This is a genomic window from Pseudomonas sp. GW822-FHT04C11 (assembly GCF_058800905.1).
On the sequence record NZ_JBXAMS010000004.1, the window covers coordinates 310,660 to 426,002 of the forward strand.

Here is a 115,343-nt window from a genome sequence, read left to right on the forward strand (position 1 = left end):
GCGAACCGGTCTGGGCCGGTATCGCCGGGCGCCTGGCGGGTGAACGGCTGCCGGGGCTGGCGCTGTTCGGTGCGGGGTTAATTGTCGCAGCGGTGATTGTTAGTGAGTTGAAGACCAAGGGTAAAGCTGCGGCTGAAACCGCGGATGAGTTGGAGCACGAGTCCGAGAGCTGACAATCGTTGTTTCGGTGGTCATTGCAATATTGCTATTGCGGGCAAGCCTTGCTCCTACAGGATCTCACCACCTGTAGAAGTAAGGCTTGCCCGCGATGGCGTTAGAGCGGTCGAATACTGCGCTTCGAAACAATGTGAATCAGGCGTTTTCAGCCTACCTTGTAGGATCCTGCCACAGCTTGGCAGTTGGTGATCAGGGGCTCGGCACGTATGATCCTTCACAAACTTCCGCAGATTAGAAGCCTATGTCCCTGATAGTTCTACTGCTTCTGCCTTTTATTGGCAGCTGTCTGGCGGCCTTGCTGCCGCACAACGCGCGTAACACTGAATCGATACTCGCTGGCCTGGTTGCCTTGATCGGCACCGTCCAGGTGGCGTTGCTGTATCCGCAAATCGCCCACGGTGGCGTGATTCGCGAAGAGTTCTTCTGGCTACCGAGCCTGGGCTTGAATTTCGTCCTGCGCATGGACGGTTTCGCCTGGCTGTTCTCGATGCTGGTGCTGGGCATCGGCACGCTGGTGTCGCTGTATGCGCGGTATTACATGTCGCCGGACGACCCGGTGCCACGCTTCTTTGCATTCTTCCTGGCGTTCATGGGCGCCATGCTCGGGCTGGTGATCTCCGGCAATCTGATTCAAATGGTGTTTTTCTGGGAGCTGACCAGCCTCTTCTCGTTCCTGTTGATCGGCTATTGGCACCACCGCGCCGATGCTCGCCGTGGCGCCTACATGGCGCTGATGGTGACCGGTGCCGGTGGTTTATGCCTGCTGGCGGGGGTAATGCTGCTCGGCCATGTCGTGGGCAGCTATGACCTGGACAAGGTCCTGGCCGCCGGCGATCTGATTCGCGCCCATGCGTTGTACCCCATCCTGCTGCCGTTGATCCTGATCGGCGCCTTGAGCAAAAGTGCCCAGTTCCCCTTCCACTTCTGGCTTCCCCACGCCATGGCCGCTCCGACACCGGTCTCGGCTTACCTGCACTCGGCGACCATGGTCAAGGCCGGAGTTTTCCTCCTGGCACGGCTGTGGCCGTCGCTGTCCGGCAGCGAAGAATGGTTCTATATCGTCAGCGGGGCTGGCGCTTGTACATTGTTGCTCGGCGCTTACTGCGCGATGTTCCAGAACGACCTCAAGGGCCTGCTGGCCTACTCGACCATCAGCCATTTGGGCCTGATCACCCTGTTGCTGGGGCTGAACAGCCCGCTGGCCGCCGTCGCGGCGGTGTTTCATATTCTCAACCACGCGACCTTCAAGGCCTCGCTGTTCATGGCCGCCGGGATCATCGACCACGAAAGCGGCACCCGCGACATTCGCAAGCTCAGTGGCCTGGTCAAACTGATCCCGTTCACCGCGACCCTGGCGATGGTCGCCAGTGCCTCGATGGCCGGCGTGCCGTTGCTCAACGGCTTCCTCTCGAAAGAAATGTTCTTCGCCGAAACCGTGTTCATCAATGCCTCGGCCTGGATCGAGACTACCCTGCCGATCGTTGCGACCATCGCCGGTACGTTCAGCGTCGCCTATTCGCTGCGCTTTACCGTAGACGTGTTTTTCGGCCCAACCGCCACCGACCTGCCGCACACCCCGCACGAACCGCCGCGCTGGATGCGTGCACCAGTGGAGTTGCTGGTGTTCGCCTGCCTGGTGGTCGGGATTTTCCCGGCCCAGGTGGTCGGCCCGTTACTCGCCGCTGCGGCCCTGCCGGTGGTGGGTGGAACCTTGCCCGAATACAGCCTGGCGATCTGGCACGGCTGGAACGCGCCGATGATCATGAGCTTGATCGCCATGTCCGCCGGTATCGTTGTGTACCTGCTGCTGCGTAATCAGCTCAAACGCGGGCGGTTCAACTACCCGCCTCTCATTGGCCGCCTCAATGGCAAGCGCCTGTTCGAACGCGGCCTGGTGGTGATGATGCGCCTGGCTCGACGGCTTGAGCGGCGGGTCAGTACCAAGCGCCTGCAAACCCAATTGTTCCTGCTGGTGCTGGTGGCCGTGTTGGCGGGGTTGATTCCGCTGCTGCACAGCGGCTTGAGTTGGGGCGAGCGGCCAAAGATCCCCGGCTCGATCGTCTTCGTCACGCTCTGGTTGCTGGCGATTGCCTGCGCGTTGGGCGCCGCCTGGCAAGCCAAGTACCACCGACTCGCGGCCCTGACGATGGTCAGTGTCTGCGGCATGATGACCTGCGTCACCTTCGTCTGGTTCTCGGCGCCGGACCTGGCCCTGACCCAATTGGTGGTCGAGGTGGTGACCACCGTGCTGATCCTGCTTGGCCTGCGCTGGTTGCCACGGCGGATCGAAGAGGTCTCGCCACTGCCCGGCAGCGTGCCCAAGGCGCGGGCTCGCCGTTTGCGCGACTTGCTGCTGTCGGGCGCGGTCGGCATCGGCATGGCGCTGCTCGCCTACGCCATGTTGACCCGCCAGACACCGAACGATATTTCCTCGTTCTACCTCAGTCGTGCGTTGCCCGAAGGCGGCGGCAGCAACGTGGTGAACGTGATGCTGGTGGACTTCCGCGGCTTCGACACCCTCGGTGAGATCACCGTGCTGGTGGCCGTGGCGCTGACCGTGTTTGCCCTGCTGCGACGCTTCCGTCCACCGAAAGAAAGCATGCAACTACCGGCACAACAGCGCCTGCTGGCACCGGACGTGGTCACTGATCTGGTCAACCCGCGTCACGCCAGCGATACCGCGCTGGGCTTCATGATGGTCCCGGCGGTGCTGGTCCGGTTGTTATTGCCAGTTGCAGTGGTGGTGTCGTTCTACCTGTTCATGCGCGGGCACAATCAACCGGGCGGCGGTTTTGTCGCGGGCCTGGTGATGTCGGTGGCGTTCATCCTGCAATACATGGTCGCCGGCACTCAGTGGGTCGAGGCACAGATGAGCCTGCGACCGGTACGCTGGATGGGCACCGGACTGCTGTTCGCCACACTCACCGGCCTGGGTGCAATGGTCGTCGGTTATCCGTTCCTGACCACCCACACCTGGCATTTCGGGTTGCCGTTGCTGGGCGAGATTCATATTGCCAGTGCGCTGGGCTTCGACATCGGCGTGTATGCCGTGGTGGTAGGTTCGACACTGCTGATCCTGACTGCCCTGGCGCACCAATCGGTGCGTGGCCACAAGCCGGGCAGCCAGCCTAAACCCATTGCCAAGCCAGGAGCTGCCTGATGGAAGAAGTCATCGCAATTGCCATTGGCGTACTGGCTGCCTCCGGGGTCTGGCTGGTGCTGCGCCCACGGACCTTTCAGGTCGTCATGGGCCTGTGCCTGCTGTCTTACGGGGTCAATCTGTTCATCTTCAGCATGGGCAGCCTGTTCATCGGCAAGGAGCCGATCATCAAGGACGGCGTGCCCCAGGACTTGCTGCATTACACCGATCCGTTGCCCCAGGCGCTGGTACTCACCGCCATCGTCATCAGTTTCGCCATGACCGCATTGTTCCTGGTGGTGCTGCTGGCGTCCCGGGGCCTGACCGGTACCGACCATGTCGATGGCCGGGAGCCTAAAGAATGAGCTGGATGCCCCATCTGATCGCTGCACCGATACTACTGCCGTTGCTGACGGCGGCACTGATGCTGATGCTCGGCGAAAAACACCGCCCGCTCAAAGCCCGGATAAACCTGTTCTCGAGCCTGCTGGGCCTGGGGATTTCCGTACTGTTGCTGCAGTGGACCCAGGCGCAAGGCGTGCCTGGTTCCATCGGCGTCTACCTGCCGGGCAACTGGCAGGCCCCCTTTGGCATCGTGCTGGTGGTCGATCGCCTGTCGGCGCTGATGCTGGTGCTGACCGGGATCATCGGCGTCAGCGCCCTGCTGTTCGCCATGGCCCGCTGGGACAGTGCCGGCGCAAGCTTCCACGCGCTGTTCCAGATTCAACTGATGGGCCTCTACGGAGCCTTCCTGACCGCCGACCTGTTCAACCTCTTCGTGTTTTTCGAAGTGCTGCTGGCGGCGTCTTACGGCTTGATGCTGCACGGCTCCGGGCGCGCCCGGGTGTCGTCGGGCCTGCATTACATTTCGATCAACCTGCTGGCCTCGTCGCTGTTTCTGATTGGCGCCGCGCTGATCTATGGCGTCACCGGCACCCTGAACATGGCCGACCTGGCGCTGAAGATCCCGCTGGTGCCGGAAGCCGATCGCGGCTTGCTGCATGCCGGCGCGGCGATTCTGGCTGTGGCATTCCTGGCCAAGGCCGGGATGTGGCCGCTGAACTTCTGGCTGGCCCCGGCCTACTCCTCGGCCAGTGCCCCGGTGGCGGCGATGTTCGCGATCATGACCAAGGTCGGCGTCTACACCCTGCTGCGTCTGTGGACCCTGCTGTTCTCCGGCCAGGCCGGTGCGTCGGCATACTTTGGCGGCGACTGGCTGACCTACGGCGGCATGGCGACAATTATCTGCGCGGCGTTGGCAATCCTCGCCACGCAGCGCCTGGAGCGCATGGCCAGCCTGAGCATCATGGTGTCGGCGGGCATCCTGTTGTCGGCCATCGGTTTTGCCCAGCCGAGCCTGATCGGCGCGGCGCTGTTCTATCTGGTCAGCTCGACCCTCGCGCTGAGCGCGCTGTTCCTGCTGGCGGAACTGATCGAACGCTCGCGCACCGCCATCGAGATGCCGCTGGACGATGAAATCGAAGCGCTACCGCGACCATCGCAATCTTCACCGCCGAGCAAGGGCATCAACCTCGACGACGACCAGAAAGCCGTGGTCGGTCAGGTAATTCCCTGGACCATGGCCTTCCTGGGCTTGAGCTTCATTGCCTGCGCCCTGCTGATCATCGGCATGCCGCCGCTCTCCGGGTTCATCGGCAAGCTCGGCTTGCTCAGTGCCCTGCTCAACCCGCTGGGCCTCGGCACCTCGGGGGAACAGCCGATATCGAACGCGGCATGGAGCCTGCTGGCGCTGTTGATCCTGTCCGGGCTGGCCTCGTTGATCGCCTTCTCGCGCTTGGGTATCCAGCGTTTCTGGACGCCCGCAGAACGCCCGTCACCGGTGCTGCGACGCCTGGAATGCGTACCGATCTTTGCCTTGTTGGCCTTGAGCATCGTGTTGACCTTCAAGGCCGAACCGCTGATGCGTTACACCCAGGCGGCCGCCGACACCTTGAACAATCCGCAGCAATACGTGATGGCGGTACTCGGCACCCGCGCCGTACCCAGCCCCGAAGCCAAGGCTGCGATGCAGGAGGTGCAACCATGAAACGTCTGTTCCCTGCCCCCTGGTTGTCGTTGGCCCTTTGGCTGCTGTGGCTGGTGCTGAACCAGTCCATCAGCCCGGGCAACCTGCTACTGGGTGCGATACTGGGTTTTTGCGCACCACTGATGATGCGCAAGCTGCGACCGCTGCCGATCCGTATTCGTCGTCCCGGGGTAATCCTGCGCCTGATCTTCCTGGTCGGGTGTGACGTGCTGGCGTCCAACCTCGCCGTCGCCTGGGGCGTGTTGAACGCCGGGCGGCGGCCGCCACACTCGAAGTTCATCAAGGTGCCACTGGACCTGCGTGACGCCAACGGCCTCGCGGCGCTGTCGATGATCACCACAGTGATTCCCGGTACGGTCTGGTCGGAACTGGCGCTGGATCGCAGCATTTTGCTGTTGCATGTGTTCGATCTGGATGACGAAGCGCACTTCATCCAGCACTTCAAGGCGACTTATGAGCGCCCCTTGATGGAGATTTTCGAATGAGTGCCCTGCTCTCGAATGCGGTTCTGTTCAGCCTGTTCATTTTCTCGCTGGCGATGGGACTGACACTGATTCGCCTGTTCAAAGGTCCATCGGCACAGGACCGGGTTCTGGCGCTGGATTACCTGTATATCCTCGCCATGCTGATGATGCTGGTGCTGGGGGTCCGTTATGCCAGTGACACCTACTTCGAAGCGGCGCTGCTGATCGCGCTGTTCGGCTTCGTCGGCTCGTTTGCCCTGGCGAAATTCCTGTTGCGTGGCGAGGTGATCGAATGAATGAGCTGGGTCAGTTGTCTTTGTGGGTCGAGATCCCGGTGGCGACCCTGCTGGTGGCCAGCAGCCTGTTCGCGTTGATCGGTGCCATCGGCCTGCTGCGCTTGAAGGACTACTTCCAACGCATGCACCCACCGGCTTTGGCCTCGACCTTGGGCGCCTGGTGCGTGGCGCTGGCGTCGATCATCTTTTTCTCGGCACTCCAGTCGAGTCCGGTGTTGCACGCCTGGCTGATCCCGATACTGCTGTCGATCACCATGCCGGTCACCACCCTGCTGCTGGCGCGTGCGGCGTTGTTCCGCAAGCGCATGGCCGGGGATGATGTGCCGGCTGAGGTCAGCAGTCGACGGACAGAAAGCGAGCGTTGAGCCGAAAAGATCGCAGCCTGCGATCCTGAAGATTAGAACTCACCCCCACGCAACGGCCAACAACCCCGCCCCCAACACCACACACAGCGGTGAATAGGCCCAGGTGTCGAGGCGCGCGAACTTCGACCCGGCCTGTTCCTTGAAAAAGCCGACAAGATTCGAATCACCAATCGCGCGGGCAAACATCAGCAAGGCAACTGCACTGATCAGCCATTGCATCGACCAGTGCCCGACTGCCGGCACAAACAGGCCAACTCTCAGGCACACCATCAGGGCAATCAGCAACAACCCGACAGCCACCGCCAGGGTTCCCAGTGCAGAAGGTCTGAAAGCCGGCCGCAGCCCCTCCTCTGCGCCGCCTTGTACCTGCGGCACAACGGCGTCAATGGCCCAACGACCGCCGAGCGCCCAGTACAAATGAATCAGGCTGATCAGCACAAACGCGGCGACGATCCATTGAGCAAGCACAAACGTCATGAGCAGGGTTCCGGGAATCGATGGCAGAAGAAACAGCCTAGACCAGACTTTTTGTCAGTGCGTTGTTCCACGACAATGTTGCAGTCACGTCGCATAAAATTCGCCTGAGCTCTGACCGTTCATTGATCGACCGGGTACCCTACAGACTTGCAGAGACCTTGTCTGCGACATCCTTGGGCAGCCACGCCCGCCAGACATCCGGGTGCGCCTTCATGAAGGCTTCGGCTGCCTGGCGCGGCGCGGTGTGCTTCTCGCTTATTTCGGCCAGGGCTTTGTTCAACGGCCCGATCGGCAGATCAACCTTGCTGAAAAACTCAGTCACCTGCGGATACTGTTTCTGGAAAGGTGCAGACACCCCAATCGACAGTTTCGAGGGCAGCGAGCGTGTTGGTTTTGGATTGGGGTTATCGGCATCGGTCAGGGTTTTCCAGGCCTCGGCATCGAACGGCGGCTCTTCCAGCTGAATCAACTTGAAGCGCCCGAGCAACGGGGTTGGCGACCAGTAATAAAACAGCACCGGCTTGCCACGGCGAATGGACGAGGTGATCTCTGCGTCCAGCGCCGCGCCGGAACCGCTGCGAAAATTCACATAGCTGTCCGTCAGGCCATAGGCCTTGAGCTTCTGCTTGTTGACCACTTCCGAGGTCCAGCCGATCGGGCTATTGAGAAAACGTCCCTTGCCGGGGCTTTCCGGATCGCTGAAGACATCCTTGTAGCGCGGCAAGTCCGACACGCTGCGCAAGTCCGGCGCCAATGGCTTGATGCCTTTGGCCGGATCGCCCTTTATCACGTATTCCGGCACCCACCAGCCTTCGGTTGCGCCTTTGACCGTATCGCCGATACTCGCCACCTTGCCTTCAGCCTCGGCCTTGACCCAGACCGGACTGCGACCGGCCCACTCTTCGCCAATGACCTGAATGTCATTGTTGGCCAGCGCGGTTTCCAGGGTGATGGTGGTGCCCGGCAAGGTATCGGTCGGCAGGCCGTAACCCTTCTCGACAATGATCCGCAAAATGTCGGTGATCAGACTGCCGCTTTCCCAGTTCAGGTCGGCGAAGTGGATCGGCGCCGGGGCGGCCATTACGGTCACGGGCGACACCAACAGACCAACAGTGGCTAGCAGACTTCCCAGTAGCAGTCGAAACCCTTTCATGCGTTGCACCTCGTGCTGTTCACAGCCATGGCAGGACGGCTTTGCGCACAAAGGCCGCGCACCTGCGAATACTCAGTCAACTGACTGTAGTAGAGGTTTGTGCGTTCGAGGTCCAACGATCAACTTTCAGAAGAGTCCTGCAAGTGCTGCAACTCCCTTCGCACCATGCTGGCGTACTCCGCCGGACGCAAGGTGTAGATCTGCGATGCCACCCAGCTTAGCCAGGCGCCCTGCAGAACAGCCCTCTGAGCGAACAGGCGCTGGGCTTGTGCACGAGCACTGTCGAGGTTTTGCTCATGGAAGTCGGCCCGGGACAGGCTCATTTATTCGCTGGCCTTGAACGTTATAAGCTCGCCCTTGCGCCACTTGGCAGCTTTGCCGGTTACCGCTTTCAAGGTTTTGGTCAGGCCTTCCTGTAGCTGTTGGTGAGCGGCAAACACCGTCACTACGCTATGGCCTTCCTTGAACAGAATGGCGTGGCCGTCTGCCGTGGTCACAAATGCGTAATCACCGAGGCCGTAGACCGTCAGTTTGATCTCGCGAAACTTGATTTCGAATTTCCCACCTTCGCGACTCGGCAATACCGCTGCGCGGAAATGATCGCCGACCTTGAGTTCCAGGCGAGGCTTGTCGTCCACCACCAGCGCCGACTCGGTGTCGATCTCGGCGACGTAAATACCTTCAGGGGTCTGCTCGGTGATGTAAACGAAACGTGATTGAAACTGTTTGACCAGCTTTGCGCGCAGATCACCCAGCACAAACAAAGCATGCATATCGAGATTACTTACTGCCAAGGAAACATCCCCACATCTGAAAATGACGCTACCTGCAGAAAAAACAGGCAGCAGAAAAACGGTCATACCGAAAATGTCGCAACAATGACCCAAGCTGAAATCGTGAAGCGAGCAGAAAGCTCCTTCATCGCAGGGTAGGAAAAGACTACTGGAGTGCCCATCCTCCCGTCTTCCCTGGCGGTCGTCAGATGCTGAAGGAAATCGCCCTTCTAACGGCCAGAGAATACTGGACTATCTACTTTAGGGAGAAAACTCCTTAAAAAAAGCACTTTTCTGACATATCGCCAGAAAAAAATTGCTTTAGATAAGCATGAACCTCCAACCCGTGGAGGCGATTCTAGAGCAGCCATGCGCCCCTAGACTACCTAAAGCGACGTGTATCCGTCGGCAAACCATAGAAAAGGAATTCATATGAGCACGCTGACCCTCCCCGCCCAGCACACAAACACCCCGACCTATAGCCCTCACCTGCGTTATCAGGTGGTTCTGGCAGGTAAGCGCTTTTTCCATATCAAAGAAACCGCAACGGGTCGTGTAAGAGGCTTCCGTGGTGACCACAACGAAGCCTGCGCCCTCGCCAGAAACCTCGAAACCCGCTTCTGACACCCCGGATGGTGTTTGCCTGCACTGTCGTTTCGTCACACCGATGACTTAACTGCGCCGCCAGCAAGCAACAACTGCCATACTGCCCGACCATTGAAACTCAGCCCCTTCGGCGGGCTGCGTTGAAAACAACAGAATAATTTCCAAGGGAAGGCGTACGTGACGGAATTTGATATCGGCGAATTTTTTATTTGGGGCGAAGCCAGAGAAGTCGACGGCGAATTCCAGGCTGTCATTGTAATGCGCGCCAAGCCGCCGCTGACCACCGTGACTTACCACCAGGTCGAGAAAGACCGTTGGTTCAAAACCACGGACGTCGCTGCAGCCGCGGCCATGGAATCTGCCAAAGCGTTGAAGCTTGCTGTTGATGGAGGCGCACTGAAAGCCTGATCGACAGGTCGCGACTTGAGCAGACTCATTAGCGAAAACGATTTAATGCAGGCTGTCGGGCTTTTCGGCGTTCAGTTGCGCCAACCAGGCAGCTTTACATTCCTCGGCCTCATTACGGCTTGAGAATGCAGTGCCACGTTGCTCGCCATTGAGCAAGACGACCCAGCACACGCTTTGCCCCGCTGCCCGCAATCCGGCAGGCACGCCACTGCCAATCATCACCGCCACATCGACTTTGCTTTGCATGAGAGCACCTCGGAATTTTTCATTAGCTTCCTAACAATGTAGAAATGTTAATGAGTCCCGCTCCCTGGAAATAGCCGCCTGCCTGCACAATTTCCTTGCATAACCGGTAACAATCACATGTCCCCGGGACCAGCCTTACCGTGGGCTTTCAGGTTTGTAACCCAACCGCAGTCCACCCCAATGCCGCCCTTTGAGCATGATCGGAACCGACAAGTCATGCATCAATTCGCCCGTATCACGAGTATAGGTCTGAAGTAATACAGGCTGTTGATGGCTGCCACAGCGAATACCGGTACGGTCACTGAATTTGCGTTTGGTGCGGTTCTGCAACGCGTCGACATCTACGTCGCCGGTCAGCGGCTGACTGAAGATCGCATTGTGTGTCGGTACGTAGCCTTGCTGGGTGCAGGCGATCGCAAACACCAGACCTTCATGACGCTTGAGCAAGGGTTCCTGTATCCCCGGCAGCACCTGATCGGCGTAGCGATCAAAACGGGTCTGGAACTTGGTCGGCGCCGTGTTGGGAATTGCCTGATAGTTGCGGTCGAACAGGTCCTCCAGACTGATGCGCCCCTGGTCGATGTCCTGCGCGAAACGCTCAGCGATCTGACTGGCACCTTCGCGTGCCAGGTCATAGATCCGTTGGTGGTAGTCGTCCAGTCCGACCTCGGCGAGGCGTTCGCTGATGGTCTCGGCCTGCCCCTCCATTTGCACCGCCGCTTGCGCCAGGTGCCGGGTTTGCTGATCACTGACTGCCAGATCGCTGCGCATCTGTTCGACGGCATGAAACAGACTGTCCAGTTGTTGGTGATTGTTACTGGAACCACTGGCGATCTCACCGACCTGGGCTTCAACCCCGGCGGCCAGTCGGGCAATGTTTTGCAATTGTTGCCCGGTGTGCTCGACTTGCTCGACACCGCTGTTCAGATCGCTGGACAACTGACGGATCTGCTCGACCACCTGCGCTGTGCGCTGCTGGATGTCGGCCACCATCAACCCGACCTCTCCCGTAGCGGTTGCAGTGCGCCCGGCCAGCCCGCGAACTTCATCGGCAACCACTGCAAAGCCACGGCCATGCTCTCCGGCCCGCGCCGCTTCAATCGCCGCGTTCAGCGCCAGTAGATTGGTCTGGCTGGCGATCGTCTGAATCACCAGCGTCACTCGCTGGATGTCTTCACTGCGCACACTCAGGGCTTCGATCAGCTCGCGACTGTCGTTGGCGCGCACACTGAGCTGGTGCATCCGCGTGATGGATTCGGCCAGCACGGTGCTCCCCAGGACACTGCTCTGGTGGGCTTCGCTGGCGGCGCTCAAGGCTTGCTGGCTGAGTTGTGAGGTCGCCTTCTCAGTCCCGATCATGACTTCGGCACTGCTGACGATTTGCGCGGCAGCATCGAGTTGCGACTGCAGTTTGCCGGCCAGTTGCTTGACCGAATAGGCCACGCCAGCGGCAGACAACGCGTTATGACTGGTGGAATAGGACAGATCGCGGGTCAGTTCGGTGATCGCACTGGACGCGTCGGCGACGGGAACGTCGACGATTGCCCGCGAACGCAGGCGGGGCAGCCAGATAATCAGCACCGCCACCGGTAAACAGAGGTAAAGCGGCCAGCCGCCGAGTGCCAAGGCGCACAGCAACAGCATCAAGGCGGCGCTTTGCAGCGCAGGCATCAACCAGCGCGCATCCGTCTTGGGTGAAACCCGTGATTGCGCCGCTGCGCCAGCCAAAGATCCGTCGCCTGCCATGTTCGTTACCCCACTGCGTTTTCTATTTGTTGTGTCAGCATTAAGCGCCACTAGAAGGCCATTATCTATGGTCCATTAGTCGCGGTGCTTGCAGCAGATCAATAGAAGTGCGGGGATATTTTCCGGGCGGCAAAAAGCTTCGCGGGCAAACCCGCTCCCTCAGGTGAAGTGTGACCTGTGGGAACGGGCTTGCCCGCGAATGGGCGCTACTGAATCAGGCCTGACGCTGGTGCTTGTCGATTTGCTCGTGACGCTCTTGAGCTTCGATGCAGTACTTGGTGGTCGGGCTGATCAGCAAGCGTTTCAGGCCGATTGGCTCGCCGCTGTCGTCGCACCAGCCAAAAGTGTCGTCGCCGATACGTTCCAGCGCTCGTTCCAGCTGAGGCAGCATGCGCTGATCGCGATCAATGGCGTTGACCAGCCAGGTGCGCTCTTCTTCGACCGAAGCCGCGTCAGCCGGGTCAGCCGGGGTATCCAGGCTCTCAATGGCGATGCGGTTCTGTTCGATGCGCTCGTGGGTTTCCACTTTCATGGCTTGCAGCAGCTCGGTGAAAAAAGCCTGTTGCTCGGCATTCATGTAGTCATCCGCCGGCATGGCCAGCAACTTTTCCTTTGTCATTGATTTCTCTATAAAAAATACGTGCATTAAGGCGAATCAGGGAGCTTTCCGGTCGACCCGCAAGGCCTCGGAAAGGCGCCGTACATTCCAAGCGCCACCCGGCACTCAATTTACGAGGGGCGGCAGTCTAAGGCCGACTTGCAACCTCAGCAACTGAAAAGACAGGGAATTTGTCCGATACAGCCCTTAAATTGCTCTCTGGCAAGCTTTGAGGCGGTTATCGGAGTGCGTTTATAGCAAGAAATTCAATCGAGCGGCTGTATATAGAAGACAAACGGCTACGCCACGCTTGCCTGCGTGGCGTAATTCACCGCGAAAAGTGCCTTTAGAACACGGTTTCGACCTTTATCCCGCCGATCACCGCCGAATCGACTTCACGCACACCACCGGGGTAACGCACGTATTGCAGGTTCGGTCGCACGGTCAACCAATTGGTGACATGGAAACCGTAATACAGCTCGGAACTGTATTCGCTGTGCTGCAGCGGGATACTCGCCGGGTCGTTGTAATCGGTCGCACCGTTGACCTGATTCTGCAATTGCGCGCGCTCGCGGTAGTCGCTGTTGGTGTGAACCCGGGCGACACCAAAGCCGATCGCATCCTTGGGCCGTGAATCGAATGGTCCGGTGTACACCATCCCCGCCTGCATGAAGTTGTCGACCTGGTTGGTGTCCTTGTCATGCAGCGTCAGGTTGGCGAACAGCGACAAACCTCGGCTGGCATCGCCGTTATGGCTGGTGATCTGCTGCTGGGTCACCAGCCAGTAACCGGACTTGCTGCTGTGAGACTTGAACGCGTTGCCAGTCAGTGGTTGCGGCTGGCCGTTGACGTCCTTGAGCACATCGTCGGCATTCGCGGTGCTGTAGTAGTAGCCGACCCGGTATTCGCCCGGCAGTCCCTGGACTTTCGGCGACCAGACCAGCTCTACCGGGAATATCGTGCCCTTGGTGCCGCTGCCATCAAGCTTGAAGCCGTTGCCGACTTCCAGGTTCGAGGGGTTCTGGTTGTAGGCACCGACCTGCACGAATACTTCAGGATTGAGGCTGTACTTGACCCGCCCAGCCAACTGACTGACCGGCCAGTTGTACCAGATGCTGCCAGCCCAGTTGCCGACCTGGGAACCGCAGAAGGTCAAGCTCTGGAAGTCGCAAGGGAAGCTGTTGAAGTCTTCGCCAGGACCAAAGCGACCGACCTTGATGTCCAGCGCGCCGTCGTCGAGAAAGCCCTTGCTCAGCCACAACTGGGTCAGGCGCCAGGTCTGGCCACGACCGTAGACTTCCTGGGAGGAGTTGTAACCACCCACGCGCGGGTCGGCAATCCGGTCGTTGGTCAGGCTCCGACCGTCGCGCTCGGTGATCGCCATTTTGAAGGTCGCGTGCTCAAGGCCCATGGCCTTTTGCAGATCGACCTTGAGCCCAAACACGAACTGCTCGGTCCAGCGTGCGGTCTTGTCGTCGTTGTAGCCACCCTTGAGGTTGCTGGCAAATTCACCGCCGTGCTCCAGCTGAATGTCGTAGCCCTTTTCCAGCCAGTCGGTGCGCAGACCGCCCCAATCGCCAGTCAGCCATTTCGAATCGGCCGAAAACGCATCCGCCGCCAGGCAGTGTCCTGCGCTGCCCATGGCTGCCAGCAGCAGGCACGGTGAAAGGTACAAGGTTGATTTTCTTACGCCCATGGCAAAGCTCACCTTTATTGTTATTAGGAGTTTTTTAAGAAGATTGAATCGGGGGACTGCTGTGTAGGCGCTGGGGGCGCCCAGCTCTTGCTCGCGATGGGCGTGATGCGGTTTACCTGTTACACCGCGTTATCGTTCATCGCGAGCAAGCTTTGCTCCTACGGGGGGAGATTCAGGGGGACTTTCAGCGCTTGAGTTTGCGCTTGTTGCGGTATTGGTCGATGACCACCGCGATCACGATGATCAGGCCTTTGATGATGTCCTGGATGTAGGCGTCGACGCCGACGAAGGTGAAGCCGCTGGCCATCACCCCGAGGATCAGCGCGCCGATCACCGTGCCGGTAATGCGCCCCACGCCACCCGCCAGGCTGGTACCGCCGATCACCGCTGCGGCAATCGCGTCCAGTTCATACGACATGCCCATCCCGGCCTGCCCGGTTGCGGCACGGGCCGACGCCACCACGCCCGCCAGCCCCGCCAGCAACCCGGCGATGCTGTAGACGATCACCAGATGGCGTTTGACGTTGATGCCGGAGGTGCGCGCCGCCTGCATGTTGCCGCCGATGGCGTAGGTGTATTTACCGTACTTGGTGTAGCGCAAGGCGATGTGGAAGATCACCGCCACCACCAGAAAGATGATCACCGGCATCGCGCCGTGGCCGATGGCCGTGTAGGAATCCGAGAGCATGCTCACCGGCTGGCCTTCGGTGTAGTAACGCGCCAGGCCGCGGGCCGAGACCATCATGCCCAAGGTGGCAATGAACGGTGGAATCCCGGTGACGGCAATGATGCTGCCGTTGATTGCCCCCGCCAACAGCCCGACCCCGAGCCCGGCAATCACCGGAATCCACACCGGCAGGTCGGTCAGCGACGGGAACACCGCCCGGGCGAAATCCGAGGTCTGCGCCAGGCTGGCGGCGATCATCGCCGATAAGGCCAGCACCGAACCCGATGACAGGTCGATACCGGTGGTGATGATCACCTGGGTCACGCCAATCGCCAGCAAGCCGATAATCGACACTTGCAGGATCATCAGGACCAACCGCTGGGAGTTCATCAAAAAGCTCTGGTCGCGCACGATCCAGCCGAACATTTCAAAGACCAAACCAATGCCGATCAGCACCAGAAAGATACTCAGCTCGGTCGGTAAGCGCCGACGACTCTTGGCCGGTGCCATTGCAGGCTTGTTTTCCAGTATCGCGTTCATAACCACTCACCCTTCAAATGAAATCCGGCATCGAATACAGACCTGTGGCGAGGGAGCTTGCTCCCGTTCGAGTGCGTAGCGCTCGCCAGATCTACGGTAGATCCGAGACATTGGGGCCGCTCCGCAGCCCAGCGGGAGCAAGCTCCCTCGCCACAGATACGGCGTTCACCCTTGACTCAATGGCGTACAGACATGCCCGAGGCCAGTTGCATGACCCGCTCCTGGGTCGCCTCGCTGCGGTCGAGCGTGCCCATCAGGTCGCCCTCGTGCATGACCATCACCCGGTCGCTCATGCCGAGCACCTCCGGCAGCTCCGACGAAATCATGATCACCGCCATGCCTTCGCTGGCGAGATAGGAGATCAGTCGGTAAATCTCGGCTTTGGCGCCGACATCGATGCCGCGGGTCGGTTCGTCGAGAATCAGGATGCGCGGGTTGGTCATCAGCCAACGGGCGAGCAAGGCTTTTTGCTGGTTGCCGCCGGACAAGGTATCGATGCACTGTTCCAGCGACGGGGTTTTCACCCGCAGCTTCTTGCACATGTCTTCGCACAGGGCGCGCAAGGCTTTCTGCTGGATAAAGCCGTTGCCGGCGTAATGCGGCAGCACCGCCATTTCCATGTTTTCCAGGACCGACAGGCACGGGAACAGGCCACTGAGCTTGCGATCCTCGGTCAGCAACGCAAAGCCCTTCTCGATGGCCATGTGCGGATCGCTGATACGTACCGGCTGGCCATCGAGACAAATTTCACCGCCGTCGCTGGGGGTGATGCCGAAAATCGCTTCGGCGACGTTGGTCCGGCCCGAGCCCATCAGCCCGGCGATGCCGAGGATCTCGCCAGCATGCAGGTCGAAGGACACGCCCTTGAAGACACCGTCCAGACGCAGGTCACGCACCGACATCAACAGATCGCCAATCGGTTTCTCGCGCACCGGGAACAACTGGCTCAGTTCACGCCCGACCATCATCGAGATCAGGCTGTCGCCGTCCATGCTGTCGGCCCGTTGCAGGCCAATGTAAGCGCCGTCACGGAACACCGCGACTTCGTCGGCGATGCTGAAAACCTCGTTCATCTTGTGGGTGATATAGATGATGCCCTTACCCTGGGCCTTGAGGTCGGCAATGATCGAGAACAGGTGGGCGACCTCCTTGTCGGTAATCGCCGAGGTCGGTTCGTCCATGATCAGGATGTCCGAGTCGTAGGACACTGCTTTGGCGATTTCGACCATCTGCCGCTCGGCGATGCTCAAGTTGCCGACCTGTTCTTCCGGGTCGAGGTTGATCCGCAGTCGCTCCAGCAATTGCGCCGTGCAGCGGTGCATTTCCCGGTGGTCGATCATGTGGAAACCGTTGAGCTGCTCGCGACCGATCCAGATGTTCTCGGCGATGCTCATGTGCGGCATCAGGTTGAGTTCCTGGTGGATCATCGCGATCCCGGCCTGCAAGGCTGCCAGCGGTGTATCGAAGGTCACCGGTTTACCGCGTAGACGCAGCTCACCGGCATCCGGCTGATAGATGCCGGCGATGATTTTCATCAGGGTAGATTTGCCGGCGCCGTTCTCACCCATCAAGGCCAGCACCGAACCCGGACGCACCCGCAGCTGGACATCGGACAACGCCACCACACCGGGGAAACCCTTGCTGACGTTGATGATCTCCAGCAGGTACGGCTCATCGACAGGTATGGCGTTTGGCTGGACACCCACCAACGGGATGCTCGAAGCAGTCGCTGAAGCGAACATGATCAGGTACTCCATCAGCAAGGTTGGCAATGCCACCTTGCGTGCTTATTGTTGTTTTTGAACGGACTGACTATTTGAACTGGTCAACGTTTTCCGGGGTGATCAGGCGATACGGCACCCACACGGCTTGCTCGACCGGCTCGTTCTTGGCCATCTTCACGGCGGCGTCGATGGAGTCGACAGCCTGGCCATTGGCGTCCTGGAACACCGAGACCGCCAGATCACCTTTCTTCACGGCGCGCAGGCCGTCGGGAGTACCGTCGACACCGGCGATCAACACACTACCCTTTTCCACGCCGGCCTGTTTCAAGGCCATGGCCGCGCCGATGGCCATCTCATCGTTATTGGAGACGATGGCGTCGAATTTGCGGCCCTGGGTCAGCCAGTCGTTGACCAGTGTCATGCCTTTATCGCGTGACCAGGTACCGGTCTGCTCTTGGTCGATCTTGATGCCCGGGTATTTGGCCAGCACCTCTTTGACGCCTTTGGTGCGGTTGGTGGTGGAGTTGTTGGCGAGGTCGCCGAGCAGGATCACGATGTCACCCTTGCCTTTCATTTTTTCGGCGAGGTACTGCATCTGCATCTGGCCGGCTTCCAGATCATTGGAGGCCACGGTAATCACACCTTTGGGCAGTTTCAGGTCATCCGGACGACGGTTGACGTAGACCAGAGGAATTCCGGCCTTGACCGCCGCTTCGGTGATTTTTCTGGTCGCGGCGGTATCCACCGGATTCACCACGATGGCGTCGACTTTCTGGCTGATGAAACTTTCGACCTGGCTCAGTTGCTTGACCACGTCGCTGCGGGCGTCTTCGAACTGCAGTTTGACGCCATCGGGCATGGACTTGGCTTGCTTGTCCATGGATTCGCGCAAGTAGGTCAACCAGGTGTCATCGAACTGGGACATGCTGACGCCAATCCTCAGGTCAGCGAGTGCAGCACCGCTGGCAAGCATCAGGGACAGGGTAAGTGAGGCGAAACGGATCTTGGTCTTCATGAAAAGTCTTTCTCCACATTCTTGTAGGTTTTATGGATAAGGCGCGGGACGAATTCAGTGAGTGGGCAAGCGAACGATCGGTGCGCCGGGAATGCAGCACACCAAGGCGCCCTTGCGTTGAACGCAAAGGCAACCGGAAAGGGAAAAGGTTTGAACACGAGGCAGGAACGCGTTACGTAAAACGTGCAGAGCAGAGCTGAAGGTTTTCATCGACGGCACCTATCGTTGTTTCTTGTTTTTGTTTCGCCCTCCCCGCACTCAAGGCTGGCTTGAGGTCGATCGGGACGTTGATAGTCGGCAACCTGGAAATGACTTTATTGGAATTTAATTTCCATATCAACTCATTTTAGAATTTTATTCTAATTTTATTCCATGACCGCATGCAGGCTTCATTTCAATCGCCTGATGGCGTTCGAAACTCAGCCGTGCGGCGTCTAGAACGCGGGTGGTCGCCAGTGCATCACGGGCCTCGACCGGCAATGGGCCAGCGCCTTGCAACGCGGTTTGCAGCTGTAAATAGAACTGATTCCAGCAACCACGCTCAGACGGAACCCGCTCGCGCTCTTCACCGTGCTCGAACCAGCCCCAGCGTCGATGCTCTTCAACGCCCCAGCGATCACCTTCGGACGTTGGCGTCAGCCCGGCCAGCGCCAGGGCCTCTTGTCCGTCCAGACCGTCGACGCTGTAGCAACCCGCCGTGCCGTTGACCCGAAAACGTGGCCCAGGATTGTTTTGCAGGCAACTGCCGCTCAAGTGCGAGGTCACGCCATTGGCATGGGTCAGCGAAAGGAAAAAGCCGTTGTCGAATAACTGCTCCTGATTGAGGTAGTCCAGTTCGGCGTAGACCCGTGTTACCGGTCCGAACAGTTGCAACGCCTGATCCACCAGATGACTGCCCAGATCGCGCAGGAACCCACCGCCGCTGCCCTTGCCCACTGACTGCGGCGAATAGCGTTCTACGCTGGACTCAAAGCGCGTGACCTGGCCCAGCGCACCGGATTCGATGAGTTTGCGTACCGTGAGAAAGTCCGAATCCCAGCGCCGGTTCTGATAGACGCTGAGTGGGACCTTGCGCTGCTCGGCAGCGGTTACGAGCGCTTCGGCCTGCTGTGCATCGGCAGCGAAGGGTTTGTCGCAGACCACCGCTACCCCGTACTCAATCGCTTCGAGCACCAGCGCCGCCCGCCCTTCCAGCGTGGTGGAAATCACCAGCACATCGACCCCGACTTCCACCAACTGGCCAATGTTGTCGAAGGCCGGGACGCCGGGGTATTCAGCCGCCAATAGCTGACGACGCTCGGGGGAACGCGTCACCACGCCGACAAAAGTCGCCGCTGGCAAGCTACTGATCAACGGCGCATGAAAAAACCGGCCACCGTGGCCGTAACCGACAAGTCCGATTCGCATGAAGCTTTCCTTTTGGCGCTGAACAAAACGGGGAATAAGATCAGACATCAATCCTGTGGCGAGGGAGCTTGCTCCCGCTGGACTGCGCAGCAGTCCTGAAACCTGCAACCGGTTCCTCCAGGTAGAGCCCATTGGCAGGTTTTACGTTCGCTACGCGACCGAGCGGGAGCAAGCTCCCTCGCCACAATGTCTGGAGGCGTTCCCGAAAATGCTTATCGACACAACTCGCGGGTCACGCGCTCGAGCATCATCCGGTTGGATTCGTCCGGGCGATCTTCCCAGGCGAACACCGAGACCGTGGCAATGCCGTCGAACTTGATCTCGCGCAGGGTGCTGAAGAACGCGTCCCAGTCGACTTCGCCCTGACCGATGTCCAGATGCTGGTGCACCGTGGCCGTAACGCCCGGCGGGTTGACGATGTAGCGCAGCCCCGAGGAGGCCTTGTGGTTGTAAGTGTCGGCGATGATCAAGTGGCTGAGTTTGGAGCCCGCGTACTTGAGCATCGAGGCGATGTCGCCTTTGCCGTCGTCGTAGAAGAAGGTGTGCGGCGCTGCGTAGAGGTAGTTGATCCAGTCGCGATCGAGGCCGCGAATGATGTCGACCGACTCGTTATTGCGTTCGCAGAAATCATACGGGTGCGCCTGGATATCGAGCTTGATGCCTTCGCGTTCAAACTCGGGCATCAGCTCGTCCATGGAACGCATGAACTGGTTCTCGCAGACCAGCGGGTTGTCCGACTGACCGGTGAACTCGGTGTTGACCAGCTCACAGTCCATCTCGACAGCAATCTGGATTGCGCGCTTCCAGTTACGCACCGCCGCCACCCGCAAGCCTTCATCGGCGGCGGCCCAGTGGTACATCGGGAGCAAGGACGAGAGCTTCACCCCGGTGTCGCTCAGGGCTTTGCGAAACTCCTTGATCCGCGCCTTGTCGACACGCGGGGCCTTGTAGAACGGCAGGAAATCTTCCCGGGGTGAAAGCTCGATGTGCTCGTAACCAAGCTCGGCGACCTTGTCGACCATCTTGCCCAGGGACAGAGTGCGGTACATGTAGGGGTCTAGTGCGATGCGCATTTTTTTGTTCTCCTCTCGTTCCCACGCTCTGCGTGGGAATGCATCCCGTGACGCCCCGCGTCACATTCTGGAGCGGACGCGGAGCGTCCATGGCGGCAACGATCAGGTTGCGGTGGTTAGCCGTAGAAACGGGGGCGGTCTGGCAGTGCGACGTTGACGATCACCCCGCTCTGCTGTGCTTCGATGCAGGCATCCGCCGCCACCGCTGCGGCAAAACCGTCCCAGGCCGACGGCCCACCGACCTGCCCGGCGCGCACGCCGTCGATGAACGCCTGCAACTCAACGTCGTAAGCAGCGATGAAGCGGTCTTTCCAGTCCATCAAAATCGCGTTGGACAACTTGGCCCCGCTGCGCATCTGCACCTGCGACGGCTCTGGCAGCTTGGCGATGCCGGTCTCGCCAACCACTTCGCACTGAATGTCATAACCGTACTGGCAGTTAACGAAGACTTCGACGTCGATGCGCGTGCCCTTGGCGGTTTCCAGCAGGACGATTTGCGGGTCTTTCAGATGGGCGTGGGCCTTGCTGGTCTTGCGCGGAAACACCACTTGTACCGACACGTAATCGTCATCGAGCAACCAGCGCAGCACATCCAGTTCATGGATCAACGTGTCGGTGATCGCCATGTCGGTCTTGTAGTTTTCGCCCACGGTCGGGTTGCGGTGAGCGCAATGCAGCATCAGCGGCTCGCCGATCTGGCCACTGTCGATCACCGCTTTGAGTGCTCGATAGCCCTCGTCGTACGGGCGCATGAAACCGACCTGCACCAGACGTTTGCCGTGGGCCACTTCGGCCTCGACGATCTTGCGGCAGCCCTCGGCGGTGACCGCCAGCGGCTTCTCGCAGAACACCGGTTTACCCGCCGCAATCGCCGCCAGCACGAACTCTTCGTGGCTCGGTCCCCAGGAGGTGACCAGAATCGCTTCGACGTCCGGCGCCTTGATCAGCGCGTGGCCGTCCGGGTACACCTCGGCGGTCAGCTTCAGGTCGGCAACCACTTTGGCGGCCTGCTGCAGATTAATGTCGGTAACCGCCACCACCTGGCTGTTGAGCAGGGTCTGGCTGCAACGACGGATGTGATCCTGACCGATGGCGCCGGTGCCGATGACGCCTAGCTTTAAAGACATGCGAAGACTCCTTCCTGTTGAGATGGCAGAGCAATCAGTACTGACGGGCCTTGGCCAGTCGTTCATTAAGGGTTTTGGCTACCGCATCGGTACGTGCGCTGGTGGAGACCTGCGCCACGCCCACCCGCCACCAGGACAGGTATTTGTGGATCATGGTCTTGGGCAGGACCTTGATGTCGATCAGCGTCGACACCGTCTGCAACCGCGCATCGGCCAAGGCCGCTTGCAGTTGTTCGACGGTGTTGACCTTGTAGGTCTTGCAGCCATAAGCCGCCGCGCTCATGGCAAAGTCCACCGGGACGAAGCCGCCATCGAGCTTGCAGGTGGAAGGGTTGCGGAAACGGAACTCGGTGCCGAAGCTGTCCATGCCGTGTTCCATCTGCAAGTTGTTGATGCAGCCGAAGGTCATGTTGTCGAGCAGGATCACGTTGATCTTGCGCCGCTCCTGGATCGAGGTGGCCAGCTCCGAATGCAGCATCATGTACGAGCCGTCGCCCACCAGCGCATAGACTTCGCGCGTCGGTTCGGCGAGTTTCACCCCGAGCGCGGCATTGACCTCGTAGCCCATGCACGAATAACCGTACTCGACGTGATAGGTGTTCACGCCCTTGCTGCGCCAGCTGCGCTGCAAGTCGCCGGGCAGGCTGCCGGCAGCGGCGACGATTACCGCGTCGTCGGCCAGGGTTTGGTTCAACACGCCGAGCACGCGGCTTTGGGTCAGGCAGGAACCGGTCAGCTCGATAAATTCGCGCAGCACCGCCGGGTCCATGTGGTCGTTGATTTCCGGGATGAAGTCCTGGGTCTGGTATTCGACCTGATAGACCCGATCCACCTCTTCATCCAGTTGCGCCTTGGCCTGATGTGGTTGATCACCCCAACTGGAGCGGTAATCGGTCAAGGCTTCGGACAATGCCTGCAAGCCGGACCTGGCGTCGGCCAGCAACTGCACACCATCGAGTTTCAGCGCATCGCAAGGGCTGATGTTCAGGTTGAGAAACTTCACCTCGGGATGCTGGAACAGCCATTTCGACGACGTGGTGAAGTCCGAGTAGCGAGTGCCGATGCCAATGATCAGATCGGCTTCCTTGGCCAGCAGGTTCGCCGCCAGGCAACCGGTCTCGCCAATTCCGCCGACGTTCAGCGGATGACTGGAAACCACCGCGCTTTTACCGGCCTGAGTCTCGGCGAACGGGATGTCGAAACGCTCGGCAAACGCCTGCAACGCGGCATTCGCGCCCGAATATTTGACCCCGCCGCCGCAGATGATCAGCGGTTTGCGCTTGCCTTTGAGCAGCGCTACAGCGTCGCCGAGCATGGCTTCGGTGGCCGGGCGACGGTCGATGCGGTGCACGCGTTTTTGCAGGAAGTAATCGGGGTAATCATAGGCTTCGGCCTGCACGTCTTGCGGCAAGGCCAGCGTCACCGCGCCGGTTTCCGCCGGATCGGTGAGCACGCGCATGGCGTGGATCGCCGCGCTCATCAGTTGTTCGGGACGGTTGATGCGGTCCCAGTATTTGCTCACCGCTTTGAAGGCATCGTTGGTGCTGATGCTCAGGTCGTGGAACTGCTCGATCTGTTGCAGCACCGGGTCCGGTTGGCGACTGGCGTAGACGTCACCCGGCAATAGCAGCAGGGGAATCCGGTTGGCGGTGGCCGTCGCCGCAGCAGTCAACATGTTTGCCGCACCGGGGCCGACCGATGAGCTGCAAGCGTAGATCTTGCGCCGCAGATTCTGTTTGGCAAAACCGATGGCGGCGTGGGCCATGCCCTGTTCATTGCGGCCCTGATGGACGATCAGGTCACCGCTGTCCTGCTCCAGCGCCTGGCCGAGGCCGAGCACATTGCCGTGGCCGAAAATGGTGAAGATCCCGGCGACGAATTTGCTTTGAACCCCATCGACCTCGACGTATTGGTTATCGAGGAATTTCACCAGGGCCTGGGCCATGGTCAGTCGTGTTGTGCTCATGTCCACTCCTTTTATGTGGATGCGACACTGTCTCTGCAGGAGCAAGGCTTGCCCGCGATAAAGGCGCCTCGGTGTTTCTGATACACCGCGTCATCGTTCATCGCGGGCAAGCCTTGCTCCTACAGGGGGCTAGTCAGCTCAGGGATTTCTGCAGGTGATCCATGCTTGCGCCGATTGCCTGGCGGATATCCGTCAGCCCGTGCACGCTGTCGGCAAACGGCTCGAACGACAGGTAGCCGCTGTAGCCGGTGCTGAGTAAGGTATCGATCTGCGCTGCGTTGCCGAGGATGTCGCCCTCGCCCACCAGCACCCGATGCCCATCGCGGATAGACGTCAGCGGCGCTTGCGCGTCCTCGACGCCCGAGATGTGCACCAGCCCGGTCAGCTCAGGAAAGAACTCGTGTTCACTAGCCAGATGATGGTGAAAGGTGTCATGCACCAGACGGAACACATCCAGCCCGCCAATGGACTTGATCGCATCCACTGCGGTGCGTTTGCGCCGCAGTGAACACTCTTCGAAACCCAGCGGTTCGATGAAACCGAGAATCCCGTATTCGCGCAGGATTGGCGCCAGTTCGCTCAACGCAGTACGCAAGCCAGCGCTGCGTTCAGCTTCATTGCGCGGGTCGGCGCGATCATTCAGCGGGCACATCACCAACCCTTGCGCGCCGCAATCGCGGGCATAGGCGGCGAGTTTCAGGGCGTGTGCGCGGCGCTCGTCGTTCCACACATCGAACGGGTACAGCGCGTTGATCGACAGCACGCTGATCCCGTTGGCCCGGCACAACTGGCGCACACGCTCGGGCGGCGTACCGTCTTCGATTTCGATGCCCTTGAGGTCGTTGCGGATCTCGATGGCGTCGGCTTTCAGGGCTACCGCCAGCTCAATGAATTCCGGCAGCGACAAACGTGGGGCAACCATACGGTTCAGGGCGAAACGCAGGGGCTGGCTCATTATTCTTGTTCTCCGCACTCAAGGTGTTTATTTGGCAGTGGGCATGCTGAACTCAGGGCCTTTGGCGATGCTGTCCGGCCAGCGCTGCATGACGCTTTTGTAGCGGCTGTAGAAACGAATGCCTTCTTCACCGTAGGCATGGTGATCACCGAACAACGAACGCTTCCAGCCACCAAACGAGTGCCAGGCCATGGGCACCGGAATCGGTACGTTGATGCCGACCATGCCGACCTTGATGGTGCGGGCAAACGCCCGGGCAATCCCGCCATCGCTGGTGAAGCACGACACGCCGTTGCCAAACTCATGGGCGTTGATCAGCGCCACGGCGCTGGCGAAATCTGGCACCCGAACGATGCCCAGTACCGGACCGAAGATTTCCTGCTGGTAGATGCTCATCTCGGTCGTGACCTTGTCGAACAGCGTTGCACCGACAAAGAAACCATTCTCCGCACCCGGCACCTTGAAGCCGCGGCCATCGACAATCAGCTGGGCGCCCTGGGCCACGCCTTGATCGATGAAGCCTTCGACCTTGGCCTTGTGCTCGGCGGTAACCAGCGGCCCCATGTCGCTGTCGCCCTGCATACCGTTGCCGACCTTCAACTGATCGATGCGCGGCAGCAATTTGGCAATCAGTTTGTCGCCAACGTCGCCTACCGCCACGGCAATCGAGATCGCCATGCAGCGTTCGCCGGCCGAGCCGAATGCAGCGCCAATCAACGCATCGGCGGCCTGATCCAGATCGGCGTCGGGCATCACGATCATGTGGTTCTTCGCCCCGCCCAGCGCTTGCACGCGTTTGCCACGGGCCGTGGCTTGCTGGTGGATGTACTCGGCAATCGGCGTCGAACCGACAAACGAAATGGCTTCGATATCCGGGTGCTGCAGCAACGCATCGACGGCGCTCTTGTCGCCCTGCACCACGTTGAACACACCGTCCGGCAAACCGGCTTCAGTGAGCAGGCGCGCCATCAGCAAACTGGCCGACGGATCACGCTCCGAAGGTTTGAGGATGAAACAATTGCCGGTGACCAGCGCCAGCGGAATCATCCACAGCGGCACCATCACGGGGAAGTTGAATGGCGTGACCCCGGCACAAACGCCCAACGGTTGACGCAGATTCCAGTTGTCGATGCCACCACCGATGTTGTCGCTGAATTCGGTTTTCAGCAGGTTCGGCGCACCGCAGGCGTACTCGACGATCTCGATACCACGAGTGACTTCACCCTTGGCGTCGGAAAAAACTTTGCCGTGTTCGCGGCTGATGATTTCTGCCAGCTCATTGTGATGACGGTCGAGCAGTTCCTTGAACTTGAACATCACCCGCGAGCGGCGCAGCGACGATTGCTCGGACCAGGCCGGAAACGCCCGCAGCGCCGAAGCCACGGCTTCATCGACGGTCTGCTGGCTGGCCAGCCCGACCCGCGCCTGAATCGCGCCAGTGGCCGGATTGAAGACATTGCTGAAGCGCTCACTGCCAGTGTCCTGCACCTGGCCGTTGAGGTAGTGGCCGATAACCTTGGCATCACTCATTGTTTTTGTTCTCCAGTGCGTCTTCAGAATTCAGAGGTCCAGCAGCCAGCTGTGCTGCGGATCGTTGTGGAACTGCCAGACCCGTTTCGGGCCGGCCATGACATTCAGGTAATACGACTCGTAGCCGTAAGGCACGCTGACCGGGTGATAGCCCTTGGGCACCACCACCAGATCGCTGTTTTCCACGGCCATGGCCTGATCGATAGAACGGTCATCGGTGTAGACCCGCTGAAAAACGAAGCCTTGCGGCGGGTTGACCTGGTGGTAATAGGTCTCTTCGAGAAAGCTTTGGTGTGGCAGGTTGTCGGTGTCGTGCTTGTGCGGCGGGTAGCTCGACGAATGCCCGGACGGCGTACGCACTTCCACCACCAGCAGTGAATGCGCAGGCTCGGTGTCGGGCAGGATGTCGCAGACGTAACGGGTATTGGCGCCCTTGCCGCGCACGCTGCGCTTCATGCTGTCGGGGGTTATCAGCCGTGGACCGATGCCTGCCGACGCCGAACCGGGAGCAGCGCACACGGCAATCTGTACATCGCTGAGTGCGACTATCTGCGCCTGACTGCCAGGTGGCAGGTAAACGGCGAACGGTGATTTATCTTCGAACACCGATTGGCGGTCGCCGATGTTGTCCCAGTTGAACGCGCCCTGCCCTGGAGCCTCACCGCTGACATCAACCCGACCGCTGAGCAGCACCAGGCACAGTTCTTTATCGCCCGCGCTGACCGGCAAGGTTTCGCCGAGGCTCAGGCGGTAGGCGCTGAAACCAACGTATTCCAGCGCTCCGGCGGGTAACTCGACCAAGGTCCGGCCCTTGGCGCTGCTCTTGACCAGCAGGCTCATTGTCCGATCCTCTGATCGAGCAAGGCGCGCAAGGTCTCGTAACCTTTCTTGGCATAGACATAGCTCGGCGCGACGGCCGGATCCTGCTCGGCCTCGACCACCAGCCAGCCGTGATAATCGGCGGCCAGCAATACGTCGAGCAGCGCGGCAAAGTCGATATCACCGTCGCCCGGCACGGTGAACGTGCCGTTGATGATGCAGTCCGGGAAGCTCCAGAGATTGTTGCGCGCCAGTTGCACCACCGGTTTGCGTACGTCCTTGAAATGCACGTGGCAGATGCGCCCGATGTGCTTGCGCAGCACCTCGAGCGGTTCGCCGCCACCCATGTAGCAATGGCCCGAATCGAACAGCAGGCCGACTTCGCTGCCGGTCAGGGACATCAGCTTATCGATGTCTGCCGGCGATTCGACATACGCGCCCATGTGGTGGTGATACGCCAGACGCACGCCTTGGGACAGGGTGAAACGTGCCAGCTCGGTGAGCTTGTCGGCGTATTCCTGCCAGGCCTGCTCGGTGTGAAAACGCGGGCGTTCGACCAGCGGAATCCGTTGGCCCTGAATCGAATCGGCGACTTCGCCGTAGACCAGCACCTTGGCGCCATTTTTCGCCAGCAACTCGACATGGCTGCCAATGGCCTCGATTTCTTCAGCCACCGAACGCCGCGCCAGGCGGCTGGAATACCAGCCCGAGACCAGCGCCAGATCGTAAGGCCGCAGCACATCACCGACCCCTTTGGCGTCCTTGGGGAACTTGCCGTTGAGTTCAAAACCTTCGTAGCCGATGTCCTTGCCTTCGCTCAGGGCAGTGCTCAGCGGCGTTTCCCCACCGAGGGCCGGCAGATCGTCGTTGCTCCAGGAAATCGGGTTGATGCCAATTCGGATAGCGGGCATGGCTGCACCTTTTATTGTTTTCTAAATAAACGCTGAAAGTGTCGACCGAACACTTGTGGCGAGGGAGCTTGCTCCCGCTGGACTGCGAAGCAGGCCCAAACCTGGCAGCACAGTGCAACAGGTAAACCACGTCTACAGGTTTTACGACTGCTTCGCAGCCGAGCGGGAGCAAGCTCCCTCGCCACAACAAGCCCGTCGCCACAAAATCTTCGTCAGCTGCGGGCTGTGCGCCAGGCATTGATCAGTTCGACAAACGTGCCCTGTACTCTCTGGATCAGCGCTTCGTCATCGATCTCACCGGCCAGCCACGCTCGGCTCGGCTCCTGGAAAATCGTCCGGCCGACTGCAAACCCGCGACAGGTTTTGCTCTGGCTCGCTTGTGCAAAGCCTTCGGCCAGCGTTGCGGCCGGTGCATTCAGCCCCAGCAGCACCACGCCTCGGCAATAGGGGTCGCGCTCCTGGATCAGCTCGTCGAGCTGTTTCCACTCCTCGCTGCTTTGCGCCTCGATCTTCCACCAGGCCGGGAAAATGCCCAGGTTGTACAGGCGTTTGATCGCGCGATAGAGCACGTCCGGATGCGCTGACGGGTGATCCTTGGGCGGGATGATTTCCAGCAGCAACTCATGGCCGCTGACCTGCGCTGCCTGATACAACCCCTTGATCTGCGCTTCCTGTTCCAGACGCAGCAGCGGTTCGTCGTCGGGGTGAAATTGCACCAGGCACTTGATGATTTGTTCCTGCGGCCAGGCGATCAGGTTGCTGCCAATCGAACGACCATGTTCGAAGGCCAGTGGCCGTGAACCTTGCACCTCCACCGGACGCGCCACCCACCAGCCGCGACCGGTGGCGGCATTCAGCGAGTCCTGGCCGAAACGCTGGTCAGCCAGCAGACCGACATCCGCCTCGATACCCTGCCGACGCAGATCCGCTTCGACCCGCTCCACGGCTTTGATGAACAACTGCTTGAGCTCGCCGATGCTGCTCAGTTCGCGACCGCCCTTTTGCGCCAGTTCCACCAATTGCCCGCGATGGTCGAAGGCAAAGATGAACAACTGCTTCCAGGTTTTGCGCGGCACGCTGACCTGATGCAGACGTTGCAACACGGCGTCCTGGTCCGGCCGGGTGATCGGCACCGGGCTGTTGAACAGATAATCCAGTTCGGCGCGGGTCGGCATCGCCGGGGCGCAGGCGTGGCGAGAAACCACCAGGCCACCGCAGGCGTTGGCCAACTGGCAGCAGCGCTCATCGCTGGCATCCTCCAGCCAGCCACTGAGGAAGCCCGACATGAACGCATCGCCAGCGCCGAGCACATTGAGCACTTCGACCCGCACACCGGGATAGATCGCGCCGTCTTCGAGACGAACCGGAATCACCCCGTGAATCACCGTGCAGCCTTGCGGCCCGAGCTTGACCACCAGGGTCGCCGCTGTCAGACGACGGACGTTGCGCAGTGCGCTCAACAAATCCTCGCTGCCACCGGCAATCAGGAACTCCTCTTCGGTGCCGACGATCAGGTCGAAACGCGGGAGGATTTTCTGTACGTGCTGGCTGACCTGCTGGTCGGCGACGAAACGGGTTTCGCCATCCGCCTTGCCCGCCAAGCCCCAAAGAACCGGCCGGTAATCAATGTCGAGAACGCGTTTGACGTTGTGCTTTTCAGCGTACTCCAGCGCCTGGATGCTCGCCTTGTAGACGCCGTCGGTAGAGAAATGCGTGCCGGTGATCAGCAAGGCTTTGCTGGAGGCGATAAAGGCTTCGCTGATGTCTTCGGCACGCAGGGCCATGTCGGCACAGTTTTCGCGGTAGAACACCAACGGAAAGGTTTCGCGGTCCTTGAGGCCCAACAAAACCATGGCGGTGAGGCGCTCCGGATCGACCTTGATGCCGCTGACGTCGCAGCCTTCACGGGCCAGGGATTCAACCAGGAAACGCCCCATGTGGTCGTCCCCCACCCGGCTGAGCATGGCCGACTTCAGCCCCAACCGGGCCGTGCCGAAGGCGATGTTGGCGGACGAACCTCCGAGGTATTTGGCGAAGCTTGCGACATCCTCCAGCCGTGCACCGACTTGCTGTGCATAGAGATCGACGCCAAGGCGCCCGAGGCAAATCAGATCCAATTGACGCCCACTGGCAAAACGAGTCTGGCCCATGCTGGCTCCTGTTATTTTTATCAGCCTGCGTTCGGGGCGACGGTGGCGCCGAACACTCTTGGTGGATGCAGACTAAAACGTGTGGCGCCCACAAATCAATATTTATTCCAATAAATTTTTACGTGGAATATTTTTTCCAATAAACTTTTACAGAACCGCTCCAGACACTGTGCATCGTTTCAGCACGTGTCCGGCTGACCCACGGCTCAAGATTTTATTCACGCCTACCCTGTAGACTGCGCACAGCCAACCTATTGTCATGGGCAACGCTTCACCGAGCGGCCCAATAAGAACAAGCCAGAAGGATTATCTATGTCCCGCACCGATCAGCCGGCTACCGCCGAGACCACGCCGCAAAGCGACCTCGCCAGCCCCCCGATCAATGCCGAACGCTTGCTGCAGCTGATCACCAACGAATACGAAAGCCTGCCGCGGCAGCTCAAACGCATCGCCAGCTACATGAGCCAGCAGAGCGACCGGATCATGGTCGACCGCATCAGCGACATCGCGCGCGAATGCGAAGTACACCCTTCGGCCATCGTGCGTTTCTCCCAGCGCTTTGGTTTCAGCGGTTTCAGCGAAATGCAGGCGTTGTTCCGCGAGGCGTACACCCACAAGACCACGCCGGTGCAGAACTACCAGCAGCGCATTCGCAGCATGATCGCCAACAAATCGCAGAAGGCCAGCGGCGGCGACCTGGCGCGCGAGTGCATCAACGCCACGCTGTCAGGCATCGAACGCCTGGGCCTGGAGCTGGATGACCAGTCCTTCGAGAAAGCCGTGGACCTGGTGGTGAATGCCGACAACATCTACGTGGTCGGGGTGCGCCGCTCGTTCGCGGTGGCCGATTACCTGGTGTACAACCTGCAACACACCAACAAGCGTATTCACCTGGTCTCGGGACTGGGCGGCAGCTACCGCGAGCAAATGCGCAGCGTGCGGGCCAATGACCTGGTGATCGCCATCAGCTTCACGCCCTACGGCAAGGAAACCCAGCATTGCCTGCGCATCGCCCAGCACCATCAGGCGAAAACCCTGATCATCACCGACAGCAACCTGTCACCACTGGCCAAACGGGCGAACACAGTGCTGCTGGTCAATGAAGGTTCTTCGTTTGCGTTCCGCTCCTTGAGTGCAACCTTGTGCCTGTGCCAGGCGCTGTTCATCGCCGTGGCCTATCGCCTGGAGCTGAAGATGGATGAGATTCACGAGCAGGTCGGGTTCGAGGACTGACCCTCAGCGCCATGATGGGTGTGGGCCTGCAATGAGCCCGGCACCCCGGCGCGATTCAGCCCGCCGCTTTCGATCCAGGCCTGGGTCGACTGATAAGCGCGCTGCAGCAGTTGATCGGTCTGGGTGAAATCGAACACCGAGATCCCCAGCGGACACAGCGGCGCGACCACGTGGATCGCCGCTCGCGGTGAATACAGTTCAATGTCGCGCACCAGCTGGCGCATGCTCATCAGGTTCAAGGTGTGCAGCGCCAACGCCACCAGCCCTGAGGGCGGACTGGGGCAGTCACAACCGAATCCGGTCGGCACCACGACAACCCGCGTCGCGCCCAGGTACACCGCACTGGCGATCGGCGTATTGCTGGCCACGCCACCGTCGATCAACAGCTTGCCGCCGATCTGCACACACGGAAACACCAATGGAATCGCCGCGCTGGCCAGCAACGCCTGCTCGGCACTGCCGCTGGACAGCAGTTCTTCGGCGCCGGTAAGCAAATTGGTGGTGACGATGTGCAGCGGCAACTCGGTGTCTTCGATCTGCTTGAAGGGCAACGCCCGCCGCACCAGATGTTCCAGCGCCGCAGACTGCAACAGAAAGCCCCTGCGCCGAAAAATCGCCGACAGGCTATCGAGTAGCGAAAACGGAAACACATCGGCCTTGCGCAAACCACGCCAGAAGTCCGCCAGCTCGGCCACCCCTTGAGCGTTCGGGCGCGCAGCGAAGTACGCACCGTTGATGGCGCCGACCGAGGCACCGATCACCATATCGAACGACACGCCCGCTTCGACCAGCGCCTGCAACATGCCGACCTGAACCGCACCGAGGCTGCCGCCACCGGCAAGGACGAGCGCAGTTTTTTCGGCTGGCATGACAGACCTCCAGAAACATCCGGGTACCTAGACTCTCAAGCATAGCGGCTGAGCCCGAGTGCACTGGCGAAGGTCATGGGTTTACCGCTAAATTGGCGGCGCACTGTCTATGCATTATCAAAGGAGCTGTACATGAAGCTGATCGGAATGCTCGATTCACCTTATGTAAGACGCGTCGCCATTAGCCTGAAATCGCTGGACATCCCATTCGAGCACGCCTCGGTGTCGGTGTTCCGGCACTTTGCGCGGTTCCAGCAGATCAACCCGGTGGTCAAGGCCCCGACGCTGGTGCTGGACAACGGCGAAGTGCTGATGGATTCGACCTTGATCATCGACTACCTGGAAGCCTTGAGCGGACCGGACAAGAGCCTGATGCCCGCGCAACTGGACCAGCGCGTGCGTGCATTGCGGCTGATCGGCCTGGCCCTGGCGGCTTGCGAGAAGTCGGTGCAGATCTATTACGAGCGCACTTTGCGACCTGCCGAGAAACAGCATGAACCGTGGCTGGAACGCGTCGGCGGGCAGTTGCTGGCGGCGTATTCGGCGCTGGAACAGGAACTGGTCAAGCAGCCACTGAAGACCGACGGTTCCCTCGACCAGGCGGGCATCACCCTCGCCGTGGCCTGGAGCTTCACCAATCTGGTGGTGCCGGATCAGGTCAGTGACGCGCAATTCCCGAAAATCCGCGCGTTCACCGCCTACGCCGAACAGCTGCCGGCGTTCGTCAGTACGCCGATTACCTGAAGACCTCCACCTGACGTGTAGGCGCCTGGCTCGCCAATAATGGCATCCGTGAGACCGCCATCGCGGGCAAGCCTTGCTCCTACACAATCTGCATCAATCATCAATATCCGCCGCCCCCGAACCGTAGGAGCAAGGCTTGCCCGCGAAGACGACATCTGCAACACCGCTAAACCTCAAACCAACCCCATCGCCACCCGCTGCACCAGCCCATCGGCATGACAAATCACCCGGTTACGCCCGGTAGTCTTGGCCGCATACAGCGCCTCATCGGCATCGTTGAGCCATTGCAGGGCTTCAGTGTGCATCGGGTCGAACGCAGCCAGGCCGATGCTCAGGCTGACTTTCAACGCCGGATTCTGCTCGTAACCCACCCCCGAAAACCGATCGCGCAAGGCGTCCATCGCCTGGGCGGCGTGGGCCAGTGGCACGTCGGGCAGGATCACGCAAAACTCGTCGCCGCCATAACGCCCGGCCACATCGCTGGCGCGCAGGTTTTGCTTGAGGATTTTGCTCAACTGACGCAACACGATATCGCCAGCCACATGGCCGTAGGTGTCGTTGATGGTTTTGAAGTGGTCAATGTCGATCAAGGCAATCGCACCGCCCCGCTGCTGGCGCTGACAACGCTGGAACTCGACTTCCAGAGCATCTTTCCAGGCGCCGTGGTTCAACAGCCCGGTGAGGCTGTCGGTGCGACTCAGGGCCAACAGTTCGCGTTTGTGCTTGCCCAGCGTGTGGGCCTGACGAAAGCAGATCCAGCCCAACACCAAGGGGTAAAACGTCAGCAACGGCAAACAGGCATACAACTGAACAGGGCTGGTTTGCGCGATGATCACCGGAAAGAAGATCAGCAGCCCGACACCCATGCCCAGCAACTGAGCCACCGTGCCGACAAGCAGAAAACGCAGGCCTCCAATGGCGACGTTGTTCATCGCCATCATTGACAACGTGGCAGTGCTGGGCAAGGGATTGAACTGGATGGCAGCGACCCAGAATCCGCCCATGAACGCGTCGATCAGAATATTGCGGTGTTCGGCGTGATAAGGCATAGGCGAGCGGCGCGCCCATTGATAGGCCAGGTGCGGCCAGATAAGGCCGTTGAACAGCATCAGCGCCAGCAGCCAATGCGGCGGTTTGAGTGGAATGATCGCCGCGCCCACGCAGAGCAGGCCCAGGACCATTCCCAGGATTCGCGATGTGTAAAGCCTCCGTGCCAGTGAAAGTCCCTTTCCTCCGTTATGGTGCATAAGGGGACAAAGCTCCTCTTCACTACTGACCTGAAACTACGAGTAACTCAGACAGGGATGTCTGGAAGTCTATCAGGGCGCAATCAAATAGCCATCACCGCTTGGCGGCCCGAAATAGCCCTGTCGGCAGGCCCACTGTCGAAATTTTGACTATAAATGACAAAGAACCCGGGCTTGAACACACCTCTGTAGCAGCTGCCGAAGGCTGCGTTCGGCTCGGTCCGCGCTCGGGCGTAGCAGTCGTAAACAGGAGTGACTTGGTATGCCTGACACAATCGAGTCCACCATTTTGCGACTGCTACGTCTGAACGCAGCCCGAGCCGAACGCAGCCTTCGGCAGCTGCTACGAGGCTTGTCATCTGATGAACATTCTCTACGACGAACGCATTGACGGTGCCCTGCCTCCGGTCGACAAGGATGCCTTGCTCAACGCCTTGCGCGAGCAGCTGCCGGAGCTGGACATTCTCTACCGCGAAGAAGAGCTCAAACCCTACGAGTGCGACGGGCTCTCGGCCTATCGAACCACGCCAATGCTGGTGCTACTGCCGCGTTATTTCGAGCAGGTTCAGGCCGTGCTCAAACTCTGCCATGCCCATCGGGTGCCCGTGGTGGCGCGTGGTGCCGGCACCGGGTTGTCCGGAGGTGCGCTGCCGTTGGAAAAAGGCGTGCTGCTGGTGATGGCGCGCTTCAACCAGATCCTCCACATCGACCCCGCCGCCCGCACCGCACGGGTTCAGCCGGGAGTGCGCAACCTGGCGATTTCCCAGGCCGTCGCACCGCTTGGCCTGTATTACGCGCCGGACCCGTCCTCGCAAATCGCCTGCTCGATTGGCGGCAATGTCGCGGAAAACGCCGGTGGCGTGCACTGCCTGAAATACGGCCTGACCGTCCACAATGTGCTGAAACTGGAAGTACTGACGATCGAAGGCGAACACCTGACCTTGGGCTCGGACGCGCTGGACTCCGCAGGGTTCGACCTGTTGGCGCTGTTCAACGGTTCCGAGGGATTGCTGGGCATCATCACTGAAGTCACGGTCAAACTGCTGCCCAAACCACAGGCGGCCAAGGTGCTACTGGCGAGTTTCGACTCCGTGGAAAAAGCCGGAGGCGCCGTGGCCGAGATCATCGCCGCCGGGATCATCCCCGCAGGTCTGGAGATGATGGACAACCTGGCCTTGCGCGCCGCCGAAGACTTCGTTCACGCCGGTTACCCGGTGGACGCCGAGGCGATCCTGCTGTGTGAACTCGATGGCGTCGAAGCCGATGTACGCGATGATTGCCTGCGTGTTCGCGCGGTGCTGGAACGGGCCGGTGCCAGTGAAGTGCGCCAGGCCCGCGACGAGGCGGAACGGGTTAAATTCTGGGCCGGACGCAAAGCGGCGTTCCCGGCGATCGGGCGCTTGTCGCCGGACTACTACTGCATGGACGGCACCATCCCGCGATGCGAGTTGCCTCGGGTGCTCAAGGGGATTGCCGAACTCGCCAGTGAATACGGCTTGCGAGTTGCCAACGTGTTTCACGCCGGTGACGGCAACATGCACCCGCTGATCCTGTTCGACGCCAACCAGCCCGGCGAGCTGGAACGCACCGAAGCCCTCGGCGGGAAAATTCTCGAACTCTGCGTCAAGGTTGGCGGCAGCATCACCGGCGAGCACGGTGTCGGCCGCGAGAAAATCAATCAGATGTGCGCGCAGTTCAACAGCGACGAGCTGACGGTGTTTCACGCAATCAAAATCGCGTTCGACGCCAAAGGCCTGCTCAATCCCGGCAAGAACATTCCCACCCTGCACCGCTGCGCCGAGTTCGGTGCCATGCACGTCCACGGCGGGCAACTGCCGTTCCCCGACCTGGAGCGTTTCTGATGCGCACCGAACAGGACCGGGACGCCAGCGCCGAGTTACTGGAACAGATCAACCAGGCCCGGGAGAACGCCACGCCGCTGCGCATTCAAGGCGCCAGCAGCAAGGCCTTCCTCGGTCGTGAGGTGGCTGGCGAGGTGCTCGACACCCGCGTCCATCGCGGCATCGTCAGCTATGACCCGACCGAACTGGTGATCACCGCTCGCTGCGGCACTCCGCTGAGGGAGTTGTTGGCGGCGCTGGATGCGGCCGGGCAAATGCTCCCTTGTGAACCGCCCTCCTTCGGTGAAGGCGCCACGGTCGGCGGCATGATCGCGTGCGGATTGTCAGGCCCGCGTCGCCCGTGGGCCGGTTCGGTGCGTGACTTTGTGCTCGGCACCCGGCTGATCACCGGCAACGGTAAACAGCTGCGCTTTGGCGGTAAGGTGATGAAAAACGTCGCCGGTTATGACCTGTCGCGGTTGTTGACCGGCAGCTTCGGTTGCCTCGGCGTGATCACCGAAGTCTCGCTCAAGGTCCTGCCCAAACCGCGCCAGTGCCTGAGCATCAGCCTGGAGCTCGACAGCGCCCACGCCTTGAGCAAACTCGCCGAGTGGGGCCAGCAACCGCTGCCCATCAGCGCGGCGTGCCATGACGGCCGGCAATTGCACCTGCGGCTGGAGGGCGGCGAAGGTTCGGTCAGCGCCGCTCGTCAGCGACTGGGTGGCGAGGTGCTGGACGCTCAATACTGGGAAGCGCTGAATGAACAACAGCTGGCATTTTTCGATGAAGGGCTGCCGTTGTGGCGTCTGTCATTGCCGAACAACATCGGCCCGCTGACACTGCCCGGCGAACAGCTGATCGACTGGGCCGGCGCGCAACGCTGGTTGAAATCCGAGGCGCCGGGCATCCAGTCGCTGGCCGCGGACCTGGGCGGCCATGCCACCTGTTATAGCCACGGCGTCAGCGACACGCCGTTCCAGCCGTTGGCGCCAGCGCTGTTGCGCTATCACCAACAGCTCAAGGCCCAACTCGACCCTCAGGGGTTGTTCAACCCTGGCCGGATGTACGCGGAGTTCTGAAGCATGCAGACCACCCTCAGCGATCAGGCCAAACGCCTGCCCCGCGCGGCAGAAGCCGAAAGCATTCTGCGCACCTGCGTGCACTGCGGGTTCTGCAACGCCACGTGTCCGACCTATCAGTTGCTCGGCGATGAACTGGACGGCCCACGAGGGCGGATCTACCTGATCAAGCAAGTGCTCGAAGGTAACCCCGCCACTGCCCAGACCCAATTGCACCTGGACCGCTGCCTGTCGTGCCGCGCCTGCGAAACCACCTGCCCTTCCGGGGTTGATTATCACAACCTGCTGGACATCGGCCGCGCCGTGGTCGATCAGGCGGTGCCGCGCTCGGCGGCCCAGCGCGTGTTGCGCCAGGGCTTGCGGGCGACGGCGCCGAACCCCGGACTGTTCAAAGCCTTGTTGCAGATCGGTGCAACCTTCCGGCCACTGATGCCGCGTGACCTCGAAGCCAAACTGCCACGCGACGTGCCGCCAGCGGGAAATTGGCCAACCACGGTGCATGCGCGAAAAGTGCTGATGCTCGAAGGCTGTGTGCAACCGGGTTTGTCACCGAACACCAATGCCGCCGCGGCGCGGGTGCTCGATCGACTGGGGATAAGCGTCAGCAGCGTTCACCAGGCCGGATGCTGCGGAGCGCTGGACTATCACCTCGACGCTCAGGAACAGGGACTCAATCGCGCCCGCCAGAACATCGACGCCTGGTGGCCCGCGCTGGAAAGCGGCGCCGAAGCCATCGTGCAAACCGCCAGCGGCTGCGGTGCGTTCATCAAGGATTACGGGCATTTGCTCAAGACCGATCCGGCCTACGCGGCTAAAGCCAAACGGATCAGCGAGATGAGCAAAGACCTGGTGGAGATCCTGCGCAACGAACCCTTGGAGCGAGTGTGCGCAGCCACCGAACGACGAATTGCCTTCCACTGCCCGTGCACCTTGCAGCACGCGCTAAAACTCGGCGGTGCAGTCGAAGAACTACTGACCCGCCTCGGCTTCAACCTCACCAGCGTGCCTGACAGTCACTTGTGCTGTGGCTCGGCCGGGACGTACTCATTGACCCAACCGGTGCTCGCCCGGCAACTGCGCGACAACAGGCTCAACGCTCTGGAAAGCGGCCGGCCGGAGCTGATCGTCACCGCCAACATCGGTTGCCAGAGCCACCTCGCCAGCGCCGGACGGACACCAGTCCGGCACTGGATCGAGCTGGTGGATCAGATATTGCGTTGATCGCAGCAGTCATTTGCAGAATGAAGTTCAGAAGAAACTTCGTTTGTCAGCGTCGCCTGTGCCGAACAGAATCGGCCTACTCCACTGTCACTGCGCCGGGATTCGTGTTTATGAGCAACCACAACGTCGTCAGCCCAGACCTGATCCGCCAACGCTTCTCGCGAGCGATGTCAGACATGTACCGCGAAGAAGTGCCGCTGTACGGCGCCTTGATGGAACTGGTGGCGCAGACCAACGCCCAGGTGCTCGACAGCGATCCGGCGATTGCCCGACAGTTACGCAGCACAGGCGAAATCGAGCGCCTGGACCTGGAACGCCACGGGGCGATCCGCGTCGGCACCGCGCAAGAGCTGGCGACCCTCTGCCGCTTGTTCGCGGTGATGGGCATGCAGCCGGTCGGCTATTACGACCTGACGCCGGCCGGAGTGCCGGTGCACTCCACGGCGTTCCGCGCCGTGCATGAAGCGTCGTTGCAAGTCAGCCCGTTCCGGGTGTTTACCTCGCTGCTGCGCCTGGAACTGATCGAAAATCCCGAGCTGCGCGCGTTTGCCGAATCGGTGCTGGCCAAGCGTTCGATCTTCACCGCGCAGGCGTTGAAGCTGATCGAGCAGGCCGAACAACACGGCGGACTCAACGAGCAGCAAGCCGAGGACTTCGTCGAACAGGCCCTGGAAACCTTCCGCTGGCACCACCACGCCACCGTCACCGCCGCGCAATACCAGCAACTCAGCGCCCAGCATCGGTTGATTGCCGACGTCGTCGCCTTCAAAGGCCCGCACATCAACCACCTGACACCGCGCACGCTGGACATCGACATCGTGCAGGCAAAAATGCCCGAATACGGCATCACCCCCAAAGCGGTGATCGAAGGCCCACCACGCCGCCAGTGTCCGATCCTGCTGCGCCAGACCAGTTTCAAAGCGCTGGACGAACCGATTGCGTTCACCGATCAGCAACAGGCTCTCGGCAGCCACAGCGCCCGCTTCGGCGAAATCGAACAACGCGGCGCCGCGCTGACGCCTGAAGGCCGCGCACTCTACGACCGCTTGCTCAACGCCGCCCGCGACGCACTCAACGACTTTCCCAACGAAGCCAACGCGGCGCGCTATAACAGCCTGATGGAAGAGCACTTCAAAGCCTTCCCGGACAGCTACAACGAAATGCGCGAACAGGGTCTGGCCTACTTCCGCTACTTCGTCACCGAAAAAGGCCTGGCGGCTGATAGCGATGAACTCGGGTCCGCGTCATTGCGTGGCTTGCTCGACGCCGAGTACATCCGTGCAGTGCCGCTGGTGTATGAAGATTTTCTGCCGGTCAGTGCAGCGGGGATCTTCCAGTCGAACCTGGGTGACGCCGCGCAAACCCACTATGGCGAGCATTCGAATCGGCAGGCGTTTGAACAAGCGCTGGGGCGGTCGACTATTGATGAGCTGGCGTTGTATGCCGATACGCAGCGGAGGTCGATTGAGGAGTGCTGCGCCGCGCTTAATGTGCCGTCGCTGAGCTGAGCGGCTGGCCCCACCGAACCCCGCACGACGGCCCCAAGAGTTGCCGAGGGCAGCAACACCTGCACAGTAAGAAGAGTCGTTGTCACACTAGACGGCATGAAAACCGCTTGTGGTGCCACTTATATTGCCAGCCATCCAAAGGGCGCTGTGATTAGCCAGTTGAGGCGCCCCTTCAAACGTTTACTGAGGAAATACTCCGCACAGTGCATTTCCCTGATAACCATGAACGATAGGCCCTAATACCATAAGAGGGCCACATGCATAAAATGGAGACTCCCAGGATTGTCCAGCGTGAAGCTTGCACACAGGCAACTTTAATGGAATGGGGAGAATGACAGCCCATAGCGTGATACCACACCACTCTCGCGTGGTCAGGTCGCTGTCTGTTTTCTGGTAGGTCAAGGGGATGCGCTCTTTTTCTTTCTCTGGCATTGATACCACTACCCCGACACAGCCAGTGAGATACATGGATATTGCGGTTACGGCCAGTATGTTTTTTATAGAGCGCTTAGGGGGCATCAGTGGCTTCATCCGTAAATCCATCAGTAAATCCATCAGTAAACAAAGACGACAGTCGACAGACCTTGTCGAATCACGTTGAGACCGCTCGCAAGGCCGTCAGGGCACAAATTAATCACTGAGATAGCCGGATCATCAGCAGAAACACGGGCTTCGGACATTTCCTGCATGCTGTAGCGGTTTTGGTGAACTTGTGTCGAACGGACCACGCGGATAGCCTTCCCCTGTCGTTGCAAAATCAGCGACAAGGGTGTGGAAGCCCTTCTCGAAATCTAAGCGCACAAGCGCCGCAAAATTTAAGCAGGCGCTTTTCCCTTGCCTGCTGTTAAATTATGGCGGCTGTGCGCGGGGCACTTTCGGGTGCGCCGGGTTCCTAGATTTCCCTGGTCTTCCACACCCGCGTACAGCTGCCACCCATCATGTGGAAGTGATGCTGGCAGTTCCTCAATTTAAATTTAGGAACAAGCCAATGAAAAAGATCACCCCCAATCCCCCCGCCTCCATCAGCCGTCTCTTCACCATCAGCCCCGACGTCGACACCGAAACCCTGCTGATCCACACCTCCGAAACCCTCGCCTCGCTCAATGCCATGGCCACCGATCTGGCCTTTGAACTCGAAGGCTCGCGTCGCAGCGTGGCGTTGGCGATTCAGCAGTTGGCTGTGCTGGCCGAGTTGATGGTGAACCGGGCGCTGGAGCACCTCGACACGCCTGATTCGGCATCTGGCGCTCGCCATTGAGTGTTCAGGTTCGTTTATCCAATGGATGGTTCAGCCATGGCTCGCGTTAATGCCCGTCAGTTAATGTAAATCTTTGGTCAGGCGGGCATTTGTGGCGAGGGGGCTTGCCCCCGCCGGCCGGTTCGCGTTCGGACGAAGCCGTCATAAAATCGGCGGATGCATTTTTCCTGATGCAATGCGATCACCGATTTTAGGGCCGCTTCGCGACCCAGCGGGGGCAAGCCCCCTCGCCACAGGTTCTGCGTGTTGGTGATTGTGCTGCGATCTCCCACATTAGATCTTTGCTGTTTCGGACTTTGCGTTCACTTGATTGACCGTTATCAAACCCTGGAGTCACCCATTTTTTTCTGCGTTACAACGCCCCTCCCCTCACTTCGCCGCACTGACAATGATCTTCCCAATCATCTGCGGGTGCAGCGTGCAGTAGTATTCATAGGTCCCCGGCGTATTGAACTGATAGGAAAACTGGTCGTTGGTGTCGAGCGCCGGCGAATGGAACACCTTGTGGGTTTCCATAATCGTATGGATCGTTTGATCGTCGTTGACCCAGGTCACTTTGGTGCCCACCGCTACCGTCACGTCCTTGGGAGCAAACATGAACTCCTTGATATCGATTTTGGTCCCTTCCGCCCATGCAGGAATCGACACCATCAGCCAACCCAAGGCCAGAACCCGCAGTAAATGCTTCATCTCAGCGCCTCCCCTAAACGAGTGTTGAATCGATCAATGCCAACGGATGATCGCCCTGCGTCGCCTTGACCTCGGTAATCCCCAGGTAGTTGCGCAGTTGATCGGCTGCCACGGTCATCGGTCCCGGTGCTGGCCCGACTCCGGGTGCGGGTTGCGGGTAAGCCGTGCCGCGTGCGGTGTGGAAGGTGATGTTGCCCTCGACTTTCTGGATGACCTGATGGATATGGCCATTGAGGACCGTCACCGAACCGTATTTGCGCAGCATGGCGATGGCCTGATCGCCGTCTTCGGTGCCCCAGCCCCATGGCTGGTAGATCGTCCACAATGGAATGTGGGTAAACACCACAACCGGTGTGCTGGTGCTCACCGCCTTTAAATCATCCTGCAGCCAGGCCAGTTGCTCGGCACCGAGCGTGGCCTCATGGCCGGCCTGGAAGTTGAAGACGTTGACCAGCGCGATGAAGTGCACGCCGTGGTCGTCGAAGCTGTACCAGCCATTGCCTTTGGTGCCTTTGCCATAGCGCTCGAGGTAGAGCTTGCCACCACCTTCATCAAGTGTGTCGTGCTCGCCTGGTATGTAGTGGACGTTTGCAGGCAGGCCTTTGAGCACAGACGCGGCAGTATCGAATTCCTCTGGTTTGGAGAGATGGGTGATGTCGCCTGTGTGGAGGATCAGCGAAGGCCTTTTCGGCAGTGCGATAACTTTGTCGATGGCGACTTGCAAGGTCTTCAGCGGTTCGGGATTGGCTTCCTTGTTGAAACCGATGTGCGAGTCGCTGATTTGCACGAAGTGGAAGGTGCTGTCCAGCGCTTTCGGGTCCTTCACCTGGCCATCTTCGCCCAGGGCGAACGCTCGGGGAATGCCGCCGCTCAATGCCCAGATGACACCGGCACCCGCCCACGCCGAGCACTTGAGCAGGTGCCTGCGGTCGGGGTCCAGGGGGCCATCTGTACGCTTTTCATGTGATGCCGGACGAATGTTCATGGGAACGCCCTCGTAGCGGTCTACATTGATGAACTGACAGGATGTAAAACCGCGCCGGTCGGGGTTTTATTCCCGGGAAAAAATATTTTTCATTCCGGGAATAAAACACAGCGAATCCGGGTTATAGGGGGCAAAGGCTGGGGCACTATGAAGCGATTTGAGGAGCTGCTTGCACCGCATATGGATGCCGCTTACAACCTCGCGCGCTGGCTCACCGGCAGTGACAGCGCGGCACATGATGTGGTGCAGGAAAGTGCGCTCAAGGCGTTCAGATTTCTGCATCGCTTTGCCGATGGCAATGCCAAGGCCTGGTTCCTGACGATCGTCCGCAACGAGAGTTACAACTGGCTAAAGGGCTCGGCCAGCCATCGTTGGGTCGCCATCGGCGATGAAATCTCGCAAGACAACGTTGCCCTGAGCCACAGCCAGACACCGGAGCTGCTCGCCATGCAGGCCGAAGACGCTGCACGGGTTCAACAGGCACTGCGCGCCCTGCCCCCGGCCTTTCGCGAAATGATCGTCCTCAAGGAATTGGAGGACATGCCTTACAAGGACATCGCGAAGGTGGTCGACATACCTCTGGGAACCGTCATGTCGAGACTGGCCCGGGCTCGCGCCATGCTCAAGCTGGAACTACTGAAGTTGCAAGGCCATGAATGAGATCAACTGCACGGTCTGCCACGAATTGATTCATGGCTACCTGGACCATGAACTGGACGCCACGACCACCGCGAACGTTGCCGGGCATCTGTCGCAGTGTGCCGACTGCCAACGTGTGCATGACGAAATGCAACGGCTGATCACCAGCGTCAAGGCCTATGCGCCGTATTACGCGGCGCCCGATGCGCTGATTCAACAGGTCTTCGTCAATCTCCCGTCACCGACCTCTCCGTGGCAAGCGTTGAGAGATACCACGCGAAAGTGGCTGGCACCGGCTTTTTCCGCGATCGCACTGGCCATGGCCCTGGTGCTGTATGTGGCCACGCCTTCGCCTGAGCAACCCTGGCTGGACGAAGCGGTGTCCAGCCATGTGCGCTCGCTGATGGCCCAGCACTTGAACGATGTCGTGTCGTCCGACCGGCACACGGTCAAGCCCTGGTTTACCGGCAAGCTGGATTTTTCGCCACCGGTGTTCGACTTCTCGGCACAGGGTTTTCCTTTACTCGGCGGGCGCCTGGATTACCTGCAACACCAGACGACCGCTGCGCTGTCTTACGGGCGGGCGAAGCACATCATCAACGTGTTCATGGTGCCGACGACAGAAACCGATCAGCCCCGGAAAAACCAGTTCATCCGCGGTTACAACGTGGTCGCGTGGCAACACAATCACATGCGTTTTATCGTGATATCCGATCTGGAAAAAACCGAACTGGAAGCCTTCAGCCAGTTGCTTGAACAGGGTGCTTTTTAACGAGAGGTGTGATTTGAAGGTTGTCGGTGTGATGAGGCGCAGCAAGAAATGTTGTTTATCGCGCCTGGAGGAAGGTGTTCGCCCAGTGTTATGGCCTGGCAATCCATGCACCGGTAAAGAGCCCCGACACTGAGCGAACGGGGGGATTTTAATGCAACGCAAACGTTCTGTCCGCTCACAAATTCTGAATAAATCTGGACACAATGTTCCCGCTAATTTGTTTGTAACGAAAAAAATCGAACCAATCCGACCACCCTTGTTTCCCTGAGCAGGAGCGCATGGATACCGGGCGGCGCTCTGGATCAGTACCCGGTCATTTCCAGATACCCGTTGCCGGCATGGCTGCCGCTCACCTGCACCGGCCCCTCCCAGTAGGGAATGCGCAAATCCATCCAGGCCCCGGGGTTCAGCGCGCTGCTGGTGATGTCCAGGCCTTTGCCCGGGACCTTGATCGACCAGCGCGTCGGCAAACGCCGCCCGGCCACCTCGGAAGACGCCAACGGCGTGAGGCTGATCTCGTCTCGCGACAGTTGCACCGCGCTGCCGTCCGGGTTGATCCAGGTGCCAGTCAGGTATGCCACTCCTTCCTTTTGCCGCATCCGATACAGCATCAACTGCGCGCCACCGTCCAGGTGCAGGGAAAACCAGTCCCAACCGGTCTGGTTCGCCGTCAGCGGCTGGCTGCTCCACTCACGGTCGAGCCACGCCCGGCCACTGACCTGATACGTCGTGCCGTCGATTTCCAGGCTGCCGCTGGCCTGGAAGAACGGCTGGCTGTAGTAGTACGACGCCTGGCCCTGCTCGGATTTTTGACTGAAGCCCTGCTCGCCTTGCAGCACCAACGGCCGATTTGAGGTGAGTCGCAGCCGATAGTTGAAGCCCTTGCCGCTGGCCTGCATCTGCATCTCGGCCAAGGGGTTCGCGGTGTCGGCTTGAGTGTTCAGGCGCCAGTCATCGATCCACGCCGTAAACGGCACGTTCTGAACCCCGGCCTGACCGACGCCACCGCGGGCATAACGCTCGGCGGCGTGGTGAACGGTCGCCGAGGTCACTGCCGCATGACCGAGCCAGATGATCTGGCTGGCCCAGCCCGGCTGCTCGGGCCCGGCCTTCAGCGCATTGCGAAACAGCGTCCACTGCACGCCGAACTCCCGGCCCTGCGAGTCCTTGAGGTTGGCGGTGATGTACCACCACTCGACGCGGTAACCGTCATGGGCACCATGATCGGCCGGGAAGCTGAAAACCCGGCCCGGCGTCACTTGCTGGAACGCCGCCGCTTCACTGCCCAGCCCGGCGAAACTTTCGTTGTGCGTCGATGAGTCATCGCAACCCGTCAATGCCAGCAACAACACGCCAACGGCCCAGTTAATCCTCATGGGCAAAGCTCCTCAGCAGGTCCGCCGGTTGCGTGCGATAGAGCTTGAACAATGGCCAGGCCGAGGCCAGTAACGTCGCCAACATCGCCAGCCCCATCAATTCCACGAGTTGCAACGGGAACACCCGCAACGGCAGGCGCCAGCCAAACGCCTGAACGTTGATCACCGTGTCCAGGCACCAGGCCAGCGCCAGCCCCAAGGGTAACGCCACCACCAATGTCAGCAGGGCCAGCAACCAGGTCTGCCCGAGGTTGAGCAGCATCAATTGTCGGCGCGTCACGCCCAGCGCCCACAACGGTGCCAGTTGCCCGAGACGGCTCTGACTCTGGGTCAGCAAACTGATGAACAGCGCCACACCGGCCACGCCGAGGGTCAGGCTGTTGAGCGCCGCCGTCGCCGCGAAGGTCCGTTCGAACACCTGCGTCGACCAGCCCTTGAGTCGGGCCTGATCAACGATACGGCTGTCATCCAGGGCAAAGCGCGATTGCAGCGCCGTCAGTAGCGCGGGGATTTGCGCCGGATCGATACGCAGGTTGAAGCGACTCGGCGTCAGTTGCGGCCAGTAATGCAGCAGGTGTTCAGCGTTGACCAGCAAGTGCCCCTTGGGGTTTCCGTAGTCGGCATAGATCCCGATCAATTGCGGTGACCACGCGCCTTGAGGTGTGGGAATGCTTAGACGGTCACCGAGCCGCAGCTTGAGTCGACGGGCCAGTTGTTCGCTGAGCATCACCGTGTCATGCGCTACCAACTGATCCCAGGGGCGCTCACCCAGCGCTTCAAGCAACGGCCAATGCTCGCGATAGGTCGGATGATCGATCACCCCGAAAAGGTCTGCCGGCCAGCCCTGCAACGACACCGCGACCTGCCAGCTCGGCAACACCGCGTTGATTTTTTGTTCCGGCAGCCACTGTTGCAGTTCGGTGGCCTGTGCCGGGTTCTGCGGGTTGACGTAAAGCTCGGCAGTCAGCCGTTGCTCCAGCCAGTCACTGAAGGTCTGACGAAAACCGGCGGTCATGCTGCCGGCACCGATGTTGGCCGCCAGCGCCAATAGCAGCGCCATCAAGGCCAGGCTCAGGGCAGGCAACTGCTGACGGCAATCGGCGAGAAACCATTGCCCCAGCACCGATCGGCTGCGCCGCACGAGCCGATTCAATACAACGTCAAGCAGCACCGGCAAACTCAATGCAGCACCGATCAACAACGCTGCCATCAACACAAAACCGCTGGCCAGGCTGTCACCCCACAGCAACGCAATCAGGCCGATCACCGCAGCGACTGCCGCCACCCAACCCTGACGCCGCAACCAGCGCGCGTGAGCCTGATGCCAGGCTTGCGGATTGGCCAACGCCAGCAGCGGCAATTGCGCCGCCCGCAGCAAACTGTTCGCCCCGGCCAGCAGTGCGCCGAGCAGGCTGACAGCGAGCCCGCTGAACCACCACAGCGGGCTGAGGCTCAACTGCCCCGCCACTTCGGCGCCATACAAACCACGCAAGCTGGCGGCAACGTCCGGCAACAGCAGGCTGGCCAACAGATAACCGCTGACTACTCCGGCCATCCCGCCGAGCAGTGCCAGCCCACCCAATTCAAGGCTCAGGCAGAAGATCAGCGTCCGCACGCTGACCCCACAGGCGCGCAGGGTTCTGAACAACCCGCGACGTTGCTCCAGCGCCAGACCAATAGCCGCGTGGACAATGAACAAGCCGACCACGAACGACAGAAACCCCAGCGCGTCGAGGTTCAGGTGGAAGCTTTCGGTGAGCCGCGCCAGATTGTTTTCCTCGCCGCTGCGCTTGAGTTGCAACTGCTCCGTCAATTCGCTGGGTAGCTGAGGCTCGGTGGCGGCGAACTCCCTGGGCAACAACAGTCGCGACAGCTGTGCCGGCAAACCCAGCACCTGCTGGGCAACTCCGATGTCCACCAGCAATACGCCGGGGGCCATGTCGACCTGACTGTGCAACGGCGGCAAGGTCTGCCCGTTGAGGTTTCGCGGTTGGTCGCCGTCACGTAAACCGAGCGCCTGCAAGGTTGACGGGGCAATCCAGGTACGGCCCGGCGGGCCGACAAAATCGACCATCTGCGCCATGTCGAGGTGTTGTCCGGCCAGCGCCGAACCGCTGGGCAACGACAACGGTTCGATACCCATCAACTGCAAGCGCAGGTCTTCATGCCCCTTGAGTTGCAGTCGCGCCTGCAACACCGGTGACACCGGCCAACCGGCCCGGCGCAGGTTGACGAACAACGCCTGAGAGAAGGTCGCGCCATTCGGCGCACTGAGGCTGGCCTGGGGTTCACCGCCAATCAGTTGACTGGCGCGGGCGTAACTTTCTCGCGCCTGACTGTTCAGCGCCTGTACCCCGGTCAGCAGGCCGGTGGCCAGCCAGAGCCCGGTCAGCACACTGAAAAACTGCACCGGGTGCTGACGCCAATGGCTGAGCAGCGCTCGCAAGGTTTCACGCAAAACGTCCATATCAGCGTTTGCCTGTGTCGACCAGGCGTCCACCGTGCAGCAGCACTTTTTCTGCCAGCCGTGCGGCGACCCGTGGGCTGTGAGTGACCATCAACAAACTGCTGGGGCTGTCATCGAGCAGCTCCAGCAGCAAGTCGAGCACCTCATCGCTGGTGTGTTCATCGAGACTGCCGGTCGGCTCATCGGCCAACAGCAGACGCGGACGCGACGCCAGCGCCCGACCGAGAGCAACCCGTTGCTGCTGGCCACCGGATAACTGCTCCGGATAACGTTGGAGTAAATCCCCCAGCCCCAACCGCGCCACCAAGTGCGCTTGCCAACGCAGGTCATGACGTCCGGCGAGGCGTGCCTGGAATGCCAGATTGTCCTCGACCCGCAGGCTGCCAATCAGGTTGTACTGCTGGAACACCAGGCCGATTTCAGTGCGCCGCCAATTTGCCAGTTGCCCTTCGTTCATCTGTTCGAGGCGCTGATCGCCCATGCGGATGCTGCCGCGATCAACCTTGTCGAGCCCGGCAATCAAGTGCAGCAAGGTGCTCTTGCCACTGCCGGATTCGCCCATCAGCGCCAGACTGCCGCCTTGCGTCAGTTGCAAGTCGACACCTTGCAACACCGCCAATGGGCCCTGGGGTGTGGCGTAGCTTTTGAACACGCCTTGGACCTGAAGCATGGGAACGCTCGTTCGACAGGAAGTCAGGCCAAGGATAGCGGACAGGCATGCACGCCCTGCATGGTTTTTGTTGGTTAACGATTGTCGAGGCGTCTGGCGTGCAATCTGAGCTCAAAACTAGTCTAGCCATAATGATAAGAAGATCGGTGAATTGCTCAGCAGCCTCGCCAGCTTAAGCCCCCAGTGCAGTATCGTTTAATAACTGTCAGATCGTATCAAGAACCCATTTCTGCACGGCCGCAGTATCATTGATATCCCCATCAAAGATAAAGCTCGGGTCATAACTTTGGTTATTTCCTCGCGCTCGGTCTCTCCATACCTTTAACGGTAACCAGAACTGGGCACCACTCGGCAGTGATTGAGAGCCTATATCAATATACAGCGTGTCGGCACTCGTTGGTAATCCCAGATGGACAGTCCCCGGAATAGCAAGAACAATGTCCGCAAAGTCTAGACAGGCGCTAGCGCAAAATGAGTCCGTCACCAGCGCAAGCTTACCTTTGAAGCCTTGGGCATTAAACCCTTTCAACTTCCCTTGATCTATTGACGAAGAACTCGGCTGCCGCAACCAATCTTTTTTCTCACGAAGCGCGAGCCCCATCGACTCAGTTAAACCAGAAACAAACTTATAGGCTTCACTGTTTTTTCCATAATCACCCTCCATGGACTTTAGAACATGACTGAGCGTTGACAATGCAAAAGGAGAAACACGCCACATCGCATACGCGCGAGATTGCTCACCCACACCATTCACAACTTTTGAACCTAACAGAGCAGAAAGTATTTCAACACCCACTAAACTGTTACCACCGCGATTACCACGTGTATCAAGCACAACCAGCGTGGCATCATTGATACTTTTGATGCCGCTTAGCATTTTATCGAGGGAGGCATTTTCAGCTGCTGAAGGTGTGAAATTTGATACGTGTATCCAGTAGCGCCCGTCTCCCAGGCCTTTTAGAGTCTGTGGCGGTTGAGGCTGCGACAGTAAAGGATCCAGCTCCCCGCGCTCTTGCCGCCATAACAAAGTAAAGTGCTGTTGATCTCCATTTGGGAGAGTAACCAGGCAGTTGTTTGGCAAGACTCTGCCCAGCACGGGATAATTGACATCATCCACCGTCAACTGCGTAGCCAAATGCAACCATGTCGAGTGTAATTTAAGTCTACGATCAATATAGGGCGACAGGTCACTTTCCAGTATCTCGCGGACTGACTTATTATCACACGCCACCACCTCGGACCCGACGGGAGGTAAAGGCACAGGCCAGTCTTTAGAGACATTCTTTACAATAAAGCTCTGCCCCTTCATCCCCAAAACAAAACCTGCCCAAGAAGACTTCTCCTGTTTTGATTGACTCAGCCCTACGTGACCATCCTGAAAACCAGCAATGTAAAAATTGAGAACGGCTAAAGAATCTTTCTTCGACTTGACCTGCGCCGACAGTTGCCGAGCTTCTAAATACCCCTGTTCAACCCAGCTCGCAAAAGCCTTATTGTTACTGTCTAAAGCGCCTGGATGAGCACTGACTATCAGTTGATGCATAGCAGAAAGGTCATTATTTGTTAACTCCTTCCATTTTTTTGCATCAGCTTCTTCAGCTAGAGCGAAAGAGGGTACAAAAAAAATAGAGCACAGCATTAACCGTACGGTTCTGGAAAAACACACACTGACAGCAAGACTCATCTTGAAACACCACAAAAAGATAGTTAATGATAGTGTTTCTGTTCACATTTTTCACTACAGCCCACGCCGGTCTGGTCGAACTGGGCGAATTCGTCGATGTCCTTGCGCTCAAGGTCGGTCATCAGGTTTTGCAGGTTGCTGCCCGTGCGTTGGGCGTCGATGTAGGCCGTATGCAACCCGGCCTTCTTTGTTGCGTATTGCCAGATCGACGGCAGGCTCGAATTGATACGCGTGTAGTCCGTGCGCGCACCGCCATAGCGCAAGGTCACGTTGGTGTCGGCGCTGCAGTTGGCGACGGAAGCGACATAGCCGTAGTTGAAAATGTCGAGGCCCGAGTTCCTTCAGGTATCTGGTCATGAGTCCTCTCTCGCTCCTGATCGGTATGGCGAGTTAGTGACTGGCCATTTTTGGGCACTAGCAGCACGCACTTAAAGCGCAAGAAATGCCATCTAACGTGCAAAAGCGTCAAAAAACAGATGACTCAAAAATGACACACCTACATCTTGTAACCCTTGTAACTCAAGCCTTACGACCGTTTATCGCTTTCTTTACAGCGTCTGTAATGCCTCAACCACAGGCAGAGTCGCAGTCTGACGGCACTTGATGGCAGATCGCCTAACACCTGACCATTTTTCAACAGAGGATCATGTCAGTTTGCTGACATGGTTTGTCCACGCTGGGCTATACCCCGACATAGCAGAAAGCTTCTTTCAGGGAGGATCTCCTGGATGGGTGTCGTGCCAGTGAGAGTCGATTGGACGTCCAGGCCGAAGTGAGTCCAGGGCTGGAGATTATGTGATCGCGGATTGCCGTCGTGGCAAGACGGTTGTGGAGAGCCTGCGAAGCGCCTATTGCTGCAGATAAGCGCTTACACGTTTTTATGAGATTGGCTGTGTCACGGCTGGCGGCTCATATTCCGCATTGACCTCCAAGGGGGTGAATTCGATGAAGATGTATTTGAGCAAAGTTGGCAAAGACGCTTGGGGCGCGCTCCTTGCAGTCTGTTCTGTTGGCTTGGCGGCCTGCTCCTCGCCGGCTGAGAAGGCCAGTAGGTATTACGAGAAGGGTCTGGCGCGGATGGTTCAGGGCGACGTGCTCAAGGCTCTGGCACCAGGAGAGCTGTCAATGTGGTGCGAATCATCGAAGCTGCGATGCACCGCACCGCACCGCTGATGGATCATTCAACGCTGACAAGTTAATTAATAATTATATCTTCATTGCCTTTTTTATTACTTAATAGATAAGCGTTTTGGATTCTCAATTTAATGAGGTCTAATGATGATATTCGAACCCAGCAGTAGCCGCTCCATACTCCAGCGACGAAGCAGTACCAGTAACGCTATTCAGGCCGGTCTCGATTTTGTTGCGGTGATCGGTGTCGCATGGTATTTGATCGATTATCATATCGGCGTTATAACGCAAGCGTATGTCATCATGCTCCTGTTGCTGCTTGGGGCGTTGGCTGTCGTGTACGACCATTATGCTATTTACCGAAGCAATGTTGGATTTACCGTCAAAGCATTTAAGCTTTTGAAGGCGTGGCTTGCCGCTTTTGGTTTTCTCGTTGTCATGGCCTTTCTGACCAAACAAAGTGAACAGTACTCGCGCTTATTGGTTGCGCAGTTATTTATTGTTGGATATTTCGCTCAGTTGCTTTTGCACCTGGCGACACTCGAAGTGCAGAAGAAACTCTTGACCCACCCGAGTCATTTGGAAACCGCTCTTATTATTGGCTCGGGGGAGCTGGCCAGCTTCCTTCACCAGAAAATAAGCAATAATCCCTGGCTGGGTGAACGAGTGGTCGGTTGTGTGTTGATTGGATCGCGCGATGTTCGAGGGAAGGAGGGCTCAGAAAGCACGCAACGTTTGTCGATACTGGGTAATATCTCCGACCTTGATAAGTTAATCGTGCGACATTCCATTCGTACCGTATATTTTGTTACACCTCTGGATGGCTCGGAGGTCATTAAGGATGTTTACTTAAAGCTGCTTGATAAGCACATTGCTATTAATTGGGTGCCTGACATTTTTTCACTGCGCTTGATCAATCACAGCGTTCGTGAAATTGCCGGTATTCCCGTGCTGACTTTGTCTGAAACTCCACTGATGGGGATGCGTCTGTTTCTGAAGAATGTTGAGGACAAAGTCTTGGCTTTTCTCATCTTGCTTCTGGCGGCTCCATTGCTGGTGGCTATAGCGATTGCCATCAAGGTCGATAGCCCTGGGCCGGTGTTCTTTCGACAGGAGCGCATGGGGTGGAGTGGAGTTTTTCGTATCTGGAAGTTCAGAAGCATGGTCGTCCATCAGCCGGAAGACGGCATCGTCAAGCAGGCAGAAAAGAATGATCCGCGCATGACCAGGGTTGGAGCCTTTATTCGGCGAACTAGCCTGGATGAGTTGCCACAGTTGTTCAACGTTTTGATGGGGGAAATGTCCCTGGTGGGGCCTCGCCCGCATGCTATTCAGCATGATGCGCAGTACTCGCCTGGCATCGCAGACTACTTTGCGCGTCACAATATCAAGCCAGGCATCACAGGCCTGGCTCAGGTGCGTGGCTTTCGCGGTGAAACGAAAGATATAGAGCAGATGATTCAGCGTGTTGAGTCTGACATTGAGTACATCAACAACTGGTCGCTCTGGCTCGATTTCGTCATTCTTCTGCGAACGCTGTTTGCCTTCACCGGCAAGCGAGCCTATTAGCCAGTCTGAAGGCAAGTTAAAAAGAGTGCCGAAAATGAAAGCGTATTTAGCGGTGCAGATCCGAAAACTCATATCTCCCTCAATACGATTTGAGCTAAGAAAAACTACAGCCTGGCTGCGAGACATACTTGGGCGAGCCTGTTTCTGGCGCTGGGAAATTGTCAGATTCAAGCTGCGCAAAGACAGTCCTTACGACATCCTCTATGTGGGAAGAAGAGCACAGCGGGAAATGGCCAAGGTTCTCATGGGGGTGGAGTCTCCTGTGGCCGACAGCAAATCGGAATCGGATAAATCAAACCGTACGGTTCTGGTCAGTGAAATACCAACCTTGGGCGCGTTGTATGTGCCTCACTTTCTGAGTGCTATCGTGCCGCTGGGTCGTTCCATCGACGATATCACGGCGGGATACGATAGTAAGTTACGTCGAAACATACGCAAGAACCAATCGCGCTACCGAATGAAGCAGGCGCTGACGGACGAGGAAATTGAAAGGGCCGACAGGGAAATGCTTCAACCCTATGCCATCGCAAGGCATGGCACTTCCGCCTCGCAAATTGCCCCACATGAAGTGTTAAGGATAGCAAAGACTTTCGGCCGGCTCGATCTAATACTGTTGGAGGACGAAATTGTTGCATGCCAACTTGCGTGCGTAATTACTCGGGCCGGAAAGCGCTACTGGAGCATGATACGTGCTGGCTATCCTGAGGCGGTTTTTTCAGATGCCAAAAGGCTGAATGAAGTCAACTCGATCACTACATTTATGGAGCTTGAGTGGGCAATAAACAATGGCTTTGACTATTATGACATCGGTACTTGCCTGGCCCGTCCTGACGACGGGCTTCTCGAATGGAAAAGAAGACGTGGCGGTGATGTTGATACCCTGGGTAACCACGCTTATATGTTTGTCCGACTACCCAAGGTGGGCGCAGCCCAACTCCTTTGGCATACACCTTTATTTGCTGTCGAGGGAAAAAAACTGACACTTCATCTTGGCTTGCCGGACGGGCAAAACGATGAGGAAGTGGTGACTCGCTATATCAACATGGGGTTTGGCGGACTATACAAAATTTATCTCTACTGTACCAAGAGCCCAAGCGAACTTCTTCTCGACAGGTTACGTAGTCGTTATGCTCATTTGAAATCCCCGCCCATTGTGGAGAGAATTATATCTACCTGAGCAGCTTTCTGATGTTAAAAAATGCAGTTTAGGCGCTTGCGCTATTTACTGTTTTTTTGTAACGCGGATTAGAGTGAAGATGATATGTCAGAATTACGCGTGTTAACGAGCAGCCACCGGACAACATGGAACCTTGCTGCATACCGGCATATTGTAAGAGCGCGTGTTATGCGAAAGCCGGCGGAAACCCCGCAAAGTGCAGCGGTGAAAACCTGGACTATTGCGCCTGGCGAAACATCAATTTCTCCACCGGCTTTTTTCCTGCCCAATCAACTCGAACGTGTGACAGGATGGGAAGAAGAACGCTTTTTTCCTTACGAACACCCTCGTCGTACAATGGAAGGAATCGGCAGCGTTGATCATGGTCCAACACGGGGCTACCTGCTTAAAGATGTCTGGCTGATAGATGGAACACTCTACAAGGGCAACGCAAAATCCTGCTTATCTCCTAGATCTGGTTGGCTTCCAAAAATCTCCGTGGAAACCGAGATGGAGCGCGGGGCGATTTACTGTACAGCAGGTGGAAACAAATGGTTTGGCTCCTGGCTGATGGAAGACTGTGTCACTTACCCATTAGCATGCGACGAAGGAGTTCCGGTGACGACCGCGCCATCCACCAGGTCTCCTCTATTTCCCCAGACTCCCGAATATGAGGACTGGCTTGGCATAACACCGGTTCGTTTGCGCAATGCGTTTTTTCATGAGCTCGTGATATTCGATGATCTAAGTCAAAATCGAAATAGGCATTTACGCTTCCGCGCGATGGGTGAAAAATTACTGTCACACGTAAGGTACAGCTCTCACCCCGGAGTTTTCATTCTGCGAGGCGGCAACGGTGAATTGCGACTGTTACACAATGAAATGGAACTCGCTGAACGTCTGCATAACCGCAGAGGTTTTCGCATTATCGACCCTTCGAAAACCGATGTTCCAACCATCGTAGCGACCTGCGCTGGAGCAAAAACCGTGGTGGGGGTCGAGGGGAGTCATCTCGTACATGGTGTCAATGTACTTCAGCCTGGCGGCTCATTGCTGGCTCTGCAGCCCCCGAATCGTTTCATCTGTTATTACAAGTATCTAACGGATCGCGATCACCAAAATTTTGGCTTTGTGGTGGGAACGCCAAAGGGCGATGGCTTTAGAATCGACCCCGATGAGGTTGAGCGCACTCTAGACCTATTCCCTTCATGAAGACTTGATCTGAACCACGCTCCTCGTTCCAAGGTCGAGCCCCCATTCCGAGTGATCAAACGCCAATAGCCTTGCCCTTGATCAGGTCAAAACGTTCACTGCCCTGCAACAGCTTGCGCTTGGGTCGACAAGGCAACACCGTACCGAAAAGGTCAGGTGATGCACTCAGTTTCCGCGGCCGCCCCGCTTCACGTTGAGCGGAAAAGGCCAAAGGCGGTGCGGGCGCGTGTTGCATTTGGTCTTTGAGACCGTCCTGTTGCGGACGATGCTCAAGCCTGAAGCTATTTCATGCGGATAGAGCCCGCTTGATTGATGACTGACCTGTTTTCTGCGACGTTATTTTGACGCAATTGCACTGACTTTCTATTTATATTTATCGTAGTGACGCACTATTGACGCGATAGCGATGTGCCTACTATGCTCAATTTAACTTGATAAGGAATCCTTCATCCGACAAAAGCATACTCCTCTGCTCAGGGAGGCGATGTTATGCACCTGACACTTTTTATTAAGTCCGTTTTGTTATTAATACTCCTGAATGGTGCGACTATTTCTAGTGCTCAGGCGGCCAGTTTGGTCTATGAATCTAATTGCATGAGCAACTCTGGCGAGGATTTAGGGCCTCAACCAGGCATGCTGATCAAAGAGCGCGCGGGTGGCAACACCATTGGCTTTCACACCGACTTCTCCGGCGATTCTGACACACAGAGCATTGCGACCAAGGGCGTGCTTAACAATGGGGTCAACGCTCTCGGCGAGTGGGTCAGCTTCCTTGGGCCGTGCGCCAATGCTTCTTCATTTAACAGTTTGATTGCGGCACTTGCCAATGGCCAGTTCAGGGTGGGTCGGCATGTCCAGGGTATAGGTCTGGCTGGGACAGCCAATGCTTATATCAATCAACGGAGTACGGTACCGCTTCCTGCGGCAGCATGGTTATTTTCTTCCGCGTTGTTTGGATTTATCGTGTTTGCCAATCGACGGAAGGTGTAGGTAGTGCTTTCGTACAATGCCTTCCCATGGTCGGATCGCTGCAACCGAACCAGTTCTGCAACAGATGCACGCGCAGCATCGCCATCAACGTAGAGGCCGGACGAACCGCCCTCGCCCTTCGGCAATGTATTTCAGGGCTTCCTTAATGTAGGCGCATCTCTGCAGATCAGCGTGCGCAACAAGAAAAGTGGATTACCAACCACATAGCGACTGAATAACCGCTTTGGCTCAATCATCAGCCTGAATACCCACTCACAACCGAGACGACGCACCCATTGCGGAGCCCGAACAACCTTGCCACCGAGAAAATCCAGGATCGCCCCGCCGCACACTATCAGGCATGGCACGCCGCTGGCAGCCAGCCTGGCAGCAACGGCTTCTTGCCTGGGCATGCCCATGCCCAGCACAATCAATTCTGGCTGCAGTTGCCGGGCAAGGTTGATGTAGGCATCCACCTCAGCAAAACCATGGTGAGCAGAAACTACATTGACCGCAAATACCGCTTCGCTACGCTGCACCGCATTCGCTAGAAAGGGTTCTGCAGTGCCCCAAAAAGCCACGCGCCGGCCCTTGAAAGCGGCCAGTAATTTGGGGATAAAATCCGTGCCATTCATATTTAACCCCGGCACCAAGCCGAATCGGCGAAACAGGATAGCCATGCCGGAGCCATCCCGTAGTAACACGTCAGCAGCGGACAGCGCGTTATAGTAATCGGTGTTGCCCGCCACCAAGTTCATGGCAAAGGCATTGACGAATCCAAGTACTGTCGCCGCCTCAGGCTTGGATAAAGTATCAATCAATCCTTGCTCATCATCGAGATCACTGACCACCCTGAGTTTCTGGATAATCGTTTGCCAGTTGTGCTGCCAAGCGAAAGCGCGCATTAGTTGTCATCTCGCTTCGAACGCACCCACTCAACTTGGCGCTTAAGCAAAAAGCCTAGATACAGGGGTATTTTTTTCACCACGTAGAACGGCGCATACAACAAGGCTGAAAAAGATATAATCTCGCGACCACATTGGCTCCATGCCAGCAAGATAGCCACATTCAATAGTGCCACCCCGGCAGAAGCGATTAATGCTGGAGCCAAAGCTCCAAACAGCATAAACACCAACCATGACAGACTAAAAACAGCCCCCAACACTATAGTCAATAAGGCCAACGGAGGGACCCATAAATCCAGCGTCATCGCCAGGAGGTTCCAGTTACGCCGGCTGATCGACTCGACAAACAACTTTGGCGCATCGCCAAGGATTACCCCCAGATGACCATGCTCCCAGCGCGTACGCTGGATACTTAAGCCTTCATCACTGCGCGGAAAATAACTGGTCACCAGGGCATCGGGGCAAAACAAAGGCGGCTTACCGCTGCGGCAGAAATCGAAGCCCATCTTCAAATCTTCGACGATGTGACCACTGGCTAAATTGATCAACGCCAGATCCCGCCAGACGAAAGCCATTCCCGTACCCATTAACTGACAGGGCAAACCAAGCCAAGCCGAACCTTGCGGCCGCACCAGATTCTTCACACGCCAGGCAAACTCGGCAAACCGCACTTTTAGCCCGGAACCTGCTGGAGCAAGCATTAAATTAAGTGCCTGCGTTGGCCGCCCTGAGTCGATGCAACACATTGCCAAACGCTCAATAGAGCCCTCACCCACCTGGCAATCAGCATCGACAATGATCACGACGTCCGGCGCAACGCTCGCTAAATGACGTACCCCAAAGTCCAGCGCATAACCTTTGCCACACTGCTGATCATTGCTGCGTTCCACCACCTCAGCTCCCGCCGTGCGGGCCAGCGCGGCCGTGTCGTCAGAACAGTTGTCCGCCACCACCAATAAGCGATCGCCCTCTAGCAACTGCGGCCGAATGCTATTTAACGTCGCGACGATCATCGAGGATTCGTTGTGTGCCGGTACCAACACCGCCACCCGCAGCCGCGATCTTTGCGCCGACGAGCGCAACCGCACAGGCAGGCAGGCCAGCAGCACCTGCAAAAACAGCACCAACACCGGCAGGACTATGAGCACCAGCAGTGTACTGAACAGCCAATCAAGTAAGGTGATCATGCTTGCGCCCTAAACAAATTAGCCAACTTGGCCGCTTCGGTATCGATATCGTGTCGCTCCAGCACTCTCTGATGAGCCGCCTCGCCCATCCGCTGCAACACCTCGACGGGTTGCGCGAGGCAGTCCGCCAGCACCGCCGCCAACTCATCCACAGCTCCAGCGGGAAACAACCAACCGTTCTCGCCCTGACGCACTAACTCGGGAATGCCCGCCACATAGGTCGTCAGTACTGGCCGGCGCAAGGCCATGGCCTCCATGATTACTACCGGCAAGCCCTCGGCGAAGCTCGGCAACACCAAGGCCCGCGCTGCAAGAATTTCCGCCCGCACCTGCTCACTGCTAATCCAGCCAGTGATTCGCACCTGCGCTTGCAAACCATGCAGTGCAATCAGGGCTTCGATTTGCGTACGTATTTCCCCGTCGCCGGCCAGTACTATCTCGAACACCACGGCTTGCGCTGCCAGGATACGGGCGGCCTCAAGCAGCAACAGTTGGCCCTTCTGCTCACACAAGCGACCCACGCAGACCAACCGCGGTACGGACGGTACGGCAACTGCAGGTACATCGTGAAACGCCCGCTCCAGCCCACAATGCACCACCTTTACCCTTGCCCAGTGCGCATGAGCTACCCAGCGAAACAGCTGGCTGCGTCCATAAGAGCTGATAGCCGCGACAAAAGCCGCGCGCCGGACTTTCTCGCCCAAATGAATAAACTGCGGTTTGTCGAACTCTTCCGGGCCGTGCACCGTAAAACTGTACGCTGGCCCGCCGAGTGCATTGGCCAGCATCACCACCTCGGTTGAGTTAGTGCCGAAATGCGCATGCACATGCTCGGCGCCGAACGCCTGCAACCAAAACAGCAGGCGGCATGCCTCGGACAAATAGACCAAATGGTACGGCCAGGGCCGATCGGCATGCCGGCCCATACGTAGCGCCAGCCACAACGCCGAAAAAAAGCGTCGCGGCTGGGCGCGCAGTACCTTCAGCACAGGCACTAACAGCTCTTTGACTCCGCCCTGCAACACATAGGAAGTTTTACTGCGCTCGGACACGTCCTCGGCATCCACCAACTCGGCATCCCAACCACGCAGAGCAATGCGCTGCACCACAAAGCCCTGGCGCTCTAACGCCAAAATCTCGCGACGAATGAAGCTATGGCTGACCTTGGGGTATTGATTGATCAAATAAGCGATACGCATAGGAACCAGCTTAGATGTCGTTGCGGTGAACTATTACTACAGGTAGTTTTACAGTAGTACAATTATCAAGAACGTCAACAAGCACCACGGGGTTTATTCCGATCCTTGCATTTTTTCCGAGCAATACCCCACCTGGAATTTTTGCTCCGGCACCGTATATACACGTCGAAACCAATAGTTGAAACAGTGTCGCCCGCTAACTAACCAAGAGTGACTACTGCAGTTTCATGCTGTCAGGCCCGACAGTCAAATATCGACCTGATGAGCGCTTGTGTTAGTTGCACAACGGCCCATTAACACACTATCTATCCTTGAAAAAATATCATCTAGAAGCTCATAACGTCTGCGGTACATGGCACGTTTTTTTGAAGGAATACAATCAAGCGATTTTTTGGACAATACCATGGGGATTTCAAAAAAGTCTTCGCGCTCTGACGGAATCGCTCCATGTTCCAACCATATGGCATCATAATCAGCCGCCAGGTCTTGAGCTTTTTCAGCCCCAAAATATGGATGACGATGATGACGATATCCATCCCCTATCGCATAAATCTTTTCAACACCAACACTGCTTGCAATATACTTAATAGCTTCGATCAGAAGACTTCTTGGGCGAAGGCCTTCGAAATCTTTTGTCAGTGCTCTATAAATGTCCAAAGACCTATCACTCTCTACGCCTTTGTGTATCCCTTGAACGGCACCGATAAAAATACATAACTCAACTTCCGTGCGACACAAGGTGAACGCTATTGATGCAATACGCAAATCACCCTGAAACAAATTCAGCACCAACTCCCCTTCACGCATAAACCATACCGGACGATCCAGAACCAAGGAACAACCAACAGAGCACCCCGACAAGTCACTCAACATCAAGCTGTCATTTCGTCCCAGAAGTAATAGCTGCGGACAGCTTTTTGTGACGACTTCGTAATGCGAGGCCAAGACACCAAGTCTATCCTGAGGTCTCCAGCATCGACTGATGTACGGCCAATGAACAACACCGACACAATCACCTCCCAACTTCTCAAAACCGGTCTTGCCCAGGGCATTCGACATACGCCACAAAAACAACTTTAGCTCGGACCAGTTTTTTCCAACTAAAATCAGTAATACAAGCTTATTTTTCAACGCCCTGAAGGAATACCCTGCATGTAAAGAAAACACGCTTTTTAGTATCAGCCAATCATTCATAGCCGTCTCACTTGTATTCGATCAACGCCGTCTTGCCGGCGCCCAATCTGTGCAACAGAAACTTGACTTGCCCGAGCATCTCGGGAAATTTGCTCAGCACCAGAAAGAAGGCCTGCAGCCAGTTTTCGCGCGCTGATCTATCGCCCCGGCGAGCCAAGCGCACCACCTGCAGTGGATAGACCAGCAGCAGAAGCAGCCCAAACCATCCCAACACCAAACTCGCGATCATAGTCGCCAGCGGGACACCCAAGCCCCAAAGCCAGGCCCGGCGCGACTCACGCTGCCAATGTTGCTCCGGTGCGGCCCCATGCAAAAATGCGCCCTCGGCAAAGGCATAGCCACCACGCAGGGTACGCCGCCACCATTGGCCGAAGCGGGTCATGGCCGCATCGTGCAAGGTCATTTCGTCAGCCAGGCGCCAGACTTTCCATCCATTCGCACGCAGACGTACACACAACTCAGGCTCTTCCCCGGCAATAAGATCCGCTCGAAAACCAGACACTGCGGCGAACGCTTCAGCCCGTATCAGCGCATCGCCACCACACGCCTTGGCCTCACCTATCGGGGTATCCCATTCAAGATCACACAACAAGTTGTAAATCGAACGCTGTGGAAAACGTTCACGGCGCCGTCCACAGACCACCGCAACCTCAGGCTGAGCATCAAGAAAGGCCTGCGCCCGGGGTAGCCAGCCACCGACAACCTCGCAATCACCATCGACAAACTGTACATAACACATCGCCGGCAATAAACGTTGCACGCAGGCAAATCCTTCATTGCGCGCACGTGCAGCCGTAAAGGGAATCGACATATCCAACTCAACCACCTCGACCCCAAGCCGCCGTGCCATCTGGACTGAACCATCCGTTGATCCAGAGTCGACATAAATAACCTTCTGCGCCGCACCGCCCAGCGAAGCCAGGCAACGCTCAAGCCGCAGGCCTTCATTGCGACCGATAACAACGACACCGATACCAGTAGCCATTGAGTTCACTCAGCGATGTAAAACTGCTCGATATCGTCCACCAGAGGGTTCATAAGCATTCCCTTGCTTCTGCGCGCTGCCTTTTCTTGATAGTCGCAGGCACGCCCACTGCCACCGAGTCGTCCGGTACATCTGTCAGCACCACGGCATTGGCACCAATCACGACGTTGTTGCCAATGCGGATATTGCCCAGCACCTTGGCCCCGGCACCGATATCAACGTTGTTACCCATCACCGGGGCAATCGGCTCATCCACATTCTTGAGCCCCACGACCACGCCATTGCGGATACGGCAATCATCGCCGAACTGAGCATAACCACTGATCACGATTCCGCCGAAATGATCGATGACGAAGTTGCGCCCAATCACCACCTCACACGGCAGCTCGATACCCGTCACGATCTGCACCAATTTGAAGAGCACTTTGTATATAAAGGAGAACAACTTACGCAAGAATGCCGGGCGCACTCCGTAGCGCCAGCGCCCAAAGCGATAAACCAGCATCACCCAGAACCCCTGAGCAGCCCAATCACCAGCGTATGCACGCAAGTCCGCACGTATATTTTCGAACATAAGGTTGACCTACCGTGTTGGTCGGCTAGCAAAGTGGGTATCGCGCAGCAACGCCCAAGTATCACGAGCATGCTGCCAACATGCCCCTATGGCGGCCCGGCCGCGGCCTTTCAATAGAGCCTTGAGCGCCAGAATCAGATCACCCAGGCTCACCAGTAACATATGAGAGGCCAAACCCAGTAGACCGTGGTGCTTGCGAAAGTACAAAAGCTCGCTTTCGATTTGTAACCTGGGTATCTGTCGACTGACCACATTGAGCTCGACAACCGATTTGGCACTTTCACCGCCGATATGCACCACCGTGGTATGCGGGTAATAAACCACCTTCCAACCGGCCTGTTTAACGCGTTTGCAGTGATCGACCTCCTCGTAGTAAAGAAAGTAGCGCGGGTCGAACAAACCAACCTGATCGATGACTTCACGGCGGATCAAGTAATAGCAGCCGGGCACCCAGTCGCACTCACGGACCGAGGCATGATCCCAGTCCATGTCGTCGACCCTCTTCACCACAGGGAAAAAGCGCTCAAGCCCTGTACGCGAGAGGAAGACATTCAACGGCGTCGGAAAATAGCGACAGGAGGGCTGCAAATCACCCTCTCGCCCAACCAGCCGAACGCCAAGGACTCCGCAATCAGGGTGAGCCGCCATGTAATCGAGGGTCTTGTTCAGGGTATCAGCAGCAACGAATGCATCGGTATTGAGGAGCAACGCGTACTCGCCCTGCAGGTGCTCAACCAATTGATTGTTGGCACGACCAAAGCCAACATTATTTTCATTGGCCAGCAGAAATGCCTCTGGGCAAACCGTTGCCAGGCACTCTAGCGAGTTATCGACAGAGGCATTGTCCACCACTAAATAGCGCGTTCGATCCGCACTATTTGACTCGCGCAACGCGTTAAACATGGGCTGCAGCAGAGTCGCTGTATTGTAGTTAACTACCAGCACATCAAGAGGAGCACTAATCATTAGGTTGCTCCCCAAAAAAGTGTTGAACTCTCATTGCCACAAGCGCCCCAACCACTACGCCAAGCGCCAGCAGCAGGGGCAGCAGCACCCATAACGAAACAACGCGAATGATGCGATCACCATTCATGGCCAGTACTCCCACTGCCGAAGACAATAGTATCCAATGGCCAAAGACGATTAACTCTTTGAGCGCAGAGCGGTCCCACTGTAGACGGTTAGGCGGTCCCTCAAACCAGAAATGACCCAGTAGAGTGCTGACCATCGCGGCGACCAGACCTGCAACCACCAGCGACCAGATAGACCTGGTGAAGTAACCGGCGCCCAGCATCACCAGCAGGCCGGCAAGCTGGGACGCAAACTCGGCGAGCACCACTTTCTTTTGCTGAAACGCGCGAACGGCCAAGTCGATTTTAGTCGACTGGAACCCAAAGATGATCGCGGTAAAACCGGTAAAGGCCAACACCAGCGGCAACTCCGGTGCAGCATAGGTGGAATTGGCCGACCACAAATTGATGACTTGCGCAAACCAGGTGAAGCCCGCGATTAGAAGTGTCGAAGCAAAAAGGACAACGCCACGCAGGATCTGCACTGTCCAGGCGGTATTGAGAAACACTGGATCGTCGCCACGCGGGCTCTGGATAATGTTCTGGCGCAAACCGACATCGGAAAGCAAGTGCAGAACCACCAAAACGGTGGTGGCGATGATCATTACGCCGAACATTTCCGGCATCAGCAGACGGGCCATTACCAGGTTGCCGCCCAAGCGAATGGCTTGAGACGTTACAAGCGCCCCCAGATTCCATGCCCCAGCAGATATCGCTCGCCTGCGAAGGCTCAACGATGGCGATAAATCAATTGGAGGCATGACATCAACCCCAAACTCAAATGGTACGCACGTTACTATAGCTACAATTGGTCATCTCACTAGCCGTTGCTCACCAATCCATGGGTTCAAGAATCCATGCCTGAGCACTTTCGCGCGTTAATCGTCATTCTAGTTTTAGCTGGCATCGTTTTTGCCCTAGTGTGCTGTTTTGAAAATAACTTACCCATTAGCTCGTAAAGCCATTGCCTCACGGGCTCGCTGTATCTTGTTCAAGATATCTTCGCCCTTCGCATTCCAGACGTAGCGAGTCGGCTGTGCATTTCGCAGTGCCAGGAACGTGGTGATCGAGCTTTCCAGTTCGCGAACCGAGCTGAAACTACCGTCACGCAGGCATGTTGACGCTCGATGCAGCTGATCAAGCGTCCTTGAAGATAATCCAGCGCAGTGAACAAGGTGACCGTGCCGTGGCGGATATAGTCATGCGATTGCGTACGGATATGCCCGATACCAAGAGGCAGACCAGGCTGCGAGCGTTCCAAGGCTTGAACCTGGCTTTTCTCATGGTAAGTAGGCCGAAGGAATTTCACCTTCAGCCTCTCGCAGAACCGTACGTGAGTCTCTCAACCCATACGGCTCCCGTTACCCAGTCGAGCCTCATTTCCAAAGACATGCCAGTGCACAAACAACGATGGGCAGGCTTTCTTTATTCGGTTAAGCCAATCAACACTGCAGCACTTGTGCCCCGCCAGCGGTTTGTATTTCTGACGGGCCCAAGGGCGCGACAGCCAGCGCGCAGATCTATAGCTTGGTCGAAACTGCCAAAGCCAACGGCCAAGAGCCCTATACGTGGCTGCACCACGTACTGGAATGCCTACCGCAAGCTACTTCGGTAGAAGACTTCGAAGCCTTGCTGCCGTGGAACTGTTCCCCAACTATCTCGTGCTAAATGCCCACATCGGTTTTTTGCCATGTGTGGTTTATGGGTCGCTCACAACGCACTGGTATCACGTGAGCATCAAACAGCGCCTTGAAGGTCGTTTGATAGACTTGGCGGAGATGGTCAATGACGAGGTCAGATTGAATGAGCTTCTGTCCGCGCAATGTGAAGACTTCCAAGTGACTGAAGTACAGGTGTCTACGCCGGGCTGGATAAATCGTGGCCCGAGCTGGCGCATGGAACTTCTGCGTGGCATTTCCCTTGGCTATGACAAAAACGAGGTCGTGGTATGCCTGCTTGAAGTCGAAAGCGGTCAGGTCTACACCGACTCTCATGACCGCTCGTCCGACGTCAACACTCTGACCAACCTCCGGAAAATTTACTGAGAAACGACAAGATTTTCGAATGCTGTAACGCGAATTTTGCAGCGTAACGGAGCCATTGTTACCGAGCAGAAATTGAGTTACACCCAACGAATACGCACTCAGGGGCGTATAAATGCTGAATACGCGCGTTATACTTTCGTTACACACCAATTTTAGCAACATCAAGAGATCTCAAGAAATACCAAAGCCTGATTTTTCTCAAAACACGTAACGGGACCCATAGAATATTTAGCCTGGGAGCTTCACTGCTTACCCTGTGTTCCAACACCTCTTTATGAACATGTGGTATTTCATTAAAGAGTCGTTCCAGCATTGCTGGTTCCGACTCACCAGAAAGCGACCCAGAATAATGAATGATATTTGAACTTTTCATGGACGGTGTCGCTGATGGACCGACGATATGCCCAGGAAAAGCCATGTGATGTTCCACAAGGCTTAAGTGGCGCCACCTGATATTATTCTTTACCAGCACGGGAGAAATAACAACTTGATCGGCATACCATGCAGACCCTGAACTGCTTGCCAGCTTACTTTTCAGTAGTTTTTCGAATGCTGAAAAATAGCTTTCAGCAAAACAACTACTTCTACGCCAGACAAATGCACCCGAATTAAAGTAAGCACGCACTTTTACCACCGGACTTTCTAGTGATATCCATGGAAGCTCATCGAAATTGGCGCCTAACAACTTGCACAACGACTGCCAATAAGGACAATCTTTTGCAACCCCCTCATGTATAGCTGGTGGAAGATATTCTGCACGGGCGGCAAAATCAACGTCTAAATCTAACAGCAGCCCCGATGGCTCCGACGCAATCAAAATATCACTATCAAGCCAAGAAATTAAATCAGTTGTTGCATTACATTGCGCCCAATATACCGCCGCCGGTTTATTTGAATAGTTAAACCAAGGCGCCACATTATATGCACTATCATCGACGTAGGTCACATCTAACTCGCACATTGCACGCAACGTTGCTCGCGAAAGGGGTGCACCAACACGTGCCTTTACTGCAAATACTGTACAATTTGCCAACCGACCGCCAAATTTTCTAAGCGTTTTGATCATAAGGAGAGTTTGATTTTCAAGCCGCCCACTTTCAATACAACAAACAAACGAAATCGATGGAGTTGAAACCTCACTAGATCTGCAATCCCGCGCAACAAACACCTGCCGATCTAAATTTAAAGAATTAGACATTTGATATAAATCCCTCATTGAGCAATCGAAACTCACGAGAATAATTCAACGAACTTGTGAACCCATATATATCTGGCATGCCTGTAGGGAAGCTCCGTTCAACTTTCCGCAACCGCTCGGCAAGTTGAAAAGCCCGTGGCGCTCAGCGCTATTTACTGCGAAACGTCCCGTACGCACCGCCTTGTCGGGCTTTTTAGTTCATTTCTCCGTGTTACATGCGCAACTCGCCCATACCCATCAGCTGTTTTCGAACTATCCACAGGGTTGACAGGGCGAACAGCGTGGTCAGCTGAGCGGTGTTTTTCATCAGTCCACGAAAGCGCACTTTCACATAACCGAACTGGCGCTTGATCACTCGAAAAGGATGCTCAACCCTGGCCCGCGTCTGGGCTTTGCAATACTCGATTTTGCGCTTGGCCTTGTAGAACAGGCTGCGTTTATTGAGCCTGGAATAGGTGCTGCGCCGCGCGGTGAGCTGCCAGATCACCTCACGATTTTCATGCTCCTCACATTTCTCGACACTGGTGTGCCCCGCGTCGGCATACACCGTGTTTCCATCGCCGTGCAGCAGCTGCGCAACGTGGGTGACGTCGGCCACATTCGCCGCCGTGCCGTGAACGTGATGAACCAGCCCCGATTCCACATCAGCGCCGATATGCGCCTTCACTCCGAAGAAATATTGATTACCTTTCTTCGTTTGATGCATTTCAGGATCACGCTTGCCGTCTTCGTTCTTGGTCAAGCTGGGCGCATGGATAATCGTGGCATCGACGATGGTGCCTTGACGCTGGGAAAGGCCTTTTTCCTGCAAATAACCATTGATGACCGCGAGGATCGCCAGCGCCAACTTATGCTTTTCCAGCAAATGCCGGAAATTCATGATCATGGTGTCTTCAGGAATCGGCGCGCTCAAGGTCAGATGGGCGAACTGGCGCATGGGAGTGATTTCATACAGTGCTCCCTCCATTGCCGGGTCACTCAGCGAGAACCAGCTCTGCAACAGGTGAATACGCAGCATGGTTTCCAACGGATACGGTTTGCGGCCACCGCCAGCCTTTGGGTAATACGGCTCAATCAACGTCAGCAAGCCGCTCCAGAGCACGACCTGATCCATCTCGGCAAGGAATCGTTCGTAGCGTGTTTGCTTACGCTTGCCGGCGAATTCGAAATCGGAAAAGCTCATCTGGCTCATCTGGCTCATCTGGCTCATGGGCGGCTCGGGTCAGGTGGTGAGGGTGTATTTCTCCACGGTTGAAGACTTGTTCGGAGATTCCGTAGATAGCTGTCGAGAAAAGCACGCTTTCACCTCGAGGGACCAATCGGACACACAATCCGATATTGAATTCACCATAGATTGCTTCCGGCGTTTTTCAAGGTAGTTGTCGCGTTGACCGTGTTTTTTAAAAGCTCAGCGCCCAGTTGCAACCGGTAATCCCGTTGCGGACGATGAAGCGCAAGCCCAAACCCGGTTTACCCAGACTTTTCGATCGACCGAAGTACCGGCAGCGCAACGTCATTGAGCGGATGTTCGGCTGGCTGTAAGAGAACCGCCGCATCACAACGCGGTTTCGTCAAACTCGCGAAAAGCTTTGCGGCAATGGTTTCGCTGGCCTGTTCCATGCGGCGCTTGCGACACTGTTTTTCGTACAAAACCTAGAGTGTGCTAACGGCATGGCAGATCGAGACTATAGTAGCTTGCTAGAGATTGGGTGAGGGATGTTGCTATGCCTTCGATCGAGTTGTCGTCACCGCAGAGCCTTCGCAAGCGGGTCATCTGGGCTGGGGCGTTGAATATCGGGTGTATGCTGGCTTCCCACGCCATGCGACTGGGCGGCAACCTGGTGATCACCCGCCTGCTGGTGCCGGAAATGTTCGGCGTGATGGCCATCGTCACCACCGTTTCGGTGCTACTGCTACTGCTTTCTGATGTTGGCCTGCGGCAGAACATTATCCAAAGCCCACGAGGCGACGACCCGCTGTTTCTCAATACCATGTGGACAGTGCAGATCGTCCGCGGTTTTGTGCTGTTTCTCCTGATGCAGCTGCTGGCCCTCTGTGCCTGGTTCGCGCAGCACCTTCAACTGTGGCCGGCGCACACCACCTATGCCGCTGCAGAGCTGCCGCTGGCGTTGGCACTAACCGGCTTTTTCGCGATTATTTACGGCTTCCAGTCGACCAAGGTCGATGTGGCCATCCGTACGTTTCAGCAGAAGAAGGTGGTGCTCGCGGAACTGATCACGCAGCTCGCCGGCCTGGTGGTGATGCTGGTGGCCGGCTACTTCACCCGCTCTATCTGGTCGCTGGTGGCGGCGAGCCTATTGGCCACCTTGGTCTACACTGTCCTCAGTCACCTGATGTTCCAGGGCCCGAACAACCGCCCGCAGTGGGACCCGGCGGCGCTCCGCGAGATGCTCGACTACGGCCGTTGGATACTGTTGTCGTCCGCGGTGGGGGTCCTGGCCATGCAGGGTGACCGGATCTGGTTCGGCGGCAGCATGTCGGTCATGGAACTGGGGGTTTATTCCATCGCCGTGAGCATCCTTGGAACCATCCAGTTGAGCCTGCAGCGGCTGGCCGGGGCGGTCGCTCTGCCGGCCCTCAGTGAAGCGGCGAGAAGTGGCGACAAGGAGCGGTTGCGCAACCTGTACTATCGCTTCAGGCTGTTGTTCGACCTAGTCTCGCTGTTCGCCTGCGGCTTCTTGCTGACCGCCAGCCCACTGATCATCGGCTGGTTATACGACGCACGTTATGCCGGCGCCGGCGGCATTATGGCTATCCTCTCGCTGTCCCTCTTTACCTTGCGCTTCACTCTGGCGCACCAGATCTGGCTGGCCCTCGGGCTGACCAAGTACCTGGCCATGGATAACATCATCCGGGTCATTTCACTGTTCATCCTGCTGCCGTTGCTTTTGGCCATCGGTGGGGTGACCTATGCGATCTGGGGTGTCGCCCTGCATACCTACTTGACGCTTTTCCTGATTTACAAGGTCAGTCGCCAACTGGGTCTTTTTGACCTGAGGCGCGAGCTTGCAGTGCTACCTGCTCTGGCGCTCGGAGCCTTGTTCGGGGCGTTGCTCGTCAGGCTCTTTGCCTGAGCCCGGGCTGGCCCTGTGTCGAATATCGTCGCTGTTCGTGCTTTGTGAATCTTCAGGGGTGGAAGTACGAAAATGTGAAGGGACTTGGTTGCAGGAGGCTCGACGTACCTGGCTCTGGGACAGTGCCACTAATGACGCTACTAGGCTGGGTCACATTGGACTGGGCAGTGCTGCTGGCGCTGCTAGTCTACCCATCGTAGGTGGTGCGTCTGGCGCGCCGTAACCGCAGTTCGGCGTGAGAGACCCCATGATCTATAGAGCGGTACTGAAAAGCACATGGCTTTCCTGCAACAGATTGAGCGCAGCACTCCCGCGGGGCTGGATCTGCATGTGATTCTGGATAACAGTTCGACCCACAAAGGGGAAGGAAGAGCTCACCTCGCTAGCCGCTTCAGGGACGAGCTGATTGGGCTGCGGCTAACGAGGGTGGCAATTTAACACTAGCCCACCTGACTTATCTCGCTCACCTTAACCACCCTACCAGCCTGCAGCTGAACAGCGGGCGAGGAATCATCATGCCTAAAGTACAGCGCGACTCTCATCATGGTGCGGGGCATGCCTCATGCAGACGCCAGATAGATTTGAGCAAGCCAACCACTTCACCCGTTAATCAGCATTGCAAAAAATGGGGTGACCATAGATTTCATTAAACCATTACACTCGGCGACTGAAAAAGGTCAACTGTTTCATTGGATCTCAGGCAACGTGATCGGTGTATATCACCAGAAACGGGAAGTCTTCTTCAGAGCTTTCCTAAAAAGCGAAGTAGCAGAAAACTATCGAGTTCTTCTCAGGTTTTTTGCTTTTAACCTCCTAAGCATAACCATTACCGACCGCAGGAGAGGCACCCTGTCAAAGATGGAAGGTTCATGCAGGTCCGTCCGCGAGGGCCTTTGATAGCCAAGATTCCAGGTAAAATAGTAAGCCAGAATCTCTTTGTTCTTTTGAATAAGCGTATTGAGAGCAGCGTCATAATGCATCGGACCTCCGTCAGGATGTCCCGGTGGCCGCTCCAGAACCTGGAATAAAAAATCCCTCAATTTCCCAAAGCATTTCCCGTTTACAGCATAGAAATGGGACAAATGTATTGGCCGGTCGACCACTTCCCAAGCAGGCAAGCTTGAGTTCCCTTCAAACGGATGCCCAAAATAGACGATGTCCCACTCCATACCTTCCAGAGACTCGATGGCCTGTCTCCCATATTGAGGAATGTGTCTGGAAAACTGTATGTCGTCCTCCATGATCAAGATATTTTTCAAATTCAGGCGCATTGCCTCTTCCAGCACCCCCAGATGACTCAAAAAGCAGCCTCTGGCCCCGACGCTCGGGAAGCCATTTCTCTCACTGGGCGTAACAGCCTCAAAAAAGCCTATTTTTTCATCATCAATTTGAAAGCCGTTACGAGCGAATTCTTCTACTGTTTCTAAACGGCGATCCTTTCTTGACGAGATATTGATGATTCTTGCTCGATCAAAATAGTCGATCACGTTCATCCGTCAGATCCTCAGCGCAGGCGATCAGGGCAGTTGGATTGCAGTATAGGTAAGCGATGACCAGCAGCCCGGCAAGCTGGGACGCAAACTCGGCGAGCACCACTTTCTTTTGCTGAAACGCGCGAACGGCCAAGTCGAGTTTCGTCGACTGGAACCCAAAGATGATCGCGGTAAAACCGGTAAAGGCCAACACCAGCGGCAACTCCGGTGCGGCATAGGTGGAATTGGCCGACCACAAATTGATGACTTGCGCAAACCAGGTGAAGCCCGCGATTAGAAGTATCGAAGCAAAAAGGACAACGCCACGCAGGATCTGCACGGTCCAGGCGGTATTGAGAAACACTGGATCGTCGCCACGCGGGCTCTGGATAATGTTCTGGCGCAAACCCATATCGGAAAGCAAGTGCAGAACCACCGAAACGGTGGTGGCGATGATCATTACGCCGAAAATTTCCGGCATCAGCAGACGGGCCATTACCAGGTTGCCGCCCAAGCGAATGGCTTGAGAGGCTACAAGCGCCCCCAGATTCCATGCCCCAGCAGATATCGCTCGCCTGCGAAGGCTCAACGATGGCGATAAATCAATTGGAGGCATGACATCAACCCCAAACTCAAATGGTACGCACGTTACTATAGCTACAATTGGTCATCTCACTAGCCGTTGCTCACCAATCCATGAGTTCAAGAATCCATGCCTGAGCACTTTCGCGCGTTAATCGTCATTCTAGTTTTAGCTGGCATCGTTTTTGCCCTGGCGCGTCGACCAGCAGTAGACCTGATCCCACACCACGACTTCACTCGTCGCCGCAATCTGTGGTTCGCATTGACGCTACTGGCCTTTGTCTCGCACAGTTTCTGGGTGTACGCGGGCATTGCCGCTATTATTTTGACCGTCGCACGACAACGCGAACGCAATCCTCTGGCACTGTTTTTCTTTCTGCTGTTTCTCATCCCGCCGGCCCCGGCAGAGATTCCCGGCTTCGGCCTGATCAACTATTTTTTTGCACTTAACCATATTCGTCTGCTCGCATTGTGTCTGTTGTTGCCGGCTTTTTTCATGCTACGCAGGCAAGCAAGCACACTGAGCTTCGGACGCACCTGGCCTGACAAACTGCTAGCGGCCTACCTCTTGCTGACGAGTCTGCTTTACCTGCGTAACACCACGCTGACCGACAACCTGCGCCAGACGCTCTACCTGTTCACAGACGTTTTTTTGCCTTACTACGTTGCCAGCAGGGCACTGAAGGAACTCAGCGACTTCAAGGATGCTCTGTTGGGATTTGTACTCGCCGCCATGGTGCTGGCGCTTATTGGTCTCGTCGAATTTGCCCGCCATTGGCTGCTGTACAACGCGCTGATTGTCGCCCTGGACATGCACTGGGGAATGTCCAGCTACCTGAATCGTGGTGATTCATTACGCGCCAGCGCCACCACCGGCCAGGCAATCGCACTGGGTTACGTCATTAGCGTGGCCATCGGCTTTTACCTGTTCTTGCGCGAGAGCGTACGCAGCCGATTGCAGCAATGCCTCGGCGCGCTCTTACTGGCTGGCGGTCTGTTTGCACCGGTGTCGCGTGGCCCCTGGATTGGCGCAGCCGTCATGATCACCGTGTTCATCGCCACCGGCCGTAAAGCTGTCAAACGCCTGATGCTTCTGGCAATCGCCGGAGCCCTCGCCCTTCCCCTGCTGGCCATCGTGCCTGGCGGGCAAAAATTCCTGGATCTGCTACCGTTCATCGGTACGGTAGACGTAGAGAACATCACGTACCGGCAGCGCTTGATTGACAACTCAGTGATCGTCATCCAGCGCAACCCTTGGTTGGGCTCTTTCGATTACCGCAACACTCCTGAGATGCAGTCCATGATTCAGGGCGAGGGCGTCATCGATATTGTGAATACCTATATCGCCCTGGCGCTGGACATCGGCCTGATCGGATTGACGCTATTCGTGGTTTTTTTCGCCACTGTGCTGCTCGGCATTCATACGGCAATACGCTCGTTCCCCAACAAAGACGATGAGGCGCGCCGACTCGGACGTGCGCTGTTGGCGGTACTGGCCGGGATACTGGTGACCATCTTTACCGTTAGCAGTATCACGGTGATCCCCGTGGTGTATTGGTCGGTGGCCGGACTGGGTGTGGCCTATGCTCAGATGGTGCGCAGGCTCAAGCGCACTGAGACTGCAAGCAGTGCGAGCGCCAACCTTCAACTCCGGTAACGCTCATGACGTCTTTTTTTCACCGCACCCATATGCTGCTAGTGGTTCTCCTGCCCCTTGCTATTTGGCCGTTTAGCACCTGGGCGTCGGACTGGGTCTCCAGCGTGGATGAGCGCAGTGGCCTGCCAATGCTGGCGCGCGGTGGCAACCCTGTAGTTTCTTCTTCATTCGCCTTCTGGGGGAGCCACTGGGAATGGGCGGATTTGCCGACCGCGTTCAAGGTGAACTCCCCTTATAGCTACTCCCTTGCAGGCAAGAACAAAAACCTGGATTTCGACGTAAGTGCGCAGATTCAGAAGGAAGACGAGCAAAAGTTAACCTGGAACATTGCCCTGGATGCACACAGCATGATGCCGGACGTGATGGGCGGAGGCATCGTCTTCAAGTTCGATCCTGCCCTTTACAATGGAGAAATGGGTGAGCCGGCTTTGCTACCCGACAACCGCGGCTGGTCCTGGGGGAATACACAAAGCCGACGCATCGAGATGCGTTTTGAGCCTGCACTGGCAAGTGTGTACTTTGAACCGGGTGATAAATCTCAGGTGCGTGCTTTTTTTTACAAGAACACGATCAAACCCGGCCGCCAAAATTTCAAAGCCACCTTGAGCCTATCTGGCGATGTGGTACTCGGTCCGACCACAACCGAGCGCTTCGGGCTGGCGGACACAAGGAGCTGGCCGAGTGACGCGCTCGACTGGAAAACCTCGCCGGTCGATCTGTCCTTTCTTAACGCTCACGAAAAACCTGCAGGTAAGCGCGGCTTCGTCAAAGTATCCGGCGAGCAACTGCTATTCGCGGACAACACCCCGGCGCGCTTCTGGGGCACTAACCTGGCGGCCTATACGCTGTTTCTTACGCCAGACGATGCAATCAAGCAGCAGGCCAAACGCCTGTCGGCACTCGGGTTCAATCTCGTACGACTGCACCACCATGACTCCCCATGGGTCATCCCAAACATCTTTCTCGACAGACACCTCACACGTGACACCCAGCAACTAAGCCCGGATTCGCTGAAAAAAATTGACTGGTGGATCAAGTGCCTCAAAGACGAGGGCATTTATGTATGGCTCGATATGCACGTCGAGCGAGCCCTCACGGCAAACGACAACATCTATGGCTTCGACGAAATGCCAAAAGATGACAGGAACGACGCCGGCCTCAAGGGCTATGCGTATGTAAATATCACTATTCAGCAGGCGATGAAGCGCTTTGCCCAAGCCTATTTGACCCATGTAAACACCTACACCGGACTCGCCTACAAAGACGATCCGGCGATCGCCGCCGTACTGATTACCAACGAAAACGATGTCACCCAGCACTTTGGCAACGCCCTATTACCAGACAAACGAGTGCCAAAGCACAACCGGATCTACATGGCCGAGGCCAAGGCCTTTGCGAACCAGCACAATCTATCCGCAAGCCAGACCTGGCGCTCCTGGGAGCCCGGCCCTGCCAAGCTGTTCCTTAACGATTTGGAGCGACGTTTCAACGTAGACATGATTCAACACCTACGTGAATCAGGAGTGAAGGTACCCATCGCCACGACCAGTACCTGGGGTGGTAATGGCCTTAACGCCCTACCGGCCCTTACCGCTGGCGACCTGATCGACGTCCATAGCTACGGTGGCTCTGGGCAGCTAGAGAAAAACCCGATCACCAGTGACGGTTTACTGCACTGGATTGCCGCCGGCCAAGTCATAGGCAAACCCCTGACCGTCACCGAGTGGAACACTGAACCCTTCCCGACACCCGACCGCCACTCGCTGCCACTCTATATGGCTGGCACCGCCAGCCACCAAGGCTGGGACGCACTGATCCACTACGCCTACAGCCAGGAGCCGCTAACCGGCGAATGGATGAGTGCCAGCAACTGGCACGCCTATAACGACCCTGCCCTGCTGGCCACCCTGCCCGCCGCCGCCTTGCTTTACCGCCGAGGCGACGTTCGCGAAGCAATGACGACCTATGTCTTCGCGCCGACGCCAAGCACGCTATTCAACCAACCCATCACACCGACCAACGCTGTTCTACTGCGTACCGCCATGGAGAAAGGCAAACTGCAGATCGCCATGCCACAGACGCCAGAATTACCTTGGTTGCAGCAGAGCATTATCTCGAGCAATGCCCAGGTGTTTCATGACGCCAATCAGTCGCTGCTGGACGCCAATGCCAGCGAGTCCACGACAGACACTGGCGAGTTAAAGCACAACTGGAAACAAGGCATCTACACCATCAATACGCCACGCACCCAAGCAGCAACCGGCTGGATCGGCGGCGAATCGATCAGCCTTGGCAACATCCAGGTTCAAGTGAAGACCGCTAATGCCAGTGTGGTGGTGCAAAGCCTGGACAGCGCGCCTATCGGCCGATCGCAAGACTTACTGATTTCACTGGGTACCCGTGCCATCCCCAAAGACGACAACAAAACACCTTTTTATGTCGAGCCCCTCGAAGGCACCCTGACAATCCAGGCACCGCAAGGCTTGACACTTTTCACCCACGGCATTCTTGCGCAAATGAAGGAGCTGCCCGCCACCTACCTTGATGGACGCTATACGATCAAGTTCGACGGCCAGCAGATGTCCAATTGGTTATTTTTGAAAAAAAGCGTTCTGCAAGCTACAACTTCAGGTGACGCACAGACAAAACTTGCCGAAACAGCACCATCAAGCACGCCGGCAAGCCAATAACTAACCCGTCTATTTAAAACAGGGTCAGGCCGATCGCGCTGACGCTCCAATCTGCGCTTACACAGCAACAGTTTCGGGGAGATCAGGATGAAATTTTTGGTTGTTGGTGGCGCAGGCTATATCGGCTCGCATATGGTCAAGCAACTACTGCGTGCAGGTCACGAACCGGTGGTGGCAGACAACTTTTCAACGGGCCATCGCGGCGCATTGATGGGCGGGAGATTGGTCGAACTGGACATCGCCGACGCACAAGCCCTGGACGTCTTGTTTGCGGGACAGCACTTTGATGCCGTGTTCCACTTCGCCTCATTTACACAAGTGGGCGAATCCGTCACTGAACCTGCCAAGTATTACCAAAACAACCTGGCTGGAACCCTTACGCTGCTACAAGCCGTGGTTCGTGCCGGGGTTAAAAACTTCATTTTTTCCTCGAGCGCAGCCATCTATGGCGACCCGGTGTATGTACCTATCGACGAAGAGCATCCCAAGGCCGCGATCAACCCTTATGGTCGAAGCAAGTGGATGGTGGAGCAGATGCTTGAAGATTTCGACCGTGCATACGGACTCAAGTCGGTCTGCCTGCGCTACTTCAACGCCGCCGGAGCAGACCCTGAAGGACAGTTAGGTGAACGCCGTGAACCGGAAACCCACCTGCTTCCACTGATACTGCAAGCGGCCTCCGGTCGGCGCACAACCATCACCGTCTATGGCCGTGACTACGACACACCTGACGGCACTTGCATTCGCGACTACATCCACGTTGTCGACCTCGTTGCAGCTCATGCACTTGCCGTGAATTATTTACTGGCAGGTGGTGCAAGCACGGCTTTGAACCTCGGAAACGGTCAAGGTTTCTCAGTACAACAAGTCATAGACACTGCACGCGCCGTGACCGGCCAGGGTATCTCCGTGAGCGAAGCGCCACGCCGCGTCGGCGATCCGCCACGCCTTGTGGCCGATCCCCGCATGGCCAATACATTACTTGGCTGGCAACCGCAATATGCCTCACTTGAACAGATAGTGGCGCACGCCTGGAGCTGGGAGCAGAAGTACCCTTGGCACTGAAAGTCGGCGCTGGCGCATAACGCCGAACGCCTAAGGGTGACGCTCTAGGCTCTATACGAAAACTGCCTGCGCGACGATCATGCTGCGTTAAAAACAGGCTCGGAATGCTCATTTAGTGGACTAAACTCCGCTTCCTCGCCTGTTTTTGCCTTGCCTGATCGCCGCTCGGCGAGTTTTCGTACAGAGCCTAGTAGTAAGAGCGACTTGGGCGCTCGGCTTTGTTTAGTACCGTGCCAATAAGATTGGCTGTCCCCAGATGATAAAGGCTTTCCTCGATCTCTTTCTTGCTGTTCATGCCGTTGGCGACCACCAGCAGGACGCAGTCGAATTTAGGCAAGACGGTAATAGCATCGTCCGAACTCAACAACGGCGGCAAGTCGAAAATCACGATACGCGAGTCGTAGCGCTCGCGCAGATCAGTAATCAAATCGCTCACTGTAGGCGATGACAGCACCTCGGTGGAGAGAGGGATCGGCTCTCGCGTCGGCAGGACTACAAAGCGCGGCAAGGTCGGGTTGACCAGAACCTCTTGCAGTTCCGCTTCATTGTCCAGCAATTCATTGAGCGATTTCTCCATCGGCAGACCCAGGCAGGCACCCACCATCGGACGACGCAAGTCGAAATCCACCAGTAGCGCCGTCTTGGTGGTGTGATGGGCGATGCTCATTGCCAGGTTGATAGCCACTACAGTCTTGCCTGCATCCGGAGTTGGCGAGGTGATAGCAAGCGTGCGCCAACCATTTTCTTCCATGACTTTCAGAACTTGCGTACGCAGCAGATCGAAAGCCCCCCCCATATTCGAATTCTTGTTGTACGCCACAATGCGATTGCGCTCGAGATGATCTGGCCGCAGCGGTACAACTTTGGTTTGCACATAACTCAGCGCATTCAGACCAGCAGACTGCCCGGTCACTGTCATGGCTTTTGGCATTGTCACGAGACTTGACGAAGGCTGTTGCTCGGAATTCTCGGTATCGGGCTTGATTATTTCCATGGCTATATTCCTTATGCAAACCGGCCCAGAGTTTTAAACATCAGAAGGTCCAGAGGCATGTAGAAGAAGTGCAGGAACACCAAAAAAAGCACGATTATCACGACTCCACTGACGATCAATCGCGTTCGCCACTGCTTACGGCGTGCCAGTTCCGCTCTGGTGTATATGTAGGGAATCGCAACCAATATGCGTCTACCCAGCACACTGGCCAAGGCTTCAGCTCCGCGCACGCGCTGGTTCAGCATCTCAAGGACCATCACCAATGCGCCAGCGCCCACCGGAGCGAGAACAAAGCCCATGGCAACCACTTTTTTACGGTTCGGCCGTATCGGCTTTTCAGGCATCAATGGCGATTCCAGAAGAACAAAACGCTCGGCTTTGTTTTCCTGCTCCAGGCTTTCGGAAATTTTCGCACTCATTTCCTTGGTGCGTATTTCCTCGTATTTCTTTTTAGCGTTTTCATAGTCACGCATCAGTGTGACCAAGCCGCGCTCGACTTGCGGCGTCTCAAGAATTTGCGCCTCGTAGTCGGCTATTTTTTTGAGTATTTCCTGCTTTTGATCGGCCAGCGACTTGATACGTGTTTCTGCGGCAGCAATCCGGGCCTGAGCCTTGGCAAGGTCCAGATTGACTGAAGCCGCTGCACCACCAGCACCTTTGGTAGCCTCAAGTGCAGCAATTTTGCGTTTGACGGCACGCACATCGGGGTGGGCTTCGGTATACAGCGACAGTAACCGGGTGTACTCCGCCTTCAGGCTTCCCAGATCTTGCTGTTTATCAACCGCCGCGCCGGGCGATCCATGCTTGGTCGCTGCTGCGGAAAGCTCCAACTCATTGAAGCGCAACTCCTCACGGGCAGTTTTGTAGTCACGGTCGACCTCTTTAAGCTCGGTTTCGGCGCGTGACAACATATTCATGCGCAACTCCTGATGCTCGGGAAGCGCGTTGCTGTGCGCTTGCTTGAAGTCTGCCAAGCGGTTTTCCAGGGCTTCCAGTTCGACCCTGAGCTTGTCCGCCTCCTGCGTCAGAAACTCCGTTGTTTCACTGGCGCGCTCGGTGCGCTGCTTGATGTTTTCATCCAGAAACAGCGTCACCAGTTCGTTGGCCACTTTGTTGGCAATCTCTGGCTGCCGGTGCTCAAAGGCAAGACGGAAAGCAATTGTCACTTCTCCGCGCCCCTTAACGACAGCACTGACCAAGGAGACTGTAATCGCATTGCGCATTTCATCGATTTTCTCGGAAAGGCTCAACTGCCTGCTTTGCGAAGCAAAAAGATTGTACTTGTCGATGATCGCTTCCAGATGCTCACGGGTCATCACGCGCTGGCGAATGACTTCGATGCGCTCATCGGCAAAGGTATTGTTGTTCCCCGCCACCAGGTCTGGCGAAATCTGCTGAGACTCGACCAGAATAGTGCCAGATGACTCGTAGATGGGCGGGATAGAGATCGCGACCACTACGCTCAGGCCGAGTATTACCGCGAAACTCAGGATCAACAGCAAGGCATGGTGCTTGATGACAGCAATGTAGTCGTTGACCGACATTTCGTATTCAGAGGTCATATGTATCACCCAGCTGAATTTCAGAAGTTGGGGTGACTATAGGTCAAGGTCAACCCGACGACGTTTGCGGTGGCATCCGGCAAGCCATCTTGCTGGAGTTCTTTGTACATGAAGGATAGGCGCGCCACCCAGAAAGGCGAGAGTTCCCGGCTAAACCAGACACCGACATTGCGCAGGGTATTAGGCGCCAGCCCTTTGGTTTTTTGCCATGAGGTATCAAAACCGGTACGGCTGGTGTCGTCGAGGGCATAACTCCATGTACCGCTCAGGTTATCAACCTCGACAAAACCGCCGTCGCCGCTGGCGACAGTACTACGACTGGCGCCGATACTTGTATCCACACGCTCACCGGTATAGTGCAACGAAAAACCGCCTTGGCCACGGGGGCGGCTGTTCGAGCCAGAGACTTGATTGACACCTGCGTAAAGCGACCCCTTGAGCCGCTCGGAGATCTCAACGTTCAAGCCGACAGTGGGGGTGTAACTGTTTGAGGAAGGCACCGCAGATCCCTGCTGCGGCTCATAACGCTTCACGCCAAAACGCGTGAATAGCTCCACACGCTCGCTCCATGCGTAGTTCAAGCCTAGGCGGTTCGAAAGCTCGTCATAGTTGGTCAGTGTATTAATGTCGTAAGTGACATGTGTGTAGTCGGTTTCGTTAACCAAGGTAGTTCGCTCACTGAGAGCGGTACTCCAGTTGCCGCCGAACGAGGTTAGCTTTTGCGTACCATCGGTGGTGGCAATCACGCCGGTCGCTTGAACCGCAGTGGAAAGCGTTGAACTCTCAATATACTTCGCCGTGAGTCCAAAACCACCCGTCTCGGTCTCGCGCTGCCACCCTAACTGCACGTTGGGGTCTTCGCGGTCCGAAACGATGGACGTATCAGACGAACGCACCAGATTCATACCAAGACCGAACCGCCACTGATCCCGGTCTGAAGTACCGACAAGCGTGTAATCGGGGGCGATGATCGTACGAGTCACACCCTTCTTGTTTTCCGTAACAAGCACCGGGTTGCTGTTGTACTCGACAGTCGAAGGCACAACGATAGCCGATTGCCAAGTGGCAGCATAGGCCACACCGGAGCACGGCAAGATCAAGATAGCCGTCGCAACTCCAGCCGTTCGCAGCACGGGCAAGATAATCCTTAGTGCTTCGCGCAAGGCTAAGGCACGACCAGCGTATCGCCGGCCTGGAGTTGAATATTGGTGGACATGTCATCCCCGGACATCAAATCGCTGTAATGGACGGGCAGGATCTCTTGTTTAGCCCCATTGCGGCGCACGACCTTGATGCCAGCCTTGTCGGCGAATTTGTCGAGCCCGCCCGACATGCTCAATACTTGCAGCACTGCAGTTGGACCTGACATCTGCACGGTGCCGGGCTTCAGCACCTTACCCTGCACATAGACGAGATTGCCTGCGGTGCTCGTGATGACAACGCTCACGTTCGGATCGGGTATGAACTCCTTAAGCCTGGCAGCGACTTTCTTTGCGACGGCAGTGGCATCAAGCCCAGCAACATCGACTTGTCCTGCCAGCGGGAAGGTAATGCTGCCATCAGGAAGTACGTGCACCTCCTGTTTCAGCTTCTCTTCGCCCCAAACGGAAATCGAAATGACGTCACCTGGACTTAGCAGATAAGCCGCGGCTTTTTCGTCGGCACTGGTAATGCTGGGCCAGACCACCAGCGCGCAGAGCACAGGCAATAACAAACGCAACATAAGGATCCCTCCGACCAAGTAGCATGCACAGAGATTCACAAAAAAACGGGGCGAAAACACTCCCTCTCCTTTGACGCCAAAGAAACGATCAAACAGCAATCGCCTCGAGCTTCCTGGCGGCCAATTTTCGCCTAAACCAAACATCAGACCGAAGAACATCCCGGCAATCATCCCGACGTTTCCCGGTACTCGTTCTTGAGCGTAGACCACAATGGCGAGAACGCCGAAGCCAGGATGAAGCCGATCACCACGCTCAGCACACGGGTCCAGAACAGGTCCACATGAGGCAGCAATAGCGTGAACGTCGCCACGCCGAGGATCGAGCCCCCCTCCCCGCCCAAGGGCGAGTACGCGTGGTCGTGCTGGAACTTGACGGGCGTTGCATCAGCTATCGTCTAGGCTTGCTGGAACAGGGTCGGCTCTAACGACTACAACCTGGCGTTCCTGCCGCAATATGCCGGTCTGGGCAACGTCCGAGTGCTGCTTGATGAGTGGATTCGCTGGGGTCTGGACGAGGGCTGGCAGCACATCAAACCGAGGCTGCAACAGTGGCAAGCCAAACGTGCGGCAGCTGTCGCACGTTTGACCCGCTCCCCCTTCGTGACCGGCGTCGATAAGAACATCGCGCCCACTGCACATCCCATGGAGGACGAACATGCCTCGCCAAGTCATAGTCAACGCTGACGATTTCGGTCTCAGCCTGAACGAAAACGCCGTCATCCTGCGGGCCTTCCAGGCCGGGGTGATCAGCTCCGCTACCGTCATGGCCAACATGCCCGCCTTCACCGCAGCCTGTGAGCTGGCGCAACAGCCACTGCTCAAGGGCCGCGTCGGCCTGCACTTCAACCTCACGTACGGTCGGCCCCTCAGCCGGGCGATTCTCGAGCTGCCAACCTTTTGCGACACGGCTGGCGAGTTCGACCTGAACCTGCCCCGCCACCGCCTGTGGCTCAGCCGCCAGCAACACGATGCCGTGCTGAAGGAGCTTGAAGCGCAATGGCAGCACTGCCTGGACAATGGCCTGCAGCCCAGCCATCTCGATTCCCACCAGCACGTTCACACTATCTGGCCGATCGGTGAGATCGTCGCGCGTTTTGCTGCCCGCCAAGGAGTCCCCGTTCGCCTGACGCGCAATCTGGGGCACAACCTCAGCCTGGCCAAACGAGTATTCAAGAGCTTGCTCAACCGGCGTTTACAGCGCCTCGCCGGTGCCACGGCGGACTACGTCTGTACCCCGGTGGACTTGCGCAACGCCAGGCCACCGGCAGACGGACTACTGGAAATCGTTGCCCATCCGACGATGCTCGGCAGCGACTTTGGCGACGCCTATCTGTATCAGGGTGAGTCCTTGAGCAAGTTGCTCGACAACCGCCTGCCGGGCATTCCACGGGTTTGCTATAACGTGCTGGCGCGCACACGACCCGCAGCGGCCACGACGACATTGGATTAGCACAACGATGACAGCACAATGCCCGGGACTGGCCACGGGCATTGTGCAAAAGGCAGATGGCTCAGGGTTTAAGCGGCCATTCCTGGTCAAGATCCGAAAGGCTTTTACCGTCGTCCGGATGCTTCCACGTCGGATCGGGTGGATTCTCTTCCGGGGTCGCTTCTTCTGGCTTTTCCTCTTCAAAATCTTCGTACTGTTCACGTTTCTTTTCGGTTGCCATAAGCCCTCCTCCTGAGGTTTGCGTTCAATTTCAGGATAGAACAAAGCCACTGCTTTGCTACCGACCAACCGTCTGTATTGCACTGTGTACAGCAACCTTGGCGATTTTCGCCTCTTCCAGCAGCCCCTGAATCACCTGCTCTTGTTCGGCGTAATCACCTTCTCCGAAATGGCTGTAGCGCAAGCCTGCCTCTGGCAGGCGCCAGCAAGCTCTGAATGTCTTTCTGCGAAGGCAGAACCTGACTCAGCGCTTGTTACCCTCCAGGCTGTTTGGTAGTCGTGAGATAGACTAAGCAGCGGGTATCGGAGGGCAGGAGTGACAGCTGTGGCGCGACTCTGATGGATTCGCTGATAACGGCCGCGGCGCGTGCGCTCGCTGCGGGTGATCCACTCGGCGCACTGAACCGGGTGGCCTTGCGCGACGATGCGCCGGCACTCGCGTTACGCGGCATCGCCATGGCGCAGCTCGGCGAACTGGTTCGCGCGAAGGCTCTGTTGCGCAGTGCGGCACGTGCCTTCGGCCCGAAAGAGGCCTTGGCCCGTGCGCGGTGCGTGGTCGCCGAGGCCGAGATTGCGCTCGCTTCGCGCGACCTTGGCTGGCCTGCGAAAGCACTCGATGCAGCACGGACGACACTCGAAGAACACGGTGACCGGGTGAACGCCGCGCATGCCCGGTATCTCGAGATCCGGCGCTTGCTGCTGATCGGTCACCTCGACGAAGCCGAGCACAGGCTCGCCGAACTCGACCCCACGCCTTTACCGCCTGCATCGAGGGCCGTCCACGAATTGGTCGTGGCGGGGATCGCGATGCGCCGCCTCCAGGCGAAGACGGCACGGACAGCGCTCACTCGGGCCGAGCATGCCGCACGCCACGCCGGTATCCCTGCGCTGACAGCCGAGGTCGACAGCGCACGCCTCGTCCTCGATACACCCGCGGCGCGCCTGATTACCGGTGGTAAAGAACGGCTCCTGCTGCTTGAGGACGTTGAAGCGCTACTGACGTCAAAGGCGCTTGTCGTGGACGCCTGCCGTCATCTCGTGCGTGACGCACGCGCGCAAGTCTCGCTCGCAAGGCGTCCGGTGTTGTTCGCGCTCGCCCGGGCGCTGGGCGAAGCGTGGCCCGCCGACGTACCGAGGGAAACGCTTATCGCCCGAGCCTTCCGATTGAAGCTTGACGATGAGTCGCATCGCGCGCGATTGCGCGTCGAGGTCGGGCGACTTCGCGCGGCGCTGCGGACAGTGGCAGGCGTGACCGCAACAAAGCGCGGGTTTGCACTGTTGCCACGCAGCGCAGCGGGAGTCGTCGTGCTGGCGCGCCCCGTCGAAGAGAAGCAGGCGGCAGTGCTCGCCTTTCTCGCCGACGGTGAGTCGTGGTCGAGTTCGGCGCTGGCGCTGGCGCTTGGCGCCAGCCAGCGCACCGTACAGCGGGCACTCGACTCGCTGGCGGCGGCCGGCAAGGTCCAGTGGTTTGGTCGCGGGCGAGCGCGTCGCTGGATGACCCCGTCGGTGCCGGGTTTCGCGACGTCATTGTTACTCCCTGCTCCACTTCCAAGTGACTAGGATCACTCCACGACCAAACCACAAGGGTGGAAGACATGAAACACTCAGCAGCCGAAATTATCCGCGAATATGGACCCTTTCCGGGTGTCGACCATGTGCATGGGGTCACCTATGACGGTCAGCAGGTCTGGTTCGCTTGCGGAGACAAACTGAACGCCCTCGATCCGGCGAGCGGGAATACCCTGCGCTCGATCGATGTCGCCGCGCATGCCGGCACGGCCTTCGACGGTCAGCATCTGTTTCAGATCGCCGAGGATCGCATCCAGAAGATCGACCCGAAAACCGGTCGTGTGCTCGCCACGATTCCCGCGCCTGGTGGCAGCGACTCTGGGCTCACATGGGCCGAAGGTACGCTCTGGGTGGGCGAGTATCGGGACCGGAAAATTCATCAGATCGATCCCCAGACCGGGGCGATTCTGCGCACCATCGAGTCCAACCGATTCGTCACTGGCGTCACCTGGGTCGATGGAGAACTCTGGCACGGCACCTGGGAAGGTGAAGAAAGCGAATTGAGGCATGTCGATCCTCAAACGGGTGAGGTTCTGGAGAGCCTCAAAATGCCGTCTGGAGTCGGTGTATCAGGGCTCGAGTCGGATGGCGCCAATCAGTTCTTCTGCGGAGGCGGAAACAGCGGCAAGGTAAGAGTGGTTCGCCGACCTGAATGAGACGCTGCGATCGACAGCAGACGGCGCCACTGCAAATCAGTAACTATGCTTGGTTGTGTTGTCGGGCCCTGATAATACATCGCGGAAGGAGGCGTTTGAGATGCAACTCATCACGTTGAAAATCGATAAGCCGGAAGCGACGAACTTCATTTTTGGGCAGACGCACTTCATCAAGTCCGTCGAGGACATTCATGAAGCATTAGTCAGCAGCGTGCCAGGCATCACGTTTGGCCTGGCCTTTTGTGAAGCCTCCGGCAAATGCCTGGTGCGCTGGTCCGGCACCGACAGCGCCATGATCGAACTGGCCCAAAAAAACGCAAAAGCCATCGCCGCAGGCCATAGCTTCATCATTTTCCTCGGCGATGGTTTCTATCCGCTCAACGTGTTGAACATCCTCAAAATGGTGCCTGAGGTGTGCCATATCTTTTGTGCGACGGCCAACCCAACGGAAGTCATTCTCGCTGAAACCGAACAAGGCCGAGCGATCCTCGGTGTAGTGGATGGTTTTTGCGCCAAGGACGTTGAAGGAGACGAAGACATCCTGTGGCGCAAAAACCTGTTGCGACAGATCGGTTACAAGCTCTGAGCTGAAGCGCCGACAATGTGTGGCGCCGTGACCGCGCTGCAAGCGAAACACTTCCATGCAGGGTGCAGCCACGGTCACTCAGCGCCTCAACGAATCAGCATCGCTGCGGCAGCCGCCACCATGATCGCCGCCGCACCGCGGAACAGCCGCTGTTGCGCTCGCAGGCTCGACAGCAGGTGCCGGATGCGCACCGCGCCAACAATGAACAGCGCACCGACGCCCAGCAGAACCAGAATGGTCAGTGGCACCAGCATCAGCCCCCAGGTCTGTAACGAGACCGTCTCAAGGTTGATCACCAGCGGCAACAACGCCAGGTAGAAGGCAATGGTTTTCGGGTTGCCCAGGGTAATGGTCAGGCCGGATATCGCCGCTGACAGCAGCTCCTTCTTCTTCACCGGCTTGCCGACTTCAATCGCCTGATGGTTGGCGAACCAGAACTGCCAGGCCAGATAGCACAGGTACAGTGCCGCCGCCCAGCGTACCAGCTGGAACAATGCATTGAAGTGCTCGGCGATCATCGCCAGGCCAAAGACGGCAAATGACAGGTAGGTCAGATCGCCGAGGATCAGCCCAAACAGCAGACAAAATCCCGACAACGCGCCACCGCTGACGCTCCGCGCCACCAGCGCCGCCATGCCAGGGCCGGGAATGGCGGCAGCGATACCCAGCGCTGCCGAATAGGTAAGTACTTGCGTCAAATCGAGCATGTCGTGCTCCTCAGGTCATTTATTATTGTCTTGCTCGACGCTTTCCGCTTCCGGCAAGCAAGGTTATCTATGGCACTGCCGGATAAAACAGACTTTCTACCCAAGTAAAAAATTCGAATACGCCTTGACATAACGGAGTATGTTTTTAATACGCCGCAAGCCGAATATCATTCAACTCCCCGCTGCAGATACCCCCCTTCTCAAACACTGCATGTTATTGATGAACTGTACGTGCCAACTCCAGAATCTCAGGTTGAACAAAACGTACACTACAACCGCCTTGTCATTTGAACAGCGAAAGATTACCGGTCAACTTGCTGATTTTTTTCTTCGGCCCGATCAAGCCGATGGCAACCAACTCTATGGCTGAACTGTCGGCCTCGGAGATACGCGCCTCATACTCCTGATACGTCTTGCAGGATTGCGCCAGGGCGCTGAATGGCATGATGTGAAATTCATCATCCGCCAGCGCTTTTTCTTGAAGTTCCTGCAAATACTCATTGGTGGACAGCAGAATCGGCAACGGTGCGTAGATGACGCCGGGGTAATTAACATTGTCACGGCTTTGCATGTCAGGTCCGACCAGACCTTCTACCGAGCGCCCCAGGCTGACACCGATAACGCTGACGGCATTGGCCGCATGTCCCAGCCCCAGTGCTTTGTCGACGACAATCACGCATTTGTGAACGGCAGCATCAAAATTCATTGAATCCTCCACGACGGTCAATAAGCCTTCAGTTCTTCAAGTTTTGTCACACCGAAGTCAGCCCAACCATCGAGCAACCCGACTAACTTCGTAGTGTCACTGCCACTATCAATAGCCACTACCTGCCAAGATGAAGAATCCTTTATCACCCTGCAATCGCGCCCTCCGAAAAAGGAAGCGACCAACTGTGGTTTATGTATTCAACGACGCGTCCGGCATCGGTTTATGCATAGAGGCTAAAGCGTGGCAACTTCAACGTTAGAAGTTGAAAAAATCTTATCCCCTTTAGCCGGGGAAAAAATTTCTATTTTAATTGCCCGGCCGATGCGTTCTGGTAGGATCTACCTCTTTATCACAGGGACGCGGAATTTATGACCGATCAGACGCTAAATCTGACAGATGTCAAAATCCTTACAGCCTTGCAACAGGACGGCAGGATCACCAACCAGACCTTGGCCGACCATATCGGCATGTCTGCCTCGCCCTGCTGGCGCAGGGTCCGGCAGCTGGAAGAACACCGCTATATTCAAGGCTACAGGGCGGTACTCGACCGACGCAGGATCGGGCTGGGAGTGATGGTGTTCATCCGGGTCAGTATCGACCATCACAGCGCAGCCGAGGCCCGGAAGTTCGAGCAGGAAGTGATGCAGCTGGAGGATGTGGTGGCGTGCTACAGCATCGGTGGTGACGCTGACTTCCTGTTGCAGGTAGTGGCACGCGATCTCGACTCGTTTGCCGACTTCGCGATGTCGGTCATCCGACAGTTGCCCGGCATCAAGGAGATGCAGAGCATGTTCGTGCTCAAGGAGATCAAGCCGTTCGTGTCGTTCCCGGTCAAGCGCTCCCAAGAAGCCTGAGGAGACCTTTCAAGCCGTCAGTTAGCCAGAAACTCGCGCACCAGCACTCACCCTATCACCAAGGTAAAGGGCAGCCCTGTGTTACGCGCATGAATCTAAAAACCAACAGAGCCCAGCACCAGACTGGGCTTTGTCACGTCAGGAAAGACGTCTTGCTTGCCCTGTAATTTCGAGGCGCACAGCAACTCCCAGAAACGACAAAATCCTACACTAGACTAGACTCTGCCTACACACCACGGATGGATCTCCCAATGAAACCAGTCTACCTGGCACTCACTGCGTGTTTGATCTTTCAGCCCGCGTTCGCAAGATCTGGTACTGATCCTCAAGTCGTAAACCCTGACGAGTCGCAACTGATCGAGCATGGCTCGTACATCAATAGCGACGGAAAAACCGTACACAGCCCCGCCCATACAAAATCAAATCGTGCACCCGAGGGTGCAACCGCCAAGTGCCGCGACAACACCTACAGTTTTAGCCAGCACCGCCGTGGCACCTGCTCCCGCCACGGCGGTGTGATGGCTTGGCTATAAACCATTGCTGAACGTCATCTCCCGTCTCCAGAGCCGCTATCGAGACAGCACAAAAGAACCGATCCCAAACGACCCTATTCATAGAAGACCTCGCGATGAGTGGTCAGGGTTGACGTAGCATCCGTCGCACCTTTTTCAGCTCAATTCGCTTTCCCGGATCAGTTTCTTATTAATCTTCCCGACACTGGTTTTAGGAATTTCGGTGACGAACTTGAACTGCTTGGGGATCGCCCATTTGTTGATGCGGCCACGCTCGACAAACCCTTGCAGATGCACCTCCAGGATCTTGCGGTCGAGATATTGCCCAGGCGCGCACACCACCAGCGCCATCGGTCGTTCACCCCATTGCTCATCGGCAATGCCCACGACCGCGACTGACATGACGGCCGAGTGTTCGCTGATCAGGCTCTCCAGCTCCAGAGAGCTGATCCACTCCCCTCCCGTCTTGATGACGTCCTTGATTCGATCCTTGATTTCCACCCCGCCCAAGGCGTCGATAGAAGCGATGTCACCGGTGTGCATCCAACCGTCGCGCCACAACTCGGCGCCCTTTTCGGGCGCCTTCCAATAACCTTGAGTCAGCCAGGGTGCACGGACCACGATCTCGCCCACGGACTCTCCGTCATGAGGCATATCATTGCCGTTGGCATCGACGATTTTAAGATCAACCATCGGCACAGGTGTCCCGGTTTTGATGCGAATGGCCAACTGGGATTGTGTGGGCAGTTGCAGCTCCTCATCGCGCAGGTATGTCGTGCAGAGTAGCGGGCAGGTTTCCGACATGCCGTAGCCACTGTGTACGCGAATGCCTCTGGCGCTCGCTTCGCTGGCAATGCCCAGCGTCAGGGCGCTGCCCCCCAGGAGCATTTTCCAGCCATCGAAACGGGCTTGTGCCGCTTCCTCGCAGCCCAGGATCATTTGCAACAGGGTCGGCACACAATGGGAAAACGTGACGCTCTCTTCTCGGTACAGCCTGACCAGGCGGTTGGGCTCATAACGACCGGGGTACACCTGCTTGAGTCCCATCAGGGTGGCAACATAGGGCACACCCCAGGCATGCACGTGAAACATCGGGGTGATGGGCATGTAGACATCATCGGAACGCAGCAGCGGCAGACCTTGATAGACACCCAGCGTGCCCACGGCATTCAAGGTGTGCAGCACCAACTGACGATGAGTGAAATACACGCCTTTAGGGTCACCGGTGGTGCCCGTGGTGTAGAACAGGGTCGCCACCGAGTTTTCATCGAAGTCAGGGAATTGGTACTGGTCTGCCGCTTGAGACAACAGCTGCTCATACTCCCCCAGCACGGGTAGAGACGTGTCGGTTGCCGTGTCGTCGGTCAGCTGGAGGTAGCCTTTGACGGTACTGAGCTGTCCTTGAATCTGCTCGACCAAGGGCAGGAAATCATCATGCACCAGCACCAGATCATCCTCGGCGTGGTTCATGGTGAAGAGCACCTGATCCGCAGAAAGACGAATATTCACGGTGTGCAGCACCGCGCCGATCATCGGCACGGCAAAGAAACATTCCAGATAGCGATGGCTATCCCAATCGAGCAAGGCCACCGTATCCCCGGCCTTGATGCCGGCAGCGGTCAAGGTGTTGGCCAACTTGCGGATCCGTTGGTTGAGGGTCTGGTAGCTGTAGCGCAGTTTGTCGGCGTATACGATTTCCCGACCCGGTTCGTAGCGCACGCCGGACAGCAACAATTGCTTGATCAGCAAGGGATAGGCATAGGCGCCGTCAGCGGGCGGAATTATTTTTGTCGCCATCATGGTTGGGGTTCCTTGTCCTTTCGATCAGAACTGCACGGCGTCCAGCGCGTAGAGGCATTCGCTGCCGGCCTTGACCGCAGCGCTCAACGAGTGGATGCGTGGCAGCAGACGGGCAAAGTAGAAACGTGCGGTACCCAGCTTGCTGGCGTAGAAATCATCGTCGGCCTGTTTGCGCATGGCCGCCTTGGCCATCAGTGCCCACATGTAGGCATAGGCGGTGTAGCCAAACACCTGCAGGTACTCGACCGAGGCGGCACCGATTTCGTTCGGGTTGTTCTGTGCCCGATCCAGCAACCACGCGGTCAACTCGTCGAGGGTGTCCACGGCGGTGCTCAACGGCTTGCAGAACTCGCCGAGGTCAGTGCTGGCGTTGGCGATGAAGTGGCGAATCTCGGCGGCGAACAAACGGTAAAGCGCCCCGCCGCTCCCAACGATCTTGCGCCCGGCGAGGTCCAGTGACTGGATGCCGTTGGTGCCTTCGTAGATCTGAGTGATCCGCACATCACGAACCAGTTGCTCCTGTCCCCACTCGCGGATATAGCCGTGACCACCGAAGATCTGCTGGCCGAGCACCGTGGTTTCCAGCCCCATGTCGGTGAGAAACGCCTTGGCCACCGGGGTCAGCAACGACACCAGCTCCTGGGCGCGAGTGCGGGTTGGCGCATCGTCGCTGTACTTGGCGGTATCCAGTTGCAGGGCCACGTAGCTGGAAAACGCCCGCCCGCCTTCGTTCAAGGCCTTCATGGTCAACAGCATGCGCCGTACATCCGGGTGCACGATGATCGGATCGGCTGTTTTGTCGGTGGCCTGCGGGCCGGTCGGCGCACGACTCTGGATGCGTTCGCGGGCGTATTCGACTGCGTTCTGGTACGAACGCTCACCCAACGCCAACCCCTGGATACCCACGCCCAGACGTTCGTAATTCATCATGGTGAACATCGCGGCCAGGCCTTTGTTCGGCGCATCGACGATCCAGCCGGTCGCGCCGTCAAAGTTCATCACGCAGGTGGCGGATGCCTTGATGCCCATCTTGTGTTCGATTGAACCGCAGGACAGCGCGTTGTGCTCGCCCAGTGAGCCATCGGCATTGACCAGTACCTTGGGCACCAGAAACAGCGAAATACCTTTAGGGCCGGCGGGCGCATCCGGCAGTCTGGCCAGCACCAGGTGAATGATGTTTTCGCTCAGGTCGTGTTCGCCACCGGTAATGAAAATCTTGCTGCCGCTGACCTTGAAACTGCCGTCGGCCTGAGGTTCGGCCCGGGTGCGAATCAAGCCAAGATCGGTGCCCGCATGGGCCTCGGTCAGGCACATCGAACCGGTCCAGGTGCCGGCGTACAGGTTCGGCAGATAGCGTTCCTTGAGTTCCTGACTGGCGTGGGCATTGATCGACAGGCACGCCCCGGCGGTCAGCATCGGGTACAGGCCAAACGACAGACTGGCGCAATTGACCATCTCCTCGACCTGGGCCGAAATGGCCTTGGGCATGCCCATGCCACCGAATTGCGGGTCGCCGCCGACACCCACCCAACCGCCTTCGGCGAATGCCTGGTACGCCGCGACAAAACCGTCCGGGGCAGTCACCGTGCCGTTGCTCCAGGTGCAGCCCTGTTCGTCGCTGCTGCGGTTCAGCGGTGCGATCACTTCGGCGCTGATCTTGCCGGCCTCTTCAAGGATCGCGGCGGCTGTCTCTTCATCGATCACCTCGGCCAGGCCGGGCAGTCGGGCCCATAGCCTGGACACTTCGAAGACCTCGTTGAGGACGAAATGCATGTCGCGCAAGGGGGCTTTGTAATCAGACATCGTTGGCTTACTCCGCAAGAGTCCGGGCGTGATGCATGCCCGAAGGTTGGGTTGGCGCGGTTGCACCGGCATGCCCCTGAGGGGCCTCCGGAACAGGACGACGATCAAGCGACGCCCCCCGCAGCAGGAAATACGACAGGGCAGGAATCAGAATCAGCGCGCCGAGCATGTTCCACAGGAACATGAAGGTCAGCAGGATGCCCATGTCCGCCTGGAACTTGATCGGCGACCAGACCCAACACACCACGCCGGCCGCCAGGGTGATGCCCACCAGGCCCACCACCCGACCGGTAAACGACACCGCGTTGCGGTAGGCCTGGGCCAGCGGCAGGCCCTGACGCTGGTAATGCAACTGCACACTGAGCAGGTACAACGCGTAGTCGACACCGATCCCCACGCCCAGTGCGATCACCGGCAGGGTCGCGACCTTCACGCCAATGCCCATGACCACCATCAACGCCTCGCAGAGGATCGAGGTCAGCACCAGCGGCAACAGCGCAACCAACGTGGCGCGCCAGCTGCGGAAGGTCATCAGGCAGAACAGCGTCACCGCCGCATAGATGTAAAGCAGCATGATGCGATTGGCCTCGCGCACCACGATGTTGGTCGCGGCTTCAATGCCGGCGGTCCCCGCCGCCAGCAGGAACTGGCGGTCATCGCTGCTGTTTTCCCGGGCAAAGGTCTCGGCGATTCCGACCACGGCATCCAGGGTCTCGGCCTTGTGGTCCTTGAGAAAGGCAATCACCGGCATCAGCGAGCAGTCGGTATTGAACAACTCCGGAGAGTTGACCGAGGCTTGCTGCGCGGCATAGTTCAAGACGTCCTGGTTGCGCTGGATACTGTTGAGCTTGGGGTTGCCCTCATAGGTCCCGGCCGTGATCTGGCGCACGGCATTGACCAGCGAGGACGTCGCCTGCACCCCCGGATACTGCTGCAGTTCCCAGGCCAGACGGTCGGCGAGAACCAGTGTCTTATAGTTCAGGCAACCTTCCGCAGGCGTCTTGATCATCACCGCAAACAGATCGCTGGATAACGCGTAGTGACGGGTGATGTAGGCGTTGTCACGGTTATAACGCGAATCGGCACGCAACTCCGGCGCGCCACTTTCCAGGTCGCCGATCTTCAGGTGCTGGCTGATGACGAAGCCGCCAATGCCCATCAGCAGTGCGATCAGTACGGCGCCCGTGGCCCACTTGGCCGTGGTGAAACGGTCGAGCCAGTCCCACAGCTTGCCAAAGCCCTTGTGTCCGTCCGCCCGGGTGTCGATGTTCAAGGCGCGCTCGGCAGCCTTGGCGCCGACGCCGACATAGGAAAGCGCCACGGGCATCAGCAACAACGAGGTAAAGATCAGCACCGCGACACCGATGCTGGCGGTGATGGCCAGGTCCTTGATCACCGGTATGTCGATCAGCATCAGCACGGCGAAACCCACGGCGTCGGCCAGCAGCGCGGTGACGCCGGCGATGAACAGACGGCGAAAGGTGTAGCGCGCAGCGATCAGTTTGTGGGTGCCCCGGGCGATGTCCTGCATGATCCCGTTCATCTTCTGCGCCGCGTGGGACACACCGATGGCGAAGACTAAAAAAGGCACCAGCACCGAGTACGGGTCGATGGCATAGCCCAGCCAGGCAACGATGCCCAGTTGCCAGATCACTGCGACCAGCGAGCAACCGACCACCAGCAAAGTGCTGCGAACGCAGCGGGTGTAGAGAAAAATAATCACCAGCGAGGTGATCACGGCCAGGCCGAAGAACATCATCACCTGAATCAGGCCGTCGATCAGGTCGCCCATCAGTTTGGCGAAACCGATCACCCGGACCTTGTACTGGCCCTTGCCCTCCTCCCCGGCTTTGCGCGCGGCACTGTCGCCGGCGAACTCGATCCTGTCGCGCAACTGCTCTTCAAGCATCTGCGAGAACCCGTGGTAGTGGATGCTCTGACCGCCGGCCGCGGCCTTGTCCAGCAACGGGACGATCAGCATGCTCGACTTGAAGTCACTGGCCACCAGGTTGCCGACGAGTCCGGCGCGGGAAATGTTCTGGCGCAACTGTTCTATTTGCTCAGGCTTGCCCTCATAGGTATCGGGCATCACCGGGCCACCCTGGAAGCCTTGTTCGGTGACTTCGGTCCAGCGCACCGCCGGGCTCCACAACGACTTCATCCAGGCGCGATCGACGCCTTCGGTGAGGAACAGTTGATCGTTGACCTGTTTGAGCACGTCCAGGTAAGCGGGATCGAAGATATCGCCCTGGGTGTTCTCGACCACCACGCGCACCGAGTTACCCAAACCGCGCAGTGACTGACGGTTCTCCAGGAAATTCTGGATATACGGCTGGCTCTGCGGAATCATTTTCTCGAAGCTGGGGCGCAGTTCCAGGCGCGTTGCGGCCATGTAGCCCAGCACCACAGTGGCCAGCGCCATCAGCAGCATGAACAGCGGGCGATAGTTGAACACCATCCGCTCCAGCCGATTACCGGAGTGGTGGTCGAAGTCACGCACGTCGCGGATCACCGGCATGGTGTCTTGTTTGATATTGCCCATGACTGGGTTCTCGCTCTAAGGGTTCGAGGTCTTATTCTTTGGGCAGTGCCTGTGCACCACGACTGCCAACCACCACCAACGCGCCATCGGCGGCCTGAGCAGCGCCGGCCACCGGTGACGGTTCGGGTTGCCGCACCAGGCGCATGTCTGCGCCAGTCCCCTGACTGACCAGCCTCTGCCCGCCCTGGGTGAACAAGCGGTAATGACCGTTGGTGTCGACGAAGCCGGCGGTGATGCTGACGTGCAGGCCACTGTCGAGCGCAGTCCAGCTGAGGCCGCCGTCCGCACTGCGCAGTACATTGCCGCGCAAGCCGTAAGCGATCACTTCGCCGCGCTTGCCGAGCACGCCGAAAAAGCTGCCCTGATAGGGCGTCTGCACGGCGACGAAACGCTGCTGAGCCTCATCCCATTTGAGCAACAGGCCCTGCTCACCGGCGATGTACACCCCATCGCCGGTAGAGGCGATGGCGTTGAGGTGAAAGCCCTGCGGGTTGTCGGTACGGTCCTGAAACGCTGTCCAGTTCCGGCCACCGTCCTCGGTGCGCAGGATCAGGTTGAACACACCGACCACATAGCCGAGGTGGTCATTGGCGAACCAGACGTCGAGCAAAGGTTTATCAGCGCCCTGCTCGACCAGTCGCTGGCCTTCGGCAGCCAGCAGTGGCCATTGTTCGTTGCCGGGTTCTGCACTGGCCAACGCCCCATAATGCTGGACCAGCAAGGCACCGATCTGGCGGCCGTCCAGTTGCTTGCGCCAGGTCGCCCCGGCGTCGCTGCTGTGCAACACCACGCCGTCGTTGCCGACCGCCCAGCCCTGCAGGGCAGAAGGGAAATTCACCGCCGTGAGATCGGCACTCACCGGCACGGCGGCTTGCTGCCAGTGTTTGCCGGAGTCGTCGGAATAGAGAATGTGGCCACGTTGCCCGACCGCGACCAGTCGGTCGCCTGCGCGCGCCAGGCCTGACAACGGGCTGCTGACCGCCAGGGCGCTGGCCCTGGCCGGCAGATCCAGCACATCGACATAACCGGCCGCCTGGGTCAGGCCCTGCAACATTGCAAACAAGATGCCCAGCGCCCACTGCAGGTACTTTTTGTACGAACACATACCGCGTCCTCTTCGGATAGCCGCGCCGGGACACACAACCGTGCAGCCCGACGTTCAAACCAGGTGTTCGCTTAGCGAATGCCGGAACCCGCCAGGGACTCCGGCGACCACTGCGCCTTGGAGAGCGGATCGATGTACTTGATGCCGCCGTAAGGCCCCACCACACCGTTGATGTTGTAGGAGCCACCGACCAGGTCGTAGATCATGAAGGGCGTGGAGTCCGGGATCTGCTTGTCATAGCTTTGGCTGAGGAACGCGAAGGAGCCTCGGTACAACTGACCACGGGCGTCGTACTGATCGGAGGCCAGAGCGGTCCAGCTGTCTTCATCCAGGTAGAAACGACGCTTCTGATAGATGTGCCGCGCACCCGCCTTGAGGTTGCCCTCCACCACCCAGACCCGGTGTTTTTCCCAACGCACGTAGTCGGGTGCCAGGTGATTGGCGGTGGTCAATAACTTGGGGTCCTGGGCGTAGGTCAGCTTGTAGGTGTTGTAGGGCACGACCATTTCCTGCTTGCCCACCAGCTTCCAGTCGTAGCGGTCGAGTGCACCGTTGAACACAAAGACATCGTCGTAGGTGCCCGCACCGGCAGTGCCGGGATTTGGTGTGTCGTAAGCCAGGTTCGGCGCCAGTTTTACCCGACGCTGGCCAGGCAAGTACTGCCAGCCACGGCGCGGCTGCTGCAACGGGTTGGCGGCGTCCTTGAGCATCACCGCTTCGCCGGCCCGGCGCGCAGGCCCGGTGTAGGACAGCTTCATCTGGTAGTACACGTCGGCGCTGCTGATCGGCTGCGCCAGGTTTTCGTAGATCGGATAGGAAATAAACGCCTGCCCGGTGGTTGCCAGGCTCGGCACACCCGCGGAGTCGACGTTCCACGAGTCGTACTTGGAGTTGATGCTGACGCCCTGATAACGCAACAGGAAGTTCCACATCGCCTCGTTGCCCGACTGCGGGATCGGAAACGGCACACCCGGCAGCACGTTGTCGATCGCCAAGCCGCCTTCGAGGGACTTGGCGCCGGTGGCATTTTTCACGCCATTGTCGAGCACAGCCTTGGGCAGTGCGACGGTGCGGTGGGTTGGATAGACATTGACGTGGAAAGTGGGGAAACGCTTGGCCAGTTCCACGGTGGTCGCCGTGAGTTGGCCCTTGTACTGATCGACGTTTTTGCCGTCGATTACCAGCAGTGGTTTTTCGTCGGCAAAGGGGTCCGGGCGCATGCTGTCACCGGTTTTGAAACTGGCCGGCGGCGTGGTCAAGCCACCGGAATAGGCAGGAATGGAACCCTCGGCATTCCCGGCTTTTTCAGCCCCGACCAGGGTCAGGCTGCTGCCCAGCCTGGCGGCTTCCTGAGTCGATACAGCGGCCTGTGCCTGAGCGGCAACCGCCATGGCCAGAGAAACGCCCAGCAAAGTACGCACGAATTTCATGTTGTTATTCTCCTGCTCAGGTGACTAAGCCATTCGTGAATCAAAAGGTGGTTTTCATCGTCAGGTAAACCGCGCCACGGTCTGCGGTGGTTGCGCCACCGCCGGAAAAGGCTGAGTAGCCACCGCCATAACACGCGTAGTTTTCGTTGCCGCTGAAGGCGTTCGGTGTGGAGCCGTCACCGCTGCCGGCATTGGCCGCGCCGGTACTTACGCCGCTGACGTCACACTTGTCGGTCTTGCCGAAGGAATCCACGTACTTCAGGTCGACAAAGTATTTGTTGTACACAACGGCACCGACGCCGACCGCATAGTTGCCGGTGTCTTTGGCACCGCCACCGGACACCGGTGAAACGCCGGCAAGCCCCACGTTGATGGACATCGGCATGTTCAAGTCGACCCCCGGGAAGACCTGGTACCAGGTCGGCGTGAAGTTGGCTGCAATGCCCCAGTTATCCCGGGTCGGCGCATCGACGCCGCGGTAACTGCTGTTGCCCTTGTAGAGCGCCTGATTCTTGCTATCGAGTTTGAGCAGGTTGCTGTAATACAGCTCGGTGAGCAGGGTTGCCGAATCGAACAGCGGCGTCTTGGGCAGGGTCATCAGGCCGTTGAGTGTCCAGTGCAGCGTGTCACCGGTGGCACTCATGCTGTCGCCCTTGTCCGGTACGTCATAGACGATACCGGTCTGCGCCGTGCGAGCCGGCAACAGACCCAGACCGGCGCCCAACCCCAGCGGTCCGGTAGTACTGAGAATCGCCGGGATACTGGCCAGCGGCATGTTGTGACGGATGTTCAGGTCGGAGCCGACGCTGACGCCGCCTATCTCTTTCGACAGGCTCAGACCGAAGATGTGGATGTTGTCGGCATAGGCCAATTGATAGGTGCTGGTGCTCAGCGAGTTCAGCGTATTGACGACCGCCGGCACCATGCCCGCTGGCGGAGTCCCGTTGGGATTGGCCGAGCTGATCCCCGTGGCGTTCAACCAGGCTTGAGGCAAAATGTCCGAGGTCTTGCGGTAATAGAAGCCGAGCGTACCGTCCAGCCAGGCGGGCGACCACTTGGCCATCACGCCCCAGTCTCCGCTTTTATCCGGCGTCAGGTCGTGGCCACGACGCACGTTGGTCAGCCCGTTGCACGGCGCCAGGCCACAACCCAGAGGGCTGCCGGGTACCACGGCATTGGTGTTGCCCAGCAGGAACGACTGAGCACCGAAACCCACCAGGTCGGAACCGCCGTAGTAGGTACCGGCCTCCGGCAGGCGGGCGGCATTCCAATCCAGGAAGTATTGGGCACCCACCGTTAACTCGGGATTGACGGTGAACGACATCGACAGCTGATTACGCGGAACGAACAGTTCCTTGGCTTCGGTACCGGGCGAGGCCGCCAGCTTGGCCAGGTCCAGGCCGGACTGGCCATAGCTGATCGAATGCACCGGGTTGAGGATAGTTTCGCCCCAGAACACGTTGTGCTGACCGGCCTTGACGCTCAGCAGCGACTCCTCGCCCACTTCGGTGCTGTAGAACACGAAGGCATCGAGGATTTCGCCGGAAGGACCGGTGTAGTAACGCTGCGCGTAGTTGCTCAGGTGCGGACTGCCATTGCCGACATTGTCACCGGTGACCGCGGCAAGACGTGGATCGTTGGCGACCAGACCCGACTTGGCATCGTTGCCGTTGACGAACGGATTGGCGTTCGAACCGGTGTTCTCGTATGCCTTGTCGTACCAACTGGCGGCACTGACACGAAAGCCCATGCTGTTCTTGTAGACCACGTCCATCTCGGTCAACAGGTCAATGCGGTTGGTGATGTTGGTTCCGGCCTTGCGGAAGTTGTAGTCGCCATCGTTGTTGTTCGGCGTCCCCAACATCCGCTTGTCGGCGTTTTCGGTGCGCACGCCGTAGTTGTATTTGACGGTGTTATCAAAACGCGCGGTCCAGTCCGGGTTACCCGTATCGAGTTCAACCGCATGCGCGGCCGGCATGGCGGCGGCCAGAATGGTCGAGGCCAACACGCTGTAACGCGAGGGTGTGAACCCGTGACGCTTCTTATTGTTGTGCATTGCGTTGTCTCCGCTTTTTTGTAGTTGTTTTAAGCGCAGCCGCCCTCACGCAACCGCTTGTTCCAGTGGTTTGCGTTTTTCAGGAATGAGGGCAATTGCCGAAGGCCTGCGGCCAACCGGCGCCTGAACTAGCGGTCCAACTCCAGGATGAGTGCTTCGGCTTGCGGCCAGCGGCCATAGCCCGCTGCCGGATTGAGATGACCCACGTCACCCAGGGTGAGCAGTTCGCTACCCCAGCCCTCAGCCAGGCGAGTGACGGCTTCCAGACTGGCGAGGTGGTCGTTGGTACTGGCGGCCATCAGGCTGCGGAACGGCAGAGGCTCTTTGGGTAGAGGATTCCAACCCTGGGTACGCAGGGTTTCAGTGGATGGGTAGCCTGGCGGCCAACTGGCATCAAGGTCCGGTGGCGCGGCCAGCAGCGCGCCCTTGATCGGGCGACGGTGTCGAGCCGCCCAGTGCGCGACCATCAACACACCGGCACTGTGGGCCACCAGAATCACCGGCCCTTCGATCTGCTCAAGTTCCTGCTGGATCGCCTGGACCCGCTTGCTGCAGTCGAGCTTGTCGGTTTCAAGCGGCGGCACACTGCGCACCTTGCTCAGGCGGGCCTCAAGCAGCGTTTGCCAATGTTCGGCAACGTGCTCGCGCAGGCCCGGTACGATCAGAACGGTTGCGGCAGTCTGCAGTTTGTCCACATCAACACCTTCGCTTTCTCGATGACTCGACTGGCTCTATCGCCAGGGGCTTTTTGTAGGACTGACATTAAAGAGCGCCCACCCGAGGCGCTTTTCATTGGACGTCAGTCACTTTTCTTTTGATGACAGATTTCCAGGCGTTAGCGTGGCGCGAGCGCTGGTAAAAAAACCGACAGGTCCGATCAAGACCGCGGTAATCAACGGGTCAGCGTCGATTGCCGCATAAGTCGGTGGTCAATCCCGACAGATCCGGAGGAGCGCCATCGATGACGTCGCAACTGTTCAATCGATGAAGTGCTGGATATAGTCGCCATGCTCATTTCCATCGGAATCTGCCCAGGAAAGACCTTCGCATGACCAAGCTTGTTCGCGCCGCTGTCTTGACCAACTACCTGGAGGTCACCCAATACCTGGGGTTCAACCCGCGCGATTTACTGGCGGCCGTCGGCCTGAGCAAAGCCCAGTTGCAAGCCCCTGAACACCGTATTCCCATCGATGCCGCGGTGCGTCTGCTGGAAGAGTCGGCCGCCGCCAGCGGCTGTCAGAACTTCGGCCTGAGCATGGCCGAGTCGCGTCAGCTCTCGGACTTCGGCGTGGTCAGCCTGCTGCTCAGCCACCAGCGCACGCTGCGTGATGCCTTGCAGGTCGTAGTGCATTACCGTCATCTGATGAACGATTCGCTGGCCATCTTCATTGAAGAGGCCGGCAAGATGGTGATCATCCGCGAAGAGGTGGTCACCGAATCACCGATGCCCAGCCGACAGGCCACTGAGCTTGCAATCGGCGTGATGTTCCGCCTGTGCGCGGCGCTGCTCGGCACGCACTGGCATCCCTACAGCGTCAACTTCACGCACCAGCCCCCCGACAACCTGCAACTGCATCGTCGCCTGTTCGGCTGCAACCTGGAGTTCGGCAGCGAGTTCAATGGCATTGTCTGTTCCGATGCCAGCCTCGACATGACCAACCCCCATGCTGATCCGGCCATGGCTCGCTACGCCCAGAGCTACCTCGACTCGCTGCTGAGCCACGAAGGGCCGTCGATGCTGTTCGAGGTGCGCAAAGCCATCTACCTGCTGTTGCCGATGGGACGCGCCACCATCGAGCAAATTGCCCAGACCCAGGGCATGAATGTTCGGACCTTGCAGCGACGCCTCAAAGACGACGGCTGCGCCTTCAACGACCTGATCAACGACGTGCGCCGCGACCTGGTGCTGCGCTACCTGGAAAACCCGAATTATTCGCTGGGTCGGATCGCCGACATGCTCGGCTACTCCATGGCGAGTTCCTTCACACGTTGGTTCATCACCCAGTTCGGCATGCCACCCGCCGCGTGGCGCAGTGCACAAAAACAGGCGGCCAAAGCACCAATGAACCCGACCACACTGCCTGGTTCCATCAAACCCTGAACCCATTGAATTGGACGCTGGGATTGCAAAAAAAACGGCAACTGCTGGCACAGTCGCCGCGAAAGAACCGATGTTCATGACACCGCCCAAAAGCCCTGTGGCGAGGGAGCTTGCTCCCGCTGGGGTGCGAAGCGCCCCCAACAAGGCGACTGCGGTTTTTCAGAAAGTACGCGACGACTGTTTTGGGGCTGCTACGCACCCCAGCGGGAGCAAGCTCCCTCGCCACAGGGTATCAACTGGACAGCATTGAGGCTTGGCCGGGCTTAGAGTCCCCAGTGCAGCAACAGCAGCACCAGGACCGCGAGAAACACCGTCTCCCCCACCATCAGCAGGATCGGCTTGATGCCGACGGCGGCCAGCTCCTTGAGCTGAGTCTTCATGCCCAACGCGCTGATGGAAACCACCAGGCTCCAGCGCGACAGTTCGTTGACCGAGCCCTGCACCGCCGGCGCCACCCATCCCGTGCTGTTGATACAGGCCAGCAGCAGAAAGCCGACGGCAAACCACGGCAGCAACGGTGGCCGTTTGCCGGAGGTGTCGGCGCCTTGCATACGCGTGATCAGGGTTGCGCAGAGGATCACCGGCAACAGCATGGCGACCCGCATCAGCTTGACCACAGTGGCTATGTCGCCGGTCTCGGTCGACAGGCTGTAACCGGCACCGACTACCTGGGCAACATCGTGGATGGTACCGCCCAGGAACATCCCTGCAACTTGTGGCGACAACGACAGCCAGTTGGCAATCATCGGGTAAAGGATCATCGCCGTAGTGGACAGCGCCGACACCCCTATGACGGTGAACAGCGTGGCACGTTCCTTCTGCGGATGATTGGGCAGCGCCGCCGCCAGCGCCATCGCAGCCGAGGCGCCACAGATCGCGGTAGCCCCACCGGTGAGCATGCCGAACAAGCGCTGAAAGCCCAGCGCCTTGGCCGCGACTACCGACACGCCGATCGTCACCACCACCAGAATCACCACCAGAGCAAAAGGCTTCCAGCCCAGCGCGGCGATCTGTTCGAGCGTAATGCGCATGCCTAACAAGGCCACACCAATGCGCAACACGGTGCGAGCGGTGAACTCGATGCCGGCCTTGCACGCGCCGTCACTGGCCAGGAAGTTGAGCGCCATGCCCAGCAACAATGCGAACAGCATCACCGGCGCACCGTAATGCTCGGACAAAAAGGAGGCTGCCGCTGCAACGATCAGACTGACAACGAAACCCGGCGCCAATTCGCGCGTGCGACTATGGATATGAGTGAGAGCAATGACGCTCATGGCGCGGACTCCTCAGAAATGATGACGATGAACGTCTGGCCGTCGACGACCTCGACTGGGTAGCTGGCGACTTTGAGCTGGGTTGAATTGAGCAGGTAACCGCTGCGCAGATCGAAGCGCAGGCCATGGGCGCCGCATTGAATCACCCTCCCCTCAAGGCGCCCGCCGCACAGCGAGGCGCCCTGATGCGGGCAGCTGTCGTCGATGGCGAACAAGTCGCCCTCGACGTTGAACAACGCCAGGCTTTTACTCTCGAATTCAATTAGCGCACGGCCACCCGCCTGCGGGAGTTTTCCGGCGGGCACGGGTACACGCCGATTCATGCTGGCAGCCGTGAGCGATGGCTATCGAGCAAGGCTTCGCCCATGGCGCCAAGCAGTACGTCGGCAGGCTGCGCGCCGACCACCGTCAAACGACGGTCGAATTGAAAACTCGGCACGCCACTGCCAGCGCCTGCCTCGTTGCCGACGTAAGGATCGCCGTCACCTTGCAGAACGGAGGCCATGGCATCAGCGTCGAAGCCACACGCCCGGGCGATGGCGATCAAGGTCTCAGGGCAACCCAGGTCCTCGCCATACTGGAAGTAAGCGGCGAACAGCCGCTCAAGCAAGACATCACGTTGTGCCGTACTGCCCAGCACAGCGGCACGCTCCAGCAAGCGATGGGCATCAGCAGTATTGGGCATGGTGGCGATGCGGCTCAGGTCGATGGGCACCCCCACCGCCATCGCGGCCTGCTGCACCTGGGCCTGGCGCATGCGTACGGCTTCGGCGCTGCCCAGACGCTTGAGATAGAACTCGACGAAGGGCTCACCTTGTACCGGCAGTTGTGGCAACAACTGCACCCCGTGCCACACCGTAGTGATATCCACCTCCGGTTGCTGGATGCGCAGCAAATCCTGCGCACATTCCAGTTGGCGCTTACCGATCAGGCACCACGGGCAGATAAAATCGAAGAACACGTCAATCCGTAAACGACCGCTCACACCTTCACCTCTGACACAGCTTCACTAATCGAATCGTTGACCCGCTCACCCGCAAGCCGGGCGATATCCTTGTGGTAATGACACTTGGCATAAAAGAACACCGCCGCTGCCGCGATGCTGACCAGCGGCACCCATTGAAAAGCAGCCTGCAAGCCGATGACGTCGGACACCCTGCCGGTGATGAATGGCCCCGGGGCCAGACCGAGCATATTGTTGGCCAGGGTCAGCGTGGCGAAGGCCGTGCCGTGGACCGAATGGTGGGTCAGGTTGGCAACCATCGCCCCGGCAGGTCCGGTGGTGCCAGCGGCAATCAGCATGCCCAGGCATATCAGCGCCAATTGCGCAGGCCCCGCCGGCAAGGCGAACGCCGCCGACAGCAACAGGCAACTACCCAGGCAATAAGCGATGGCCAGGGCGACCTTGCGCTCCGGCGAGTGCCGACACAGCCGGTCGCTGAGCATGCCGCACAGAATCATCCCCGCCCCGCTGCACAGCACGATGATCGCCGCGACACCGCCGGCCTTGTCCGTTGCCATGTCGTAATAACGATTGAGGTAGCTGGGCATCCACACAATCACGGTGCCACCGACGAACAGTTGCAAGCCACTGCCGATATAGGCCGCGATCACTGAACGGCTGGAACACAGCGTACTCAGCGGGCGCTTGACGGCGGCAGCCACCTTGTTCGCCGCTTGAGCCGCGCGTTGCGGGGCGATGCGCGCTTCCTTGACGATGATCGGGTAAAGCACCGCCAGCAGCAGGCCGAACAGCGCCATACCGGCGAACGACCAGCGCCAGCCCAACTTGGCAGCGAGTACACCGCCCAGAGCCATACCCAGCACCGAGCCGAACATGCCACCTGCCATGAAGGCGCTGGCCAGGGTTGCGCGCATGTGTTTGGGAAAGACCGAAATCACTACCGCGATACCGACGCTGCCGTAAGCCGCTTCGCCAACACCCACCATGAACCGGGCCATGAACATCTGCTGGTAGTCCTGCGCCAAGGCGCAACCCAGGGTGGCGAGGCTCCACAACAGGGCCATCAGCGCCAGGCTTTTTACCCGTCCGAAGCGATCCGCCAGCAACGACAGCGGAAATGTCAGCAGCCCCACCATCAAGGCGACAATGCCACTGAGCAGGCCGAGCTGGCCGTCGCTCAGGGCCCACTCGCCCTTGAGCATCGGGAACACCGCGTTCAGCACCTGACGCGACATGTAATCGGAAATCAACAGGCCGAACGTCAGTGCAAAGACAATCCAGGCATATTGGCGCGCAATACCGACACCACTGGCGTCGTCATCGTCCGCGGCGATTGGGTGAAAGGCCATGCAGCCTCCTCGAAACTTTGTTTTATTGTTGTTATCGAGCGTGTTGCAATGCAGCGAACGGAAGGCCATCGGCCTCCCGCCTTTGTTGCCGGTCAGCCGCGTTGCGGCACACCTTTCTGGCCAGCCTTGCGGTTGGGGGCCATGCCGTTGGCCAACAGGGTTTCTTCGATACTCTGGTACTGCACACCGATGCGGTAGATCTCACGGGCTTCTTTGCCGCTGGCGATTTCGCGCCCCAGCTCATGGGCGACACGCACGGTTTGCTCGATCTGCTGCACGGAGCTGAACCGTCTGCCCTTCTGATCAATGATCGTGTCTTCGATACCCACGCGTGGGTGCAGCCCCATGGACAGCGCCATGACATTGAACGGCAGCACGTTCTTGAGCAGCGATTCGGCGGTCAAGGTGCAGCCGTCCGGCGCGCGGTGGACAAAGTTGAAGAAGTTGAACGGATTGGGGCCATCGAAACCACCGCCGATGCCGATCCAGGTCAGGTTCAACGGCCCCATGTACACGCCCTTGCGCACCAGGCGCTCCAGGGTTTCCATGGCATGCATGCCGGTCAGCTGGAAATGCGGCTGCACACCCGCCGCCATCAGCCGCCGCAAATGCTCCGCCACCCAGGCCGGGCCTGCTGGTACGGTCATCTCGCTATAGGCCGCCTGATAGGCCGGATTCGCCAGGGACGTGCCTTCCAGGTATTCCGGATACAGCAGCTCCATGATGTTCATCTGAGTGGTGTTGATCGCCACCGTGACCTGATCCGGTTTTGGCGTCAGCTCCGCCAGCATGTGGCGCGTATCGTCAGACAGCCACTTGGCGGCTTCACCATCGCTTTCGGGCGCGAAAGAAATCGAACCACCGACCTGGATGATCATGTCCGGCACAGCTTCGCGCACACCGGCGATCAACTCGTTGAACTTGGACAGGCGCTTGGAACCCTTGCCGTCCAGTTCGCGCACATGCAGGTGCAACACCGTGGCACCGGCCTCATAGCAATCGACCGCTTTCTGCACTTGCTCATCCATGGTCAGCGGGATGTCTTCGGGGAAGTCTTCCGGCATCCACTCAGGGCCATACGGGGCCACGGTGATGACCACTTTTTCCATGTTTTCCGGGTGCAGGGAATCGTCGAAGAATTGCATGAGTTACTCCTTTTATTATGGTTGTACGCCCACGCCGGGGACGTGCCGGGCAAGCCTGTAGCAAGTACGAATGCAGAGACGGTCGATCAGTAAGTCTTGTCGCCGATGATCCCGGCACGTTCCATCTTGCGGTGGCACGGCGGGTAATCCATGACGGCGTAGTGCTGGGTACTGCGGTTGTCCCAGATGGCGATGCTGTTGGGTTTCCAGCGCCAGCGCACCTGATACTCGGGGATGTACGCCTGGCTGATCAGGTAGCGCAGCAACTCGCTCGCGCCGGGGTTGGCGTCCTGGCCAAAACGTACCCGCTCAGGGGTGTGGTAGTTACTCAAGTGGGTGGTAAAGGCGTTGACGAACAGCACCTTTTCCCCGGTTTCCGGGTGGGTACGCACCACCGGGTGCTCGGCATCCGGGTACATCGCCTTGAGCGCCAGGCGTTTTTCGATCGGCATGGCGGCACCAAAGCTCGCTTCGATACTGTGGCGGGCGCGCAGATCGGCAATCTTCACCTTGATGTCATCCGGCAAGCGCGCGTAGGCCTCCACCATGTTGGCCCACATGGTGTCGCCCCCAACCGGTGGACACTCCACACAACGCAATACGCAGCCCATCGGCGGCGCTTCGCGCCAGGTTGCATCGGTGTGCCAGGCGTTCTCGTAGCGGTCCATCGGCTGGTCCGGGCGCTTGTAGATGCGCACCAGGCCTGGATGATCCGGGTCACTGCCAGCCACCGGATGATCCTCCAGCTCGCCGAAGCGACGGGCGAAGGCCACATGCTCGGCGCGGCTGATGTCCTGATCACGCAGGAACACCACCCGATGTTTGAGCAACTGAACCCGAATCTCGGCAAAAAGACCGTCGTCATGGAGGGCGTCAGCGAGGTTCACGCCAATCAGTTCCGCGCCAATGCTGCAGGTCAACTGTTCGACTTTCATGGAGGGCGACTCCCTTAAATGACGAAGATTGATGAACCCGTGGTCTTGCGTGACTCCAGGTCGCGATGAGCCTGCACGGCATCCTGCAAAGCATAGTGCTGGTTAATCTCGATCTTGATTCGACCGCTGCCGACGAGGTCGAACAGTTCACCCGCCAGGGCGGCTTTTTCCGCCGGGTCGGCGATGTAGTCCGCCAGAGCCGGGCGGGTCATGAACAGCGAGCCTTTCATTGCCAGCAGCACCGGATCGAACGCCGGGATCGGGCCGGACGCCGTGCCGACGCACACCATCAGGCCGCGGCGCTTGAGCGAATCCAGGGAGCCCATGAAAGTATTCTTGCCAACACTGTCGAACACCACGTTGACCCCAACACCATCAGTCAATTCGCGAACGCGCTGAGCGACGTCTTCATGGCTGTAGTTGATGACATGGTCGCAGCCATGGGCCCGGGCGATTTCACCCTTGACCTCGGTGGACACGGTACCGATGACCGTCAGGCCGAGCAGCTTGGCCCACTGCGAAACGATCAGGCCCACACCACCGGCAGCAGCGTGTAGCAAAATGCTGTCGCCAGCCTTGAAATCGTAAATGCGCCGCATCAGGTACGACGATGTCAGGCCGCGCATGGTCATGGCCGCGGCCGTCTCGAAACTGATGGTTTCCGGCAGCTTGATCAGCGGCGCGGCCGGGATCAGCCGCTCAGTGCTGTAGGCCCCCAATGTATTGAGAAACCCGGTGTAGGTGACGCGGTCGCCGACCTGTACCTTGGTAACCCCCTCGCCGATGGCCTGGACCACACCGGAAGCTTCAACCCCCATGCCATTGGGCATCGGAATCGGGTAAGTGCCATTGCGAAAGTAGGTGTCGGCATAGTTCAGGCCGACTGCCACATGACGAAGACGGACCTGGCCTGGACCGGGTTCGCCGACGTCGACCTCTTCATAACGAAGAACGTCGGGACCACCGGTTTCGTAGAAGCGTACGGCTTTGGCCATGTTGTCTTATTCTCCAGTCTGCAATATTGGCGTGTCGCGTCGATTGGCGCTGATTGGACTCTAGGACGCAGTCTGACGGGCCGCTTCTCATCAGACGACAATGGCTTTTCATTTCGTGACAGCTACCGGGGGCGCGGCATCAACGCCTGCGATGGATGACTTATCCAGTGCCTCTCGATACCCTGCGCACCTCGGTGCCTGACGGTGTTCCAGGTCAAACCACTCCCCATCCAGACGAGCAAGTCATGAAATCCCCTGCAGGTTTGCTGCTGTCGGGTATTGAGCTGGACCGTGCCAGCTCCATCCCCCTGTACCGCCAACTCTATTTGCAGATTCGCCAACAGGTTCTCAGTGGAAAAATTCAAGGGGGCGTGCGCCTGCCGTCAACCCGGACCTTGAGCAAAGAGCTCGCACTGTCGCGGATCACCATCCTCAATGCCTTCGATCAGCTGATTGCCGAAGGTTTTCTGGCGTCACGGACCGGGGCCGGTACCTATGTCGGCAATGAGTGGGAAAACCGTGGAATGGCCGACGATGAACGGCAGCGCCAGCCTCCCCGCCTGTCCGATCTGAGCCAGTCCATGCTGTCGTTGCGCAGCGATCATTTTCGAGGAGTTAGCTATGCCGACTGGGATCCGGCAAGCCCTACCTCGTTCCTGCCCAGCCACAGCACTTACGACGCGTTCCCGCAACACATCTGGAAGCGCCTGATGAACCGCCACCTGCACAAGCCGACCAAGGCCATGCTCGGCTATGGCGAACTGCAAGGCTTGCTGGCTCTGCGCAAGGCGATTGCCGAATACGTCTTTGATGCCCGAGGCATCGACTGCAGTGCCGAGCAAGTGGTCATCGTTTCCGGCGCCCAACAGGCCTTTAACCTGCTGGGCATGCTGTTGCTCAATCCACAGGACAGCGTGTGGATGGAGGATCCGGGGCATATCGCGGCGCGAATCGCGCTCCAGGCCCAGGGTGGTCTGGTGGTCCCGCTGCGTATCGACGAACAGGGGATCGACATCCAGCAAGGCCTGGCTCAGTGCCCTGACGCCCGCCTGGTGTTTACCACGCCGTCTCGCCAGCATCCCCTGGGCGTCACCATGAGTTATGCGCGGCGCCATGAACTCATCGACTGGGCTGCGCACAACCAAAGCTGGATCATCGAGGACGACTGCGACAGTGAGTTTCACTACAACGGCCGCCCCCTGCCTGCGCTCTATGCGATGGACCAATGGGCTCGGGTGATCTATGTCGGAACGTTCAGCAAAGTCCTGTTCCCCTCGCTACGACTGGGTTACGTGATACTGCCGCAGGCCTTGATCGAACCCTTCTGTACCTTGCGGGCGGTCATGGATCGCAGCCCGCCCACGCTGCTCCAGGCCGTGACGGCAGACTTCATGCGCGAAGGCCACTTCCTTGGGCACATCCGCCGTATGCGTGCGCTGTACCAGGCTCGCCAGAAAGCACTGGTCGAGCAGCTGCAGCAACGGCTGGGCGGTTTCTTCAAGATCACCCCGGTGGAAGCCGGCATGCACCTGATCGCCTGGTTGCCAGAGGAGCTGGATGACGATGCCATCGCCAAGGAACTGGCCCGGCACAACATCCACACGTATGCCCTGAGCGACTACTGCCTTGAACATGTCCTGCCACCGGCCCTGTTGATCGGCTTTGCCGGCACGCCTGAAAGCCAGGCCGAGGAGCGCGTCGAAGCACTGGCCCAGGCCTTGTCCGACATGGGCTGCCTGCAGCAGGCCACTTGAGGCAAGGCAAGTGGTCTTATGATTTAACTGATAATGGATCTATCGAGAGTTCCTGACTGGCGCGATAAAGGCTGCGCCGGCAGACCCGGCGTCTGAACCAGGAATGACTCGAATGAACAATAAGATCCAGGAACGATTCCATGCCTTGCTCAGCCATAAGGCTGTCGAGGCCGGGGCACCTCCCGCACTGACTGAAGCACTGGCCCGCCAGTTGCTCGACCGACTTGGGCAGGTGCGCCTGTTTGCCCATGCCTACCCCTTGCTGACCAACCTCACCCATGGCCGCGTCACGCCTGCCGACCTGCTGGACTTCGCCTATCGCCACGAGTTGCAGGGGCTGAGCCTGCACTTGCTCGACGGTGAGGAAAACAGCCTGAGTCAAATGACACCCGCGCAACTTCGAGCGTTTGCCGAGAAGGCCCATGCGCTCGCACTGGATGTGCACCTGGAAATCAGCAGCACACTGAAAAAAGACGTCGATCAGGTTATCGGTATTGCCAAGGCCCTCGGGGTGCGCAACATCCGTGTTTACTCGCGCTACGAGGGCACGCTGTCACGGGTCATGGACGTGATCGAATCAGACCTGCATTACCTCGCGCAGCAAGCTGACGAGCACGATCTGTTCTTCGACTTCGAGCAGCATGAAGAACTCAAGAGTGCCGAAATCGCGCACCTGCTGAACCGCCTCAACCATCCTCGACTGCATGCCTTGTTCGACTTCGGCAACATGATCAACGCCTGCGAACAGCCCCTGCCGGCGCTCCGTACCCTGGCGCCGCACATACGCCAGACCCACCTCAAGGGCGTGCGCATCGTCCCCGAGCAAAACGGCTTCGGCCATTACGGCGTGCTGCAGGGTTGTGACGAAGATGACCTGCCCAGCGCACGCATGTTGTTCGAATTGCTGATGCTCGGCGAATCAACCCCGCAAGTGATTGCATTCATCCTCGAGCAGGAAAACCACTACGTCGCCCCGGCATTCCGCCAGACCTTCGAGGCTGCCGACCCGTTCATTGCCTATCGGGAAATGAGTGAAACGCCGCTGCCAGTCGGCTACTCGCTGGAGCGAATGCTGGCCGATGAACACCGCTGGGCAAACAACCAGGTTGCCTATGTACGAGGTCTGCTGGCCGAGTTCCGGACCCTGGCCGAACTGACCCTGGATAACCGCGCAAACGCCTGAACCTGACGTTACTACCCGATTACGCCTGGAGAACAATAATGACAACTCGTGACAAGGCCAAATGGCTCAGATTCCTGATTCTCATCCTCGGTGGCGGCACCATCTACAAGTTGGCGAACCTCAAAGACGCCTTCTATGTGCCGATGCAAACGTTCATGGGATTGACCCATACTGAAATCGGCTTGCTGCTGAGCGCCAACGCCATTATCGCCACCGCGCTGTTTGTCGTCGGCGGCCTGCTGGCGGACCGATACGACACACGCAAGCTGATTCCCATCGGCCTGCTCGGCACCGGCAGCCTGGGGCTCTACCTTGCGACCTTCCCGCCCTTCAGCAACCTGCTGATCGTGTTCAGCCTGTTGGCCGTCTGCGCCGATTGCATCTTTTGGCCTTCACTGCTCAAGGCCATCCGCAACCTGGGTGACGATCAGGAGCAGGGTCGGTTGTTCGGTCTTCTGGAAGGCGGGCGTGGGGTCATTGATACCCTGGTCGCCTTTTCTGCGCTGGGCGTCTTCGTCGCCATGGGCTCCGGTGAGGCCGGTCTGAAATCGGCGATCCTGTTTTACTCGGTCATCGACATTCTTGCCGGCACCCTGACCTGGTTCCTGCTCAAGGGCGGCACCGCGCAGTCGAGCGCCAAGCCGAAGAACGGTCTGTCGAACCTGCTCGAGGCCATCAAGGTCCCGGGTATCTGGCTGGTCAGCCTCAACGTGTTCATGGTCTACATCGTCTACTGCGGCCTGACCTATTTCATTCCCTACCTCAAGGACATGTACGAACTGCCCGTGGCACTGGTGGGCGCCTACGGCATCATCAATCAGTACTTTCTCAAGATCCTCGGCGGGCCTGCCGGAGGCTTCATTGCCGACAAACAGTTCAAGAGCACCAGCCGCTATCTGAAATGGGCGTTCCTGGCTTTGCTGCCGCTGATGGGCGTGATCATGCTTATCCCGAAAAGCCCGAGTTTCATCTACGCGGGCATGGCCGCCACCCTCTCCTTCGCGCTGATAGTTTTTTCCATGCGCGGTGTGTTCTGGGCGCCCATGGGTGAAATCGGCATTCCCCAGCACATCACCGGCTCAGCCTTCGGTATTGGTTGTCTGATCGGCTATGCGCCAGGCATGTTCGCCTACGTCATCTATGGTGCAATCCTCGACCATTTCCCCGGCCAGCAAGGCTACAACTATGTCTTCAGTTTGATGAGCGTATTGGCCATTCTTGGGTTCATGGTGTCCAGCCTGCTGTATCAGGCTGTCCGCAATAACGCCACGACCACCGGCGAAGTCAGCGCAGTGCGAACCTGAACATCGGCGCGGTTAGCGGAAACCGGGCCGTAGTGCCTCGTCCTGAAACAGGTGCTGCATGGGCAGCGGATCGCCCCTGCAGCAACCTCGTTATCCACGTGAGTATTCACGTCGCGGCCGGAAGCTATCCGGACGGTCACGCTGACGCCACGCGGTCTACCGACCACGATGATCGATCAACTCAAACGAGCTTCTGCCCGATCCACACCCGCTTATTTCGCCGAGGGTAGAGACAGGTGCGCAATGGCAGCTTGAGCCATTTCAATCTCGGCGATGGCATCTTCAGCATGGTCGGGCTTGACCCAATTAAACTCGGGGTCACTAATGATTGCGCGAATTGACTTCCTGCACAGCTCGTCGGCTGCCACGCCTTGTCGCCCAGCGACGGCCATTACCGTTTTAAGCGCTATCTCAAGCGCTACCACACGATCTTCGCTCATGACACGCAACCCTCTCTGTAGAGCATTAAGCGTAGATCAATCCCAAGGTCAATGAATCATGCTCCCTGGGGCCGAAAACGAGAAAAGCCCTGCACGCGTAAACCTGCAGGGCTTTTTGGTCATGCTGATCTCACATTAAGCCGGAAAGGACTTCACTGGCCGCATGTCCTCTCGCCCGAAAGTACGCTCAAGCGTTCAACCCTCACCGGATCAACAAGCATATACAATGCGCATGAGCACATTACAAACTGGTGCCCAAAACACAAAAAGGAAGATGTGTGTTATTCCGAATCTGAACGCCACACGTTCAGTGATAGTGCTGATGCCTGGCACCCTCTCTCATTCATGCACATCTCTGACACGTTCTCGTCCCCCAGCATGAGTAAGACAATGCTTCGCTCCAACACCCGATGGTTATGGCTTTACTTCCCGATGAGCTGGATTGCCGTAGGGGGTGTGCTTCTGCACATCGTTTTCTACGACTGGACCCTTCTGACGCCCAAGGATGTCGGCGGTACCCTGTTCGGCGGTGCCATGTCCACCCAACTGTTTCTCAGCGGCTGGGCCGTTGCCACCCTCGGCCTGATAGTGGCCATCCTGCTACGGCTGCCGGGGTCGATTCTCGCCTGGATCACCGCCGGGCTTGTGCCGCTGTGCATCGGTGGCTGGTGGCAATTGAACTACCCGGACGATGCCAACGGCAATCTGCTTTACAGCCCCGTACAGGCCGATATCACGATTGCCATGCTGATCGGTGCAGCGATCCTGGCCAGCGGTTTGTATGCCCGTTCCAGGGCAAAAACGGCGTCCAGAAACGCGTCACTCTCCGGGCTGAAAATATTCGGGAAAACCGTGGCTGCAGCAACGTTGAGCGCATTTTTTATAGCCGTGCCACTGACCTTCCTCAAGCAGCAGGCATTGCCCTATTGCGCCTTCAGCAAGGAAGGTCAGCAGTTGTCGGTCTGTTTGAGCAAGGAGGATGTACATACGATTGTGGAATAAACACGCTGATGCCTACTGGCTAGACGTTTACGTGACCAGAGTAAAACATGCCCCCGAGCTCCATGTTCAACGTCTGGCGTCAATCAGTAGATCGGATGGCATGTACCTGATGGCTTTCGCAATGCGCAAACAATATGGCGAACGTGACACAGCTCGATCAGTCGCTTCATGGCGAAGAAACTTACGTCTGCGGCGATACGGGAGACACCAAAGTGGGTAAGCGCCCGTAGCGTGGACCAATCCCCCTGAAACAGTACGACTAGAGGAAAGATCCATGAGTTAAGGACAGGAAAGATCTGTTTTTCGACCAACTCATGATTTTTTGAACCTCAAGTAGCGAGGGCATGAAAAATCGGTAGGTACTTCAGTCTTTCCTTAGAGCGCACTAAACAACGCAAATACACCCACCACGGCCCACAGCACTGACACATACTGCATGGGCACATAAAACAACGTGTGTTTCTTGCGAAAGATCACTTCGCCACCCGTGTTTTTATCTATGTAGGTTTTGCCCGGCTGGTTATTCAGCTTGTGGCCAATATAGGCGTTGACGGCCGCACCAACCAATAGACCGACTCCCAGCCCAAGCCCATTGAAGAGCCCAGCGAAAGGCACCATGCAGAGCAGCGGGATAAGAATCGAAAGAACACCCCAGCCTTGCCAAATAATAAAAAACATAACACGTCCCTGGTTAATTTTTGAGGCGCGCAATCTAACAAAAAAGTAGCGCCGCGGCAATAACTTGAAATCAATTACCAGCAACATGATGAATCATGCGAACAAAGGCCCTGATTAACGAATAAAACGTGTCATTCGACAATCGCCCCCCGTCAACCGGGCCTCGTTTATTTCACTGTCAACGTCTATTTCGACGGATGTATTTTTACCGAACGCCTTGTCAGGGCATAAGCCTGATGGCTCAGTAGTTGACGCAGAGTGAATAGCCCTCGGGTACACAGTGTCGTCAAGCCTGATCACGCCGTCACGAACCAATGAAAGAGCCGCAGCAGCCAGGGAGGGTCTGAAGTAGTCATGTATTTCTGGCTGACTCCAGCCTCTGCCGATCTTGAACGCGGCGAATCAATCAAAGACGATCAGGTCACTCGCTCATTTCTGTGTTTTTAGCCACTGCGAGCACCTCGCGGCAACCATTCCCCACATTACAGGCGCACCTCTCTCGCACTCGTCAGTAAATATCTACGCGCCACCCACAAGTTCGACAGCGCAAACGGTGTCACCCCTTTTAGATGTACGTCACCCGCGCAGCTCTATGGCTGCTCGTACAGGCAGGCTTAACCGCGAATGCG

General features: G+C 58.0%; 99 protein-coding genes and 9 pseudogenes (2 of these 108 only partly in view). 40 read left to right on the forward strand and 68 right to left on the reverse strand.

Translation table 11 applies throughout. The features are described 5' to 3' along the window. The 7 genes from AC1RJ3_RS09190 to AC1RJ3_RS09220 all read left to right on the forward strand — a co-directional run. On the forward strand, window positions 1-173 hold the final stretch of the coding sequence (locus tag AC1RJ3_RS09190) for a DMT family transporter (protein ID WP_347929636.1). 856 nt of this gene lie to the left of the window's left edge; the window shows 173 of its 1,029 coding nt (coding positions 857-1,029); its start codon lies beyond the left edge, outside the window; its stop codon occupies window positions 171-173. A gap of 245 nt (window positions 174-418) precedes the next feature. Then, window positions 419-3,337: a monovalent cation/H+ antiporter subunit A gene (locus AC1RJ3_RS09195; RefSeq protein ID WP_493078533.1), complete on the forward strand. Its 2,919-nt coding sequence runs from the start codon at window positions 419-421 to the stop codon at window positions 3,335-3,337. Beyond that, window positions 3,337-3,681 (forward strand): Na+/H+ antiporter subunit C, encoded by a 345-nt coding sequence (locus AC1RJ3_RS09200; protein WP_003202835.1) that lies wholly within the window; start codon window positions 3,337-3,339, stop codon window positions 3,679-3,681. The genes AC1RJ3_RS09195 and AC1RJ3_RS09200 overlap by 1 nt, the downstream gene beginning before the upstream one ends. Further along, window positions 3,678-5,363, forward strand: a complete 1,686-nt coding sequence (locus AC1RJ3_RS09205; RefSeq protein ID WP_054596754.1) for a monovalent cation/H+ antiporter subunit D — start codon at window positions 3,678-3,680, stop codon at window positions 5,361-5,363. The genes AC1RJ3_RS09200 and AC1RJ3_RS09205 overlap by 4 nt, the downstream gene beginning before the upstream one ends. Continuing rightward, window positions 5,360-5,848 carry a Na+/H+ antiporter subunit E gene (locus AC1RJ3_RS09210; RefSeq protein WP_347929634.1) on the forward strand — a complete coding sequence of 163 codons (489 nt, stop codon included), beginning with the start codon at window positions 5,360-5,362 and terminating at the stop codon, window positions 5,846-5,848. The genes AC1RJ3_RS09205 and AC1RJ3_RS09210 overlap by 4 nt, the downstream gene beginning before the upstream one ends. Continuing rightward, window positions 5,845-6,123, forward strand: coding sequence for a K+/H+ antiporter subunit F (locus AC1RJ3_RS09215; protein ID WP_019690998.1), 279 nt, complete (start codon window positions 5,845-5,847; stop codon window positions 6,121-6,123). The genes AC1RJ3_RS09210 and AC1RJ3_RS09215 overlap by 4 nt, the downstream gene beginning before the upstream one ends. Further along, window positions 6,120-6,488: a Na+/H+ antiporter subunit G gene (locus AC1RJ3_RS09220; RefSeq protein WP_493078536.1), complete on the forward strand. Its 369-nt coding sequence runs from the start codon at window positions 6,120-6,122 to the stop codon at window positions 6,486-6,488. Before AC1RJ3_RS09215 ends, AC1RJ3_RS09220 begins: the two co-directional genes overlap by 4 nt. A 39-nt stretch (window positions 6,489-6,527) precedes the next feature. Here the strand turns inward: AC1RJ3_RS09220 and AC1RJ3_RS09225 are convergent, their stop codons facing one another. The 4 genes from AC1RJ3_RS09225 to AC1RJ3_RS09240 form a co-directional block, all read right to left on the reverse strand. Continuing rightward, window positions 6,528-6,965 (reverse strand): DUF3995 domain-containing protein, encoded by a 438-nt coding sequence (locus tag AC1RJ3_RS09225; protein WP_103315189.1) that lies wholly within the window; start codon window positions 6,963-6,965, stop codon window positions 6,528-6,530. Window positions 6,966-7,104: 139 nt separating this feature from the next. Then, complete coding sequence (locus AC1RJ3_RS09230; RefSeq protein ID WP_493078538.1) at window positions 7,105-8,118, reverse strand: ABC transporter substrate-binding protein; 1,014 nt, start codon at window positions 8,116-8,118, stop codon at window positions 7,105-7,107. A 119-nt stretch (window positions 8,119-8,237) separates the two neighbouring features. Next, entirely contained in the window at window positions 8,238-8,441 is a 204-nt protein-coding gene (locus tag AC1RJ3_RS09235) for a hypothetical protein (protein WP_054596749.1), read from the reverse strand. Further along, window positions 8,442-8,912, reverse strand: coding sequence for a hypothetical protein (locus AC1RJ3_RS09240; protein WP_371917629.1), 471 nt, complete (start codon window positions 8,910-8,912; stop codon window positions 8,442-8,444). Window positions 8,913-9,323: 411 nt separating this feature from the next. Here AC1RJ3_RS09240 and AC1RJ3_RS09245 point away from each other — a divergent pair, with 411 nt between their 5' ends. Continuing rightward, window positions 9,324-9,515: a hypothetical protein gene (locus tag AC1RJ3_RS09245; RefSeq protein WP_054596747.1), complete on the forward strand. Its 192-nt coding sequence runs from the start codon at window positions 9,324-9,326 to the stop codon at window positions 9,513-9,515. A gap of 159 nt (window positions 9,516-9,674) precedes the next feature. Then, a complete protein-coding gene (locus AC1RJ3_RS09250; protein ID WP_054596746.1) occupies window positions 9,675-9,905 on the forward strand; it encodes a hypothetical protein in 231 nt (76 codons plus the stop codon). A gap of 42 nt (window positions 9,906-9,947) precedes the next feature. Here the strand turns inward: AC1RJ3_RS09250 and AC1RJ3_RS09255 are convergent, their stop codons facing one another. From AC1RJ3_RS09255 to AC1RJ3_RS09330, 16 genes are all read right to left on the reverse strand, one after another. Further along, window positions 9,948-10,151 (reverse strand): hypothetical protein, encoded by a 204-nt coding sequence (locus AC1RJ3_RS09255; protein WP_054596745.1) that lies wholly within the window; start codon window positions 10,149-10,151, stop codon window positions 9,948-9,950. 135 nt (window positions 10,152-10,286) lie between these two features. Next, entirely contained in the window at window positions 10,287-11,897 is a 1,611-nt protein-coding gene (locus tag AC1RJ3_RS09260; protein ID WP_493078542.1) for a methyl-accepting chemotaxis protein, read from the reverse strand. A 214-nt stretch (window positions 11,898-12,111) separates the two neighbouring features. Further along, a complete protein-coding gene (locus AC1RJ3_RS09265) occupies window positions 12,112-12,516 on the reverse strand; it encodes a TraR/DksA family transcriptional regulator (RefSeq protein WP_019691009.1) in 405 nt (134 codons plus the stop codon). 325 nt (window positions 12,517-12,841) lie between these two features. Beyond that, the gene (locus AC1RJ3_RS09270) at window positions 12,842-14,191 is read right to left on the reverse strand and encodes a carbohydrate porin (protein ID WP_493078544.1); all 1,350 of its coding nucleotides are present in this window, start codon (window positions 14,189-14,191) and stop codon (window positions 12,842-12,844) included. 184 nt (window positions 14,192-14,375) lie between these two features. Beyond that, a complete protein-coding gene (locus AC1RJ3_RS09275; protein WP_054596742.1) occupies window positions 14,376-15,398 on the reverse strand; it encodes an ABC transporter permease in 1,023 nt (340 codons plus the stop codon). Between the two features lie 176 nt (window positions 15,399-15,574). After that, window positions 15,575-17,140: a sugar ABC transporter ATP-binding protein gene (locus tag AC1RJ3_RS09280; RefSeq protein ID WP_054598296.1), complete on the reverse strand. Its 1,566-nt coding sequence runs from the start codon at window positions 17,138-17,140 to the stop codon at window positions 15,575-15,577. A gap of 70 nt (window positions 17,141-17,210) precedes the next feature. After that, on the reverse strand, window positions 17,211-18,137 hold the full coding sequence (locus tag AC1RJ3_RS09285) for a sugar ABC transporter substrate-binding protein (protein ID WP_347929628.1): 927 nt from the start codon (window positions 18,135-18,137) through the stop codon (window positions 17,211-17,213). A gap of 354 nt (window positions 18,138-18,491) precedes the next feature. Next, window positions 18,492-19,544 (reverse strand): Gfo/Idh/MocA family protein, encoded by a 1,053-nt coding sequence (locus AC1RJ3_RS09290; protein WP_493078547.1) that lies wholly within the window; start codon window positions 19,542-19,544, stop codon window positions 18,492-18,494. Window positions 19,545-19,756: 212 nt separating this feature from the next. Then, window positions 19,757-20,617, reverse strand: coding sequence for a sugar phosphate isomerase/epimerase family protein (locus AC1RJ3_RS09295; RefSeq protein ID WP_347929626.1), 861 nt, complete (start codon window positions 20,615-20,617; stop codon window positions 19,757-19,759). A 116-nt stretch (window positions 20,618-20,733) separates the two neighbouring features. Further along, entirely contained in the window at window positions 20,734-21,744 is a 1,011-nt protein-coding gene (iolG, locus tag AC1RJ3_RS09300; RefSeq protein WP_493078550.1) for a bifunctional inositol 2-dehydrogenase/D-chiro-inositol 1-dehydrogenase, read from the reverse strand. Between the two features lie 34 nt (window positions 21,745-21,778). Beyond that, window positions 21,779-23,710, reverse strand: coding sequence for a 3D-(3,5/4)-trihydroxycyclohexane-1,2-dione acylhydrolase (decyclizing) (gene iolD / locus AC1RJ3_RS09305; RefSeq protein ID WP_347929625.1), 1,932 nt, complete (start codon window positions 23,708-23,710; stop codon window positions 21,779-21,781). 133 nt (window positions 23,711-23,843) lie between these two features. After that, on the reverse strand, window positions 23,844-24,665 hold the full coding sequence (locus AC1RJ3_RS09310) for a TIM barrel protein (protein ID WP_493078552.1): 822 nt from the start codon (window positions 24,663-24,665) through the stop codon (window positions 23,844-23,846). A gap of 27 nt (window positions 24,666-24,692) precedes the next feature. Next, a complete protein-coding gene (locus tag AC1RJ3_RS09315) occupies window positions 24,693-26,195 on the reverse strand; it encodes a CoA-acylating methylmalonate-semialdehyde dehydrogenase (RefSeq protein ID WP_347929623.1) in 1,503 nt (500 codons plus the stop codon). 30 nt (window positions 26,196-26,225) lie between these two features. Next, window positions 26,226-27,035 carry a 5-deoxy-glucuronate isomerase gene (gene iolB / locus AC1RJ3_RS09320; protein ID WP_103315180.1) on the reverse strand — a complete coding sequence of 270 codons (810 nt, stop codon included), beginning with the start codon at window positions 27,033-27,035 and terminating at the stop codon, window positions 26,226-26,228. After that, window positions 27,032-27,925: a myo-inosose-2 dehydratase gene (iolE, locus tag AC1RJ3_RS09325; protein ID WP_103315179.1), complete on the reverse strand. Its 894-nt coding sequence runs from the start codon at window positions 27,923-27,925 to the stop codon at window positions 27,032-27,034. The genes iolB and iolE overlap by 4 nt, the downstream gene beginning before the upstream one ends. 212 nt (window positions 27,926-28,137) lie before the next feature. Next, the gene (locus AC1RJ3_RS09330; protein WP_493078555.1) at window positions 28,138-30,075 is read right to left on the reverse strand and encodes a bifunctional 5-dehydro-2-deoxygluconokinase/5-dehydro-2-deoxyphosphogluconate aldolase; all 1,938 of its coding nucleotides are present in this window, start codon (window positions 30,073-30,075) and stop codon (window positions 28,138-28,140) included. Between the two features lie 312 nt (window positions 30,076-30,387). Between AC1RJ3_RS09330 and AC1RJ3_RS09335 the strand changes: the two genes are divergently transcribed. Next, a complete protein-coding gene (locus AC1RJ3_RS09335) occupies window positions 30,388-31,308 on the forward strand; it encodes a MurR/RpiR family transcriptional regulator (protein ID WP_054596731.1) in 921 nt (306 codons plus the stop codon). Here the strand turns inward: AC1RJ3_RS09335 and AC1RJ3_RS09340 are convergent. Continuing rightward, window positions 31,281-32,177 carry a patatin-like phospholipase family protein gene (locus tag AC1RJ3_RS09340; protein ID WP_493078557.1) on the reverse strand — a complete coding sequence of 299 codons (897 nt, stop codon included), beginning with the start codon at window positions 32,175-32,177 and terminating at the stop codon, window positions 31,281-31,283. The genes AC1RJ3_RS09335 and AC1RJ3_RS09340 overlap by 28 nt on opposite strands. Before the next feature lie 132 nt (window positions 32,178-32,309). Between AC1RJ3_RS09340 and AC1RJ3_RS09345 the strand changes: the two genes are divergently transcribed. Continuing rightward, the gene (locus AC1RJ3_RS09345) at window positions 32,310-32,921 is read left to right on the forward strand and encodes a glutathione S-transferase (RefSeq protein ID WP_493078559.1); all 612 of its coding nucleotides are present in this window, start codon (window positions 32,310-32,312) and stop codon (window positions 32,919-32,921) included. Window positions 32,922-33,094: 173 nt separating this feature from the next. On the opposite strand, the gene AC1RJ3_RS09350 is transcribed toward AC1RJ3_RS09345, so the two are convergent. Beyond that, a complete protein-coding gene (locus tag AC1RJ3_RS09350; RefSeq protein ID WP_054596728.1) occupies window positions 33,095-34,168 on the reverse strand; it encodes a diguanylate cyclase in 1,074 nt (357 codons plus the stop codon). 362 nt (window positions 34,169-34,530) lie between these two features. On the opposite strand from AC1RJ3_RS09350, the gene glcD reads away from it, so the two are divergent. From glcD to AC1RJ3_RS09375, 5 genes are all read left to right on the forward strand, one after another. Continuing rightward, on the forward strand, window positions 34,531-36,030 hold the full coding sequence (gene glcD / locus AC1RJ3_RS09355; RefSeq protein ID WP_493078561.1) for a glycolate oxidase subunit GlcD: 1,500 nt from the start codon (window positions 34,531-34,533) through the stop codon (window positions 36,028-36,030). After that, window positions 36,030-37,088: a glycolate oxidase subunit GlcE gene (glcE, locus tag AC1RJ3_RS09360; RefSeq protein ID WP_493078563.1), complete on the forward strand. Its 1,059-nt coding sequence runs from the start codon at window positions 36,030-36,032 to the stop codon at window positions 37,086-37,088. Before glcD ends, glcE begins: the two co-directional genes overlap by 1 nt. Before the next feature lie 3 nt (window positions 37,089-37,091). Continuing rightward, window positions 37,092-38,309, forward strand: a complete 1,218-nt coding sequence (gene glcF / locus AC1RJ3_RS09365; protein ID WP_493078565.1) for a glycolate oxidase subunit GlcF — start codon at window positions 37,092-37,094, stop codon at window positions 38,307-38,309. A 110-nt stretch (window positions 38,310-38,419) separates the two neighbouring features. Then, window positions 38,420-39,817, forward strand: a complete 1,398-nt coding sequence (hglS, locus tag AC1RJ3_RS09370; protein WP_493078567.1) for a 2-oxoadipate dioxygenase/decarboxylase HglS — start codon at window positions 38,420-38,422, stop codon at window positions 39,815-39,817. A 949-nt stretch (window positions 39,818-40,766) separates the two neighbouring features. Next, the gene (locus AC1RJ3_RS09375) at window positions 40,767-41,075 is read left to right on the forward strand and encodes a DUF6124 family protein (protein ID WP_493078650.1); all 309 of its coding nucleotides are present in this window, start codon (window positions 40,767-40,769) and stop codon (window positions 41,073-41,075) included. A 369-nt stretch (window positions 41,076-41,444) separates the two neighbouring features. Here the strand turns inward: AC1RJ3_RS09375 and AC1RJ3_RS09380 are convergent, their stop codons facing one another. Together AC1RJ3_RS09380 and AC1RJ3_RS09385 are read right to left on the reverse strand one after the other, a co-directional pair. Beyond that, window positions 41,445-41,765, reverse strand: a complete 321-nt coding sequence (locus tag AC1RJ3_RS09380; RefSeq protein ID WP_103315171.1) for a cupredoxin domain-containing protein — start codon at window positions 41,763-41,765, stop codon at window positions 41,445-41,447. A 13-nt stretch (window positions 41,766-41,778) separates the two neighbouring features. Then, complete coding sequence (locus AC1RJ3_RS09385) at window positions 41,779-42,750, reverse strand: metallophosphoesterase family protein (protein WP_493078569.1); 972 nt, start codon at window positions 42,748-42,750, stop codon at window positions 41,779-41,781. Window positions 42,751-42,897: 147 nt separating this feature from the next. Here AC1RJ3_RS09385 and AC1RJ3_RS09390 point away from each other — a divergent pair, with 147 nt between their 5' ends. Together AC1RJ3_RS09390 and AC1RJ3_RS09395 are read left to right on the forward strand one after the other, a co-directional pair. Next, entirely contained in the window at window positions 42,898-43,410 is a 513-nt protein-coding gene (locus tag AC1RJ3_RS09390; protein ID WP_347929614.1) for a sigma-70 family RNA polymerase sigma factor, read from the forward strand. After that, window positions 43,403-44,161: an anti-sigma factor family protein gene (locus AC1RJ3_RS09395; protein WP_054596719.1), complete on the forward strand. Its 759-nt coding sequence runs from the start codon at window positions 43,403-43,405 to the stop codon at window positions 44,159-44,161. Before AC1RJ3_RS09390 ends, AC1RJ3_RS09395 begins: the two co-directional genes overlap by 8 nt. Window positions 44,162-44,463: 302 nt before the next feature. Here the strand turns inward: AC1RJ3_RS09395 and AC1RJ3_RS09400 are convergent, their stop codons facing one another. The 5 genes and pseudogenes from AC1RJ3_RS09400 to AC1RJ3_RS09420 all read right to left on the reverse strand — a co-directional run. Continuing rightward, complete coding sequence (locus AC1RJ3_RS09400; protein ID WP_493078572.1) at window positions 44,464-45,537, reverse strand: lipocalin-like domain-containing protein; 1,074 nt, start codon at window positions 45,535-45,537, stop codon at window positions 44,464-44,466. After that, window positions 45,527-48,004, reverse strand: a complete 2,478-nt coding sequence (locus tag AC1RJ3_RS09405) for an ABC transporter permease (RefSeq protein ID WP_493078574.1) — start codon at window positions 48,002-48,004, stop codon at window positions 45,527-45,529. The genes AC1RJ3_RS09400 and AC1RJ3_RS09405 overlap by 11 nt, the downstream gene beginning before the upstream one ends. A 1-nt stretch (window position 48,005) precedes the next feature. Next, complete coding sequence (locus AC1RJ3_RS09410) at window positions 48,006-48,674, reverse strand: ABC transporter ATP-binding protein (RefSeq protein WP_493078576.1); 669 nt, start codon at window positions 48,672-48,674, stop codon at window positions 48,006-48,008. A gap of 205 nt (window positions 48,675-48,879) precedes the next feature. Next, window positions 48,880-50,358 carry a S41 family peptidase gene (locus AC1RJ3_RS09415; protein ID WP_493078578.1) on the reverse strand — a complete coding sequence of 493 codons (1,479 nt, stop codon included), beginning with the start codon at window positions 50,356-50,358 and terminating at the stop codon, window positions 48,880-48,882. A 62-nt stretch (window positions 50,359-50,420) separates the two neighbouring features. Further along, window positions 50,421-50,690, reverse strand: a pseudogene (locus AC1RJ3_RS09420) (sulfatase-like hydrolase/transferase); the annotation flags it as partial. 946 nt (window positions 50,691-51,636) lie between these two features. Here AC1RJ3_RS09420 and AC1RJ3_RS09425 point away from each other — a divergent pair. The 4 genes from AC1RJ3_RS09425 (at window position 51,637) to AC1RJ3_RS09440 (ending at window position 56,416) form a co-directional block, all read left to right on the forward strand. Next, window positions 51,637-53,058, forward strand: coding sequence for an undecaprenyl-phosphate glucose phosphotransferase (locus tag AC1RJ3_RS09425; protein ID WP_493078652.1), 1,422 nt, complete (start codon window positions 51,637-51,639; stop codon window positions 53,056-53,058). Window positions 53,059-53,092: 34 nt separating this feature from the next. Further along, on the forward strand, window positions 53,093-54,235 hold the full coding sequence (locus AC1RJ3_RS09430; RefSeq protein ID WP_493078580.1) for a GNAT family N-acetyltransferase: 1,143 nt from the start codon (window positions 53,093-53,095) through the stop codon (window positions 54,233-54,235). 84 nt (window positions 54,236-54,319) lie between these two features. Continuing rightward, entirely contained in the window at window positions 54,320-55,426 is a 1,107-nt protein-coding gene (locus AC1RJ3_RS09435; RefSeq protein WP_493078582.1) for a glycosyltransferase 61 family protein, read from the forward strand. Between the two features lie 489 nt (window positions 55,427-55,915). Next, entirely contained in the window at window positions 55,916-56,416 is a 501-nt protein-coding gene (locus AC1RJ3_RS09440) for a hypothetical protein (RefSeq protein WP_493078660.1), read from the forward strand. A gap of 2 nt (window positions 56,417-56,418) precedes the next feature. On the opposite strand, the pseudogene AC1RJ3_RS09445 reads toward AC1RJ3_RS09440, so the two are convergent. From AC1RJ3_RS09445 to AC1RJ3_RS09490, 10 genes and pseudogenes are all read right to left on the reverse strand, one after another. Next, a pseudogene (locus tag AC1RJ3_RS09445) lies at window positions 56,419-56,538 on the reverse strand (transposase); the annotation flags it as partial. Between the two features lie 9 nt (window positions 56,539-56,547). Next, window positions 56,548-57,300, reverse strand: coding sequence for a WecB/TagA/CpsF family glycosyltransferase (locus AC1RJ3_RS09450; protein ID WP_493078584.1), 753 nt, complete (start codon window positions 57,298-57,300; stop codon window positions 56,548-56,550). Further along, window positions 57,300-58,487 (reverse strand): glycosyltransferase family 2 protein, encoded by a 1,188-nt coding sequence (locus tag AC1RJ3_RS09455; RefSeq protein WP_347929605.1) that lies wholly within the window; start codon window positions 58,485-58,487, stop codon window positions 57,300-57,302. Before AC1RJ3_RS09455 ends, AC1RJ3_RS09450 begins: the two co-directional genes overlap by 1 nt. Beyond that, entirely contained in the window at window positions 58,484-59,686 is a 1,203-nt protein-coding gene (locus AC1RJ3_RS09460; RefSeq protein ID WP_347929604.1) for a glycosyltransferase family 4 protein, read from the reverse strand. Before AC1RJ3_RS09460 ends, AC1RJ3_RS09455 begins: the two co-directional genes overlap by 4 nt. A 246-nt stretch (window positions 59,687-59,932) precedes the next feature. Next, entirely contained in the window at window positions 59,933-60,880 is a 948-nt protein-coding gene (locus AC1RJ3_RS09465; RefSeq protein WP_347929603.1) for a DUF535 family protein, read from the reverse strand. A gap of 7 nt (window positions 60,881-60,887) precedes the next feature. Beyond that, window positions 60,888-61,865 carry a glycosyltransferase family 2 protein gene (locus AC1RJ3_RS09470; protein WP_347929602.1) on the reverse strand — a complete coding sequence of 326 codons (978 nt, stop codon included), beginning with the start codon at window positions 61,863-61,865 and terminating at the stop codon, window positions 60,888-60,890. Window positions 61,866-61,914: 49 nt separating this feature from the next. After that, on the reverse strand, window positions 61,915-62,439 hold the full coding sequence (locus AC1RJ3_RS09475; RefSeq protein ID WP_054596705.1) for a serine O-acetyltransferase: 525 nt from the start codon (window positions 62,437-62,439) through the stop codon (window positions 61,915-61,917). A 9-nt stretch (window positions 62,440-62,448) separates the two neighbouring features. After that, entirely contained in the window at window positions 62,449-63,405 is a 957-nt protein-coding gene (locus tag AC1RJ3_RS09480; RefSeq protein WP_493078588.1) for a glycosyltransferase family 2 protein, read from the reverse strand. Between the two features lie 37 nt (window positions 63,406-63,442). Then, window positions 63,443-64,270: pseudogene (locus AC1RJ3_RS09485) on the reverse strand (oligosaccharide flippase family protein); the annotation flags it as partial. A gap of 180 nt (window positions 64,271-64,450) precedes the next feature. Further along, window positions 64,451-64,791, reverse strand: a pseudogene (locus tag AC1RJ3_RS09490) (IS630 family transposase); the annotation flags it as partial. Window positions 64,792-64,991: 200 nt separating this feature from the next. Here AC1RJ3_RS09490 and AC1RJ3_RS09495 point away from each other — a divergent pair. Beyond that, window positions 64,992-65,177, forward strand: a pseudogene (locus AC1RJ3_RS09495) (transposase domain-containing protein); the annotation flags it as partial. Between the two features lie 516 nt (window positions 65,178-65,693). Here the strand turns inward: AC1RJ3_RS09495 and AC1RJ3_RS09500 are convergent. Then, window positions 65,694-66,752 carry a GT-B fold glycosyltransferase domain-containing protein gene (locus AC1RJ3_RS09500; protein WP_347929600.1) on the reverse strand — a complete coding sequence of 353 codons (1,059 nt, stop codon included), beginning with the start codon at window positions 66,750-66,752 and terminating at the stop codon, window positions 65,694-65,696. A 211-nt stretch (window positions 66,753-66,963) separates the two neighbouring features. Further along, window positions 66,964-67,944 (reverse strand): IS5 family transposase, encoded by a 981-nt coding sequence (locus tag AC1RJ3_RS09505; protein ID WP_347930018.1) that lies wholly within the window; start codon window positions 67,942-67,944, stop codon window positions 66,964-66,966. Window positions 67,945-68,168: 224 nt separating this feature from the next. Here AC1RJ3_RS09505 and AC1RJ3_RS09510 point away from each other — a divergent pair. After that, window positions 68,169-68,409, forward strand: a pseudogene (locus AC1RJ3_RS09510) (transposase); the annotation flags it as partial. Between the two features lie 67 nt (window positions 68,410-68,476). After that, complete coding sequence (locus tag AC1RJ3_RS09515; RefSeq protein ID WP_347929599.1) at window positions 68,477-69,847, forward strand: oligosaccharide flippase family protein; 1,371 nt, start codon at window positions 68,477-68,479, stop codon at window positions 69,845-69,847. Between the two features lie 776 nt (window positions 69,848-70,623). Here AC1RJ3_RS09515 and AC1RJ3_RS09520 read toward each other — a convergent pair. Continuing rightward, window positions 70,624-71,340 carry a glycosyltransferase family 25 protein gene (locus AC1RJ3_RS09520; protein ID WP_054596700.1) on the reverse strand — a complete coding sequence of 239 codons (717 nt, stop codon included), beginning with the start codon at window positions 71,338-71,340 and terminating at the stop codon, window positions 70,624-70,626. A gap of 46 nt (window positions 71,341-71,386) precedes the next feature. Next, window positions 71,387-71,935 (reverse strand): annotated as a pseudogene (locus AC1RJ3_RS09525) (oligosaccharide flippase family protein); the annotation flags it as partial. A 96-nt stretch (window positions 71,936-72,031) separates the two neighbouring features. Here AC1RJ3_RS09525 and AC1RJ3_RS09530 point away from each other — a divergent pair. The 3 genes from AC1RJ3_RS09530 (at window position 72,032) to galE (ending at window position 77,313) form a co-directional block, all read left to right on the forward strand. Continuing rightward, window positions 72,032-73,558, forward strand: coding sequence for an O-antigen ligase family protein (locus AC1RJ3_RS09530; RefSeq protein WP_493078591.1), 1,527 nt, complete (start codon window positions 72,032-72,034; stop codon window positions 73,556-73,558). A gap of 5 nt (window positions 73,559-73,563) precedes the next feature. Further along, window positions 73,564-76,248 carry a cellulase family glycosylhydrolase gene (locus tag AC1RJ3_RS09535; protein WP_493078593.1) on the forward strand — a complete coding sequence of 895 codons (2,685 nt, stop codon included), beginning with the start codon at window positions 73,564-73,566 and terminating at the stop codon, window positions 76,246-76,248. A gap of 87 nt (window positions 76,249-76,335) precedes the next feature. Then, window positions 76,336-77,313 (forward strand): UDP-glucose 4-epimerase GalE, encoded by a 978-nt coding sequence (gene galE, locus AC1RJ3_RS09540; RefSeq protein ID WP_054596697.1) that lies wholly within the window; start codon window positions 76,336-76,338, stop codon window positions 77,311-77,313. 187 nt (window positions 77,314-77,500) lie between these two features. Here the strand turns inward: galE and AC1RJ3_RS09545 are convergent, their stop codons facing one another. From AC1RJ3_RS09545 to AC1RJ3_RS09565, 5 genes and pseudogenes are all read right to left on the reverse strand, one after another. Next, on the reverse strand, window positions 77,501-78,244 hold the full coding sequence (locus tag AC1RJ3_RS09545) for a CpsD/CapB family tyrosine-protein kinase (RefSeq protein ID WP_493078654.1): 744 nt from the start codon (window positions 78,242-78,244) through the stop codon (window positions 77,501-77,503). Window positions 78,245-78,318: 74 nt separating this feature from the next. Then, window positions 78,319-79,869, reverse strand: coding sequence for a GumC family protein (locus tag AC1RJ3_RS09550; RefSeq protein ID WP_493078596.1), 1,551 nt, complete (start codon window positions 79,867-79,869; stop codon window positions 78,319-78,321). Window positions 79,870-79,889: 20 nt separating this feature from the next. Next, window positions 79,890-81,008: a hypothetical protein gene (locus tag AC1RJ3_RS09555; RefSeq protein WP_493078598.1), complete on the reverse strand. Its 1,119-nt coding sequence runs from the start codon at window positions 81,006-81,008 to the stop codon at window positions 79,890-79,892. A 26-nt stretch (window positions 81,009-81,034) separates the two neighbouring features. Further along, the gene (locus AC1RJ3_RS09560) at window positions 81,035-81,592 is read right to left on the reverse strand and encodes a polysaccharide biosynthesis/export family protein (protein WP_054598290.1); all 558 of its coding nucleotides are present in this window, start codon (window positions 81,590-81,592) and stop codon (window positions 81,035-81,037) included. 129 nt (window positions 81,593-81,721) lie between these two features. Continuing rightward, window positions 81,722-81,915, reverse strand: a pseudogene (locus AC1RJ3_RS09565) (MFS transporter); the annotation flags it as partial. Window positions 81,916-81,921: 6 nt separating this feature from the next. On the opposite strand from AC1RJ3_RS09565, the pseudogene AC1RJ3_RS09570 reads away from it, so the two are divergent. Together AC1RJ3_RS09570 and AC1RJ3_RS09575 are read left to right on the forward strand one after the other, a co-directional pair. Then, window positions 81,922-82,276, forward strand: a pseudogene (locus AC1RJ3_RS09570) (GNAT family N-acetyltransferase); the annotation flags it as partial. Then, complete coding sequence (locus AC1RJ3_RS09575; protein ID WP_103315148.1) at window positions 82,248-83,042, forward strand: carbohydrate deacetylase; 795 nt, start codon at window positions 82,248-82,250, stop codon at window positions 83,040-83,042. The pseudogene AC1RJ3_RS09570 and the gene AC1RJ3_RS09575, both read left to right, overlap by 29 nt. 61 nt (window positions 83,043-83,103) lie before the next feature. On the opposite strand, the gene AC1RJ3_RS09580 is transcribed toward AC1RJ3_RS09575, so the two are convergent. Further along, a complete protein-coding gene (locus tag AC1RJ3_RS09580; protein WP_177474855.1) occupies window positions 83,104-83,262 on the reverse strand; it encodes a hypothetical protein in 159 nt (52 codons plus the stop codon). A gap of 338 nt (window positions 83,263-83,600) precedes the next feature. On the opposite strand from AC1RJ3_RS09580, the gene AC1RJ3_RS09585 reads away from it, so the two are divergent. From AC1RJ3_RS09585 to AC1RJ3_RS09595, 3 genes are all read left to right on the forward strand, one after another. Further along, window positions 83,601-84,821 (forward strand): helix-turn-helix domain-containing protein, encoded by a 1,221-nt coding sequence (locus AC1RJ3_RS09585; RefSeq protein ID WP_493078601.1) that lies wholly within the window; start codon window positions 83,601-83,603, stop codon window positions 84,819-84,821. A 35-nt stretch (window positions 84,822-84,856) separates the two neighbouring features. Continuing rightward, on the forward strand, window positions 84,857-85,486 hold the full coding sequence (locus tag AC1RJ3_RS09590) for a Vgb family protein (protein ID WP_493078603.1): 630 nt from the start codon (window positions 84,857-84,859) through the stop codon (window positions 85,484-85,486). Window positions 85,487-85,586: 100 nt separating this feature from the next. Continuing rightward, window positions 85,587-86,072, forward strand: a complete 486-nt coding sequence (locus tag AC1RJ3_RS09595) for an adenosine-specific kinase (protein WP_493078605.1) — start codon at window positions 85,587-85,589, stop codon at window positions 86,070-86,072. Between the two features lie 86 nt (window positions 86,073-86,158). On the opposite strand, the gene AC1RJ3_RS09600 is transcribed toward AC1RJ3_RS09595, so the two are convergent. Further along, entirely contained in the window at window positions 86,159-86,779 is a 621-nt protein-coding gene (locus tag AC1RJ3_RS09600) for a LysE family translocator (protein ID WP_054596689.1), read from the reverse strand. Between the two features lie 283 nt (window positions 86,780-87,062). After that, window positions 87,063-87,497 carry a DUF2000 domain-containing protein gene (locus tag AC1RJ3_RS09605; RefSeq protein ID WP_493078656.1) on the reverse strand — a complete coding sequence of 145 codons (435 nt, stop codon included), beginning with the start codon at window positions 87,495-87,497 and terminating at the stop codon, window positions 87,063-87,065. Between the two features lie 359 nt (window positions 87,498-87,856). On the opposite strand from AC1RJ3_RS09605, the gene AC1RJ3_RS09610 reads away from it, so the two are divergent. Together AC1RJ3_RS09610 and AC1RJ3_RS09615 are read left to right on the forward strand one after the other, a co-directional pair. Further along, window positions 87,857-88,342 carry an Lrp/AsnC family transcriptional regulator gene (locus AC1RJ3_RS09610; protein ID WP_019691061.1) on the forward strand — a complete coding sequence of 162 codons (486 nt, stop codon included), beginning with the start codon at window positions 87,857-87,859 and terminating at the stop codon, window positions 88,340-88,342. 251 nt (window positions 88,343-88,593) lie between these two features. Then, complete coding sequence (locus tag AC1RJ3_RS09615) at window positions 88,594-88,875, forward strand: DUF3761 domain-containing protein (protein WP_493078607.1); 282 nt, start codon at window positions 88,594-88,596, stop codon at window positions 88,873-88,875. Window positions 88,876-89,010: 135 nt separating this feature from the next. On the opposite strand, the gene AC1RJ3_RS09620 is transcribed toward AC1RJ3_RS09615, so the two are convergent. From AC1RJ3_RS09620 to AC1RJ3_RS09650, 7 genes are all read right to left on the reverse strand, one after another. Next, entirely contained in the window at window positions 89,011-90,654 is a 1,644-nt protein-coding gene (locus AC1RJ3_RS09620; RefSeq protein WP_493078609.1) for a fatty acid--CoA ligase, read from the reverse strand. 24 nt (window positions 90,655-90,678) lie between these two features. Continuing rightward, on the reverse strand, window positions 90,679-92,457 hold the full coding sequence (locus tag AC1RJ3_RS09625) for an acyl-CoA dehydrogenase C-terminal domain-containing protein (protein WP_493078611.1): 1,779 nt from the start codon (window positions 92,455-92,457) through the stop codon (window positions 90,679-90,681). 7 nt (window positions 92,458-92,464) lie between these two features. Then, window positions 92,465-94,999: an efflux RND transporter permease subunit gene (locus tag AC1RJ3_RS09630; RefSeq protein WP_493078613.1), complete on the reverse strand. Its 2,535-nt coding sequence runs from the start codon at window positions 94,997-94,999 to the stop codon at window positions 92,465-92,467. 31 nt (window positions 95,000-95,030) lie between these two features. Beyond that, complete coding sequence (locus AC1RJ3_RS09635) at window positions 95,031-96,104, reverse strand: WD40/YVTN/BNR-like repeat-containing protein (RefSeq protein ID WP_493078615.1); 1,074 nt, start codon at window positions 96,102-96,104, stop codon at window positions 95,031-95,033. Between the two features lie 71 nt (window positions 96,105-96,175). After that, window positions 96,176-97,534 (reverse strand): DUF1329 domain-containing protein, encoded by a 1,359-nt coding sequence (locus AC1RJ3_RS09640; protein WP_054596682.1) that lies wholly within the window; start codon window positions 97,532-97,534, stop codon window positions 96,176-96,178. Between the two features lie 40 nt (window positions 97,535-97,574). Further along, window positions 97,575-99,590: a DUF1302 domain-containing protein gene (locus AC1RJ3_RS09645; RefSeq protein WP_493078617.1), complete on the reverse strand. Its 2,016-nt coding sequence runs from the start codon at window positions 99,588-99,590 to the stop codon at window positions 97,575-97,577. Between the two features lie 128 nt (window positions 99,591-99,718). Next, on the reverse strand, window positions 99,719-100,285 hold the full coding sequence (locus AC1RJ3_RS09650) for an RBBP9/YdeN family alpha/beta hydrolase (RefSeq protein WP_493078619.1): 567 nt from the start codon (window positions 100,283-100,285) through the stop codon (window positions 99,719-99,721). Between the two features lie 353 nt (window positions 100,286-100,638). On the opposite strand from AC1RJ3_RS09650, the gene AC1RJ3_RS09655 reads away from it, so the two are divergent. Further along, on the forward strand, window positions 100,639-101,691 hold the full coding sequence (locus AC1RJ3_RS09655) for an AraC family transcriptional regulator (protein ID WP_493078621.1): 1,053 nt from the start codon (window positions 100,639-100,641) through the stop codon (window positions 101,689-101,691). A 263-nt stretch (window positions 101,692-101,954) separates the two neighbouring features. On the opposite strand, the gene AC1RJ3_RS09660 is transcribed toward AC1RJ3_RS09655, so the two are convergent. From AC1RJ3_RS09660 to AC1RJ3_RS09690, 7 genes are all read right to left on the reverse strand, one after another. Beyond that, complete coding sequence (locus AC1RJ3_RS09660; RefSeq protein ID WP_347929584.1) at window positions 101,955-102,965, reverse strand: YeiH family protein; 1,011 nt, start codon at window positions 102,963-102,965, stop codon at window positions 101,955-101,957. Next, window positions 102,962-103,288 carry a Rieske (2Fe-2S) protein gene (locus AC1RJ3_RS09665; protein WP_054596677.1) on the reverse strand — a complete coding sequence of 109 codons (327 nt, stop codon included), beginning with the start codon at window positions 103,286-103,288 and terminating at the stop codon, window positions 102,962-102,964. The genes AC1RJ3_RS09660 and AC1RJ3_RS09665 overlap by 4 nt, the downstream gene beginning before the upstream one ends. Beyond that, a complete protein-coding gene (locus tag AC1RJ3_RS09670; protein ID WP_493078623.1) occupies window positions 103,285-103,950 on the reverse strand; it encodes a DsbA family oxidoreductase in 666 nt (221 codons plus the stop codon). The genes AC1RJ3_RS09665 and AC1RJ3_RS09670 overlap by 4 nt, the downstream gene beginning before the upstream one ends. Further along, entirely contained in the window at window positions 103,947-105,278 is a 1,332-nt protein-coding gene (locus AC1RJ3_RS09675; protein WP_493078625.1) for an MFS transporter, read from the reverse strand. The genes AC1RJ3_RS09670 and AC1RJ3_RS09675 overlap by 4 nt, the downstream gene beginning before the upstream one ends. A gap of 92 nt (window positions 105,279-105,370) precedes the next feature. Continuing rightward, window positions 105,371-106,423, reverse strand: a complete 1,053-nt coding sequence (locus AC1RJ3_RS09680) for a beta-keto acid cleavage family enzyme (RefSeq protein ID WP_347929580.1) — start codon at window positions 106,421-106,423, stop codon at window positions 105,371-105,373. 86 nt (window positions 106,424-106,509) lie between these two features. Continuing rightward, on the reverse strand, window positions 106,510-107,358 hold the full coding sequence (locus AC1RJ3_RS09685; RefSeq protein WP_347929579.1) for a TauD/TfdA dioxygenase family protein: 849 nt from the start codon (window positions 107,356-107,358) through the stop codon (window positions 106,510-106,512). A 14-nt stretch (window positions 107,359-107,372) separates the two neighbouring features. After that, window positions 107,373-108,353: a quinone oxidoreductase family protein gene (locus AC1RJ3_RS09690; protein ID WP_493078628.1), complete on the reverse strand. Its 981-nt coding sequence runs from the start codon at window positions 108,351-108,353 to the stop codon at window positions 107,373-107,375. A 245-nt stretch (window positions 108,354-108,598) separates the two neighbouring features. Between AC1RJ3_RS09690 and pdxR the strand changes: the two genes are divergently transcribed. From pdxR to AC1RJ3_RS09705, 3 genes are all read left to right on the forward strand, one after another. Further along, on the forward strand, window positions 108,599-110,107 hold the full coding sequence (gene pdxR, locus AC1RJ3_RS09695; protein ID WP_493078630.1) for a MocR-like pyridoxine biosynthesis transcription factor PdxR: 1,509 nt from the start codon (window positions 108,599-108,601) through the stop codon (window positions 110,105-110,107). Window positions 110,108-110,219: 112 nt separating this feature from the next. Next, complete coding sequence (locus AC1RJ3_RS09700) at window positions 110,220-111,290, forward strand: sugar phosphate isomerase/epimerase family protein (RefSeq protein WP_493078632.1); 1,071 nt, start codon at window positions 110,220-110,222, stop codon at window positions 111,288-111,290. Between the two features lie 38 nt (window positions 111,291-111,328). After that, entirely contained in the window at window positions 111,329-112,594 is a 1,266-nt protein-coding gene (locus AC1RJ3_RS09705; RefSeq protein ID WP_493078634.1) for an MFS transporter, read from the forward strand. A gap of 212 nt (window positions 112,595-112,806) precedes the next feature. On the opposite strand, the gene AC1RJ3_RS09710 is transcribed toward AC1RJ3_RS09705, so the two are convergent. Continuing rightward, entirely contained in the window at window positions 112,807-113,034 is a 228-nt protein-coding gene (locus AC1RJ3_RS09710) for a hypothetical protein (RefSeq protein WP_103315127.1), read from the reverse strand. A gap of 390 nt (window positions 113,035-113,424) precedes the next feature. Here AC1RJ3_RS09710 and AC1RJ3_RS09715 point away from each other — a divergent pair, with 390 nt between their 5' ends. Further along, a complete protein-coding gene (locus AC1RJ3_RS09715) occupies window positions 113,425-114,036 on the forward strand; it encodes a hypothetical protein (RefSeq protein ID WP_347929574.1) in 612 nt (203 codons plus the stop codon). Between the two features lie 375 nt (window positions 114,037-114,411). Here AC1RJ3_RS09715 and AC1RJ3_RS09720 read toward each other — a convergent pair whose 3' ends face one another. Both AC1RJ3_RS09720 and AC1RJ3_RS09725 read right to left on the reverse strand, forming a co-directional pair. Beyond that, window positions 114,412-114,801, reverse strand: a complete 390-nt coding sequence (locus tag AC1RJ3_RS09720) for a hypothetical protein (protein ID WP_493078637.1) — start codon at window positions 114,799-114,801, stop codon at window positions 114,412-114,414. A 527-nt stretch (window positions 114,802-115,328) separates the two neighbouring features. Beyond that, window positions 115,329-115,343 carry the end of a hypothetical protein gene (locus AC1RJ3_RS09725; RefSeq protein ID WP_493078639.1) on the reverse strand. The gene runs 396 nt beyond the window's last position, so only the last 15 of its 411 coding nucleotides appear in the window; its start codon lies beyond the right edge, outside the window; its stop codon occupies window positions 115,329-115,331.

Bases quoted from the DNA above. Each gene is read 5' to 3' on its own strand.
- AC1RJ3_RS09195 (WP_493078533.1), top strand. From the start codon at position 419: ATGTCCCTGATAGTTCTACTGCTTCTGCCTTTTATTGGCAGCTGTCTG.
- AC1RJ3_RS09200 (WP_003202835.1), top strand. From the start codon at position 3,337: ATGGAAGAAGTCATCGCAATTGCCATTGGCGTACTGGCTGCCTCCGGG.
- AC1RJ3_RS09205 (WP_054596754.1), top strand. From the start codon at position 3,678: ATGAGCTGGATGCCCCATCTGATCGCTGCACCGATACTACTGCCGTTG.
- AC1RJ3_RS09210 (WP_347929634.1), top strand. From the start codon at position 5,360: ATGAAACGTCTGTTCCCTGCCCCCTGGTTGTCGTTGGCCCTTTGGCTG.
- AC1RJ3_RS09215 (WP_019690998.1), top strand. From the start codon at position 5,845: ATGAGTGCCCTGCTCTCGAATGCGGTTCTGTTCAGCCTGTTCATTTTC.
- AC1RJ3_RS09220 (WP_493078536.1), top strand. From the start codon at position 6,120: ATGAATGAGCTGGGTCAGTTGTCTTTGTGGGTCGAGATCCCGGTGGCG.
- AC1RJ3_RS09225 (WP_103315189.1), bottom strand. From the start codon at position 6,965: ATGACGTTTGTGCTTGCTCAATGGATCGTCGCCGCGTTTGTGCTGATC.
- AC1RJ3_RS09230 (WP_493078538.1), bottom strand. From the start codon at position 8,118: ATGAAAGGGTTTCGACTGCTACTGGGAAGTCTGCTAGCCACTGTTGGT.
- AC1RJ3_RS09235 (WP_054596749.1), bottom strand. From the start codon at position 8,441: ATGAGCCTGTCCCGGGCCGACTTCCATGAGCAAAACCTCGACAGTGCT.
- AC1RJ3_RS09245 (WP_054596747.1), top strand. From the start codon at position 9,324: ATGAGCACGCTGACCCTCCCCGCCCAGCACACAAACACCCCGACCTAT.
- AC1RJ3_RS09255 (WP_054596745.1), bottom strand. From the start codon at position 10,151: ATGCAAAGCAAAGTCGATGTGGCGGTGATGATTGGCAGTGGCGTGCCT.
- AC1RJ3_RS09260 (WP_493078542.1), bottom strand. From the start codon at position 11,897: ATGGCAGGCGACGGATCTTTGGCTGGCGCAGCGGCGCAATCACGGGTT.
- AC1RJ3_RS09265 (WP_019691009.1), bottom strand. From the start codon at position 12,516: ATGACAAAGGAAAAGTTGCTGGCCATGCCGGCGGATGACTACATGAAT.
- AC1RJ3_RS09270 (WP_493078544.1), bottom strand. From the start codon at position 14,191: ATGGGCGTAAGAAAATCAACCTTGTACCTTTCACCGTGCCTGCTGCTG.
- AC1RJ3_RS09275 (WP_054596742.1), bottom strand. From the start codon at position 15,398: ATGAACGCGATACTGGAAAACAAGCCTGCAATGGCACCGGCCAAGAGT.
- AC1RJ3_RS09280 (WP_054598296.1), bottom strand. From the start codon at position 17,140: ATGTTCGCTTCAGCGACTGCTTCGAGCATCCCGTTGGTGGGTGTCCAG.
- AC1RJ3_RS09285 (WP_347929628.1), bottom strand. From the start codon at position 18,137: ATGAAGACCAAGATCCGTTTCGCCTCACTTACCCTGTCCCTGATGCTT.
- AC1RJ3_RS09290 (WP_493078547.1), bottom strand. From the start codon at position 19,544: ATGCGAATCGGACTTGTCGGTTACGGCCACGGTGGCCGGTTTTTTCAT.
- AC1RJ3_RS09295 (WP_347929626.1), bottom strand. From the start codon at position 20,617: ATGCGCATCGCACTAGACCCCTACATGTACCGCACTCTGTCCCTGGGC.
- iolG (WP_493078550.1), bottom strand. From the start codon at position 21,744: ATGTCTTTAAAGCTAGGCGTCATCGGCACCGGCGCCATCGGTCAGGAT.
- iolD (WP_347929625.1), bottom strand. From the start codon at position 23,710: ATGAGCACAACACGACTGACCATGGCCCAGGCCCTGGTGAAATTCCTC.
- AC1RJ3_RS09310 (WP_493078552.1), bottom strand. From the start codon at position 24,665: ATGAGCCAGCCCCTGCGTTTCGCCCTGAACCGTATGGTTGCCCCACGT.
- AC1RJ3_RS09315 (WP_347929623.1), bottom strand. From the start codon at position 26,195: ATGAGTGATGCCAAGGTTATCGGCCACTACCTCAACGGCCAGGTGCAG.
- iolB (WP_103315180.1), bottom strand. From the start codon at position 27,035: ATGAGCCTGCTGGTCAAGAGCAGCGCCAAGGGCCGGACCTTGGTCGAG.
- iolE (WP_103315179.1), bottom strand. From the start codon at position 27,925: ATGCCCGCTATCCGAATTGGCATCAACCCGATTTCCTGGAGCAACGAC.
- AC1RJ3_RS09330 (WP_493078555.1), bottom strand. From the start codon at position 30,075: ATGGGCCAGACTCGTTTTGCCAGTGGGCGTCAATTGGATCTGATTTGC.
- AC1RJ3_RS09335 (WP_054596731.1), top strand. From the start codon at position 30,388: ATGTCCCGCACCGATCAGCCGGCTACCGCCGAGACCACGCCGCAAAGC.
- AC1RJ3_RS09340 (WP_493078557.1), bottom strand. From the start codon at position 32,177: ATGCCAGCCGAAAAAACTGCGCTCGTCCTTGCCGGTGGCGGCAGCCTC.
- AC1RJ3_RS09345 (WP_493078559.1), top strand. From the start codon at position 32,310: ATGAAGCTGATCGGAATGCTCGATTCACCTTATGTAAGACGCGTCGCC.
- AC1RJ3_RS09350 (WP_054596728.1), bottom strand. From the start codon at position 34,168: ATGCACCATAACGGAGGAAAGGGACTTTCACTGGCACGGAGGCTTTAC.
- glcD (WP_493078561.1), top strand. From the start codon at position 34,531: ATGAACATTCTCTACGACGAACGCATTGACGGTGCCCTGCCTCCGGTC.
- glcE (WP_493078563.1), top strand. From the start codon at position 36,030: ATGCGCACCGAACAGGACCGGGACGCCAGCGCCGAGTTACTGGAACAG.
- glcF (WP_493078565.1), top strand. From the start codon at position 37,092: ATGCAGACCACCCTCAGCGATCAGGCCAAACGCCTGCCCCGCGCGGCA.
- hglS (WP_493078567.1), top strand. From the start codon at position 38,420: ATGAGCAACCACAACGTCGTCAGCCCAGACCTGATCCGCCAACGCTTC.
- AC1RJ3_RS09375 (WP_493078650.1), top strand. From the start codon at position 40,767: ATGCTGGCAGTTCCTCAATTTAAATTTAGGAACAAGCCAATGAAAAAG.
- AC1RJ3_RS09380 (WP_103315171.1), bottom strand. From the start codon at position 41,765: ATGAAGCATTTACTGCGGGTTCTGGCCTTGGGTTGGCTGATGGTGTCG.
- AC1RJ3_RS09385 (WP_493078569.1), bottom strand. From the start codon at position 42,750: ATGAACATTCGTCCGGCATCACATGAAAAGCGTACAGATGGCCCCCTG.
- AC1RJ3_RS09390 (WP_347929614.1), top strand. From the start codon at position 42,898: ATGAAGCGATTTGAGGAGCTGCTTGCACCGCATATGGATGCCGCTTAC.
- AC1RJ3_RS09395 (WP_054596719.1), top strand. From the start codon at position 43,403: ATGAATGAGATCAACTGCACGGTCTGCCACGAATTGATTCATGGCTAC.
- AC1RJ3_RS09400 (WP_493078572.1), bottom strand. From the start codon at position 45,537: ATGAGGATTAACTGGGCCGTTGGCGTGTTGTTGCTGGCATTGACGGGT.
- AC1RJ3_RS09405 (WP_493078574.1), bottom strand. From the start codon at position 48,004: ATGGACGTTTTGCGTGAAACCTTGCGAGCGCTGCTCAGCCATTGGCGT.
- AC1RJ3_RS09410 (WP_493078576.1), bottom strand. From the start codon at position 48,674: ATGCTTCAGGTCCAAGGCGTGTTCAAAAGCTACGCCACACCCCAGGGC.
- AC1RJ3_RS09415 (WP_493078578.1), bottom strand. From the start codon at position 50,358: ATGAGTCTTGCTGTCAGTGTGTGTTTTTCCAGAACCGTACGGTTAATG.
- AC1RJ3_RS09425 (WP_493078652.1), top strand. From the start codon at position 51,637: ATGATATTCGAACCCAGCAGTAGCCGCTCCATACTCCAGCGACGAAGC.
- AC1RJ3_RS09430 (WP_493078580.1), top strand. From the start codon at position 53,093: ATGAAAGCGTATTTAGCGGTGCAGATCCGAAAACTCATATCTCCCTCA.
- AC1RJ3_RS09435 (WP_493078582.1), top strand. From the start codon at position 54,320: ATGTCAGAATTACGCGTGTTAACGAGCAGCCACCGGACAACATGGAAC.
- AC1RJ3_RS09440 (WP_493078660.1), top strand. From the start codon at position 55,916: ATGCACCTGACACTTTTTATTAAGTCCGTTTTGTTATTAATACTCCTG.
- AC1RJ3_RS09450 (WP_493078584.1), bottom strand. From the start codon at position 57,300: ATGCGCGCTTTCGCTTGGCAGCACAACTGGCAAACGATTATCCAGAAA.
- AC1RJ3_RS09455 (WP_347929605.1), bottom strand. From the start codon at position 58,487: ATGATCACCTTACTTGATTGGCTGTTCAGTACACTGCTGGTGCTCATA.
- AC1RJ3_RS09460 (WP_347929604.1), bottom strand. From the start codon at position 59,686: ATGCGTATCGCTTATTTGATCAATCAATACCCCAAGGTCAGCCATAGC.
- AC1RJ3_RS09465 (WP_347929603.1), bottom strand. From the start codon at position 60,880: ATGAATGATTGGCTGATACTAAAAAGCGTGTTTTCTTTACATGCAGGG.
- AC1RJ3_RS09470 (WP_347929602.1), bottom strand. From the start codon at position 61,865: ATGGCTACTGGTATCGGTGTCGTTGTTATCGGTCGCAATGAAGGCCTG.
- AC1RJ3_RS09475 (WP_054596705.1), bottom strand. From the start codon at position 62,439: ATGTTCGAAAATATACGTGCGGACTTGCGTGCATACGCTGGTGATTGG.
- AC1RJ3_RS09480 (WP_493078588.1), bottom strand. From the start codon at position 63,405: ATGATTAGTGCTCCTCTTGATGTGCTGGTAGTTAACTACAATACAGCG.
- AC1RJ3_RS09500 (WP_347929600.1), bottom strand. From the start codon at position 66,752: ATGTCTAATTCTTTAAATTTAGATCGGCAGGTGTTTGTTGCGCGGGAT.
- AC1RJ3_RS09505 (WP_347930018.1), bottom strand. From the start codon at position 67,944: ATGAGCCAGATGAGCTTTTCCGATTTCGAATTCGCCGGCAAGCGTAAG.
- AC1RJ3_RS09515 (WP_347929599.1), top strand. From the start codon at position 68,477: ATGCCTTCGATCGAGTTGTCGTCACCGCAGAGCCTTCGCAAGCGGGTC.
- AC1RJ3_RS09520 (WP_054596700.1), bottom strand. From the start codon at position 71,340: ATGAACGTGATCGACTATTTTGATCGAGCAAGAATCATCAATATCTCG.
- AC1RJ3_RS09530 (WP_493078591.1), top strand. From the start codon at position 72,032: ATGCCTGAGCACTTTCGCGCGTTAATCGTCATTCTAGTTTTAGCTGGC.
- AC1RJ3_RS09535 (WP_493078593.1), top strand. From the start codon at position 73,564: ATGACGTCTTTTTTTCACCGCACCCATATGCTGCTAGTGGTTCTCCTG.
- galE (WP_054596697.1), top strand. From the start codon at position 76,336: ATGAAATTTTTGGTTGTTGGTGGCGCAGGCTATATCGGCTCGCATATG.
- AC1RJ3_RS09545 (WP_493078654.1), bottom strand. From the start codon at position 78,244: ATGCCAAAAGCCATGACAGTGACCGGGCAGTCTGCTGGTCTGAATGCG.
- AC1RJ3_RS09550 (WP_493078596.1), bottom strand. From the start codon at position 79,869: ATGACCTCTGAATACGAAATGTCGGTCAACGACTACATTGCTGTCATC.
- AC1RJ3_RS09560 (WP_054598290.1), bottom strand. From the start codon at position 81,592: ATGTTGCGTTTGTTATTGCCTGTGCTCTGCGCGCTGGTGGTCTGGCCC.
- AC1RJ3_RS09575 (WP_103315148.1), top strand. From the start codon at position 82,248: ATGCCTCGCCAAGTCATAGTCAACGCTGACGATTTCGGTCTCAGCCTG.
- AC1RJ3_RS09580 (WP_177474855.1), bottom strand. From the start codon at position 83,262: ATGGCAACCGAAAAGAAACGTGAACAGTACGAAGATTTTGAAGAGGAA.
- AC1RJ3_RS09585 (WP_493078601.1), top strand. From the start codon at position 83,601: ATGGATTCGCTGATAACGGCCGCGGCGCGTGCGCTCGCTGCGGGTGAT.
- AC1RJ3_RS09590 (WP_493078603.1), top strand. From the start codon at position 84,857: ATGAAACACTCAGCAGCCGAAATTATCCGCGAATATGGACCCTTTCCG.
- AC1RJ3_RS09595 (WP_493078605.1), top strand. From the start codon at position 85,587: ATGCAACTCATCACGTTGAAAATCGATAAGCCGGAAGCGACGAACTTC.
- AC1RJ3_RS09600 (WP_054596689.1), bottom strand. From the start codon at position 86,779: ATGCTCGATTTGACGCAAGTACTTACCTATTCGGCAGCGCTGGGTATC.
- AC1RJ3_RS09610 (WP_019691061.1), top strand. From the start codon at position 87,857: ATGACCGATCAGACGCTAAATCTGACAGATGTCAAAATCCTTACAGCC.
- AC1RJ3_RS09615 (WP_493078607.1), top strand. From the start codon at position 88,594: ATGAAACCAGTCTACCTGGCACTCACTGCGTGTTTGATCTTTCAGCCC.
- AC1RJ3_RS09620 (WP_493078609.1), bottom strand. From the start codon at position 90,654: ATGATGGCGACAAAAATAATTCCGCCCGCTGACGGCGCCTATGCCTAT.
- AC1RJ3_RS09625 (WP_493078611.1), bottom strand. From the start codon at position 92,457: ATGTCTGATTACAAAGCCCCCTTGCGCGACATGCATTTCGTCCTCAAC.
- AC1RJ3_RS09630 (WP_493078613.1), bottom strand. From the start codon at position 94,999: ATGGGCAATATCAAACAAGACACCATGCCGGTGATCCGCGACGTGCGT.
- AC1RJ3_RS09635 (WP_493078615.1), bottom strand. From the start codon at position 96,104: ATGTGTTCGTACAAAAAGTACCTGCAGTGGGCGCTGGGCATCTTGTTT.
- AC1RJ3_RS09640 (WP_054596682.1), bottom strand. From the start codon at position 97,534: ATGAAATTCGTGCGTACTTTGCTGGGCGTTTCTCTGGCCATGGCGGTT.
- AC1RJ3_RS09645 (WP_493078617.1), bottom strand. From the start codon at position 99,590: ATGCACAACAATAAGAAGCGTCACGGGTTCACACCCTCGCGTTACAGC.
- AC1RJ3_RS09655 (WP_493078621.1), top strand. From the start codon at position 100,639: ATGACCAAGCTTGTTCGCGCCGCTGTCTTGACCAACTACCTGGAGGTC.
- AC1RJ3_RS09660 (WP_347929584.1), bottom strand. From the start codon at position 102,965: ATGAGCGTCATTGCTCTCACTCATATCCATAGTCGCACGCGCGAATTG.
- AC1RJ3_RS09665 (WP_054596677.1), bottom strand. From the start codon at position 103,288: ATGAATCGGCGTGTACCCGTGCCCGCCGGAAAACTCCCGCAGGCGGGT.
- AC1RJ3_RS09675 (WP_493078625.1), bottom strand. From the start codon at position 105,278: ATGGCCTTTCACCCAATCGCCGCGGACGATGACGACGCCAGTGGTGTC.
- AC1RJ3_RS09680 (WP_347929580.1), bottom strand. From the start codon at position 106,423: ATGCAATTCTTCGACGATTCCCTGCACCCGGAAAACATGGAAAAAGTG.
- AC1RJ3_RS09685 (WP_347929579.1), bottom strand. From the start codon at position 107,358: ATGAAAGTCGAACAGTTGACCTGCAGCATTGGCGCGGAACTGATTGGC.
- AC1RJ3_RS09690 (WP_493078628.1), bottom strand. From the start codon at position 108,353: ATGGCCAAAGCCGTACGCTTCTACGAAACCGGTGGTCCCGACGTTCTT.
- pdxR (WP_493078630.1), top strand. From the start codon at position 108,599: ATGAAATCCCCTGCAGGTTTGCTGCTGTCGGGTATTGAGCTGGACCGT.
- AC1RJ3_RS09700 (WP_493078632.1), top strand. From the start codon at position 110,220: ATGAACAATAAGATCCAGGAACGATTCCATGCCTTGCTCAGCCATAAG.
- AC1RJ3_RS09705 (WP_493078634.1), top strand. From the start codon at position 111,329: ATGACAACTCGTGACAAGGCCAAATGGCTCAGATTCCTGATTCTCATC.
- AC1RJ3_RS09710 (WP_103315127.1), bottom strand. From the start codon at position 113,034: ATGAGCGAAGATCGTGTGGTAGCGCTTGAGATAGCGCTTAAAACGGTA.
- AC1RJ3_RS09715 (WP_347929574.1), top strand. From the start codon at position 113,425: ATGCTTCGCTCCAACACCCGATGGTTATGGCTTTACTTCCCGATGAGC.
- AC1RJ3_RS09720 (WP_493078637.1), bottom strand. From the start codon at position 114,801: ATGTTGCTGGTAATTGATTTCAAGTTATTGCCGCGGCGCTACTTTTTT.